This window comes from Antarcticibacterium flavum (assembly GCF_006159205.1).
GTDB classification, from domain to species: domain Bacteria; phylum Bacteroidota; class Bacteroidia; order Flavobacteriales; family Flavobacteriaceae; genus Gillisia; species Gillisia flava.
Genome location: NZ_CP040812.1, coordinates 3,689,929 through 3,805,271, shown reverse-complemented (window position 1 = coordinate 3,805,271; position 115,343 = coordinate 3,689,929). Strand labels below are relative to the sequence as shown.

At 41.5% G+C, this 115,343-nt stretch carries 107 protein-coding genes, 1 tRNA gene, 1 other RNA gene and 1 pseudogene (2 of these 110 only partly in view); 57 read left to right on the top strand and 53 right to left on the bottom strand.

The window, feature by feature from the left end; translation table 11 throughout:
* From FHG64_RS16770 to FHG64_RS16740, 7 genes are all read right to left on the bottom strand, one after another.
* Window positions 1–1,087, bottom strand: partial view of a C45 family autoproteolytic acyltransferase/hydolase gene (locus FHG64_RS16770; RefSeq protein WP_139067469.1) — the 5' portion only. It extends 173 nt beyond the left edge of the window; only the first 1,087 of its 1,260 coding nucleotides appear in the window; it begins with the start codon at window positions 1,085–1,087; the stop codon falls past the left edge of the window.
* 108 nt (window positions 1,088–1,195) lie between these two features.
* The gene (locus FHG64_RS16765) at window positions 1,196–3,049 is read right to left on the bottom strand and encodes a biotin carboxylase (protein ID WP_246054167.1); all 1,854 of its coding nucleotides are present in this window, start codon (window positions 3,047–3,049) and stop codon (window positions 1,196–1,198) included.
* A gap of 12 nt (window positions 3,050–3,061) precedes the next feature.
* Window positions 3,062–5,806: an aminotransferase class I/II-fold pyridoxal phosphate-dependent enzyme gene (locus FHG64_RS16760; protein ID WP_139067468.1), complete on the bottom strand. Its 2,745-nt coding sequence runs from the start codon at window positions 5,804–5,806 to the stop codon at window positions 3,062–3,064.
* A 3-nt stretch (window positions 5,807–5,809) separates the two neighbouring features.
* Window positions 5,810–6,175: a VOC family protein gene (locus tag FHG64_RS16755; RefSeq protein ID WP_246054165.1), complete on the bottom strand. Its 366-nt coding sequence runs from the start codon at window positions 6,173–6,175 to the stop codon at window positions 5,810–5,812.
* A 49-nt stretch (window positions 6,176–6,224) separates the two neighbouring features.
* Window positions 6,225–7,160, bottom strand: a complete 936-nt coding sequence (locus FHG64_RS16750) for a carbon-nitrogen hydrolase family protein (protein WP_139067466.1) — start codon at window positions 7,158–7,160, stop codon at window positions 6,225–6,227.
* 112 nt (window positions 7,161–7,272) lie between these two features.
* On the bottom strand, window positions 7,273–8,688 hold the full coding sequence (locus tag FHG64_RS16745) for an aspartate aminotransferase family protein (RefSeq protein ID WP_246054163.1): 1,416 nt from the start codon (window positions 8,686–8,688) through the stop codon (window positions 7,273–7,275).
* Window positions 8,689–9,117: 429 nt separating this feature from the next.
* Window positions 9,118–9,576 (bottom strand): Lrp/AsnC family transcriptional regulator, encoded by a 459-nt coding sequence (locus FHG64_RS16740; protein WP_139067465.1) that lies wholly within the window; start codon window positions 9,574–9,576, stop codon window positions 9,118–9,120.
* A 165-nt stretch (window positions 9,577–9,741) separates the two neighbouring features.
* Between FHG64_RS16740 and FHG64_RS16735 the strand changes: the two genes are divergently transcribed.
* From FHG64_RS16735 to ribB, 12 genes are all read left to right on the top strand, one after another.
* Complete coding sequence (locus FHG64_RS16735; RefSeq protein ID WP_139067464.1) at window positions 9,742–10,956, top strand: aminotransferase class I/II-fold pyridoxal phosphate-dependent enzyme; 1,215 nt, start codon at window positions 9,742–9,744, stop codon at window positions 10,954–10,956.
* A gap of 481 nt (window positions 10,957–11,437) precedes the next feature.
* Entirely contained in the window at window positions 11,438–12,916 is a 1,479-nt protein-coding gene (gene nhaC / locus FHG64_RS16730) for a Na+/H+ antiporter NhaC (protein ID WP_139067463.1), read from the top strand.
* 169 nt (window positions 12,917–13,085) lie between these two features.
* Window positions 13,086–13,730, top strand: coding sequence for a peroxiredoxin (locus FHG64_RS16725; RefSeq protein ID WP_139067462.1), 645 nt, complete (start codon window positions 13,086–13,088; stop codon window positions 13,728–13,730).
* Window positions 13,731–13,743: 13 nt separating this feature from the next.
* Entirely contained in the window at window positions 13,744–14,058 is a 315-nt protein-coding gene (locus FHG64_RS16720; protein WP_139067461.1) for a thioredoxin family protein, read from the top strand.
* Entirely contained in the window at window positions 14,039–14,287 is a 249-nt protein-coding gene (locus FHG64_RS16715) for a DUF6952 family protein (protein WP_139067460.1), read from the top strand. The genes FHG64_RS16720 and FHG64_RS16715 overlap by 20 nt, the downstream gene beginning before the upstream one ends.
* Window positions 14,288–14,419: 132 nt before the next feature.
* The gene (gene tpx / locus FHG64_RS16710; protein WP_139067459.1) at window positions 14,420–14,920 is read left to right on the top strand and encodes a thiol peroxidase; all 501 of its coding nucleotides are present in this window, start codon (window positions 14,420–14,422) and stop codon (window positions 14,918–14,920) included.
* Between the two features lie 97 nt (window positions 14,921–15,017).
* Window positions 15,018–15,284: a diacylglycerol kinase family protein gene (locus FHG64_RS16705; RefSeq protein ID WP_394344190.1), complete on the top strand. Its 267-nt coding sequence runs from the start codon at window positions 15,018–15,020 to the stop codon at window positions 15,282–15,284.
* Between the two features lie 10 nt (window positions 15,285–15,294).
* Window positions 15,295–16,284 carry an alpha/beta fold hydrolase gene (locus FHG64_RS16700; RefSeq protein ID WP_139067458.1) on the top strand — a complete coding sequence of 330 codons (990 nt, stop codon included), beginning with the start codon at window positions 15,295–15,297 and terminating at the stop codon, window positions 16,282–16,284.
* Between the two features lie 114 nt (window positions 16,285–16,398).
* The gene (locus FHG64_RS16695) at window positions 16,399–18,789 is read left to right on the top strand and encodes a DNA translocase FtsK (protein ID WP_139067457.1); all 2,391 of its coding nucleotides are present in this window, start codon (window positions 16,399–16,401) and stop codon (window positions 18,787–18,789) included.
* Between the two features lie 10 nt (window positions 18,790–18,799).
* The gene (locus tag FHG64_RS16690) at window positions 18,800–19,444 is read left to right on the top strand and encodes a LolA family protein (RefSeq protein ID WP_139067456.1); all 645 of its coding nucleotides are present in this window, start codon (window positions 18,800–18,802) and stop codon (window positions 19,442–19,444) included.
* 2 nt (window positions 19,445–19,446) lie between these two features.
* Entirely contained in the window at window positions 19,447–20,889 is a 1,443-nt protein-coding gene (locus tag FHG64_RS16685; protein ID WP_139067455.1) for an LptF/LptG family permease, read from the top strand.
* Window positions 20,890–20,919: 30 nt separating this feature from the next.
* Window positions 20,920–22,074 carry a 3,4-dihydroxy-2-butanone-4-phosphate synthase gene (gene ribB / locus FHG64_RS16680; protein WP_139067454.1) on the top strand — a complete coding sequence of 385 codons (1,155 nt, stop codon included), beginning with the start codon at window positions 20,920–20,922 and terminating at the stop codon, window positions 22,072–22,074.
* Between the two features lie 39 nt (window positions 22,075–22,113).
* Here ribB and FHG64_RS16675 read toward each other — a convergent pair whose 3' ends face one another.
* A complete protein-coding gene (locus FHG64_RS16675) occupies window positions 22,114–22,773 on the bottom strand; it encodes an NAD(P)H-dependent oxidoreductase (RefSeq protein ID WP_139067453.1) in 660 nt (219 codons plus the stop codon).
* A gap of 165 nt (window positions 22,774–22,938) precedes the next feature.
* On the opposite strand from FHG64_RS16675, the gene FHG64_RS16670 reads away from it, so the two are divergent.
* The 3 genes from FHG64_RS16670 to FHG64_RS16660 all read left to right on the top strand — a co-directional run bounded on the left by FHG64_RS16670 (window position 22,939) and on the right by FHG64_RS16660 (window position 24,972).
* On the top strand, window positions 22,939–23,592 hold the full coding sequence (locus FHG64_RS16670) for a SanA/YdcF family protein (RefSeq protein WP_139067452.1): 654 nt from the start codon (window positions 22,939–22,941) through the stop codon (window positions 23,590–23,592).
* A gap of 59 nt (window positions 23,593–23,651) precedes the next feature.
* Complete coding sequence (locus FHG64_RS16665; RefSeq protein ID WP_139067451.1) at window positions 23,652–24,008, top strand: phage holin family protein; 357 nt, start codon at window positions 23,652–23,654, stop codon at window positions 24,006–24,008.
* A 157-nt stretch (window positions 24,009–24,165) separates the two neighbouring features.
* The gene (locus tag FHG64_RS16660) at window positions 24,166–24,972 is read left to right on the top strand and encodes a Cof-type HAD-IIB family hydrolase (protein WP_139067450.1); all 807 of its coding nucleotides are present in this window, start codon (window positions 24,166–24,168) and stop codon (window positions 24,970–24,972) included.
* Window positions 24,973–24,975: 3 nt separating this feature from the next.
* Here FHG64_RS16660 and FHG64_RS16655 read toward each other — a convergent pair whose 3' ends face one another.
* The gene (locus FHG64_RS16655; RefSeq protein ID WP_246054161.1) at window positions 24,976–25,746 is read right to left on the bottom strand and encodes a hypothetical protein; all 771 of its coding nucleotides are present in this window, start codon (window positions 25,744–25,746) and stop codon (window positions 24,976–24,978) included.
* Window positions 25,747–25,785: 39 nt separating this feature from the next.
* Window positions 25,786–26,739, bottom strand: a complete 954-nt coding sequence (locus tag FHG64_RS16650) for a L,D-transpeptidase (protein ID WP_139067449.1) — start codon at window positions 26,737–26,739, stop codon at window positions 25,786–25,788.
* A gap of 220 nt (window positions 26,740–26,959) precedes the next feature.
* On the opposite strand from FHG64_RS16650, the gene FHG64_RS16645 reads away from it, so the two are divergent.
* The 3 genes from FHG64_RS16645 (at window position 26,960) to FHG64_RS16635 (ending at window position 28,631) form a co-directional block, all read left to right on the top strand.
* Window positions 26,960–27,442 (top strand): DUF4168 domain-containing protein, encoded by a 483-nt coding sequence (locus FHG64_RS16645; RefSeq protein ID WP_168191379.1) that lies wholly within the window; start codon window positions 26,960–26,962, stop codon window positions 27,440–27,442.
* A 196-nt stretch (window positions 27,443–27,638) separates the two neighbouring features.
* Entirely contained in the window at window positions 27,639–27,830 is a 192-nt protein-coding gene (locus FHG64_RS16640; protein ID WP_139067447.1) for a cold-shock protein, read from the top strand.
* Window positions 27,831–28,064: 234 nt separating this feature from the next.
* Entirely contained in the window at window positions 28,065–28,631 is a 567-nt protein-coding gene (locus FHG64_RS16635) for a M48 family metalloprotease (protein ID WP_139068004.1), read from the top strand.
* A gap of 10 nt (window positions 28,632–28,641) precedes the next feature.
* On the opposite strand, the gene FHG64_RS16630 is transcribed toward FHG64_RS16635, so the two are convergent.
* Window positions 28,642–30,174 (bottom strand): GH3 family domain-containing protein, encoded by a 1,533-nt coding sequence (locus FHG64_RS16630; RefSeq protein WP_139067446.1) that lies wholly within the window; start codon window positions 30,172–30,174, stop codon window positions 28,642–28,644.
* Window positions 30,175–30,287: 113 nt separating this feature from the next.
* Window positions 30,288–31,843, bottom strand: a pseudogene (locus FHG64_RS16625) (NAD(P)/FAD-dependent oxidoreductase).
* Window positions 31,844–31,939: 96 nt separating this feature from the next.
* Between FHG64_RS16625 and FHG64_RS16620 the strand changes: the two are divergent.
* The 3 genes from FHG64_RS16620 (at window position 31,940) to yidC (ending at window position 35,862) form a co-directional block, all read left to right on the top strand.
* Complete coding sequence (locus FHG64_RS16620) at window positions 31,940–32,176, top strand: DUF3820 family protein (protein ID WP_139067445.1); 237 nt, start codon at window positions 31,940–31,942, stop codon at window positions 32,174–32,176.
* Window positions 32,177–32,298: 122 nt separating this feature from the next.
* The gene (locus FHG64_RS16615; protein ID WP_139067444.1) at window positions 32,299–33,942 is read left to right on the top strand and encodes a CTP synthase; all 1,644 of its coding nucleotides are present in this window, start codon (window positions 32,299–32,301) and stop codon (window positions 33,940–33,942) included.
* 66 nt (window positions 33,943–34,008) lie between these two features.
* Window positions 34,009–35,862: a membrane protein insertase YidC gene (yidC, locus tag FHG64_RS16610; RefSeq protein ID WP_139067443.1), complete on the top strand. Its 1,854-nt coding sequence runs from the start codon at window positions 34,009–34,011 to the stop codon at window positions 35,860–35,862.
* Between the two features lie 67 nt (window positions 35,863–35,929).
* Here the strand turns inward: yidC and FHG64_RS16605 are convergent, their stop codons facing one another.
* Complete coding sequence (locus tag FHG64_RS16605; RefSeq protein ID WP_139067442.1) at window positions 35,930–37,786, bottom strand: fasciclin domain-containing protein; 1,857 nt, start codon at window positions 37,784–37,786, stop codon at window positions 35,930–35,932.
* Between the two features lie 184 nt (window positions 37,787–37,970).
* Between FHG64_RS16605 and FHG64_RS16600 the strand changes: the two genes are divergently transcribed.
* From FHG64_RS16600 to FHG64_RS16590, 3 genes are all read left to right on the top strand, one after another.
* Complete coding sequence (locus FHG64_RS16600; protein WP_139067441.1) at window positions 37,971–38,354, top strand: lipocalin family protein; 384 nt, start codon at window positions 37,971–37,973, stop codon at window positions 38,352–38,354.
* 120 nt (window positions 38,355–38,474) lie between these two features.
* Window positions 38,475–39,662: a tRNA 2-thiouridine(34) synthase MnmA gene (gene mnmA / locus FHG64_RS16595; RefSeq protein WP_139067440.1), complete on the top strand. Its 1,188-nt coding sequence runs from the start codon at window positions 38,475–38,477 to the stop codon at window positions 39,660–39,662.
* A gap of 16 nt (window positions 39,663–39,678) precedes the next feature.
* On the top strand, window positions 39,679–40,626 hold the full coding sequence (locus FHG64_RS16590; RefSeq protein ID WP_139067439.1) for an NAD(P)H-dependent flavin oxidoreductase: 948 nt from the start codon (window positions 39,679–39,681) through the stop codon (window positions 40,624–40,626).
* On the opposite strand, the gene FHG64_RS16585 is transcribed toward FHG64_RS16590, so the two are convergent.
* The 4 genes from FHG64_RS16585 to guaA are packed head-to-tail and all read right to left on the bottom strand — an operon-like array spanning window position 40,614 to window position 45,101.
* Complete coding sequence (locus FHG64_RS16585) at window positions 40,614–41,159, bottom strand: DUF922 domain-containing protein (RefSeq protein ID WP_139067438.1); 546 nt, start codon at window positions 41,157–41,159, stop codon at window positions 40,614–40,616. The genes FHG64_RS16590 and FHG64_RS16585 overlap by 13 nt on opposite strands.
* Window positions 41,160–41,167: 8 nt before the next feature.
* The gene (locus tag FHG64_RS16580) at window positions 41,168–41,566 is read right to left on the bottom strand and encodes an OsmC family protein (RefSeq protein ID WP_139067437.1); all 399 of its coding nucleotides are present in this window, start codon (window positions 41,564–41,566) and stop codon (window positions 41,168–41,170) included.
* Between the two features lie 3 nt (window positions 41,567–41,569).
* A complete protein-coding gene (locus tag FHG64_RS16575; RefSeq protein WP_139067436.1) occupies window positions 41,570–43,513 on the bottom strand; it encodes a PBP1 and LysM peptidoglycan-binding domain-containing protein in 1,944 nt (647 codons plus the stop codon).
* Between the two features lie 55 nt (window positions 43,514–43,568).
* A complete protein-coding gene (gene guaA / locus FHG64_RS16570; protein WP_139067435.1) occupies window positions 43,569–45,101 on the bottom strand; it encodes a glutamine-hydrolyzing GMP synthase in 1,533 nt (510 codons plus the stop codon).
* Window positions 45,102–45,180: 79 nt separating this feature from the next.
* On the opposite strand from guaA, the gene FHG64_RS16565 reads away from it, so the two are divergent.
* Window positions 45,181–45,906, top strand: a complete 726-nt coding sequence (locus tag FHG64_RS16565; RefSeq protein ID WP_139067434.1) for an SIMPL domain-containing protein — start codon at window positions 45,181–45,183, stop codon at window positions 45,904–45,906.
* Between the two features lie 137 nt (window positions 45,907–46,043).
* Complete coding sequence (locus FHG64_RS16560; RefSeq protein WP_139067433.1) at window positions 46,044–46,589, top strand: pyridoxamine 5'-phosphate oxidase family protein; 546 nt, start codon at window positions 46,044–46,046, stop codon at window positions 46,587–46,589.
* A 593-nt stretch (window positions 46,590–47,182) separates the two neighbouring features.
* Here the strand turns inward: FHG64_RS16560 and FHG64_RS16555 are convergent.
* From FHG64_RS16555 to FHG64_RS16545, 3 genes are all read right to left on the bottom strand, one after another.
* Window positions 47,183–47,258, bottom strand: a tRNA-His gene (locus tag FHG64_RS16555).
* Window positions 47,259–47,317: 59 nt separating this feature from the next.
* Window positions 47,318–48,034, bottom strand: coding sequence for a bacillithiol biosynthesis deacetylase BshB1 (gene bshB1 / locus FHG64_RS16550; protein ID WP_139067432.1), 717 nt, complete (start codon window positions 48,032–48,034; stop codon window positions 47,318–47,320).
* 51 nt (window positions 48,035–48,085) lie between these two features.
* The gene (locus FHG64_RS16545) at window positions 48,086–49,240 is read right to left on the bottom strand and encodes a trans-sulfuration enzyme family protein (RefSeq protein WP_139067431.1); all 1,155 of its coding nucleotides are present in this window, start codon (window positions 49,238–49,240) and stop codon (window positions 48,086–48,088) included.
* A 179-nt stretch (window positions 49,241–49,419) separates the two neighbouring features.
* Between FHG64_RS16545 and hutI the strand changes: the two genes are divergently transcribed.
* From hutI to FHG64_RS16520, 5 genes are all read left to right on the top strand, one after another.
* Window positions 49,420–50,658, top strand: coding sequence for an imidazolonepropionase (gene hutI, locus FHG64_RS16540; RefSeq protein WP_139067430.1), 1,239 nt, complete (start codon window positions 49,420–49,422; stop codon window positions 50,656–50,658).
* Window positions 50,658–51,662, top strand: a complete 1,005-nt coding sequence (locus tag FHG64_RS16535; RefSeq protein ID WP_139067429.1) for a formimidoylglutamase — start codon at window positions 50,658–50,660, stop codon at window positions 51,660–51,662. Before hutI ends, FHG64_RS16535 begins: the two co-directional genes overlap by 1 nt.
* Window positions 51,659–52,018 carry a DUF1622 domain-containing protein gene (locus FHG64_RS16530; RefSeq protein ID WP_139067428.1) on the top strand — a complete coding sequence of 120 codons (360 nt, stop codon included), beginning with the start codon at window positions 51,659–51,661 and terminating at the stop codon, window positions 52,016–52,018. Before FHG64_RS16535 ends, FHG64_RS16530 begins: the two co-directional genes overlap by 4 nt.
* Entirely contained in the window at window positions 52,015–52,479 is a 465-nt protein-coding gene (locus FHG64_RS16525) for a GNAT family N-acetyltransferase (protein ID WP_139067427.1), read from the top strand. The genes FHG64_RS16530 and FHG64_RS16525 overlap by 4 nt, the downstream gene beginning before the upstream one ends.
* A 64-nt stretch (window positions 52,480–52,543) precedes the next feature.
* Entirely contained in the window at window positions 52,544–53,347 is an 804-nt protein-coding gene (locus FHG64_RS16520; RefSeq protein ID WP_139067426.1) for an MBL fold metallo-hydrolase, read from the top strand.
* On the opposite strand, the gene FHG64_RS16515 is transcribed toward FHG64_RS16520, so the two are convergent.
* The 3 genes from FHG64_RS16515 to glyA form a co-directional block, all read right to left on the bottom strand.
* A complete protein-coding gene (locus FHG64_RS16515) occupies window positions 53,344–54,300 on the bottom strand; it encodes a DUF6929 family protein (protein WP_139067425.1) in 957 nt (318 codons plus the stop codon). The two genes, FHG64_RS16520 and FHG64_RS16515, sit on opposite strands and share 4 nt — an antisense overlap.
* Entirely contained in the window at window positions 54,297–55,973 is a 1,677-nt protein-coding gene (gene treA / locus FHG64_RS16510; RefSeq protein WP_246054159.1) for an alpha,alpha-trehalase TreA, read from the bottom strand. Before treA ends, FHG64_RS16515 begins: the two co-directional genes overlap by 4 nt.
* Window positions 55,974–56,094: 121 nt before the next feature.
* A complete protein-coding gene (gene glyA / locus FHG64_RS16505; RefSeq protein ID WP_139067424.1) occupies window positions 56,095–57,369 on the bottom strand; it encodes a serine hydroxymethyltransferase in 1,275 nt (424 codons plus the stop codon).
* A gap of 109 nt (window positions 57,370–57,478) precedes the next feature.
* On the opposite strand from glyA, the gene fahA reads away from it, so the two are divergent.
* Window positions 57,479–58,777, top strand: coding sequence for a fumarylacetoacetase (fahA, locus tag FHG64_RS16500; protein WP_139067423.1), 1,299 nt, complete (start codon window positions 57,479–57,481; stop codon window positions 58,775–58,777).
* A gap of 74 nt (window positions 58,778–58,851) precedes the next feature.
* Here fahA and FHG64_RS16495 read toward each other — a convergent pair whose 3' ends face one another.
* The 4 genes from FHG64_RS16495 to ytxJ form a co-directional block, all read right to left on the bottom strand.
* Entirely contained in the window at window positions 58,852–59,202 is a 351-nt protein-coding gene (locus tag FHG64_RS16495; protein WP_139067422.1) for a hypothetical protein, read from the bottom strand.
* A gap of 48 nt (window positions 59,203–59,250) precedes the next feature.
* On the bottom strand, window positions 59,251–59,487 hold the full coding sequence (locus FHG64_RS16490; RefSeq protein ID WP_139067421.1) for a hypothetical protein: 237 nt from the start codon (window positions 59,485–59,487) through the stop codon (window positions 59,251–59,253).
* Between the two features lie 347 nt (window positions 59,488–59,834).
* Entirely contained in the window at window positions 59,835–60,128 is a 294-nt protein-coding gene (locus FHG64_RS16485) for a hypothetical protein (RefSeq protein ID WP_139067420.1), read from the bottom strand.
* 127 nt (window positions 60,129–60,255) lie between these two features.
* On the bottom strand, window positions 60,256–60,654 hold the full coding sequence (gene ytxJ / locus FHG64_RS16480) for a bacillithiol system redox-active protein YtxJ (protein ID WP_139067419.1): 399 nt from the start codon (window positions 60,652–60,654) through the stop codon (window positions 60,256–60,258).
* Window positions 60,655–60,889: 235 nt separating this feature from the next.
* Here ytxJ and clpB point away from each other — a divergent pair, with 235 nt between their 5' ends.
* Complete coding sequence (clpB, locus tag FHG64_RS16475; RefSeq protein ID WP_139067418.1) at window positions 60,890–63,493, top strand: ATP-dependent chaperone ClpB; 2,604 nt, start codon at window positions 60,890–60,892, stop codon at window positions 63,491–63,493.
* A gap of 68 nt (window positions 63,494–63,561) precedes the next feature.
* Here the strand turns inward: clpB and FHG64_RS16470 are convergent, their stop codons facing one another.
* Complete coding sequence (locus FHG64_RS16470) at window positions 63,562–63,747, bottom strand: CsbD family protein (protein ID WP_139067417.1); 186 nt, start codon at window positions 63,745–63,747, stop codon at window positions 63,562–63,564.
* Window positions 63,748–63,901: 154 nt separating this feature from the next.
* Here FHG64_RS16470 and FHG64_RS16465 point away from each other — a divergent pair, with 154 nt between their 5' ends.
* From FHG64_RS16465 to FHG64_RS16455, 3 genes are all read left to right on the top strand, one after another.
* Window positions 63,902–64,996 carry an esterase-like activity of phytase family protein gene (locus FHG64_RS16465; RefSeq protein WP_139067416.1) on the top strand — a complete coding sequence of 365 codons (1,095 nt, stop codon included), beginning with the start codon at window positions 63,902–63,904 and terminating at the stop codon, window positions 64,994–64,996.
* A 4-nt stretch (window positions 64,997–65,000) separates the two neighbouring features.
* Entirely contained in the window at window positions 65,001–65,534 is a 534-nt protein-coding gene (locus FHG64_RS16460) for a SixA phosphatase family protein (protein ID WP_139067415.1), read from the top strand.
* 189 nt (window positions 65,535–65,723) lie between these two features.
* Window positions 65,724–66,962: a DEAD/DEAH box helicase gene (locus FHG64_RS16455; RefSeq protein ID WP_139067414.1), complete on the top strand. Its 1,239-nt coding sequence runs from the start codon at window positions 65,724–65,726 to the stop codon at window positions 66,960–66,962.
* 468 nt (window positions 66,963–67,430) lie between these two features.
* Here FHG64_RS16455 and ettA read toward each other — a convergent pair whose 3' ends face one another.
* The 3 genes from ettA to FHG64_RS16435 form a co-directional block, all read right to left on the bottom strand.
* A complete protein-coding gene (gene ettA / locus FHG64_RS16445; protein ID WP_139067413.1) occupies window positions 67,431–69,122 on the bottom strand; it encodes an energy-dependent translational throttle protein EttA in 1,692 nt (563 codons plus the stop codon).
* Window positions 69,123–69,226: 104 nt separating this feature from the next.
* Window positions 69,227–69,697: a DinB family protein gene (locus tag FHG64_RS16440; RefSeq protein ID WP_246054158.1), complete on the bottom strand. Its 471-nt coding sequence runs from the start codon at window positions 69,695–69,697 to the stop codon at window positions 69,227–69,229.
* Window positions 69,698–69,699: 2 nt separating this feature from the next.
* Window positions 69,700–69,879 carry a CAL67264 family membrane protein gene (locus FHG64_RS16435; RefSeq protein ID WP_139067411.1) on the bottom strand — a complete coding sequence of 60 codons (180 nt, stop codon included), beginning with the start codon at window positions 69,877–69,879 and terminating at the stop codon, window positions 69,700–69,702.
* A 250-nt stretch (window positions 69,880–70,129) separates the two neighbouring features.
* Here FHG64_RS16435 and FHG64_RS16430 point away from each other — a divergent pair, with 250 nt between their 5' ends.
* The 4 genes from FHG64_RS16430 to FHG64_RS16415 all read left to right on the top strand — a co-directional run bounded on the left by FHG64_RS16430 (window position 70,130) and on the right by FHG64_RS16415 (window position 74,782).
* Window positions 70,130–71,758, top strand: a complete 1,629-nt coding sequence (locus FHG64_RS16430) for an acyl-CoA carboxylase subunit beta (protein WP_139067410.1) — start codon at window positions 70,130–70,132, stop codon at window positions 71,756–71,758.
* 5 nt (window positions 71,759–71,763) lie between these two features.
* Window positions 71,764–72,636, top strand: a complete 873-nt coding sequence (locus FHG64_RS16425; protein WP_139067409.1) for a hypothetical protein — start codon at window positions 71,764–71,766, stop codon at window positions 72,634–72,636.
* Window positions 72,633–74,282 carry a M1 family metallopeptidase gene (locus FHG64_RS16420; protein WP_139067408.1) on the top strand — a complete coding sequence of 550 codons (1,650 nt, stop codon included), beginning with the start codon at window positions 72,633–72,635 and terminating at the stop codon, window positions 74,280–74,282. The genes FHG64_RS16425 and FHG64_RS16420 overlap by 4 nt, the downstream gene beginning before the upstream one ends.
* A 77-nt stretch (window positions 74,283–74,359) precedes the next feature.
* The gene (locus FHG64_RS16415; RefSeq protein ID WP_139067407.1) at window positions 74,360–74,782 is read left to right on the top strand and encodes a DoxX family protein; all 423 of its coding nucleotides are present in this window, start codon (window positions 74,360–74,362) and stop codon (window positions 74,780–74,782) included.
* A gap of 59 nt (window positions 74,783–74,841) precedes the next feature.
* Here FHG64_RS16415 and FHG64_RS16410 read toward each other — a convergent pair whose 3' ends face one another.
* From FHG64_RS16410 to holA, 8 genes are all read right to left on the bottom strand, one after another.
* Window positions 74,842–76,161, bottom strand: coding sequence for a M24 family metallopeptidase (locus FHG64_RS16410; protein ID WP_139067406.1), 1,320 nt, complete (start codon window positions 76,159–76,161; stop codon window positions 74,842–74,844).
* A 13-nt stretch (window positions 76,162–76,174) separates the two neighbouring features.
* Entirely contained in the window at window positions 76,175–77,272 is a 1,098-nt protein-coding gene (locus tag FHG64_RS16405; protein WP_139067405.1) for an AMP-binding protein, read from the bottom strand.
* 66 nt (window positions 77,273–77,338) lie between these two features.
* On the bottom strand, window positions 77,339–78,280 hold the full coding sequence (locus FHG64_RS16400; RefSeq protein WP_139067404.1) for a CPBP family intramembrane glutamic endopeptidase: 942 nt from the start codon (window positions 78,278–78,280) through the stop codon (window positions 77,339–77,341).
* A gap of 8 nt (window positions 78,281–78,288) precedes the next feature.
* A complete protein-coding gene (locus FHG64_RS16395) occupies window positions 78,289–79,323 on the bottom strand; it encodes an o-succinylbenzoate synthase (protein WP_139067403.1) in 1,035 nt (344 codons plus the stop codon).
* A gap of 49 nt (window positions 79,324–79,372) precedes the next feature.
* The gene (locus FHG64_RS16390) at window positions 79,373–80,053 is read right to left on the bottom strand and encodes a metal-dependent hydrolase (RefSeq protein ID WP_139067402.1); all 681 of its coding nucleotides are present in this window, start codon (window positions 80,051–80,053) and stop codon (window positions 79,373–79,375) included.
* 220 nt (window positions 80,054–80,273) lie between these two features.
* Window positions 80,274–80,741, bottom strand: a complete 468-nt coding sequence (locus FHG64_RS16385) for a hypothetical protein (RefSeq protein ID WP_139067401.1) — start codon at window positions 80,739–80,741, stop codon at window positions 80,274–80,276.
* 27 nt (window positions 80,742–80,768) lie between these two features.
* Window positions 80,769–81,671 (bottom strand): 1,4-dihydroxy-2-naphthoate octaprenyltransferase, encoded by a 903-nt coding sequence (gene menA, locus FHG64_RS16380; RefSeq protein WP_174760407.1) that lies wholly within the window; start codon window positions 81,669–81,671, stop codon window positions 80,769–80,771.
* The gene (gene holA / locus FHG64_RS16375; RefSeq protein ID WP_139067400.1) at window positions 81,671–82,675 is read right to left on the bottom strand and encodes a DNA polymerase III subunit delta; all 1,005 of its coding nucleotides are present in this window, start codon (window positions 82,673–82,675) and stop codon (window positions 81,671–81,673) included. Before holA ends, menA begins: the two co-directional genes overlap by 1 nt.
* Window positions 82,676–82,763: 88 nt before the next feature.
* Between holA and FHG64_RS16370 the strand changes: the two genes are divergently transcribed.
* From FHG64_RS16370 to FHG64_RS16360, 3 genes are all read left to right on the top strand, one after another.
* A complete protein-coding gene (locus FHG64_RS16370; protein WP_139067399.1) occupies window positions 82,764–83,219 on the top strand; it encodes a type I restriction enzyme HsdR N-terminal domain-containing protein in 456 nt (151 codons plus the stop codon).
* Window positions 83,220–83,285: 66 nt separating this feature from the next.
* Window positions 83,286–84,278 (top strand): glycosyltransferase family 2 protein, encoded by a 993-nt coding sequence (locus FHG64_RS16365; protein ID WP_139067398.1) that lies wholly within the window; start codon window positions 83,286–83,288, stop codon window positions 84,276–84,278.
* An 82-nt stretch (window positions 84,279–84,360) separates the two neighbouring features.
* Window positions 84,361–85,194 (top strand): OmpA/MotB family protein, encoded by an 834-nt coding sequence (locus FHG64_RS16360; RefSeq protein WP_139067397.1) that lies wholly within the window; start codon window positions 84,361–84,363, stop codon window positions 85,192–85,194.
* 170 nt (window positions 85,195–85,364) lie between these two features.
* Here FHG64_RS16360 and FHG64_RS16355 read toward each other — a convergent pair whose 3' ends face one another.
* The 3 genes from FHG64_RS16355 to FHG64_RS16345 all read right to left on the bottom strand — a co-directional run bounded on the left by FHG64_RS16355 (window position 85,365) and on the right by FHG64_RS16345 (window position 88,734).
* Window positions 85,365–85,985 carry an L-threonylcarbamoyladenylate synthase gene (locus FHG64_RS16355; RefSeq protein WP_139067396.1) on the bottom strand — a complete coding sequence of 207 codons (621 nt, stop codon included), beginning with the start codon at window positions 85,983–85,985 and terminating at the stop codon, window positions 85,365–85,367.
* Between the two features lie 66 nt (window positions 85,986–86,051).
* Entirely contained in the window at window positions 86,052–86,264 is a 213-nt protein-coding gene (locus tag FHG64_RS16350) for a hypervirulence associated TUDOR domain-containing protein (protein ID WP_139067395.1), read from the bottom strand.
* A gap of 142 nt (window positions 86,265–86,406) precedes the next feature.
* Window positions 86,407–88,734, bottom strand: a complete 2,328-nt coding sequence (locus FHG64_RS16345) for an ATP-dependent helicase (protein WP_139067394.1) — start codon at window positions 88,732–88,734, stop codon at window positions 86,407–86,409.
* 204 nt (window positions 88,735–88,938) lie between these two features.
* Between FHG64_RS16345 and FHG64_RS16340 the strand changes: the two genes are divergently transcribed.
* Both FHG64_RS16340 and FHG64_RS16335 read left to right on the top strand, forming a co-directional pair.
* Window positions 88,939–90,237 carry an amidohydrolase gene (locus FHG64_RS16340; protein WP_139067393.1) on the top strand — a complete coding sequence of 433 codons (1,299 nt, stop codon included), beginning with the start codon at window positions 88,939–88,941 and terminating at the stop codon, window positions 90,235–90,237.
* An 88-nt stretch (window positions 90,238–90,325) separates the two neighbouring features.
* On the top strand, window positions 90,326–90,847 hold the full coding sequence (locus FHG64_RS16335) for a DUF7935 family protein (protein WP_139067392.1): 522 nt from the start codon (window positions 90,326–90,328) through the stop codon (window positions 90,845–90,847).
* Here the strand turns inward: FHG64_RS16335 and FHG64_RS16330 are convergent.
* Together FHG64_RS16330 and FHG64_RS16325 are read right to left on the bottom strand one after the other, a co-directional pair.
* Window positions 90,844–91,764 (bottom strand): patatin-like phospholipase family protein, encoded by a 921-nt coding sequence (locus FHG64_RS16330; RefSeq protein ID WP_139067391.1) that lies wholly within the window; start codon window positions 91,762–91,764, stop codon window positions 90,844–90,846. The two genes, FHG64_RS16335 and FHG64_RS16330, sit on opposite strands and share 4 nt — an antisense overlap.
* A gap of 51 nt (window positions 91,765–91,815) precedes the next feature.
* Window positions 91,816–93,945, bottom strand: coding sequence for a M1 family metallopeptidase (locus FHG64_RS16325; RefSeq protein ID WP_139067390.1), 2,130 nt, complete (start codon window positions 93,943–93,945; stop codon window positions 91,816–91,818).
* A gap of 163 nt (window positions 93,946–94,108) precedes the next feature.
* On the opposite strand from FHG64_RS16325, the gene recG reads away from it, so the two are divergent.
* From recG to pheT, 5 genes are all read left to right on the top strand, one after another.
* Window positions 94,109–96,217, top strand: coding sequence for an ATP-dependent DNA helicase RecG (gene recG / locus FHG64_RS16320; RefSeq protein ID WP_139068001.1), 2,109 nt, complete (start codon window positions 94,109–94,111; stop codon window positions 96,215–96,217).
* Between the two features lie 523 nt (window positions 96,218–96,740).
* Window positions 96,741–96,977 (top strand): hypothetical protein, encoded by a 237-nt coding sequence (locus FHG64_RS16315; RefSeq protein ID WP_139067389.1) that lies wholly within the window; start codon window positions 96,741–96,743, stop codon window positions 96,975–96,977.
* Between the two features lie 15 nt (window positions 96,978–96,992).
* A complete protein-coding gene (locus tag FHG64_RS16310; protein WP_139067388.1) occupies window positions 96,993–97,670 on the top strand; it encodes a hypothetical protein in 678 nt (225 codons plus the stop codon).
* 323 nt (window positions 97,671–97,993) lie between these two features.
* Entirely contained in the window at window positions 97,994–98,755 is a 762-nt protein-coding gene (locus FHG64_RS19650; RefSeq protein WP_246054156.1) for a hypothetical protein, read from the top strand.
* A gap of 295 nt (window positions 98,756–99,050) precedes the next feature.
* A complete protein-coding gene (gene pheT, locus FHG64_RS16300; RefSeq protein ID WP_139067387.1) occupies window positions 99,051–101,477 on the top strand; it encodes a phenylalanine--tRNA ligase subunit beta in 2,427 nt (808 codons plus the stop codon).
* Window positions 101,478–101,562: 85 nt separating this feature from the next.
* On the opposite strand, the gene FHG64_RS16295 is transcribed toward pheT, so the two are convergent.
* A complete protein-coding gene (locus FHG64_RS16295) occupies window positions 101,563–102,099 on the bottom strand; it encodes a fasciclin domain-containing protein (RefSeq protein WP_139067386.1) in 537 nt (178 codons plus the stop codon).
* A gap of 183 nt (window positions 102,100–102,282) precedes the next feature.
* Here FHG64_RS16295 and FHG64_RS16290 point away from each other — a divergent pair, with 183 nt between their 5' ends.
* The 3 genes from FHG64_RS16290 to FHG64_RS16280 all read left to right on the top strand — a co-directional run bounded on the left by FHG64_RS16290 (window position 102,283) and on the right by FHG64_RS16280 (window position 103,608).
* Window positions 102,283–103,008: a hypothetical protein gene (locus FHG64_RS16290; RefSeq protein ID WP_139067385.1), complete on the top strand. Its 726-nt coding sequence runs from the start codon at window positions 102,283–102,285 to the stop codon at window positions 103,006–103,008.
* 74 nt (window positions 103,009–103,082) lie between these two features.
* On the top strand, window positions 103,083–103,349 hold the full coding sequence (locus FHG64_RS16285) for a putative signal transducing protein (protein WP_139067384.1): 267 nt from the start codon (window positions 103,083–103,085) through the stop codon (window positions 103,347–103,349).
* Window positions 103,339–103,608, top strand: a complete 270-nt coding sequence (locus FHG64_RS16280; protein ID WP_139067383.1) for a hypothetical protein — start codon at window positions 103,339–103,341, stop codon at window positions 103,606–103,608. Before FHG64_RS16285 ends, FHG64_RS16280 begins: the two co-directional genes overlap by 11 nt.
* 410 nt (window positions 103,609–104,018) lie before the next feature.
* On the opposite strand, the gene FHG64_RS16270 is transcribed toward FHG64_RS16280, so the two are convergent.
* Window positions 104,019–105,650, bottom strand: a complete 1,632-nt coding sequence (locus tag FHG64_RS16270; protein WP_139067381.1) for an ABC-F family ATP-binding cassette domain-containing protein — start codon at window positions 105,648–105,650, stop codon at window positions 104,019–104,021.
* 174 nt (window positions 105,651–105,824) lie between these two features.
* On the opposite strand from FHG64_RS16270, the gene FHG64_RS16265 reads away from it, so the two are divergent.
* On the top strand, window positions 105,825–107,249 hold the full coding sequence (locus tag FHG64_RS16265) for a TlpA family protein disulfide reductase (RefSeq protein ID WP_139067380.1): 1,425 nt from the start codon (window positions 105,825–105,827) through the stop codon (window positions 107,247–107,249).
* Between the two features lie 68 nt (window positions 107,250–107,317).
* Here the strand turns inward: FHG64_RS16265 and fsa are convergent, their stop codons facing one another.
* From fsa to ffs, 3 genes are all read right to left on the bottom strand, one after another.
* Window positions 107,318–107,971: a fructose-6-phosphate aldolase gene (gene fsa / locus FHG64_RS16260; protein WP_139067379.1), complete on the bottom strand. Its 654-nt coding sequence runs from the start codon at window positions 107,969–107,971 to the stop codon at window positions 107,318–107,320.
* A gap of 43 nt (window positions 107,972–108,014) precedes the next feature.
* Window positions 108,015–108,833, bottom strand: coding sequence for an SDR family oxidoreductase (locus tag FHG64_RS16255; protein ID WP_139067378.1), 819 nt, complete (start codon window positions 108,831–108,833; stop codon window positions 108,015–108,017).
* Window positions 108,834–108,874: 41 nt separating this feature from the next.
* An RNA gene (ffs, locus tag FHG64_RS16250) (signal recognition particle sRNA small type) lies at window positions 108,875–108,973 on the bottom strand.
* Between the two features lie 87 nt (window positions 108,974–109,060).
* Between ffs and FHG64_RS16245 the strand changes: the two genes are divergently transcribed.
* Window positions 109,061–110,116 carry a glutaminyl-peptide cyclotransferase gene (locus FHG64_RS16245; RefSeq protein ID WP_139067377.1) on the top strand — a complete coding sequence of 352 codons (1,056 nt, stop codon included), beginning with the start codon at window positions 109,061–109,063 and terminating at the stop codon, window positions 110,114–110,116.
* Window positions 110,113–110,517: an acyl-CoA thioesterase gene (locus FHG64_RS16240; protein ID WP_139067376.1), complete on the top strand. Its 405-nt coding sequence runs from the start codon at window positions 110,113–110,115 to the stop codon at window positions 110,515–110,517. Before FHG64_RS16245 ends, FHG64_RS16240 begins: the two co-directional genes overlap by 4 nt.
* 1,287 nt (window positions 110,518–111,804) lie before the next feature.
* On the opposite strand, the gene hemL is transcribed toward FHG64_RS16240, so the two are convergent.
* The 4 genes from hemL to FHG64_RS16220 are packed head-to-tail and all read right to left on the bottom strand — an operon-like array spanning window position 111,805 to window position 115,171.
* Window positions 111,805–113,094: a glutamate-1-semialdehyde 2,1-aminomutase gene (hemL, locus tag FHG64_RS16235; protein WP_139067375.1), complete on the bottom strand. Its 1,290-nt coding sequence runs from the start codon at window positions 113,092–113,094 to the stop codon at window positions 111,805–111,807.
* An 11-nt stretch (window positions 113,095–113,105) separates the two neighbouring features.
* A complete protein-coding gene (locus tag FHG64_RS16230; protein ID WP_139067374.1) occupies window positions 113,106–113,885 on the bottom strand; it encodes a glucosaminidase domain-containing protein in 780 nt (259 codons plus the stop codon).
* Window positions 113,875–114,825 (bottom strand): 1-aminocyclopropane-1-carboxylate deaminase/D-cysteine desulfhydrase, encoded by a 951-nt coding sequence (locus FHG64_RS16225; protein WP_139067373.1) that lies wholly within the window; start codon window positions 114,823–114,825, stop codon window positions 113,875–113,877. Before FHG64_RS16225 ends, FHG64_RS16230 begins: the two co-directional genes overlap by 11 nt.
* A gap of 34 nt (window positions 114,826–114,859) precedes the next feature.
* Window positions 114,860–115,171, bottom strand: a complete 312-nt coding sequence (locus tag FHG64_RS16220; RefSeq protein ID WP_246054155.1) for a hypothetical protein — start codon at window positions 115,169–115,171, stop codon at window positions 114,860–114,862.
* Window positions 115,172–115,229: 58 nt separating this feature from the next.
* On the opposite strand from FHG64_RS16220, the gene FHG64_RS19250 reads away from it, so the two are divergent.
* Window positions 115,230–115,343: the 5' portion of a DUF5522 domain-containing protein gene (locus FHG64_RS19250; RefSeq protein ID WP_168191378.1), read on the top strand. 60 nt of this gene lie beyond the right edge of the window; the window shows 114 of its 174 coding nt (coding positions 1–114); it begins with the start codon at window positions 115,230–115,232; its stop codon lies off the right edge, out of view.

The following is a 115,343-nucleotide window of genomic DNA, read 5'->3' as shown; positions in this document are numbered from 1 at the left end:
CATTTACTTCCCAATCAAATTTGGCCGATTCCTTTTGTTTTAGCTCAACTGTCACCTCTTTTGCCGCGGGTCTCGGAGTTTCCTTATAAGTCCAGGGAGTAGGAGCTACAGCAGGCTGATTGTAATCTACAAGGATCTTTTGTTCCTCGAAATTATCGAATGACTGCTGCATGTAGTTATCCCGCCAACGCAGTTCCACTGTACCGTCCAGAGGCCTGTACACAGAGGTAAAAAGCGTTCCAAACCCTTCCGTGAATTTAGTATTATAAAGAGGGGTTTTAAGAAAGGAATCTGCGATTTTTGTTGCATTAACCCCTTTGCCTGCCAGTAATTTCTTTAAATATGCTGCGCGTTCCAAAGTTTGGTTAAATGCGGCATTCTCGGGCCAGTCCACAGTTCCCTGGTGATTTGTAGTGAATGCGGCATCTGTTACAAGGGGAGCTTTATCTGGTGCTAATTCTATAGTTTTAAATGCCCCGCTGCGATCAACCACCGTAACATTGTAAGACATATGTGAAGGTATACGTGTAAGTACCTTTACTGCCTCCTCAACATTGCTGCAAAACTCCAGGACATATCTTATTATAAAAGGGATCCCAAAACCTACGCCAACCTCTTTTCTCCCTCCAAATGTAAGGGAGACGGCCAATCCATCTTCGTTCATTCCATCCACCGCACCAATTAGACAATCCCCTGTAGCTATAACTTTTTTTCCATTCCAGGAGGAGAACAATTGGGTTCCCTCCATTAGGTTGGGATGATAATCATAGTTGCGCACCAGTTGTATTTCTTTCCCGGTTATCACTGCCTGGGAGCAGGCACTTATGTAGGCAGGCGGTTGCCAGCCGGTGAGAAAGCGTGCGGCCACCTCATCTGTATTTGCAAGTTTGCAGAGTCTTTGATATACCGGCCACATCTCTGGCATGTACTTTTTAAGTGCTGCCTGCGAGGTTTTCAGGTCTGGATAATTAGATGTTCCTTTTGAGTTAAGCCAGCTTCTGTAAGCTGGCCAGTGGGTTTTATAAAGCTTTAGCCATTTTGCACCTGGTTTCCCCTGTTCAAAAACAGCATTGAATTGTAATTGCATATATTTTTTCTTTTTCCCTAAGCGCTTTTAATAGTTAATGAACCGCATTAGATTTTACCGGGTCGTAAAGTAGCCCGTTTTTCTTTTGCGTCGCTGTTAAATGTTTTTCTATTTAGTTAAAGTTCCCGTTAGTTTCGGTTTCTTTTTATCCTCTACCATTTCAGATTTAAACTGGGAGCGAATTGCTTTGATCCAGTGCTTTGCACGGTTATTCAGCCTGAAATCATCTGTCATCATTCGGCCCCTTGTTACCAGTATCCCCATATCTGCTCCTTCATACAGGTAATCTCCTTTCCTGGTAATTCTCAGGAAGAAGGCTTCATTCTCATTTTCCACCGCTCTCCTGTGAGTGTCCATCCTGTCAAATTGTATATGGCCGGTATCATACATTCTCCAGATACCAGATTTTGGAGATTCTGTCACATATTCCACAGTATCCTCAGTATGCTTAACAATAAGCTGGCTCCAGCCATCAATGTTTTCCTGTTTTGCCCATCTACTGTTTAATTCTTCTATATTAAGATCATATTCTATATCCATCCATTCAAGGATATGAAAGACAAATAAAGGTGCATCTGCAAGTGCAAAGACAGCATGGTTTGTGATGGAACTCGCTCCCGTTACCCGTGGATTCAACTCCCCAAGGTAGATCTCCCCATTGTCCTGGTCTATTAAAAAATCGAGCTCAAAATAACCCTTATAACCTTCTTCCCTGAGTTGGTTCCCGAAAAGCTGGGTATTTTCGATCGCTTTTTGCCTTAGTTCAGGAGTAAAGGCATTGGGATAGATTTCGTTACCACACCAGCCGCCTTCATATGGCGTAAGTTCTTTAAAACCTACAAGTTCTGTCATCAAAGGAGCCACAATGGTTCCATGTCTTGTCACACAAGCCTCAATTGCAGATCCTCTGCAACGAATACGCTTCATTATTTTAACCTCCTCTTCTTTTTCTATCTCCTCTGCATACTCATTATATTCTTCTTCGTTAGAAATAAAGAAGGTGGTATGGCCGGAATCCCCAAAGGGTGTCTGGATAACCAGTTCATTCCCAAGGTTTTTGGATACCTCCCGTAAATGCTCATAATCTTCAACTTTTGATAGCACATAAGGCACACAGGCTACTCCTGCTCTTTCAGCTATCCTGTTAGTATTGACCTTATTGTCAAGGAAAGTTCGCATTTCTGCTTTGGGGAACATGATCTCCAGCCCTAATTTCTCAGCAAGTTCTTCTGTTTTTTCATTGAACATCAGGAACATAGCCTTCCCCGCCCTGCCGTCCACAGATCTTGTTTTAATATAATCCTGCACCTCCGGGTGTTGCAATAAATAATTATTAATGTCTTCTATTCCTTCAAAATCATCATGTGGAATTTCCTGTTTGGGAGAGAAAACATTTGGATGTAATCCGTCAAAACATTCGATGTAACAAATAAATTTAAAGCCCTTGATCCATTCATCGGCTCCCAATAAATTGAAATTGGTAGCGCTTATAAAATATAATGGTTCCTCATTTTTGTGAAAAGCCCTTCTAATATCTGACACCCCATCCAGCTCGATATCTCCTTTCTTAGGTATTTTCCTTTCCTGGTTCAAAGGAGTTATAGTCTTATCATGTTTAAGAACCACTTCTCCCCGGGGCTTAGCGGTCTTTTCTGTTTTTTTGTTTCCCTTAGCCGGTGGTTTCTTAGCCGATTTTGTTCTACTGGGTGTTTGCTTTTTATCCTTAGCAGAAGAAGGTTTCACCGGTGCCGGTTTATTCTCCTTTTTCTTCGGTGAACCCGAAGCAACCGTTTGTTGGAATTCTTCTGAATTCAACGTAGTATCGGTTTTTGCTTTTTCACCTTTGGCTACCGAAGCTTTTTTTTCTTTTCCACTATTCGATTTGTTGCTTTTATCTGAAGAAATCTTGTCTTTAACAGATTTTGATTTTGCCTTAGAAGTGGTTTCTTTTTTCTTAGCCATAATAATTGGTTTTTAGTTAGTTAATTTTTTCTTCCCGGCACCTCCCATCGCTCCCATGGAAGTAACGGTTTTTTGCCTATTTAATACTTTTTCCCTAAAGATTCGAAGTCCCAGATCCGGCCTGTATCCGTGAATTTCTGATACATCCAATGCGGTAAGGAAGTGAATGATCTCCTCGCTCACTACCTGTCCCGGTACAAGGACCGGAAATCCCGGAGGGTAAGGAATTATAAAAGCTGAAGCTACCAGGGTACGGCCTTCTTCCATAGAGGGCAGGCATTCCCCAAGCGGTATATATTCATAATTTTCCTCATTGTAAGCCAGGAAAAAAGCTTCCCGTATATTTCCTCCAGGCACCCCCGGTACTGCCTGAAAAGATTCGTGGAAATAACTAAAATCTGGTAACGGTGGATAATCCTTAGTGAGTGAATGTATCCTGTCCTGGCGTATCTTATTTTCCTTTTGGCTTAGGGGTTTAAATTCCTGGTCCAGCTCATCTGCAATTTTCAGCAATGCATTGGTGAGATAAGTAACACTACCGCGGGTTGTTCCAATATTGGTCATGAACAGGACCGTATTTCTGGAAGTTTTGTTTATCTGGATATTAAATTTATCCATTAAATATTTATTCTTGAAGGTATCACCATCTACCCCTGTACGTCCTATATGCAAGGTGATCTTCGTGGGATCCAGGACGAATTCATCCTTTTCCCAGGCAGTTTCCATCCTGTTCCAGCCTTCTGCAGGACTGTAATATTCAGTTAATCCGGACTCCCTGTATTCCCCGGGAATGAAATCACTCACTGTAAGGACATCAAAATACTTATTAAGCCGGGGGTGGTCATTGATCTTGGCCCTTAGAACCATGGCCAGTTCTATGCTTTTTTCCACCAATTCATATCCTTCAAATTGTACCTGCCGTCTTCCCACATCCAGGGAAGCGAGCATTTGGTAATTAGGGGAAGTGGAAGTGTGGGTCATGTATGCTTCCATAAAGGTATTCTCTGTTTTCCTGCGAAAATCCTCATCCCAAATATGGATCATAGAACCCTGCCGAAAACTGCTTAAAGTCTTATGTGTGCTTTGGGTGGAATAAACCCTGATACGCACCTCATCTGGATTTGGCATCCTGGGAAGCTCACCATCTTTTAATTCCTTAAGGTGATTTGCATATTGTTCCCGGTAACTGTTGCTCTTATACTTGCCATAGAGTTTTTGGGCCACATACATTCCCGTACGCTGCTTGTAATTGTAAGTAAAACCGGCAAATGCGAACCAGGCCTCATCCCATAAAAAGATCATATCTGGTTTTATTGCGAGGATCTCCTCCATCACTTTTTCCACATTGTAGACCAGACCATCAAAAGTACAATTGGTGAGCAAAAGCATTTTTACAAGCTCCAGCCTTCCCGCTTTCTTAAGACGAAGAAGTTTTTCTTTAATTTGTTCCAGTGGAACCGCACCATACATTGAATATTTCTCTATAGGATAAGAATCCAGATAAACAGGATATGCCCCCGAAAGTACCAATCCATAGTGATGTGATTTATGACAGTCCCGGTCTATGAGGATCACATCTCCAGGCCTAACCAGTGCCTGTACAACGATCTTATTGGCTGTAGAAGTTCCATTGGTCACAAAGAAAGTATTTCTTGAGCCATAAGCATCACTTGCTCTTTCCTGTGCCTTTTTCAAGGAACCTTTTGGCTGAAGGAGCGAATCCAATCCCCCGGTGGTAGAGGATGTCTCTGCCAGGAACATATTACGACCGTAGAAATTTCCAAAATCATTGATCCACCTGGATTTAAAAACTGAATTTCCTCGCGAAATAGGCATAGCATGGAATATACCCGTGGGCTTCTTACTATACTCTTTTAGAGCTGAAAAAAATGGAGTTTCATAGCGTTCACTTATACCCCTTAAAATTGTAAGGTGCAACTCCTGTAGATCCTCTGCCCTGTAAAATATACGCCTGAAACTTTTAAGGGTATTATCCTTTAGATTTCCCAGAGAAGTATCTGTTACGTAATATGTATCCAGTTCCGGGCGGAATTTTCTAATCAGGGTACCAAATAGGGGGCCCAGTTCTGCTTGCGGAACCTTGGACAGGTCAAGCTTAAGCACATTCTGTATAAATGGTTTAATAAGAAGAGTGATCTTTTTAGAATGATAGGGAGGTGCATATCTCACTACCACTGCCTGAATGTTGGGATTAAACAACAATGCGATCATCGCATCCTGAAAACAACGCTGCACCACTACCCCGTAACTGAATTGATCTCCGGCTGTCCTCAAATCCCTAAGATCATTCCTTAGTTTTACTTCCTCTTTAGGGGAAATATCTTCCAGAAACAGGACCTCAAAATAATTTCTTTTATTTCCGTCTGCAATTTCACCTTTTTCTCCTGCCTCAATTCCAAAGTCCTCATCCTCATGATCCGGGCTGCTTCTATAACGGTCACTAACCAGGTACTTTGTAATTTCAGCAATTTTGTTGGTTAGGGCTGTATGCTCCTGCCTGTCCAGCATTTCCTTCAGTGCATTGACCCTGCCCAGGCCTGGATAGGCAAAATAGGATTCTACCCCCTGGATCTCCTGCAGCGACTTTCGAAGATTGTCTTTATGTTTTTTTTCATCTGCAGTTCCCCTGTTGGAATTCTCAAGCTTCGTAGATTCGCTTTTCAGGTTGTTCCAGGATTCTACCCTTAACTGGGCAATATTATAATGGTGAGCACTAATGGTTTTCGTTGCTGGCATATATTATTTTTTTGAGTGTAGGGCTAGTTTGTTTCCTTCAGAATCTATAAAAATTGCGAAGTACCCGGCTTCTTCACTTATATGGGTTTTAGGCATGATTATTCTTCCTCCTGCAGTTTCTATTTTGCTTAGTATCTTCTCTAAGTTATCACCTCCATTAAGGTAAAGCAAGGGACCTGTGTCACTGGGGGTGGAACCCGGGCCGGCAACTATTGCACCGCCAACACCTTTGCCTGCTGGAAAATATGCCATTGCGTACTGGCCATCGAAATTTGTCTCCATCTCTATGTCATAGATATTATTGTAAAAATCTACTGCCTGCTGGAAGTTAACTGCAGGAATTTCAAACCAGCTTACATAGCTTTTCAAAGTTTTTTTAGCTTTTTTTAGTGATCCTCCGCCCATGTCTTTTTATTTTTTATAGTTCATTAAACCCTTTGTATCCTGTGGGATTAGAAGGTGGTTCGTATTCATTTTCCTGCATTTTTAACTTTGCAAGTTTATCTACCCGGGATGGTTTAATGAGTGGCCCCAGGGAATGTAGATAAGGTAACTGGGTCCCTGCCTGGTATATATTAAACTGCCCTATATGATCCCTGAAACTTTTTAATGGCTGGCCAAGGCGCAGTACTCCCAGCTCCCTGCTTCTTCTCACCCGGCTAATATTGAGCTCCAATGGAAAAATTTCTTCATTGCCCTCTGCCTGGTAGATTACCCTGCCATCTGGCCCGCAAACAAGGGACCTGCCATTCCCACCTGATTCCAGCCCGTTAACGTCAAAGAAATAGCACTGGTTCACCGCAGCCATTGCTCTTACTATGGACAATTCTATTTCTCTGTCAATTGTACCGGTCATAGTGGGGTGCAGTATTACTTCTGCTCCCATTACTGCCAGGGTGCGCACTGTTTCCGGAAACCACATATCATAGCAAATGGATAATCCAAATTTTGCTACCCCGGGTACATCAAATACACAAAACTGGGATCCCGGCGTCACTCCTACCTCGTAGGGATAAAACGGAAACATTTTCCTGTAACGGGTTACAATTTCCCCATCCGGGTTTATTACAGTTGCTGTATTGTATATTTTTCCATGACTCTTTTCAAAAATAGAACCCGGTAACAACCATATATGGTGTTTTTTGGCCATCGCCTGCATCTCCCTTTCAAATTCCCCGGGAATCTCCTGGGCTGTATGAGTGAGGGGACCATAACCGCATAATTCACTAAAAACCACCATTTCCACCCAGGGATATAGGCTCATAGTGATATCGAGTTTAAGCTTCATCATTTCTACATTAGAAGCGACGGCAGATACCTTCATTTGTATTCCTGCAATTGCAAATGGATTCATTTATTCTGTTTTAGTGATTTATTATAAATTCAAGTTGTTATTCAGAGGCCACTTGATGCGTCTTATTTCTTTTCTATTTTATTTTCCAGGTTAATCCTTCTAATTTTTAATCTTACTTCAGGTTTTTTCTTATCTGGTTTTCCAGGATATCCAGGCCTTTATTAAGTTCCTCATCTGTAATTACAAGTGGTGAAAGGATCCTTATAACATTTTTAAACGTTCCGGCGCTTAGAAGGATAAGACCCTCTGCAGAGCAGCCTTTTACTATTTTATCACAAAGTTCACTATGAGGTTTTCCCGGGTCATTGTCCTTTACGAATTCGATCCCGATCATTGCACCTATTCCCCGTACATCACCTATTTCAGGTATTTCCTTCTGAAGGTTTTCGATTCTATCGGTAATTATCTTTCCTATATGTAAAGCACGTTCATTAAGATTATGGTCTTTCATAAATTTTATAGTAGCCGATGCTGCCACACAACATATTGGACTTCCAATATAGGTTCCGCCAATTGTACCGGGTCCGGCTGCATCCATGATTTCAGCACGCCCAACTACTGCCGCGATTGGAAGACCGGAACCCAAAGATTTGGCGTAGGTGCTCAGGTCCGGCTGCACATTATAGTGCTGCCAGCTTGCCCAATGCCCCGTGCGGCAAAATCCGCTTTGGATTTCGTCAAAAATCAGCAACACCCCGTGTTCATCACAAAAAGACCGTAAACCCTCGAGGTATTTTTGCGGGACAGGATTAAATCCTCCCTCGCCCTGTATAGGTTCGATAATTATAGCAGCAACACTGTTAATATCTACCATACTGTGGGCGCTCTCATGTAACCTCGTGAGCTCCGTCTCCACAAATTCATCCATATCCCGGGTGCCGTGATATTTATAAAAATTTGGAAAAGGAATTCTATATACTTCAGGCGCAAAAGGGCCCGAAAAGAATTTATAATTTACTTTACTGGTAAGGCTCATTCCCAACAACGTACGGCCGTGATAAGCTTCAGTATAACAAAGAACTGCCGGCCGCTTCGTAGCCTGGCGCGCGATCTTTACTGCATTTTCAACAGCTTCAGCACCTGTACTTATTAGCATTGCCTTGGTTTTTTCACCGTGAGGCAGGATCTCTGCCAGTTCCTCACATAACTGTATGTAAGGTTCGTAAGTAACCACATTAAAACTTGTATGCAGGTATTTTCCAGCCTGCTCCCTAATGGCTTCTACTACAGGTTCCGGGCAATGGCCGGCGTTGACCACACCAATACCGCCGGCAAAGTCAATAAGTTCCCTTCCATCTACATCTGTTATTATTGCTCCTTTTGCCTCTTTTACAGTGGCTGTGTTAAAAACTCCTACGCCGTTGGCGACAGCATTTTTTCTCCTGTTTAGAAGTCCCTGTGCTTGTGTCTGCTGTTCAGTCATATAAATATTAGTTGAATAAATAAATTGATAGTTGAGAATGACATTTTCGCCGTGTGTGGGAATTACAGCACGGGATTTCTTTAAATGTCCCCTTTTAAGATACATGTTTTTTTTGAATTTTATTGATTTTCAAACTTTTACATATATTCTAAACAGCTGATAAAGGCACATTACACTGATTTTAAGCTTTTTAAACAATATGTTAATTTTCAGCCTCTTACATAAAAAGATGGGGTGAAACTTTTATAAATCAAATGTTAGGGAAACTGAATTCCTAATCCAGAAAAGCAAACTGGGTAGTTTTATTAAAAAGGAAAGAAGATATATCAACCAAATCAAATTGATTCCAATACCCTTATATAACTCCGGCTAAAAAGTAAATTATCAAGCTATAACCCGGTTGATAAAAGATGGAAGAAAAATGGTAAACTTATAAGGCGGTTGACAGATACAGTTGCCGGTCTTCCCACAGGAATGGGAATAAAAAAAATCTGTCTCTAATCATTGAGATAAATGGAATAAGCAGAAATTGTTCTAAAGCGGCAGGACCGTAGTATTTTTAACCGAACTAATAATAAAAGTACTCTGCGTGCTTCCTATATGCTCCAGGGTAGTAAGTTTAGTTACCATAAACTCCCGGTAGGCTTCCATATCCTTCACCATGACCTTAAGATTATAATCATACTCCCCGCTTACGTGATAGCATTCCAGCACCTCCGGCAACCTGGCTACCTCTGCCTCGAATTTGATCATATAAGCTTTCGTATGTTGAAGCAGTTTTATCTGGCATAAAACGGTAAAGGATTTTTCTACTTTTTCAGGGTTTACCAGGGCTACATATTTTGATACCACCCTATTTCGTTCCAGCCGCTTTATGCGTTCATAGATCGCCGTGACAGATAGGTTTAACTTTACGGAAAGCTCCTTATTCGTGATCTTACTATCCTGCTGAAGTTGCTGCAGGATCTTTAAATCTATCGCATCCAGTTTCATTATTTAGAAAAATATTCGGTTTAAGAATTCGAAGATATACTTTTTTAGATAAATTTTTAGATAAATGTCACTCTAGTAGTTTTATATTCTGAATAATCACCATAGCCTTGATTATTTATCAGTTTATGCTGAAATTTGGTTACTAATAATCAAAATCAACCTGTCATGAAATATAAACCGGCCAATAAAATTCAGGACCTTCAATATTTTGGAGAGTTTGGAGGAGTTAACCCTTCAATATCCGATTCATCTACCTATACTTTTCTTTCAGCAAAAACAATGTTTGATACCTTTGAAGGAAATGCAGATGGTTGTTACCTCTACTCCAGGCACTCCTCTCCTTCCAATCTTTACCTGGGGGAAGCCCTTGCAGCGATGGAAGGTACCGAGACGGCCAATGTTGCAGCCTCCGGAATGGGAGCAATTACAGGTACTCTGTTACAACTGTGCCAGGCCGGGGACCACATAGTTTCCAGCCGAACAATATATGGGGGAACCTATGCTTTCCTCAAAAATTTTGCTCCGCGTCTTAATATTGAGACCTCCTTTGTAGATATTACAAAGCTGGAATCGGTAGAGGCTGCAATTAATGAGAACACTAAAGTACTTTATTGCGAATCTGTTAGCAATCCACTCCTGGAAGTGGCAGATATTGCTGCGCTTGCCAAAATTGCGAAAAAATATAACATTCCGCTGGTAGTGGATAATACCTTCTCCCCTCTTTCCATTACCCCGGTGGAACTGGGTGCAGATATAGTGATTCATAGCCTCACCAAGTTCATTAATGGAAGTAGTGACACCGTGGGAGGTGTGACCTGTGCCAGCCAGGATTTCATCAACTCCCTGCGCAGTGTAAATGACGGCGCAAATATGCTGTTGGGGCCAACTATGGACAGTTTAAGATCTGCCTCCATCCTCAAAAATATGAGAACTTTGCATATTCGTATAAAGCAACATAGCAAAAATGCCATGTTCCTTGCTGAGAAATTTGAGGCCGACGGTCTTAGAACAGTATACCCGGGACTTACTTCCCACCCCAGCCACGAATTGTTCAAAAGTATGATGAATGCAGATTATGGGTTTGGAGGGATGCTTACCATTGATGTGGGAAGCCTGGATAAAGCCAATGAGCTTATGGAGCTAATGCAGGATAAGAATTTAGGTTACCTGGCGGTAAGCCTGGGATTCTATAAAACCCTCTTTAGCGCACCGGGAAGCTCTACTTCCTCTGAGATCCCTGAAGAAGAACAAAAGGAAATGGGATTAAGCGACGGGCTAATAAGATTTTCCATTGGTCTGGATAACGATATAGAACGAACGTATGAAATGATGAAGGAGTGTATGGAAGAAGTAGGAATTTTTAATAGTGTCGAAGTTTAGATTTAGACAATATATCTTAAAAAGCCGGAATTTAATTTCCGGCTTTTTTATTAGTAGGCTTCGGGTGTTTCCGGCTTTTCTTCTGAACAACTTCTGAAGTTTTTTACCTGTTAACATTGCGCTTTTCAGGATAAGATTCTGGTTTCGGCCCTCTACTTCTGAAAGGCTTCAGTTTTTAGTATTTTTCAATGAACATCCGCCTCACCTTCAGAAAGAAAAGAAAAATTCCTATTCGGCCGAAGCTCTTTAAGAAGTGATCCTTTTCCATATATTAACTTTGAATCTAAATTAGAAGTGAAAGCGATCAGGACCCTTTTGCCCGCACAACCTTATTTTCCATTTATGCAATGCTGAAACAGGTTCTAATATTTAGGCTTGCCCAATTTCCTCGAAAATCGTAACATTATAACCGAAAAATTAGCAACCATAGATCTGCAGGGATAGTAAAACTTCTAGTCCCCTTGATTATATAATCTATTTGATGGAAAACCAGGATACTTCCTTTGAGAACGAACCTATAATAAAAAATAAAGATTTAAGGATTGGAGAGGCACTCATCCCTGTCATTGCCCTGGTGGCGATGCTGGGTTTTAATGTGTATGTCTTTGGTGATGATTCCCTTAGCGGCTCAAACCAATTCGTGCTACTCCTGGGTGGTGCCATAGCAGCAATTGTAGGCTATTTTAATAAGGTAGACTATAATGATATGATAGATGCCGTTGCCAATAATATACAGAGTACCGCCGGAGCAATTCTTATTTTACTTATGGTTGGGGCTCTGGCAGGAACCTGGCTGGTGAGCGGCATTATCCCAACCATGATCTATTATGGGCTGCAAATTTTAAATCCCACTATCTTTCTGGCTGCCTGTGTGATAATATGTTCTGTGATCTCTGTTGCCACGGGTAGCAGCTGGACAACCTCTGCAACAGTAGGAATAGCTCTTATAGGAATTGCAGAAGCTTTGGGAATATCTGTAGGAATGACGGCAGGGGCAATCCTTTCCGGCGCCTATTTTGGAGACAAACTTTCCCCTTTGAGCGACACCACCAACCTGGCCCCAGCAATGGCAGGGACAGATCTTTTTACCCATATAAGATATATGACCCTTACTACCGTTCCCACAATTACGGTAACTATCCTGGTTTTTATCATTATAGGATTGAACCTTGATGTATCTGGCGTCACAGATACTTCGGTTATACTGGATTCAATAAGATCTTCCTTCAATATTTCCCCCTGGTTATTTCTCGTACCTGTTATAGTCATTGCTTTGATCATTAAAAAAGTATCGCCTCTTATAGCACTCCTGCTTGGAACTCTATTAGGTGCGGCGGCGGCTCTTATCTTTCAGCCGGGGATCGTGGCACAAATTGCAGGGACAGATAATCTCGACTTCATTAGCGGGTACCGCGGGATTATGAATGCTATCACTGTAGACACTGCTGTGGTGACAGATAACGAAGATCTCAATGACCTGTTTTCCTCAGGTGGAATGGCCGGGATGCTTGGTACGATTTGGCTTATTATATGTGCAATGGTCTTTGGCGGAATTATGGAAGCTATTGGGGCTCTTGCAAGAATAAGCCAGGCCTTACTTAATATGTTCCACACGACTTTTGGCCTTTTTGCCAGTACAGTTTTTAGCTGCCTCACTCTTAATGCAACAGCATCAGACCAATACCTCGCAATTGTAGTTCCCGGGAAGATGTTTGCCAAAGCTTACCGTGATAAAGGCCTGGCTCCGGAAAATTTAAGCCGTACTCTTGAAGACTCAGGAACAGTGACTTCTGTACTTATTCCATGGAATACCTGTGGAGCCTATCACAGCCAGGTATTAGGAGTCCCCGTGATCTCCTATTTTGGATACGCCTTCTTTAATTATTTGAGTCCGTTCACGACGCTTCTATATGCAGCTTTAAATATTAAAATAAAGCAGCTGATTTCTTCAAAAAGCTAGGAAACAAAGGCTTACATAACGAACAATAAGATCACCCTATTAAGGCTTAAATTTTCTATAAGATAAATCTATTTTAGAATAGGAATTTAGAATTTTTCAAAGCTTAACGAGAGCATTGATTTCTTAAATTTGCACACTCAAAATAATAATAACCTAAACAACAATTTATATGGCTTTAGTAGGAAAAAAATTTCCAAATTTAAGTGTAAACGCAATGGATGAAATGGGCGATACTTTCAAGATAAACGTTCTTGAAGAAGCTCAAAAGAATAACAAAAAAGTATTGCTGTTCTGGTATCCAAAAGATTTTACTTTTGTTTGCCCAACAGAATTACATGCTTTCCAGGAAGCTCTGGGAGAGTTTGAAAAAAGGAATGTAAAAGTAATAGGAGCTTCCTGTGACACTGCAGAGGTTCACTTTGCCTGGTTGAACACCGCTAAAGATAATGGCGGGATCGAAGGGGTAACTTATCCAATCCTTGCAGACTCTAACAGGAACCTTAGCTCGCAGTTAGGAATACTTGATATTTCCAACGAGCAATATGACGAGGAAACAGGAGCTGTGACTGTAGAAGGTGATAACGTAACATACCGAGCTACTTACCTTATCGACGAGGAAGGAACTATCTTCCACGAGAGTGTAAACCATATGCCACTTGGAAGAAATGTAAAAGAATTTATGCGTCTTATCGATGCTTACTCCCACGTACAGGAAAAAGGAGAAGTTTGTCCTGCAAACTGGGAAGAAGGAAAAGAAGCTATGCACGCGAACCGTGAAGGTGTTGCTTCCTACCTAAGCACAAGCGCAAACTAAAAAACCCACTATTATGGTAAAGGAATTAGAACAGGATAATTTGAATGATATAGTTGCAGGAGGTGATACTATTGTTGTTCAATATATGGCCGGATGGTGCGGTAACTGCAGAGTTATGAAGCCAAAATTCAAAAAACTGGCCGGGGAGAATGAGCAAGCTAAATTTATAATGGTAGATGCTGAAAAATTTCCGGAATCCAGAAAAATGGCCAACGTGAACAACCTGCCAACCTTTGCAACTTTTAGAAATGGAAGTTTAATTAACCAGGTTCAAACCAACAAATTTGAACTTCTTAAAGACTTAGTAAATGAAGTTGCCAGTAATTAGACATTTACAGCGTAACAACGATGCCGAAAAATTACAGCATACCATTGAAGTTCTGGAAAGTTTTACAGAACACCGCTCTGTTACAGATGAGGAAATGGATGTTATAGGAGAATTGATCTCCAATTTATGCGGTGCCGTTGAAGTGCATCAAATGATAGAAGAAGGTACCCCGGAAAAAGATGCCTGTAACAATTTTATGCAAAAAGTTATGGGGTCTATAGACCGCTAAAACCTTAAGATTAATTCATTACAAGGGCCGATTTAAATTTTAAATCGGCCCTTGTTGTTTTTATGATAATTTTAGTAAAAGCCTATGACATAAGCAGTAAATTTAGCTATTCAATACTAAAAACTCAAAACAATGTCGCAGATCACGATAAAAGATAAGAGAATTAATACTTATGGAAATCTTCCGGAGACAGGAGAAAAGGCACCGCATTTTGAGCTTGTAAAAGAGGATCTCACCCCGGTTACCCTAAAGGACTTCAAGGGAAAGCGAGTAATAATGAACATTTTTCCAAGTATAGACACTTTTGTTTGTGCTACTTCTGTAAGAAATTTTAATGATAAGGCAGCTAAACTAAATAATGCCGAAGTGCTTTGTATCTCACGGGATTTACCCTTTGCTCAAAAAAGATTTAAAGATGCTGAAGGCATTAAAAATGTTATTAATCTTTCAGATTTCCGCCAGGGCGATTTTGGAAAGGACTACGGCGTTGAGATGATGGATGGCCCCTGGGCAGGATTACTTTCAAGAGCAGTGATTGTATTGGATGAAGAAGGAAAAGTTTTACATAGCCAGCAGGTTGAAAATATAGATGATGAGCCAGATTACCTGGAGGCTCTCAAACCGCTGCTGTAATGCGCAATAGTTACCTGGGAAAAAGAATAAGAGGAGGGGATACGCGATCAAAGGTGCATGGATCCTAATACGATCTGAGCCAAGTATACAGGTGCAGGTGGTAATTTCAATCCTGGTTACTATTGCAGGTTTCTATTTTGATATTACCACTACAGAATGGATGTTCCAGATCTTTGCTATAGGCCTGGTTCTTAGTACTGAAGGGCTCAACAGTGCCGTTGAAGGCATAGCCGATTTTGTGCACCCCGATTTCCATACTAAAATAGGATATATCAAGGATGTGGCTGCGGGCGCGGTACTTTTCGCCGCTTTTACGGCCGTTATCATTGCAGCTTTTATTTACCTCCCTTACATTTTTGGTTAAAGCAGCAGCCATGAAAAAATTACTATTCCTCATTCTGCTTATATCCTTTCCTAATTTCGGTCAGGAGAATATCGAAGTGCGGGAAATAAATCTCGAAAACTATGAATACCCATATCCGATAGATTTTTTTGAGGTACAGGCACAGCAGGAAAAGTTGTCAATGGCCTATATGTTCATTAAAGCTGAAAGATCTAATGGCAAAACAATTACCCTCCTGCACGGGAAGAATTTCAACGGTGCCTATTGGAAAACAACCATTGATACTCTAACAGCTGAAGGTTATGATGTCCTGGTGCCGGACCAGATTGGTTTTGGTAAATCCACCAAACCAAAACATTTTCAATACAGCTTCCAACAGCTGGCCCTCAATACAAAAAAATTACTGGAATCACTTAATATTCCCAGTACTGTGGTGATGGGGCACTCCATGGGAGGAATGCTTGCAACCAGGTTTGCTCTTATGTATCCGGAGACAACCACAAAATTGATCCTTTTAAATCCCATAGGGCTGGAAGACTGGAAACTTAAGGTTCCTTATCAGTCAATTGATGAATGGTATGCCAATGAATTGGACAAAAATTACAAGGCTATTAAAGAATACCAGCAGGAGAATTATTATGATGGGGATTGGAATGAGGAATACGCCCAATGGGCCAAACTTCTGGCAGGCTGGACACTCAATGAGAATTATCCCTTAATTGCCTGGAATACGGCTTTAACTTACGATATGATCTTCACCCAGCCGGTAGTTTATGAGTTTCATGAACTTGTCATACCAACCTTGCTTTTAATTGGTACCCGGGACAGGACAGCATTGGGAAAAAACCTGGTATCTCAGGATGTAAGCGCATCAATGGGCAGGTATGACCAGCTTGGAAAAATTACCGCAGAAAAAATCCCGGCTGCAAGCCTTTTGGAGCTAAAAGATGTAGGTCACTTACCACATATTGAGGCTTTCCCTCTTTACATCTCCTCTCTCCTGGAATATTTAAAGAATTAATTCGTTAGATTTGGATAGATAAAGTAAATAGATACTTTTGTTCAAAATGAGTTTCTTTTATTTATTTTAGACAGATGCTAATTAGTATTTTTGCAGAAATTCCCCAATCAAAATATGGCAAGTAAAAAAGCCTCTACTAAAAAGAAGAAGAATACCGCTGGTTTAAAAAAGCCATCTTTTAAATTTTCGAGACAGCAAAAAGTAGTGCTTGGAAGTTTCCTCATGCTTCTTGGGTTGGCAATGATCATTGCCTTTATTTCCTTTTTATTCAATTGGCAGGCAGATCAAAGTACCTTACAGGAGCTGGGCAACAGGGAGTTAGAGACCAGGAACTGGTTAAGCAAATTTGGTGCTGCAGTAAGCGATTTCTTCATTTATCGCGGTTTTGGGCTGGCAGCCTTCCTCCTTGCGGGACTTGTAGCCGTGACCGGTATATTCCTGTTCTTCAATCTTAAAATGAAAAACCTCTTTACCTATTGGTTTTGGGGCCTTTTAATGATGTTATGGTGGGCAGTTTTCTTTGGTTTTTTTGCTGAAAGTAATTCTCTTTTAGGTGGCCGTGTGGGTTATGAAGTAAATGATTATTTACAGGACTATATTGGCTTTATTGGCACCCTGCTATTGCTTACGTTTATGTTCATTGCCTACTTCGTAATACGCTTAAAGATAACCCCAGAGATGGTGGGGGAGTTTATTAGCTCAAAAAGAAAAAGTGTTACTGAAGACTTCACGACCCAGGCTGAACCCAGCAAGGCACCTGCCGCACAAGTAACCCACGAGGAAAAAGACTGGGTAGAAAAGACGGCAGCTGAAAAGAAAGAAGAGGCAACTGCTGCTTATTCAATAAAAGAAGATAAACCCAAGCCTTCTCAACCGGCACCTCCAGTTACTAAATCCCAGGAGGAGGATGACGTGCAAATGGAAATCGAGACGGCAGAGGAAGAAGAAGCTGAGGATACTCTTAGCCACAAACTCGTCAAGGATTTTGGAGAATTTGATCCCACCCTGGAACTTAAGAATTACAAGTGGCCTACTATAGACCTCCTTAAGGATTATAACACAAACGGCGGGGGCATAACAGTAGACCAGCAGGAACTGGAGGAAAATAAGAACACCATTGTGGCAACTCTCAAGAATTATAAAATAGAGATCGCCCAAATAAAGGCCACAGTAGGGCCAACCGTAACCTTGTATGAGATCGTCCCGGAAGCAGGGATAAGAATATCCAAGATCAAGAACCTGGAAGATGATATTGCACTCTCACTTTCAGCTTTGGGAATTCGTATTATCGCACCTATTCCTGGAAAGGGAACTATTGGGATCGAGGTGCCTAATAAGAATTCCACAATCGTTTCCATGCGCTCTGTCATTGCATCACCAAAATTTCAGAATGCTGAGATGGAACTTCCAATGGCACTTGGTAAAACTATATCCAACGAGACCTTTGTTGTCGACCTTGCAAAAATGCCTCACCTCCTAATGGCAGGAGCTACCGGCCAGGGGAAATCTGTGGGACTTAATGCGATCCTTACCTCCCTGTTATATTGTAAACACCCTGCTGAGGTTAAGTTCGTTCTGGTAGACCCAAAAAAGGTGGAACTTACTCTTTTCAATAAGATCGAAAGACATTACCTCGCAAAACTGCCAAATACGGAAGATGCCATTATAACCGATAATACCAAGGTTATCAATACTCTTAACTCCCTTTGTATTGAGATGGATGACCGCTATAATTTGCTAAAGGATGCAATGGTTAGAAACATCAAGGAGTACAATGTAAAATTCAGGGCCAGAAAACTGAATCCTGAGAACGGGCACAAATTCCTGCCCTATATAGTCCTTGTGGTAGATGAATTTGCAGATCTTATTATGACTGCAGGAAAAGAGGTGGAAACTCCAATAGCAAGGCTTGCACAGCTTGCCAGGGCAATAGGCATACATTTGATCATTGCAACTCAAAGACCATCGGTAAACGTGATAACGGGTATTATTAAAGCCAATTTCCCGGCGCGTATTGCCTTTAGGGTTACATCCAAAATAGATTCAAGGACGATTCTTGATAACCAGGGAGCAGATCAACTAATTGGCCGTGGAGATATGCTGTTCACCCAGGGGAATGATCTTATTCGATTACAATGTGCTTTTGTTGACACGCCAGAGGTAGATAAGATCACTGAATTTATTGGTTCTCAAAAGGCATATCCCGATGCTCACCTCCTGCCGGAATACGAGACAGATGAAAGTGGCACAGGACTTGATATTGATGTAAGCGAACGCGATAAACTGTTCCGCGAAGCCGCCGAAGTCATAGTAATAGCCCAGCAGGGATCGGCATCTTTACTGCAAAGAAAATTGAAATTAGGATATAACCGTGCAGGACGGCTTATTGATCAATTGGAAGCTGCAGGAGTTGTTGGACCTTTCGAGGGAAGCAAGGCAAGGCAGGTTTTGGTTTCAGATATCGCTTCATTAGAACAATTGCTAAATGAAGAAGACCAATATTAAAAAAAACCAAATGAAAAGATTACCTATTTTCCTTATTGCCTTTTTAACCATGTTCGCGGTAAATGCTCAAAATGCAGATAAAGCAAAGGCACTGCTCAATGAAGTTTCCTCTAAGGTAAAATCCTATGACAACATGGTGATTGATTTTAAATACACCCTTGAAAATAAAGCTGAAAATGTTAACCAGGAGACGCGAGGGGATGTAAGTATTAAAGGAGACAAGTATGTACTTAACTTAATGGGTACTACCCAGTTGTTTGACGGTAAGAAGATATACACCATTATTCCTGAGGACCAGGAAATTAATGTTTCAAATTATGTTGAGGAGGATGAGAATAATATCACTCCTTCAAAAATGTTCACATTTTATGAGGATGGCTATACCTATAAGTGGGATATAGCCCAGGATGTAAAAGGTCGTAAGATACAGTATATTAAACTTACTCCTATTGACAGCAATGCAGAGGTTAAAAATATCCTGTTGGGAATTGACAGCCAGACCAAGCATATTTACAACCTGATCCAAACTCAGGACAATGGTACTAAGATCACAATCACTGTAAAAAGCTTTAAGAACAACCAACCTCTGGCTCAAAACCTTTTCACTTTTTCTGAGAACAGGTACAAAGATTACTACATCAACAGGTTAGACTAATTTTGAAGATCCTAGATAAATACATACTTGTAAGTTACCTAAAGACTTTCTTTACTGTTTTTATTATCCTCATGTTCATCTTTGTACTCCAAACCATTTGGCTGTATATAGGTGAACTTGCAGGAAAGGATCTTGATGCAGGAATCATTGGACGGTTCCTGCTTTATTTTTCACCAAAATTGATTCCGCTGGTGCTTCCGCTTTCCATACTTCTTACTTCTATAATGGTATTTGGAAGCTTTGCAGAGAATTATGAGTTTGCCGCCATGAAATCCTCTGGTATCTCCCTTCAGCGAGCCATGAGAAGCCTTACTTTCTTTATTCTGTTCCTTAGTCTTACCGCATTCTTTTTTGCCAACAATGTAATTCCCGCTGCAGAATTTAAATCCATTAACCTGCGTAAGAACATTGCCCAGTTAAAGCCTGCCATGGCCATTTCTGAAGGTATATTCAACGAGGTGGGAACTTTTAATATTAAGGTTGAGAAAAAAACAGGTGATAATGATCAGTTCCTTGAGGATGTAATTATTCACGAAAAATCCAACCAGGGTGGCAATTTAAAAGTGATTAAGGCTAACCGCGGAGAACTGGTGGGAAGTACAGATTCTGATGTTTTATCCCTAATCCTGCGGGACGGGAATTACTACGATGAGATCCCGCAGAATGACCCTTCCAAACGGGCCAATAAACCATTTGCAAAAAGCTATTTTGAGGAATATGTGATAAATATTGATATTTCCAGCTTCAACGATGTGGATTTGGCAGATGAAAATTACAGGAATTCGCAGAACATGTTGAAGATATCTGAACTTAATCAAAGTATAGATTCCTTCTCCACTGCTTACCAGCAGGAAAAATTCAAATTCTCCAATGTGATATACAACCGGAGTGGAGCCTCACAAATTGCTGCAAATTTTACACCCCGTGACAGTGTGAGGGAAATAGATAACTCTGTCCTTGAACTGTATGATACCGAAACAGGCCTCCAAATCGTGAATCTTAGTCTTGGATCTATGAACGCACTTGTGGCAACTGTCAATATTAAGAAACAGGAGTTCAGGAACAGTGTAAAACAGCTCAATAAATTCGAGATCGCTTTACATGAAAAATATGTACTGGCTTTTGCCTGCGTGGTATTGTTCTTTGTAGGAGCACCCCTTGGGGCTATCATAAGAAAAGGAGGAATGGGACTTCCAATGGTGGTTGCTATCCTTATTTTCCTTACCTACCACTTTATAGGGATATTCGCCAAGAACAGTGCAGAGGATGGAAGTATTAGTCCTGTGCTGGCAGCCTGGCTCTCGACACTTATCATGATGCCGCTGGGCATTCTCTTTACTTACCGGGCCACAACAGATCAGGGCCTGTTAAGCTTTAGTAATATTACCGAACCTATAGGTAAATTCCTAAAAAAACTCTCCTTCACAAGGAAGGAAACAGAATAGATTAAATACCTTTGCAGCCTCATATTTAAAATGAAAACCGTGCAACATACCTCATCCAAAAATAAGATAGTACTTCACACAATTAAAGAAGCAATTGATGACATTCGTGAAGGAAAGGTTATTATAGTGGTAGATGATATCGACCGGGAAAATGAGGGAGATTTTCTCGCAGCGGCAGAAAAAGTCACCCCAGAGATGATCAACTTCATGGCAACCCACGGGCGCGGACTTATTTGTGCTCCTATTACAGAAGAGCGCTGCAAGGAGCTCAAATTGGAGATGATGGTAGGCAATAACACAGATCCTATGGAAACTGCCTTTACCATTTCGGTAGATCTTAAAGGCGAAGGAGTTACCACGGGTATTTCTGCTTCAGACAGGGCAAAGACTATTAAATCCCTGATCAATCCTGAAACCCGCCCTATGGACTTGAGCCGTCCAGGTCATATTTTTCCGCTTAAGGCAAAAGAAGGCGGAGTGTTAAGAAGGACGGGGCATACTGAGGCTGCTATTGACTTTGCCAGGCTTGCAGGATTTCAACCTGCAGGAGTTATTGTGGAGATTATGAATGAAGATGGTACTATGGCAAGGTTACCACAGCTTATTGAAGTGGCAAGGAAATTCGATCTCAAACTTGTATCTATCGAAGACCTGGTTGCCTATCGTATGCAGCATGACTCCCTTATTGAGAAGAAAGAGGATTTCGATATAAATACAAGGTTTGGAACCTTTAGATTAAGGGCTTACCAGCAAACTACCAATAATCAAATACATATAGCGCTTACCAAAGGAGCCTGGAAACCTACAGAGGAGATCATGGTACGTGTTAACTCTACTTTGGTAAATAACGATATTCTGGGAACCCTTACCAATAATGCGGATAAGAAACTGGATGATATGTTCAAAGCTATCAATGATGAAGGCAGGGGCGCTATTGTATTTATCAATCAGGAAAGCCAGTCTCTCAATCTTTTAAAAAGGCTTACAGAACTTAAGGAACGCCAGAAGCAGGGAGAAATGAAAGCTCCCCCAATTATAATGGATACAAAAGATTTTGGAATTGGTGCCCAGATCCTGCACGATCTGGAAATCCATAAGATCAAACTCTTATCAAACTCGGCTCAAACAAAACGAGTTGGAATGATAGGATATGGCCTGGAGATCACAGAATATGTGAATTACTAATGTATTCCCAAAGCTTAATTGGCTAAATAAGCCTTTTTTTTAACCTCTACTTTTAATTGAAGGATCTACAGGAAATTCGATGATGACGTCCTCAAGGGGGCGTCTTACTTTTTTAAATTCAGAAAACATATCATCACTCGCACGATACCCCACCGGCAGTGCAAGAACAGATTCCAAATTCATCTCCCCCAGCCCCAGTAATTCATCATAGCCGGCAGGATCAAAACCTTCCATGGGACAGGAATCAATACCTTCAGTCGCACAAACGGTTAGCAGGGTTCCAAGAGCGAGGTACGCCTGGTTAGTTGCCCATTGGGCAATTTCATCAACGTGTTTCTTTTCAAAATCACCAATTAGAGAATTTTGAAAAGGTCGAAGAACATCTGGAGGGGTAGCTCTAACGCTGTGCACCCTGTTAAAGTATTCTTCTATAAAAGTCTTATCTACCTGCTTCTCTATACATATCACCAGCACATGAGAAGCGGTGGCCACCTGTTTTTGATTGTAGGAATGTTTTACCAACTTTTCCTGAAGTCCCTTATCATGAATTATGATCATTTTAATAGGTTGCAATCCATAGGAGGTCGCAGTTAGGTTAAAAGCGTCTTTTAGCACCTCCAGCTTATGAGTAGGTAAAAATTTCTCGTTGTCAAATTTTTTGGTGGCATACCGCCATTTTAGGGCTTCAATACTCATCATCTAAAAGCTTTATAAATCTGAAGCAAAATTAAGCATTTGTTACCGCGGGAAAAAGTTATACCTTCATTAAGAATAAGTAATTGCAATTAAATTTACGAAAAGAGAGAATATGGATCCAACACTACATTTAAGATGAATACGTTACTATAATTGTAAAAAACCCTTATGAAGAGGATTAAAAGACTACTAATTATACTGGTTCTACTGCTAGTAGCAGGGATTGGCCTGGTGTATCTTTTAAGTTTCTACGTTGAAAGATCAACCAGGGAAAAAGTATATTCAAGCATTGAAGCGCTGCCAGATGCCCATACTGTTATAATCCTTGGTGCAAGTGTCCATTCAGACGGTAAACTGTCGCCGGTATTGCAGGACCGGGTTGATACGGGGCTAAGGATTTATAAGAAAGGTAAGGCAAAACGCTTTCTTCTAAGTGGGGACAACCGTGAAAAGGATTATGATGAAGTAAGTGCAATGCGGTCATATCTCCTTTTAAGAAATGTTCCTCCCTCCCACATCTCTACAGATCCTGCAGGTTTAAATACCTATGAAAGCATGAAAAGATCTTCAACTGAATTTGATATACCAAGCGCCATCGTGGTCACACAGGCATTCCATCTTCCCCGCACCCTTTTTATCTCAAATAACCTTGGATTGAATTATGCCGGCTATCCTGCAGATGCCCAAAAATATCGCACTGAGACCAGCCTGGTATACCGTGAAAAGTTGGCTAATTTTAAGGCTCTGTACGAACTTTTCATCAGGAAATCCCATAAAAAACAGCTTAAAGGAAATTCTTTAACTTTAATTTGTAAGAAATAGGACCTTCTATGTCCTGATATATTTAATATCTTTAAAAAACTAACCAAAACCAAAATTATATGTTACAGTGGCTTCTTCATATCGTTATTGATGCCGTCGTTTTATTGATCGCGGCCAAATATATGTCCAAGGTGGAATTAAAGGGATTTAAAACCGCCATTATTGTGGCTCTTATAATTGGGGTCCTAAGTTTTCTTTTAAGCTGGATACTTACTGCTGTGCTTAATATCGCTACATTAGGGGTCTTCTACTTCCTTGGCCTTGGCTTTATTATTAGGATTATAGTGAATGCCATAATTATCGAGCTGGCAGATAAATTAAGCAAGGACTTTAATACGGTAGGGTTTTTACCATCCCTCTGGCTTGCAGTTATTCTTGCAGTCGTAAGTGCTATCCTGGATGCGATCCTATTTTAGATCATTTCCATAAGAAAGGTATTTAAACCCGCACGATTGCGGGTTTTTTATGCTTTATAAAGTATTGATTAATGCTATGAACGTACAGGAAGAAATGATATGGTATTAAGATCAAACGCATTCTAAATTTTTATCTTTGGCGAAAACAGGAGAGATTATGATCAAATTGATAGTTGCAGATATGGATGGTACTTTGCTTAATGATGACCACCAGCTCCATTCCGATTTTTGGGAAATAGAAAGAACTCTTTCAGAGAAAAATATACTTTTTGCTGTGGCAAGTGGGCGGCAGTATTATAATCTTGAATCAAATTTTGAAAGGATCAAGGACAGGATGATCTTTTTTGCTGAAAATGGCACCCACGTGGTACACAAAGGGCAGGACCTGTATATTAACGAGATGGACATACATGCTGCCAGAAAGTTTATTGAGATTGGCCGTGACCTTAAGGATGTAAATCCTGTATTATGTTGTAAGGGCTCTGCTTATGTGGAATGCCGGGATGAAAGATTTCTTACCGAAATCAAAAAATATTATACCCGTCTTAAATATGTGGATGACTTAACTCAAGTGGAAGATACTGTATTAAAAGTAACCTTATGTGACTGGCAGGGTGTGGAGGAAAATAGTTACGCTGCCTATAAAGAGTTTGAAAATGATTTTAAAGTAGCTGTAGCCGCCAGGATCTTTTTAGATATTACCGCAAAATCTGCCAATAAGGGAGTAGCCATAAGAAAAGTTCAGGAAAAATTAAATATCTCTCCTGATGAGACTTTGGTCTTTGGAGATTACCTCAACGATCTTGAAATGATGCAGAATGCAACGCATAGCTATGCCATGAAAAACGCACATCCCGAAATTATCAAAATCAGCAGACATAGAACAGAATTTGGTAATAATGAAAACGGGGTACTAAGGACCATTCTGGATTTGGGACTTATAGACCTTGAAGTTGAAAAGTAAACCTTACTGGACTATTATATTGGTCCTGTCCAGCCCGGTATTCCCGGTTTGAGGATCAAAAGCATATACTGTGATCTCATAATTCCCCGGCTCTAGTGAAATTTTTTCCTCGAAGGTGCTGGGCTTTTGTATGGGTTCCAGTCGAACTTCCCTGGGTTCCCCTCCCTCCTGTTTTATTATGGCTGTAACCTCGTAGTCATCGGCATTCCATATTCCGCCGGGGGTAACCGGGCACCCGCACATCATGACAACATTTGCACGAATATTAATATCCTCCCCCTGCGCGATCCTTTCATGGGTTTGAGGAGAAAGTATATCTATAACAAAACCGGGAACCTCCAACACAACGCCATCTCCTTCTATATTTTTGCCGGGGATCACCCATAACTGCGTACTGGATCTAACAGCTGCCTGTCTTTTATTCACCGGGGCAATAGCCTCTATAGTTACAAAAACAGGTTCAGTAATATCAAGCCTGGCAAGAAAACCTGCAGTTTCACCTGTTGAAAGTCTTTCCCCTCTTTTACGCGGCTCCTGCATGATCTTTTCTGTATCTCCGGTACTTCCCCGAGTTATACCTTCAGCTAATAGTTCCCCGGTAGCCTCATTCCTCACAAGCACTTTGGCGCCACCAATAGAACTACCAATAAATTTAGCATCCTTACTATGCACCCTTACCATTACTGTTGTTTCCTGGGCAAGCAGGGAAAATGGAAAGAACAGGAAAATTAGCGGCATAGCCCACACGAAATTCTTAAACTTTGAATTTGTCATAACATTGGTTTATAACTTAATTTACAAATAAAAGCGGAATTAAGTAGCTATTGAACCCTGAGGCTGCTGTACTTCTATAGTATTGAAGTTTCTTATATCCTTGAAATATTCCTCGGTATATTTTTTTAAAATATCCAGCTCCTGCTTGTTCAGTTCGTTAGCGGCAGGATCATTGACCAATTGCAGCCACGGTACATCTGCTTCAAAATCATAATCCCCAAAGACCATAAAAGGTGTACCATTTCGAACCACCCTTGTGCGTGTAGCATCCAGTTCCCACTGCTGTGCCCATTCATATATGAACATAGCATCTGCCATCTCAAGCCTTACACAGGCATGACTGGCAGGGAAACCGGGTAATAAGTACTGGTGCACCCCTACCCCTTCAAAATTCATGAAATTAAAATAATATGGCATGAGCCAGCTTTGGTTGACCGTACTTATTTTCCTTTTAGCTTTGTAATTCCCATAATTAAGTCCTGCAGGAGTGGGAGTGGACTGCTTGCCTGTACTTACGGGACCCCATTTTATAAGCCTGCCACACTCATACAGCCCAAAAGCCTGAACCCTGCGCGAGATAAGAACAGTTTGAGGTATAGGTTCAAGAATATCAAGCCGGGATGGAAAGGGAGCATATAAATTAAAATCCTCGACAAGTGTATCTGGCACAACAATTTTGCTGCCGGGCCCCACCCTTACAGCATCTATTCTATTAATTGCCAGCAGTGTTCTTTGCTGATGTTTACTGTAAGATGCCCATAAACTATCAGCCTTTTTAACATCTGTAAGTGAATCCAGCCTGTAGGTAATTATTAACTCATTCTCCAATTGAATCAAATGCTCCTTAAGTGCAGAAACCGTTTTGGTCGTATCCTCCTTGATTGCAGGCCTCTTTTGGTTACCGGGTGCCGCTTTCTCTACACATGAGAGGAGCATACTTCCTGCCAGCAGGGAAATAATCAAAATTAAAAAAGTATGAATAGGGCCTTTCATAGTGAAGCAGATATTATAGAGTTTAAAGGATTGCCCTCTAAATTTTGATCGCATTAAATGTAATAATTAAGTCGATTGATAAGAGGGTTTTCTTTCATAAAGAAATCCAAAAACTGAGCAAGATCAAGGTTCTAACAAATCTTTAACGCTCCTAATTATGCAAAATGCGATAAGACCCTTAGTTTGCAAGCTTCAAATTTTAATAATTAAAAACAAACAGATGTTTAGATTGAAAAGAAAGATGAATGTGATGCTGCTTTGCGCAGGACTTTTTGCGGGTTCCACGGCTATGGCCCAAACCCCGCAGCTACCACAGCAACAACAGCAACAACAGGATGTAAAGGTGACCGATGCTGAACTGGAAAAATTTGCTGAAGCCTACCAGGGTATACAGGTGGCACAGCAAAAAGCACAAAAGAAGATGATAGCTGCCGTGGAAGAGCAGGATATGGAGATAGGTACCTTTAATGAAATACACCAGGCAAAAATGCAAAACCAGCAGGTTGATGCATCGAAAGAAGACCTTCAAAAACATGCAAAAGCAGTTGAGAAAATTGAAAAAATGCAACCTGCAATCCAGGCAGAGATGGAAGAGATCATTACAGATGCCGATCTTACCGTTGAAAGATATGAGCAAATAGCAGGGGCCATGCAAACTAACCCTTCCCTAATTCAGAGATTGCAAAAGATCATGGCAGGATAACAACTGCTGTTTTCAGAAAATCTAAAAGCTGTCCAAAGGGGCAGCTTTTTATTTTTAAGATTTTTAAAAAAGAAAAAATGTTACAGAAAAATTTTCAGTAAAAATTTTAAAAAATTAAAAAATTTAAAATAAAACTCACGATATATTTAAAATCAATTAATTTATCATATCTTTGTCCAAATTAAATTTATATATAATGAATAGAGGAACTGTCAAATTTTTTAACGACTCTAAAGGATTTGGATTTATTACAGACGAAGAATCAAACAAAGAATATTTCGTACACGCAAATGGTCTTGTTGATGAAATCAGAGAGAACGACGAAGTAACGTTTGATCTTGAAGAAGGAAGAAAAGGATTAAATGCAGTAAACGTGAAACAAGCTTAGGCTTTGTTTATATAGTTACTATACTTATGAAAGTTTTAAGCCTTACACTTTGTGTAGGGCTTTTTTATGTTTTATAATTATGATTTTTAAAAATGCCCCGAGAACAGTATCTTTATAAAAAAAGCTATAAGAATGCCTTATCTCCATAAGAACCGACAGGTTCCTGTGCAAATCCTTTTTTGTGCCGGGTTATTCCTTATATTTCAAAACTCCATGTTTGCTTTATCTACAGTTATGAAAAATAATGACAGTTTACATTTCACAAATAAGGTTGTACCTCCCTCAATAGAAGAAGAAGTTCGTATAGCCCTCTCCCATTACCCGGAATTGATTGACACCCCTATTGAATTTAAGTTCAAGAAGAGTATTAAAAAGTCATTTATGCAGGCCCAGCCCAAATTTTCGGGCATATTTAAAAAAAGGAAAAACAGGTCTTATTATATTATGATAAGCGAAAGGCTTCATATAGAAGATGAAGAATTTGGCGTTGAGGATATTCCTAAAGATGTGCTTATTGGATGGATAGGCCACGAGCTGGGCCATATCATGGATTACAGGGACAGGAAAGGTTTTAATCTCCTTACTTTCGGGATTCGCTATGTGTTATCCAATAATTATATACGTGAAGCTGAAAGGGCCGCAGATACCTATGCTGTCAATCATGGAATGGGGGAATACATCCTCGCCACAAAAGATTTTATCCTTGGGCATGCCGATCTTTCTGAGGTGTACAAAGCAAGGATCAAGAGATTATATCTTTCTCCCGAAGAGATCCTGGAACTGGTCGAGGAGCTGGAGTAAAGGAATTTAATTATCCAGAAGCCAACTGCTTTTTAATAAAGTCTTCCCATTGCGCGAACTTTTCCTCGTTCATCACCTTCTCCATTTTAACCTGCCCGCCTTTCTTTTTATTGGCTGCATTCCATTCGTAAAAGAGATCTGATGGAATGGTCTTGACCTTAACACCTTTCAGGGCTTTACTGCGAGCGACGCTATAATTCTTATTAGCTTGCTTTAGTATTTCATCCAGTGACTGTGCAAGTTCCTCATCATCCACTTTTCCATTGGTGCCAAGATACCACGAATGATAGAATTCGCCATCAATTCGAACAGCGGCCAGAGTGAACTCAGGAATTTCGATATCATATCTTTCCTCCAGTTCCTTTACCGCGTCATTCATTTTGTTTACAGATAATTGTGACCCCACCACATTTAAAAAGAATTTTGTCCTGCCGGTGATCCTTATCTCGTGCCTTTCAACATCTGTAAACTTAATGGTGTCGCCAATCAAATACCTCCATGCACCAGATACAGTGCTTATAAGAAGAATGTAATCCTCTTCCTCTTTGACTTCAGAAAGGGGAATTACAGGGGCATCATCGCTAATTGATCCATCCTCATTAACGTATTCAGCTTTAAAAGGGACAAATTCAAAATAGATCCCATTATCAAGAACCAATTTCATTGCATTTGTTTCCGGCCTGGACTGGTAAGCCAGGAAACCTTCAGAAGCCAGGTAGGTATCAATAACTGTTATTGGATGAGCCAGCAGCGCATTAAAGCTCTTCTCATAAGGTTCAAAAGCAACGCCTCCACTGGTATAGACCTGCAGGTTAGGCCAGATCTCATGGATATTTGAAACCTTGTGATATTTAATAACCTCTTTCATCATAAGCTCCATCCAGGACGGGATCCCGGTAAGCGCTCCTATATCCCAATTTTTGGCATTTTCAGCTATTTTTTGAACCCTTTCATCCCAATTCTCTATCTGGGCGATCTCCTCCCCCGGCTTGTAATAACTCCTGAACCAAAATGGAATACGACTGGCTGAAATTCCGCTTATTTCCCCTTCTTTATGATCCCCGGCCTCCAGAAGGTCTGTAGAACTACCCAGCATCATGATCTCTTTTTCAAAGAAATCTCCCGGGAGGTCGAAATTACTTAATGCACCTATTTGCTTAATACCAGATTGGCGAATTGCTTCCACCATATCCTCTGTGACAGGAATTCTTTTACTACTTTTCCCGGTTGTACCACTGCTTAGTGCAAAATAAGGAGGTTTCCCAGGCCAGGTGACATTCTCTTCCCCCTCGTGCATTCTTTGCCACCACTGCTCATTGATCTTGTTATAATCAAAATAAGGCACTCTTGCTGCAAAGGCTTTTTTAATATCTGCATCTTCAAGAATACCTTGAAAACCATAATATTTGCCAAAAGCCGTATCCCGGGCTTTGGTAAGGAGATCTTTAAGCACTTCCAGCTGTGCTTCCTCGGGATCGGGTTCTGTAACTATTCTATCCCTAAGATCTATGAGTCCTTTGATGAGTGATCCTATTATTGCCATGCCTTTGGTTTATTAATCTTCATTATTAAGATAGGCAAAAGTGAAAAATCCATAACGGTTCATGGTCAAATTATCAATAATTTAACCTTTATTATTGCGGGCCCTGGAAACAACTACCGTGAAATTGCAGCCACACAGCTTTCTGCACATTTTTCACCGTCAATGGCTGCTGATACGATTCCTCCTGCATACCCTGCTCCTTCCCCGCAAGGATAAAGACCTTTTATCCTCACGTGCTGCAGCGTCACAGGATCCCGCGGAATGCGAACAGGGGAAGATGTACGCGACTCTGGCGCATGTATGACTGCTTCATTGGTAAGATATCCCCTCATGGTCTTTCCAAATTCCCTGAAACCGGTATTTAGTGTTTGGTGTATAAATTCCGGAAAAACCTCGCGCAGGTCGGCAGATGTCACTCCGGGTTTATAGGAAGTTTCAGGAAGGCAGCTAGAAATTTTCCCTTCAACAAAATCAACAAGTCGTTGTGCAGGAACACGTTGGGTCCTGCCTGCAAGCTCCCAGGCCGTTTGTTCTATTTCCTTCTGGAAGTGCATTCCAGCCAAAGGCGTGCGGCCGTAGCTTTTGAAATCGGCCAGCCGCAGTTCTATAACTATTCCAGAGTTTGCCGTGGGCTGGTCCCTCCTGCTGGGAGACCAGCCGTTGGTGACTACTTCTCCCGGACTTGTAGCACAGGGTGCAATAATACCTCCTGGACACATACAAAAGGAGTACATACCCCTCCCGTTTATTTGTTTTACAATGCTGTAAGGGGAAGGTGGCAAAAATTCTCCCCGGTCATCACATTTATACTGTATCCTGTCTATCAATTGTTGCGGATGCTCTACCCTCACTCCCAGAGCAAAGGGTTTGGCTTCGATCTCAATTCCCTTTTGCTCCAGAAGCGAAAAAATATCCCGGGCAGAATGGCCTGTAGCCAGGATTATATTCCTGGTATGGAAGGTTTCTCCTAGTTGGGTTTTAAGTCCGCTTACCTCATCATCTTTCAGCAAAATATCTGTAACCCTTGTATTGAACAGCACCTCTCCCCCGTGTTCCAGGATCTTTTCCCTTATACTCGCAATAATAGCGGGTAGTTTATTGGTTCCTATATGAGGATGCGCATCGACCAGGATCTGGTTGGTTGCCCCATAGGCCACCAGAAGCTGCAAAATGCGGTTTACATCCCCCTTTTCTTTGACCTGGTATACAACTTCCCGTCACTATAAGTACCTGCGCCCCCTTCTCCAAAACAATAATTGGAGTCTTCATTAACTATATGCTCAATATTAAGCGCTTTAAGATCCCTCCTGCGGCTCCTTACATCCTTCCCCCGTTCAATGACCACAGGCTTTACCCCTGCTTCAATACACCTTAAGGCTGCAAATAATCCTGCAGGGCCTGCGCCTATTATAAATACCTCTTCTTTTCCTGAAACATCAGGATAATTGGGAAGCTCAAAGGATTCCTTCAAATGCTCCTCCCCTACAAATACCTCCACCTTCAAATTTACTTTCACCGCCTTTTGCCTTGCATCTATAGATCGTTTCAATACCTCTATGTGATTAATTTCTGAAAGGGGGATACCGGAATGCCTGGAAACCTCCCTGAATAATAGTTCTTTTTTTGCTGCAGCTTCAGGAGTGACCCTTATTTGATACTGGTATCTCATTTATTGGAATTAGGCTGTAAAATTAAACTTTTCAGAATTGATTAAGTAGCACATTTTTTTAACGTCTACCTTAAAACTTAATCTTAGTTTTGTTTTATGGAAATTAAGCCCGACCATAAAGCCCTTATTGAACTGGCACATGCCAAAATGTACTACGGGGAATATAAAGATTATTATCTCTCAGAAATTCCTGAATATTACCTCATATGGCACCGGCAAAAAGGTTTTCCCAAAGGGAAATTAGGCGACCAGTTATCGCAGGTCACAGATCTTAAGGTGAATGGCATGGAGCATATCCTACGAACTATACGCAGCAAATACCCTAAATATTAGGGAAGTATAAATTGTTTTGTAGTGTTAGGACTGTAAAATAATAGCAGGAATAATCGGGGGATTTTTCTTTTCTTCTTTGTAATTTAGCGCCCTGAATATTACAACGCAACAAACTTACTAAAATGGCCGAAACCAAGTATATTTTTGTAACAGGCGGGGTTTCTTCTTCTCTTGGAAAAGGAATTATAGCCGCTTCCCTGGCAAAATTATTACAAGCGCGTGGTTTTAGAACCACTATTCAGAAACTTGACCCTTATATTAATGTAGACCCCGGTACTCTTAACCCTTACGAACATGGTGAATGTTATGTGACCGAGGATGGGGCTGAAACAGATCTTGACCTGGGCCATTATGAAAGGTTCCTCAATGTTAATACTTCCCAGGCAAATAATGTAACCACCGGCCGTATTTACCAAAGTGTCATTGAAAAGGAACGAAGAGGGGAATTCCTGGGAAAAACTGTGCAGGTGGTTCCTCACATTACAAATGAAATAAAGGAACGGGTACAACTTCTTGGAAAAACAGGAGACTACGATATCATCATTACTGAAATTGGTGGAACTGTTGGTGATATAGAATCCCTGCCATATATTGAAGCAGTAAGGCAATTAAAATGGGAACTGGGAGATGATAATGCCCTTGTCATACATCTTACCCTGGTACCTTATCTTGCAGCTGCAGGGGAATTAAAGACCAAACCTACGCAACACAGCGTAAAGACATTGATGGAAAGCGGTATAAAAGCCGATATCCTGGTTTGCCGTACCGAGCATGAATTATCGGACGATATAAGGAGAAAACTGGCCATCTTCTGTAATGTGAGACAGGAGGCCGTGATCCAATCAATAGATGCATCAACTATTTACGATGTACCAAATCTAATGCTGGAAGAAGGCCTGGATACGGTAGCGCTTAAAAAGTTGAATTTACCAGATAATACTACTCCAAACCTTGAACGCTGGAACCAGTTCCTGCAACGCCACAAAAATCCAAAACACGAGGTTAGGATTGGATTAATTGGGAAATATGTAGAATTACAGGATTCTTATAAATCCATACAGGAAGCTTTTATTCATGCTGGAGCAGAAAATGAAGTGAAGGTTGTGGTCGAGAGTATTCATTCAGAATTCATTAACGAGAATACCATAAAGAATAAGATCGCCCATTTAGACGGAATATTGGTAGCACCGGGATTTGGGGAAAGAGGAATAGAAGGTAAAATCGATGCGGTGAGATATGCCCGGGAAAACGGAATACCTTTCTTCGGAATTTGCCTTGGAATGCAAATGGCGGTGATAGAATTTGCACGCAATGTCCTGCAGCTTAGGAATGCAAATTCCACAGAGATGGATCCAATGACAAAGCATCCCGTGATCGATATTATGGAGGAGCAAAAGAACCTTACCCACATGGGAGGCACAATGAGACTTGGATCCTGGGATTGCGAGCTTAGTGAAGGTTCCCTTGCCCACAGGATTTATGGCTCGGTTCAAATAAAAGAGCGTCACAGGCACCGTTATGAGTACAATAATAAATATAAGAATGAACTGGAACATTCCGGCTTAAAAAGCACCGGGATAAATCCTGATACCGGGCTGGTAGAGATAGTAGAACTGGAGGATCACCCGTGGTTCATTGGGGTACAATATCACCCTGAATACAAGAGCACCGTGGCCAACCCCCACCCGCTGTTTATTTCCTTTATAAAGGCAGCTTTGAACCATTCCAAAAACAAAAACAGTGTCAATGTGGCACAAAGTAAGTAAAAGGTCATTTTTTTGACTTAGAATTAAAAGCGACAATTTCGCTTACAGATCATTTTATCAAATCACATGGAAGAAAAAAAATTTGACGTACAATCCCTTATCGGGTTTATTCTCATTGGAGGTATCCTTATATGGATGTTGTACAATAACTCTTTTGACGAGCAGGCAACAGAGGCTCAACAGGACACTACAGAACAGGTAGAGCAAACCCCCGTTGCTGCACCCCAAACCTTCACACAGGAAACTGTTGTGGACTCAGCAGCTGTAGACAGGGCACAAAGGGAACTGGGCGCATTTGGTTATTCTGCTACCCTACCTTCAGCTACAGAGAATACCACAACCATCTCCAATGATGTGCTGGAATTAAAAGTGGACAATAAAGGCGGATATATTTCTGAAGCCAGGCTTACCCAATTTGAAACCTATAATGGTAATCCTGTATATCTTATTAAAGACGGAAATGCTTCATTTAACCTGAATTTTACTACTACAGATGGCAGGGTACTGGATACAGAAAACCTCTATTTTGAACCGGAAGTAAGCCGAAGCGGAAACAACCAGATCCTTACCATGAGGCTTAAAGTCTCTGAAACTGAATTCCTGGAGTACAGGTATGTACTTAAACCCGGGGAATATATGCTGGATTTCAGTATTCGTTCCCAGGGTCTTAACAGGGTCCTCAATCCATCCCGGGATGTTTCCCTTGACTGGAGGCTTAAAGGTTTCCGCAATGCCAAGAGTATTGAATATGAGAACAGATATACAGAACTTATCTGGGAATATGGTAGCGGCAGTGATGATTACCTGGGACACGGCGATTTCACCGATGATGCAGATGATAATATTACCTATGTAGCTTTTAAGCAGCATTTCTTCACCTCCATCCTATTGACAGATACGGCGTTCCCAAGAGGGGAATTTACTTCAAGGAACCTGGTGCAGGATGAAGAGGTAGATACTGTGTATACTAAAGAGTTTACCGCAAACCTTGCCATGGAGCTTAAGGGCGGCGAACTTAATTACAATCTTAACTGGTATTACGGACCAACAGATTACAGGATCCTGAATGATTATGACAGGAACCTGGATGAAATTGTACCGCTTGGTTGGGGAATCTTTGGATGGATAAACAAATATATATTCATACCATTCTTTAGCTTCCTTGCAAGTTTTCTTCCAAGTTATGGTATTGCAATAATTGTAATGACCATTGTAGTGCGAATCGTGCTATCCCCTGTTACTTACAAATCTTATTTATCACAGGCTAAAATGAAGGTGCTGCGGCCGGAGATAAATGAGCTTAACGAGAAGTACAAGGACAATCCAATGAAGAAGCAGCAGGAAACGATGAAGCTTTACAGCAAGGCCGGTGCCAGCCCTATGAGCGGATGTTTACCAGCCTTGATGCAGATCCCGGTTTTCTATGCCCTCTTCCAGTTCTTCCCAAGTGCTTTTGACCTTAGACAAAAAGGATTCTTGTGGGCAGATGACCTTTCAAGTTATGACAACGTTCTTGACTTGCCGTTCTATATTCCGTTCTACGGGGATCATGTGAGTTTGTTTCCAATTCTGGCCTCTATTGCCATATTCATTTATATGATGATGACAACCGGTCAAACAATGCAACAAAATCAACAGCCGGGGATGCCTAATATGAAATTTATCATGTACCTCTCCCCTTTATTCATGCTGGTGTTCTTTAATAATTTTGCCAGTGGACTTTCCCTGTATTATTTCACATCCAACCTTATTACAATTGGAATAATGCTGGTGATTAAATATGTGATCATTGACGAGGATAAGATCCACGCCAAGATCCAGGAGAACAAGAAGAAGCCCAAGAAGCAGGGTAAATTTGCAAGGAAGATGCAGGAAATGATGGAGCAGGCAGAGCAACAACAAAAGAAGAACAAGAAGTAAATTCTTTTCGAGATAAATAAAAATAGCCCGGAACTTCCGGGCTATTTTCGTCTATAGAGAACCTGTATTACAATTCAGGTAGTAATACCGTATCGATTACGTGAATAACTCCATTGGTAGCCTGGACATCTACTGCTATTACTGTAGATTCCCGGTCATTTTCATCGAGAATAGTAACTGTATCCCGGGCGTTTATAGTGAACGTTCCGGTTTCAAATGTTGTGACTTCCATTCCATTTGTAATATCTGTACTTCTTACATTCGCTCCGGTTACAACGTGGTAACTTAAAGCAGCACTAAGAACTGCGGAAGGTATAGCGTCAAGATCTTCAAATCCAAATTCCCCAAGGAAGTCTACAAATGCATCATTTGTGGGTGCAAATACTGTAAATGGAGCAGGATCACCTTGTGTTTGAAGGATCGATACAAAATTGAAATCATCATCCCTTGTTAAAGCTGCCACGAGGATCTCAAATGTAGAGTCGGCTGTGGCAAAAGTTACGACATCTGGCAAACCTATAACAGCATCTACTGCATGTATCACCCCGTTATCCACTTCAACATTAGGTGTAGTTACCGTGGATACTCCGTTTATCATAACTCCGTCTTCAGTATTGATGTACATACTAAGGTTATCATCTCCAGATGCTCCCCAGCTTGCCATACTTTCTATATATCCTGTGGAAAGATCTGCAGCGTAAATTGATCCGCTTTGGACATGGTTTAAAAGTACCTGAGTTAAAACATCAACCGGTACAGCACTTAAGTCCGCAAATCCATTGGTAGAAAGAAAGGCATCAAATGCAGCATTATTGGGTGCAAAAACAGTAAGCTCAGCATCCCCTGCAAGGGTTTCTTTTAAACCGGCTACTTCCAGTGCAGCATTAAGACTGGAATAATCATCATTATTCTCAACAAAATCGGCAATGGTATTGGATGGTGCGGGCTCACTACCGTCGCCCGGTAAAAGCACTGTATCTATGACATGAATAACTCCATTTGTTGCCTGTACATCTACGGCAACAATAGTGGCAGTACGGCCATTTTCATCTGTAATAGTTACGTCGCCATTGGCATTGATAGTAAAGGTTCCAGATTCAAAAGTAGTAACTTCCATACCATCGGTTATATCACCACTTCTTACATTGGCTCCCGTTACCACATGGTAACTAAGGGCTGCAGCAAGAACATCTGAAGGGATATCATCAAGGCCACCAAAATCTAATTCCTCCAACAGGTCTAAAAACGCCTGATTGGTAGGAGCAAATACTGTGAAAGGAGCAGGATCTCCCTGGGTTTGGAGGATTGGTACAAAATTAAAATCCTCATCTCTGGTAAGGGCAGCTACCAGGATCTCAAAACTAGGATCGGCTGTGGCAAAGGTTGTAACATCGGGTAGCCCTATAACAGAATTCACAGCGTGAATAACCCCGTTATCCACTTCAACATCGGCTGTGGTAACTGTAGACTCCCCGTTAATCACCACCCCATCTGCAGTATTGATGAACATACTCAAATTAGCATCTGAAGCAGCACCGGTTGCCAGATTGGTGGTATATCCCGTTGCAAGGTCACCAGAAAAAACAGTTCCTTCTATTACATGATTTAACAGCACCTGGGTTAGAAGGCCTACAGGAACGGCACTAAGACTTTCAAAACCGTTTGCTGAAAGGAATGCATTAAATGCAGCATTGTTGGGAGCAAAAACGGTGTAATTGGTTGAACCTCCAAGAGTAGCCTTAAGATCTGTTGCTATAAGCGCAGCATTAAGACTGGAATAATCCTGGTTAGTTTCTACGAAATCTGCAATAGTATTGTTAGGCACGATGATATCGCCACCTTCATCATCACTACTGCAAGCCATCACACCTAAGCTTAAGAAAGCTACGAGAGCGAGGTTTTTGAGGTAAGATAATTTCAGCATTTTTTATTGTTTTAGTTTATACTGTTGTAAAAGTAAATTACTTCTACCTATAGTTTTGTTTAACTTTTGTTAAATTATATTGAACAGCAGTTAAAACTTTATTAGAAATTAAAACGTAAAATCTAAAATTTGAGGAGGTTAGGACGGATTCTCTATATTTACCAACGAATTAAAACCATATGTTATGAAGAAATTTTTGTTCCTATTTTTATGTGCAGCCACCTTTATAGCCTGCAGCAGTGATGATGATGCAGATACTACCGGGGAAGATCCTATATTGGGTACCTGGGTAATGGTGGATGCCACTGCTCCATTAAATACCATTTTCTGTGAAACACCCCAGTCCACTATTACATTTAATGAAAATGAGACCGGAGAGGCGACATTCTATTTAACTGAAAATCAATGTCAACCTTCAGAGTCTACCGGGAACTGGAGAAATAATGGAAACTCATCATACACTATTGCTACTCCCGTGGGTGATCTTACAGGGAACGTAAGTTTTACAGGCGATGATCAATTCTCCTTTGCAACTGCAGGCGGAACTTTAAGTTTTGAAAGAGAATAATATTTTATACAATTCGAGACAAAGGTGGTTTTTACCACCTTTTTTTATTTCGTAATTTTGCTGCCGGTAAACCGACTCTTTCCCCTAGTAAACAAATGAAAGGCGCGGTAGCAAAAAATTATGAAAAAAGTAGTAGTAGGATTATCTGGAGGTGTAGACTCAAGTGTTGCAGCATATTTATTACAGCAGCAGGGGTATGAGGTCATAGGGCTTTTTATGAAGAACTGGCATGATGACTCGGTTACCATTTCCAAAGAATGTCCATGGCTGGAGGATAGCAATGATGCAATGATGGTTGCAGATAAACTTGGCATTCCGTTTCAAACCGTAGACCTTAGTGAGCAGTATAAGGAGCGAATTGTGGATTATATGTTCCGTGAGTATGAGCGGGGTAGAACTCCCAATCCAGATGTACTTTGCAACAGGGAGATCAAGTTTGATGTTTTCATGAAGATAGCCCTGTCCCTGGGAGCAGATTATGTGGCTACAGGCCATTATTGCCGAAAAGCTGAAGTAACAAAGGATGGGGAAACTTATTATCAACTCCTTTCAGGTAAAGATCAGAATAAAGATCAGTCCTATTTCCTATGTCAGCTTACCCAGGAACAGCTTTCCCGTACCTTATTCCCTATAGGGGAACTCCAAAAATCTGAAGTGCGAAAAATAGCTTCAGAACAAAACCTCATTACGGCAGATAAAAAGGATTCACAGGGATTATGTTTCATTGGTAAAGTTCGGTTACCGGAATTCCTTCAGCAAAAATTACAGCCCAAAGAAGGAGTAATAGTAGAAATAGATGCCAATAAAGAGGTGTATGCCACCGCGGCACCTGCCCACGATTCAAAAATGGAGGAATTGAAGCACCTTTCAAAAAAATACCGCTATGCTGTAACCGATGGGAAAGTGGTAGGAAAACATCAGGGAGCTCATTACTTCACCAAAGGCCAACGCAAAGGCCTGGCTGTAGGAGGAACCCCTGAGCCGCTTTTCGTGATCGAGACAGATGTAGATAGCAATGTGATCTATACCGGCCAGGGAAAAGACCATCCCGGGCTATACAGGAAAGCCCTGTTTATCAATAACGAAGAAGTCCACTGGGTGCGGCCAGACCTTAGAATCAATGAAGGTGAAGAGTTAAAAGTCAAAGCCAGGATAAGGTACAGGCAGCCCCTGCAGGATGCGACAATTTACCCAACTGGAAATGGCACCTATATAGTATTCGAAGAGCCCCAGGCCTCTATTACCGAAGGGCAATTCGTCGCCTGGTACCTGGAGGATGAACTCATAGGATCTGGAGTTATTTCATAGGAATTAAAAGATATTTATGGCCAATAGAATTACGCAATTATTTGATATTCAATATCCCCTCATCCAGGCGGGAATGATCTGGGCCAGTGGCTGGAAACTTGCCAGTGCTGTAAGTAATGCAGGAGGTTTGGGCTTAATTGGCGCAGGTTCAATGTATCCTGAAATCCTCAGGGAACATATCCAAAAATGCAAGAAAGCCACAGATAAACCTTTTGGAGTAAATGTGCCAATGCTCTATCCCGAGATCGAAAAGATCATGGAGATCATTATTGCTGAAGGGGTAAAGATCGTGTTCACCTCTGCCGGGAATCCGAAAATCTGGACTAAGCATTTACAGGAACGTGGGATAAAAGTGGTTCATGTGGTAAGCAGCGTGAAATTTGCATTAAAATCACAGGAGGCTGGCGTAGATGCTGTTGTTGCTGAAGGTTTTGAAGCAGGAGGCCATAATGGGCGGGATGAGACCACAACTTTTACTTTAATTCCCATGGTGAAGGAGCAGCTGGATATTCCGCTTATTGCCGCAGGGGGTGTTGCCACGGGGCGCGGGATGCTTGCCGCAATGGTCCTGGGAGCAGATGCGGTACAGGTAGGTTCCAGGTTCGTGGCCAGCGATGAGGCTTCCTCGCATATGAATTTTAAACAGGAAGTGGTAAAGGCAAGGGAGGGTGATACTATGCTTACCTTAAAAGAACTTGCTCCTGTGAGGCTTCTTAAAAATAAATTCTTTGAAGATGTCCAGGAATTATATCGAAGTAGACCCACAAAGGAAGATCTTATAAATTTGCTTGGAAGGGCACGGGCAAAGAAAGGAATGTTTGAGGGAGACCTTGAAGAGGGAGAACTTGAAATTGGCCAAATCGCAGGGCTTATCCACGATATAAAACCTGCTGCAAAAATTGTAGAGGAAATGATAAATGAATTTGAAACTGCAAAAAAAGAAGTTGCCTCCTACGCCTGGTAATCTTTCACTTTTGCCAGTTCATCCTTTACGAATTTTTGCCATTTAGCCTCTGCTTCCCTGTTCATGCTGTGATTGGTTTCCCTGTCAAACTTTTGCTGCATTACAGCCCGCTCTTTTTCTATTCGGGAATAAAATGAATTTAAAACCCTTTTTGGGTCTTTTCCCAGCTGTTCAATCTGGAGGTTTGAAAGTTCTTTCCTAAGTTTTCTTGCATGCAACTCGGTAATATCGAAATGAAGTTGTTCGTGGGTTAAAAGGTGATCATTTTTTGAAGTGGGAACCACCCAGGAAGATTCGGGATTAAAATAGCTAAACACCTCATACCTTAAGGATAAAATCCCATTTTCATTTTTCAAATTCCAGGAATAGGAAAGACCGGCATTGGTATTGGCCTGGAAAGACGAACTCTTGTCTGGCCTTGCTTTGAAATCTTCCCAGGAAAGGGGTTCATCCTGCCAATAGATCTTTTCAGGATTATTTTGCGCGTGAAGGCCTTGCCCGGCAAGCAGGAAAAGGAAAATTATGGTTCTCATAAATAAAGTTAGTAATTAAAGGCGATCACCTTTTCAATGTCGGGGTGAAGGCTGTAAATTACAGGGCAAGTCCTTGCTGCATTTTCCAGGATGGTCTTCTGCTTTTTATCAAAACTTTGATTAAAAAAGAATTCTACCTCGATTTTGGAGATACGTCTTGGGTCTGCAGCCATGTGCTTGGTAACCTGTGCAAAGGTATTTTCAATATCTATACCAAGATCTCTTGCCTTGATACCCATTATGGTTAACATACAAGAGGCCAGCGCAGTCGCAACAGTATCTGTGGGGGAAAAGGCTTCCCCGTTTCCCTGATTGTCAACAGGTGCGTCTGTAATAAATACATTTCCACTTTGTAAATGCTCACAGGAAGTTCTAAGATTTCCTTTATATGTTACTTTGGAGGTCATGGACTATCGGGCTACACTTAAGGTTAGATCATCATTATAATGCATGATGTAAATAGCATCATTATAGAATCCTCCATTTGCCTTTGGCCTGTAACTAAATTTGTTCTCCACATATTCGGTTAAAATGTTGGCTCTTACAGATTCTTCCAGGGAACTCATTGCCGCAAGTCTTAGCAAAATGTCAAGGGTTAGATCATAACCTCTTACAGTATAGTTATTGGGAACATATCCATATTTTGACTTATACTTGTCGATGAACATATCGCTCACCGTTTCATCAAACTCCTTATATTCAGAAGGGAAATGAAAGTTAAGTCTTCCCAAATGATCATTGGCCAGTACATTACTGTCAAAAGAAGAATTCTTATTGGTGGTGAACAAGGTGATCTTATTATTCCTTGCCAGTCTGTTAAGGGCAGAAGTTGCACTGCTTAAAAGTCCAACGCTTTCAGATTCCAGGATCACCCAGTTTTCTCTGTCTTTAAGGATGGAGGTCGCAATACTTCCCTCACTAATATTATTGTCTGATGGATTCACAATTCTGGAACCTGGAATTGCATTATTTAACCTGTTCCTTAAGGCAGCGTTTTTGCCATCTGCAATGATGATGACATTCTTGCCCTGTGAATTATTACGTATATAGTCTATCATAGCATCCCTCAACATATCATCACTTGGCCTGGCCTGATATAAATTGGGCATCCACCGCAATTCCCGGTTAGTAAGCGGTGAGATTACAGGAATTCCCGTTGCGGAAAGCCTGGATGCGGCTTCCTCACTGGTGGCCTGGTATAAAGGCCCTATTACCGCATCTACATTGGAAAAGTTGTTGGATTGTATGATAGAAGTAACCTTCCCTGCCTGTCGTTGTGTATCAAAAACCTGGAGGTTAGTTGATATCCCCAATTCCTTTGCTCTTTCCAGGGCCATCATCACCCCGCTATAAAAATCCAGCGAAACCCTCATTACCCTGTCATTCTCAATTACATTTTTGGAATTGGAAATAGTATCATTATTGATCTTGTTCAAATTAAAAGGCAACATTAATACAAGGTTTTTGGTACTTCTGTCCTTGATGTTATCCTCCAGCCTGGTAGCTCGCGCCTCTCCGGCTGCAGTCTCTGTTACTTCAACCTCAATATCCTCCAGTTCCCTTCCCCTGGCATCCCTGGTTGGAACTTTTAAGACCATCCCCGATTTTAGACCATCCCTTAATCCAGGGTTTAAAGCCATTAAAGAATCTCTGTCTACCTGGAACCGCTGGGTAAGACCGAAAATAGTCTCCTGGGGCTGCACTTCATAAAACTGGAAAGCATCATCTGTAATAATAACCGGTTCATCTATGACATTGGTAGCTACCTTGATCATCATGCCCGGTTGCAGGACATCCACCTTTGGATTAAGTTTTTCAAGTTCCTCCACCGTCATCCCATATTTCCTTGCAATCCCAAATTTGGTTTCTTTTGGCAGGATGATATGTTCGCGGGTTTTGGTAATTTGAACAGGAGGAGGACCCTGGGCCACCGCTTTGGGAAGAGGAGTTTCGGTTTTCGCATATACCGGAATACTTACTTCCTCTCCCTGTTGAAGTTCTTTTGAATATAGATGTTTATTATACTTTTTAATCTCATCTATGTCAACATTATACCGTTGGGACAAACCAAAGAGTGTTTCTTTTTTTTCAACCTTATGGTATTTAAAAGAAACAGGTTCACTGGTGTTAACCACTTTTTCTTCCTGAAGCGGGATCACCAGTTTGGAACCCACGTTCACCCCATTACGGGCATCGGGATTCAATTTATAGATAGCTTCTGCAGAAATATTATATTTTTGAGCGATCCTGTAGACATTTTCCTCGGGGGCAACTGTATGATACTTATATGCCTGCCCAAAGGCCGTTAAGGAAATTACCTGAAAGAACAGGCACATCATTATTAAATACTTCATTTGTCTTTTATTTCGTTTGACGCAGCCCTAAACCCTTTATGACCTGCACCTTATATTATTCCCATTCGATGGTAGCCGGTGGTTTCGAACTAATGTCATACACCACTCTATTAACGCCTTTTACCCTATTTATTATTGTATTGGATGTTTTTTGCAGGAAATCATAAGGTAGATTAACCCAGTCTGCAGTCATACCATCTGTAGATTCAACAGCCCGAAGCGCCACCACTTTCTCATAAGTTCTTTCATCACCCATTACTCCCACAGAGCTTACCGGAAGTAATATAGCACCGGCCTGCCACACCTTATCATAAAGCATCCACTCCTTTAATCCATTGATGAATATCGCATCTACTTCCTGTAGGATCCTCACCTTCTCTGCCGTTACATCTCCCAGGATCCTAATTGCCAATCCCGGCCCCGGGAAAGGGTGCCTGCCAAGAATGCTGTCACTTATTTCCAGCTCTGCCCCCACTCTTCTTACCTCATCTTTGAACAACATCTTCAAAGGCTCTACTACTTCAAGTTTCATAAAGTCCGGCAGTCCTCCCACATTATGGTGGGATTTAATAGTTGCTGAAGGTCCCCCGTTGACAGATACACTTTCGATCACATCGGGATAAATAGTTCCCTGTGCAAGATACTTCACATCTTCAATACGGTGAGCTTCATCATCAAAGACCTCTATAAAGGCATTTCCTATTGCCTTGCGCTTATCTTCAGGATCACTTACTCCTGCAAGCGCATCCAAGAAACGTGCCGAAGCATCTACCCCTTTTACATTAAGCCCCATATCCTTGTATTGCTCAAGGACACTTTCAAATTCGCCTTTTCTTAAAAGCCCGTTGTTAACAAAAATGCAATAAAGGTTTTTTCCTATTGCTTTATGAAGTAGCACTGCAGCAACGCTGGAGTCAACTCCCCCGCTTAAACCAAGTACCACTTTATCATCGCCAATTCGTTCCTTAAGGGCTCCCACTGTCATGTCCACGAAAGCTTCAGGTGTCCAGGTCTGCGGCACACCAGCTATGTTTACAAGGAAGTTCTCGAGCAGCTGTTTCCCATCGGTCGAATGATATACTTCAGGATGAAATTGTATTGCGAATGTATCTTCCCCATCTATTCTATAAGCGGCATTAAGTACATCGCTTGTGCTTGCCAGCCTTACGGCTCTTTCAGGAAGCTCTTTTATGGTATCACTGTGACTCATCCATACCTGTGAATTTTCCACGATGCCTTCAAATAAAGCTTCCCCGTCTTTAATTACAGAGAGATTTGCACGGCCATATTCGCGTATTTCAGAGGCTTCAACCTTTCCTCCATTGAAGTGGGCCAGATATTGGGCACCATAGCAAACTGCAAGGACCGGTAGTTTTCCCCTAATTTGGGAAAGGTCCGGGTGCGGTGCATCTTCTCCTCTTACAGAGAAAGGGCTTCCCGAGAGGATCACTGCTTTAAAACCTGAAAGGTCATTAGGTATTTTGTTATAAGGATGGATCTCGCAGTAGATGTTGAGCTCTCTTACACGTCTGGCAATTAATTGTGTATACTGCGACCCGAAGTCTAAAATGAGTACGTTTTTTTGCATAGGCAAAAATAGTAATTTGAACCAATAATGACCTATGCTAACTTTAATTTTATACCTTTAGATAGCTAATTTCCCCTATATGAAATACATCACTGCAATCATATTTTCAATCGCCATTGTTCTTGCCTCGCTGTTTCTTGGAAATGCTTATGTCAAAAGAGCTCAACCCCAGGGTGTGATCGCTGTGACGGGATCTGGAAGCGAGAATTTCACATCAGATCTTATTGTTTGGGAAGGCCGTTTTAGCCGGATGAGCCCAGACCTGAAACAGGCTTATGATGAAGTAAACAGGGATAAGGAAACTGTGAGAAAATATCTTATTGATAAAGGCATTCCTGCAAATAATATTGTCTTTAATTCAGTGCAAACGATTGAACAGCAGGAGAACCAGTATCAAAACGGAAATTACGTAGGTAGTACTTTTAAAGGTTACGAATTAGTACAAACTATAAAAATAGAATCGAATGATGTGGAACTTATTGAAAATGTCTCCCGGGAGATCACAGAACTACTAAATCTGGGAGTACAGTTCAATTCCTCTCCTCCAAGATATTATTACACCAAAATCGCAGATCTTAAGATCGCTATGATCTCAAAGGCTACGGAAGATGCAAGGCTAAGAGCTGAGAAGATCGCAGAAAACAGCGGCGAAAAACTTGGGGATCTTAACAGCGCCACGATGGGTGTTTTCCAGATCACAGGGCAAAATAGCGGGGAGGATTACAGCTGGAGTGGAGCCTATAATACTCAGGATAAAAACAAAACAGCCTCAATTACCATGAGGCTTGAATATGAGATCGATTAACACGCCATTCTTTTGTAACTTCTAAACTATCTATAAAGGGTTATTTTATATTTTTTTCTTAAATTTAAGAAACCGGGAATATAAAAAAGATTCATTTCCTGAACGATCTATTCATTCCGGGATCTTAAAACTTTATTATGCTTAACGATCTTTTTACTGAAACCTGGAAAGAACTTGAATGTGGAGCCAGGGAGGAGAACCACCCCTTCAATATTTGCAGCCTGGCTACGTTTGAAACCCCCACCCAAATAAAACAACGCTTTGTCAACTTGAGGAAGGTTACAAAAAAGAAGAGTTTGCTATTTTATACTGATATTAGGTCCTCTAAAATTGAGCATCTACGGGCCAACCCCGCCGCCAGTGTGGTATTTTACAACCACCTGCTGCATTTACAACTATTTTTACGCGGCAAGATCAAATTACATACCGATGATGAACTTTGGGAAGACCACCGCTTGAAGGTAGACGGCAGGTCTATTAATGATTATAACACTAAATACCCCCCGGGAAAAAAGATAAAAAATCCCCTTGAGGTGAAGAGGACCAATGATCTCAATTTTGCCGTACTTGAACTGGTACCCGATGGAATAGAGTATCTCAAATTACGTGCAGAGCCCAATAGACTAAGAGCGCTTTTCGAGAAAAAAGATGAAGAGTGGGAGAAAACTTTTCTTATTCCATGATAGTATTGAGTATTGAGTATTGAGAAGTGAGTATTGAGCATTGAGTGTTGAGAAGTGAGTATTGAGAAGTGAGTATTGAGTATTGAGTATTGAGAAGTGAGTATTGAGTCATTATTGTCCGGTACAAGAATTTAGACCGCTTCCGCTGCTGGAATATAGAACCTGGACTAAAATATATGTCTATGGAAATACGAGATTTATTCAATTTTAAAAAGCCTTGATTCTTAAACTATTTTAGTTTCAAAACCACCCCAATGTGGAGGTTGACAAGACCTCGGACTATATGTAGCATGGCTTAACTTAAATTCACATTAATTTAATCGGATACCAATGAGTATTGAGTATTGAGTATTGAGTATTGAGAAGTGAGAAGTGAGAAGTGAGAAGTGAGAAGTGAGAAGTGAGATAAGTTAGAAGATGTGAGATGTGAGAAATTCAAAGGAGTAAAAAATATAGAATTCTTCCTGTTTAGATTAACTACAATTTTTGCTTAGTCCCCAACAATCATGCTTGATCCGAAATAAGGTTCTGGTATAAAGTCAATAAGTTATAAGCAAAAAAAAGCTCCTTAGTTTCCTAAGGAGCCTTAAAAAGGGTGGAAGACCGGGTTCGAACCGGCGACCTCCTGAACCACAATCAGGCGCTCTAACCAGCTGAGCTACAACCACCATTTATTAGCGGTTGCAAATGTATATTATTTCTGTAATTCTGCAAAGAAAAAAATAAAATTAAATTAGGTCAAAAATGGAATCTACTGCAGCATAGCGCTCTACAGTAAAGCCCTCAGCGTGATCTGTCCCTATGAGCCGGCCAAGGTCGCGGGCCCTGTAAGTTATACTATCCAAAAAGTTATCACTCGAAATAGGAGTACTGGGTTCCTTACTATTTTCATCGTAAAATTGTGTTTTATACGCTTTTACCGAGGCAAGCTTTTTGTCCATATACCCTGAAATATCCACTACTACATCTGGCTCCAGGTTTTTCCACTGTATATAATGATATACCAGCTTAGGCCTCCAGGCTTCCTGCTTTTCACCTTCGTAGGTCGTTTCCACTTTTCGTAGACCGCTAAGAAAACAGGATTCACTTACAAGATTAGCACCTCTCCCGTGGTCAATATGCCTGTCCTCTTTCGCATTGCACAAAACAATCTCTGGCCTGTATTTTCTAAGGATCTTTATAACCTCAAGTTGGTGCGCTTCATCATTTAAGAAATAGGCATCGCGAAAACCAAGGTTGTGGCGCATACTTACTCCAAGAATCTCTGCAGCGGCGGCAGCTTCTTCCTTCCGGGTTTCAGCAGTGCCCCGTGTGCCCATTTCGCCCCGGGTAAGATCCAGGATCCCCACTTTCTTTCCCCTGTCCACTTCCTTTGCAAGGGTGCCGGAACAACTAAGTTCTACATCATCGGGGTGTGCTCCTACTGCAAGTATGTCTAATTTCATTCTATTATAAATTTTAATGCTTAAGATGTTTTTTCCTTTACCCGGGAAAAACTAAGCTCTCACTTCTTTTAAAGCCTGTTCAATATCTGCTATGAGATCCTTTTTCTCTTCGATCCCTACAGAGAACCTTAAGAGCCCATCCTTTATCCCCTGCTTCTCCCTTTCTTCAGGAGTTAGCAGGCCGTGGGAGGTTTTGCTGGGAGATAGAATTGTAGACTCCACTCCTGCCAGACTCATGCTGGACTTTATTAGTTTCAGTTTTTTCTGAAAAATATCAGCATCCAGCCCATCCCTTAGTTCAAAGGATAACATTCCGCCAAATCCTTTCATTTGTTCTTTTGCAAGTTCATGATCCGGATGGGATTCCAGGCCGGGATAATATACCCTGGCCACATCCGGATGATTTTCCAGATACTTTGCCAGTTTTCCTGCATTTTTATTCTGGGCCTTCACCCTTAGCCCCATTGTTTTGATACTTCGCTCCAGCAACCAAACAGTATAATCGCTGAGGCTGCCTCCAAAATTCTTAGCCAGCTGGAAGATAGTATCCATATGTTCTTTTGAAGAGATCAGCGCCCCTGCCAGAATATCACTGTGGCCGCCCATATATTTGGTAGCCGAGTGGATGACAATATCAATTCCCAGCTTAATTGGGTTTTGATTTACCGGGGAGGCAAATGTATTGTCTATCATACTCACAAGATTGTGCTTCTTTGCAATCCCTGCTACGGCCTGTACATCTGTAATGGTGAGCAAGGGATTGGAGGGGGTTTCAATATAAATGACTTTTGTGTTTTCTTTTATTTCTGCTTCAAAGCTTGCAGGTTTGCAATCTACTGTGAAGGAATATTCTATTCCAAATTTATCAAATTCCTCTACCACCAGGTTGCTTGTCCCGCCATAGAGGGTGTTTTGAAATACCACGTGGTCCCCTTTATGCAAAAATGCCATAAGAGCAGTACTCACTGCAGCCATCCCGCTGCCAAAAATAAGGGCCTCTTCTCCATATTCAAGAGTGGCTATTTTTTTTGCCAGGGCAACCTGGTTAGGGGTATTGAAATAACGGGGATAGCGTTTTACCTCAACATCTTCAAAAGCATAGGAAGTTGACATATATAATGGGGAAACAGCTCCTTTATAAACACTGTCTTCAAGTTCGCCGGCATGAGTACAAAGAGTATTTAAGCCGTGGGATTTGTGGTCCATAAATTTTACGGGGATTTAAATTTTAAAACAAGGCTCTAAGGTAAAAAGAAAAAACCGAAATAGTATCTCACCTTCACCCCTTCATCCTACCCTTCGGCAATTATAATAATCCTATATACAATCCAATACTTTGCCTTGTTATAGCCGGATGTTCCGGGCGACTTTTTTATCTTTACTCTATGAAAGCACTATACATCAACATTCAGGACCTTGTACAGGTAAGAAAAAAACCTATAGAAAAACTTTCCGGCAGGGAAATGAAAGAACTTCCCACGATCCAAAATGCCTGGTTATTAACAGAAAATGGTACTATTACCGATTTTGGGCATATGGATGATCTGCCAAAATTCAGTAATATCAAAGACATCAACCTGGAAGGTAAGATCGTTTTACCTGCCTGGTGCGATTCACATACCCATATTGTGTATGCCGGGAACCGGGAGCAGGAATTTGTTGACCGTATAAATGGATTAACCTATGAGGAGGTCGCCAATCGTGGCGGCGGGATTCTCAACAGCGCCAGGACGCTACAGGAAACCACTGAAGAAGAACTCTACAGGCAATCCTCTGCCCGCCTGGAAGAGGTAATCAAACTGGGTACAGGTGCCATAGAAATCAAATCTGGCTACGGACTTACTAAAGAAGCTGAACTAAAAATGCTGAGGGTGATTAAGAAGCTGAAGGAAAATTATGAGATCCCAATTAAGGCCACCTTCCTTGGGGCACACGCCCTCCCAAATGAGTATAAGGAGAAAAGAGAAGAGTATATAGATTTCGTGATCAAGGAAATCCTACCTGATGTAGCCAACCAGAAACTGGCGGACTATATAGACATTTTTTGTGAAAAAGGATATTTCACCATTAAAGATACTAACAAGCTACTGCAGGCGGGTAAGCGATATGGGCTTACACCAAAGATCCATGTGAACCAATTCAACGCCATAGGAGGAGTGAAAGCCGGAGTGGAACATGATGCTTTAAGTGTAGATCACCTGGAAGTGATGCGGGAAGAAGACATCGAAGTGCTAAAAGGGACCTCCACCATGCCGGTGGCCTTACCCGGCTGCTCTCTTTTCCTGGGTATCCCCTATACCCCTGCAAGGCAAATACTGGATGCAGGCCTGCCCCTGGCACTGGCAACCGATTATAATCCCGGTAGCGCCCCCAGCGGGAATATGAACCTGGTGGTATCCCTTGCCTGCATTAAAATGAAGATGACCCCAGAGGAAGCTATAAATGCTGCTACTATTAATGCTGCCTTTGCCATGGGCCTTTCAAAAACCCATGGAAGTATCACAAAAGGCAAGGCTGCAAATTTCATTATAACTAAAAAGATCCCCTCCTATTCACACCTCCCCTATTCTTTTGGAAACAATGAAATAGAAGCGGTATATATTAATGGTAAAAAATTTAATTAATGGAGAATTTTAAGATCTACAACTCCAGGACCGTTGAAAAATTAATCATTACCCGGGAGGGAGAAACCAAATTTGGCGAGAAAATCAAATTTGTTGAAGGTTTTGAACAACTTAAGAATATACCTGCAAAATACGTTCTAGTCGGCATACCCGAAGATATAGGGGTTAGGGCAAATCGTGGAAAGGAAGGCACTGCAAAAGCCTGGCACGTAGCTTTAAAATCCCTTCTGAATGTCCAGTCAAATCGCTACAGCAATGCAGAAGACTTAATACTGCTGGGAGAAATTGAATGCCGGGAATATCTTGCCAAAGCTGAAAATCTTGGCCATGAAGACCCTCATTATTTTGAGAAGATGGGAGATCTTGTGTCACAAATTGATTCGGCAGTAACAAGGGTAATTGAAAAAATTGTTAGCCTGGGGAAGATCCCAATTATAATTGGAGGTGGCCATAATAATGCTTATGGAAATATAAAAGGCAGCAGCCAGGCATTAAAAAAACCAATTAATATTTTAAATATTGATGCACATACAGACCTGCGAAGGCTTGAGCACCGCCATAGCGGGAATGGGTTTAGTTATGCACGAAAAGAAGGATTTCTTGGAAAGTACCGCGTTTTTGGAGTACACCAAAATTATACGCCCGCCTATATCTTTGAACAGATGGATGCTGCTCAAAATGACCAGTACAGGTTATTTGAACACCTGGTAAGAAAATCCTCCCAGCAAATACTTACTGCCTTTAGAGAGGAACTAGACACGATCTCACAGGAGGAATTTGGACTGGAGCTCGATGTGGACGCAATTAGGGATTTTCCCAGCAGTGCCCAAACCCCCAGCGGATTCTCGTTTAATATGGTACGCAATTTTGTCGCCCTGGCATCAGAAGAAGAGAATATAAAATACATACATATTTGTGAAGCGGCCCCTACCGCAAATACTGAAGCCAGTGTAGGCAAGGCGTTAAGTTACTTCATAACCGATATTATAAGCACAGGAATATGAGCGAGACCTTCGATCTTGTTGTACGCACTGCGGCAACTGTTATAGAAAGTATTGGAATTCTTATTATTGTGGTGGGAGCCTTGATCTCCCTTGGAAGATTCCTTTTAAAAAAACAGGGAACAGATTACAGGTCTTTCCAGGCAATTCGGGAAGAATTGGGCCGTGCGATTTTACTGGGACTGGAATTCCTGGTGGCGGCAGATATTATAATGACCGTGGTATATGATGCCACCCTCGAAAGAATAATCAACCTTGGCCTGATCATTCTAATAAGAACATTCTTAAGCTTTGCCCTCGAGATCGAAGGGAAATTACCCTGGAAGCAAAGTGACCATAAAACCCTGGGAAAAAAATGAATGTAGAAATAATACCGTTCCAAAATGAATATGCCGGTGATTTTAAAGAACTTAATATAGCCTGGCTTGAAAAATATTTTTGGGTAGAACCTCACGATGAGGAAGTGTTGGGGAAACCGCAGCAGTATATCCTGGATCCAGGTGGTAATATCTTCTTTGTGAAAGAAGGAGAAAAGATCATAGGGACCGTAGCTTTAATGAAGATTGAAGAAGGAATATTTGAGCTCACCAAAATGGCAATTACCCCTGCAGCCCAGGGTAAAAGGATTGGACAGAAGTTGATGGAGCATTGCCTTAATTATGCGAAAGAAAAGGGGTGGGAAAAATTAATTATCTATTCTAACCGTAAACTTGAAAATGCCATTCATATTTATAAAAAATATGGTTTTAAGGAGATCCCTATTGAAGGTAAAAATCCCTATGCCCGGGGAGATATAAAACTGGAACTGCCGTTGTATTAAAACTTTCTTAATAAAATGAAGTCTTTTATTGCCGTTCCCTAACTTTAACAAAAATCAAGTTATTATGAAACAGTTAATTACATTATCCATTTTTGTTATCACTTTTACATCCTGCAAGAATGAAACCCGTGAAAATGAAGATTATGATTCCCAGGTCACAGAGGCATCGAAAAATGTTGATCAGGAAAGAAATGTAGAGGAGATAACTATAGAACCTGTTTCTCATGCCACGGCAATTATAAAATGGGGTGATGTGATCATCTATAACGACCCAACCGGTGGTGCAGCTGCCTTCGAAGGGAAGGAAGAACCAGATTTTGTCCTTATTTCTGATATACATGGAGATCATATGAATGCCGAAACTTTAAAGGCGCTGGAGCTTGGAGAAACCCAGATCATTGTTCCAAAAGCAGTGAAAGATCAGCTCCCTGCAGAGCTTCAGGAGAACCTGGTAGTTTTGAATAACGGGGAGAGCCGTGAATTCCGGGGTTTTGATATTGAAGCCGTTCCTATGTACAATCTGCCTGAGGATGAAGAATCCAGGCATCCCAAAGGAAGGGGAAATGGATATATTCTTGAGAAGGACGGGCAACGCTTATATATCGCGGGTGATACTGAAGGAATTGATGAAATGAGGAACCTGCAGGACATAGATATGGCCTTGATCCCTATGAACCTTCCCTACACAATGGATGTAGAACAGGCGGCAGATGCCGTACTGGCCTTTAAACCTAAGCAGGTTTACCCTTATCATTACAGAGGACAGGACGGCCTGGCCGATGTCGAAAAATTTAAGGAGCTGGTAAATGCAGGCAATGAAGAGATTGAGGTGGTGCTGCTTGAGTGGTATCCAAACCAGTCAAATTAAAGGCCGGTAAGCCTCGCTTTTATAATTTCTGAAATATCCCCATCACTGTCAGTCACCATCAGGAGATCATATTCCCCTCTGGTGGTTGTCGAAATGCTTGTAATGGATTCAATTTTTTTCTGAAGTTTCACCCCATTAAAAGTAAGTTTTATCCAGAGTGGCTGTACCTTCTCTTTTAATTCTTTTAAAGTAAGTACACCCACGTAACTTCCAAGTACTTCCCCGTCATCTATCCAGTTGTCGGTATCTTCAACACTGGCTGTTATGAGGAATATTTCTTCACCAGGGATAAAAGTCACCCCAGAAAAGCCTGCCTTCACCCCATCAATTTCAGGAAGTTCAAACTCAAAGAATTCTGCTGCGGGTAAAGATGCCGGTTGAGTTAAGAACTTCTCAAATTCAGAAATATTTATTTTGAATATCATATTATTGCCCCTGTTGAAAAGGTATAGGTGCTCCCCCGCAACTTCGGCCCCTTCAATATTAAAATCACTTCCAGGGATTTGTGCCTTAGACCTTAGGTCCTTGTAAAAATCAACCAGAGAAAACTGCCTGGATAGCGGTTCCCCTTCAGCATCAAAAACAATAAGAACATCCCTCTCCTTATACCGGGAACCTGATCCAAAGAGCCACAATTTATTTTCTGCTTCCTTTGGTTTACATAAAGCCTCAAGATCTGGTTTTACAGCTTTTTCAAACAGGCTGTCGGTACTCTTTAGTTCAGGGAATAAAAGATGCTTTTCTTCAACCTGGAGATCCTTATTTAACCTGAAAATGTAAGGAGTGTTATCTCCAATCACAAAGAGATCACCATGTAGATTTTCTATTCCTGATGCCGATGCCACACCCTGGAGTTCCCGGATCTCCTGTATTGAAATATCCGGTTGCTGCCCCTGGCAACTTCCTTTATTTATCATTGTAAAACCGGCGATAAGTATGATAAGGATCCTCATTCATCCATAAATGTTCTGCCGGACCTTTCATTCACCAGTTTTTGATATACCCCGTTGGTCCACCCAAATCCATCCTGGGTGGGATATTCTCCCCCACCACTTTCTCTGGAAAGGTCCTGCACGTTATATTTCTCAAGCATTTTAAAGGTGCGCTTGTAGACTCCTGTGTTCAACTGCAGCCAACGGTTCTTAACATCTATGGCCAGGGCTGTTTCCCCATAATTCCTTAAACCCTGGATGGTTACCCACTGTAGTGGCGCCCAGCCATTTGGTGCATCCCATTGCTGCCCTGTTTCATAAGGGGTTGTTACTACTCCTCCCGGCTTGAGGAAAGTCCTTTCAACTGTTCTTGTTACTTTATTCGCCCTATCCTCATAAGCAATATTAAAAAAAAGTGGGTATACTCCTGCAAGGGAAAGCACCGGGGTATGTTTTTCTTCGGGAAGGTTATAGTCCATATAAAATCCTTCTTCCTCACTCCAAAAATATTTTTCAATGGCATTTTTTCTGGCCTCTGCCCTCATATGGAATTCTGCCGCCCCGGCTTCATTTCCGGTAAGCTCATATACAGCGGCTATCCTGGCCTCGAGGTTGTAAAGGAGGGAATTAAGATCTACAGGCACTATATTGGTAGTATGTATTGAAGAGAGCTTAAAATCCCCATTCTCATCACGCTCAAGCCACCTGCTGGAAAAATCCCAGCCAGACTCTGCTGCAGCCCGTAGATTCCTGTAAACTTCAGCTTTTGTTCTATTGGGAAACATTCTTATGGCCTCCTCTGCAGTTTCAACATCTTCCCTGTAACTTTCCGGGCGTGGGGTGTCATATTCATCCCAATACCGGTTAAGCACCTCCCCTTCAGGCATCTTCACCACCCTTTTTGAAACAGGATTGGAGTGAGTAAGAGCTTCAGAATCCCTCATCCAAAATTCGTACTCCTTTTCCAGGTAAGGGAGATATTTCGCATACACTTCATCCCCCTCAATTTCTGCAAGAAGCTCCACCATTTTTGAATAAAAAGGGGGCTGTGACCTCCCCAGGTAATAGGTGCGGTTTCCATTTGGAATAAACCCATAGGTATCGATCAAATAGGAAAAATTATCAACCATATTCTTTATGGTTTCTACCTCCCCGTCTACCTGCAATCCCAACATTGTAAAATAACTATCCCAATAATAAATTTCCCTGAACCTGCCCCCGGGAACAATATAGGGATGCGGCAAAGGCATCAAGGTGCCAGATTCCACCTCATCTGCCGGGCGTTTCAATACTTCCCATAACTGGGAGATATTCTTTTGGATGGGAAGGGAGTCACTTTGGAACGTGTTATAATTTTCTGGAATTATAAAATGCTCTTCAAGAAAATTGAGTAAAAAGGGTGTTGACCTATTTTCAAGACGTGAATATTTAAGTCTAATCTCGTCCACCTCTGTAAATGGAATAGCATCCACAAACGTCTTACTGTCGGGGAAGATAGCCTCATCCTGCTGTACATCATAGAACAGGTCTCCATAGAGCTCTTCAGGCGGTAGGATCACAGCATCCCGTGTCCCGGTGCCGGTATCTTTAACCTGGGCACAGGAAGAAAATAATAGAAGTATAAATAAAGTTAAAAGACGGGAATGGGAGAACAATTGCATACTAGTGAATTTATTCAAATTTACGTTTTTCATTCAAGTAATAGTTAAAGTTGAAGGATTACTAACTGTTTTCCAAATCTTTATCAAAAATTTCACCTCACAAAAAAAGTGCTACCCAAAAGGCAGCACTTTTTATATTTATTTGAAAGAAAGATTAGGCACTAAAAAGTGGCCGTCCCTGCATCATATTTAGAACTTCTTCCTTCACCTCTGCAAGTTTGGTTTCATCTTCAAAATTACTTACCACTGTATCTATAAGTTCTACTATCCTGCTCATATCATCCTCTTTTAAACCTCTTGTTGTAACTGCAGGAGTACCAATCCTTATTCCCGAAGTTACAAAAGGAGATTTATCATCAAATGGAACCATGTTCTTGTTCACGGTGATCTCTGCTTTCCCAAGAGCCTCTTCTGCCTGCTTACCTGTGATGTTTTTATTTCGCAGATCTATAAGCATCATATGATTGTCTGTCCCACCCGAGATCACGTTGAAATCCTTGTTCATAAATGCCTGGGCAAGTGCTTTGGCATTCTTCTTAACCTGCACAGTGTAATAAAGAAATTCATCTGTGAGTGCTTCTCCAAATGCTACTGCCTTTGCAGCAATAATGTGTTCGAGGGGCCCTCCCTGGTTACCCGGGAAGACACCGCTATCCAGCAGGGCCGACATTTTCTTAAGATTTCCATTTTTAAGTTTTTCACCAAACGGGTTGTCAAAATCCTTCCCCATCATAATGATCCCTCCACGCGGTCCTCTCAAAGTCTTATGAGTAGTAGAGGTCACGACATGGCAATGAGGAATGGGATCGCTAAGAAGTCCTTTTGCGATCAATCCTGCCGGGTGTGCAATATCTGCAAAGAGTATTGCACCCACACCATCTGCTATCTCACGGAATCTTTTGTAATCTATTTCACGAGAGTAGGCAGATGCTCCTGCGATTATCATTTTTGGCTTCTCGCGTTTGGCAATTTCCTCTACCTCATCATAATCAATAAGCCCGGTTTCCTTATTCACTCCATAAAATACAGGCTCATATAATCTCCCTGAAAAGTTCACAGGAGAACCATGTGTTAAATGCCCCCCATGCGACAGGTCAAAACCAAGGAACTTATCCCCCGGCTTCATACAGGCATGGAAGACGGCTGTATTGGCCTGGGAACCGGAGTGCGGCTGGACGTTGGCATACTCTGCATTAAAGAGTTCCTTAAGCCTATCTATGGCAAGATTTTCTACTTTATCCACTACTTCACATCCGCCATAATAGCGTTTTCCCGGGTAACCTTCAGCATACTTATTTGTGAGTACAGAACCTGCTGCTTCAAGCACCTGTTCACTCACGAAATTTTCACTTGCAATTAATTCAAGGCCGTTGATTTGACGGTTTTTTTCTTCGTTTATAAGATCAAAAATTTCGGTATCTCGTTGCATGTTAATTTTTTACGTTAAATATTCACCAAAAGTAATAATTCCATTCGGTTAATACAGGGAAAATAATATATTTGAATAGAATTGAATTAAGAATAAAACAAAAAATTATATGCCTATTACAGCAAATGATCCCAAACGAAAAACGTGGCTGGACACTCCTGAAAATACAGATTTCCCTATTCAGAACATACCGTTCGGGGTCTTTTTAACCCGGGATGACATCATCACCATAGGAACCAGGATTGGGGATTATGCAATAGACCTTGGGGCCCTTCACCAGCTGGGATACTTTGAAGGTATACCTTTAACCGATGATATTTTTCTACAGGATTCCCTTAACGATTTCATATCAGACGGGAAGAAGACCTGGAGGCTCGTTAGGAACCGAATCGCTGAAATTTTTGACACAAAGAACGAAAAACTAAAGAATAACCAGGACCACCGTAATATTGTCCTTTTCACTCTTGACGAGATTGAAATGCAACTTCCTGTACAGGTGGGTGATTATACAGATTTTTATTCCAGTAAGGAGCACGCAACCAATGTAGGGACCATGTTCAGGGATCCTGAAAATGCCTTGCTCCCAAACTGGTTACACATTCCCGTAGGTTATCACGGGAGGAGCTCTTCAATCATTCCAAGCGGGATCCCGGTACACCGCCCACAAGGTCAAACCCTCCCGGCAGGAGCAAAAGAGCCGGTTTTTGGACCTTCTAAACTCGTGGATTTTGAACTTGAAATGGCTTTTATCACAACAGATGCCAATCCTCTGGGGGAACCTATTCCTATTGATGAGGCAGAGGAATATATCTTTGGACTTGTCCTTTTTAATGACTGGAGCGCCCGGGATATTCAAAAATGGGAATATGTTCCATTAGGCCCATTCCTGGCGAAGAATTTCGCGTCATCTGTCTCTCCCTGGATCGTGACTCTGGATGCATTGGAACCTTTCAGGACTGAAAGTCCTAAACCTGAAAAAGAATTGTTGCCATACCTGCAATTCTCTGGCAAAAAAAGCTTTGACATAAAACTGGAAGTTTCCCTAAAACCTGAAAATGGAGAAGAAACTACTGTCACAAGATCAAACTTTAAATATATGTACTGGAATATGAGTCAGCAACTGGCTCACCATACCATTAATGGCTGCCCTGTAAATTCAGGTGATATGATGGGATCGGGAACAATTTCAGGACCCACCCCAGATTCTTACGGCTCTATGCTGGAATTATCCTGGAGAGGAGAAAAACCCGTAAAATTGAAGGATGGTAGTGAACGCAAATTTATTGAAGATAATGATACCGTTATTATGCGGGGCTATTGCGAAAGCCAGGACAGGAGAATTGGATTTGGGGAGGTAAGCACAAAATTATTACCTGTATTCCAGCCAAAGAAAAATAACTCGAGATAAATTTTTAATAGTATTTATTTCAAAAAAGCCATCCTTTCGGGTGGCTTTTTTCATTGGTATATAATAGAGTGTTACTAGTCTACTCTCCTGTCTTTGGAAGCATTTTCTTTATCGATTGTTTGTTGCCTTTCAGAAGCTTTGTCTCCCACTCTGCCACGGTTGTTATCCCCTCCCTGCAGGTCATTATGGGTCTCTTCATCTACCTGTTCATCTTTGGCTCTCGTATTCTGGTTCTCGATATTTTCAGATTCGGTATTTTCACTATAACTCCTGGGACTTGCCTGTTGTCTTCTTTGAACCTGGTCCCAATTTCTGTTTCGCTCTCGCTTCTCTTTATTTTTTACATTGGTTGATTCCTCCCTGTTCATTTTCATATCATCCAGGTTCTTATCCCTGTTGCGATCTCTTTGCTCCTTGTTTTCCATATCAATAAATTATTTGTTGTTGCTTTAAAATTTAAGAATAGCAGGTTTCTATTTCCCTTGATTTTCCCAATCTTTTCTATCCCGGTCTGTTACTTTCTTATCAACTGCACCCTGTTTACCACCTTGTTGACCCCTTTCCTGTTTAGAGCCCAAATTTCCATCCTTTGAAGAAGATTTTTTTTGTTTATCCTCTTTTTCCGTACTTCCTCTTTCCTGTTGTTTTTTCTGATCTTTCTGTGGATTTCTTTGATCTGTTTCAGGAATTTTATCTTTTTTATTTTCCATAATGAGCTATTTTATTTTCCATAATGAGCTATTTTTAAATCCCAAACAGTTTTCAATTTAGTTAACCGAAAAAATTTTAATCCCCTGGTTTGCAAACTTTAACACGCATCTCTAAAAGGAATACTAATAAGAGCTTTTTGCCGTAGCAAATTCAAGGGGCTAATGGGTATGAGGAAAAGTTCACCATTATCACTTTCAATATTATACACGATCAATCTACTCCTCCTAAAATTAAAGCCTTCCTGTCTTGGGATTTTTTCTGGCGAATGATACCTGGTCCTGCAGGAATAAATAAAAAAAGCCACCGTTGCTGTCAACGATGGCCTTTAAAAATATAAAAGAATGGGTTACCTTCTTTCATCATTCATTTCATCTTCATCTTCCAGTCTTCCCTGCCTGCGCCCACTGCTTTGTGGTCCTGTTTGGCCTTCCTGTCTTTGTTGATGTTCCTGTCCTCCAGCCTGCTGCTTTCTCTTTCTTTCCTCTTCCCCGGGTTCATTTCCCTGTTGATGTCTTGCATCACCTTGGGATTGATCCTGATTCCTACCCTGGGCCTGCTGTTGATTTCTTTGCTGGTCCTGGTTCCTTTGATCCTGATTTCTCTGGTTTTGATCGCGGTCGCGATTTCCCTGATTTTCCATAAAAATTATATTTAAAAAGGTTAATAAATCCTTTTCAATATACTACCATCATTTTTTTGTAATAATCTGATTAGCATACTTTAACAACAAAATATAAAAATATATTAAGTTAATCCTGCTGCAGTTATTAAGCTACAAATTGCGACAAACTAGCTGCTCCTACCTCGCTGTGGGAAGCGTCATATACCACCTTCCCTTCCTTAATAATAATAAGCTGCGGACTTTCGTGTGGTACATTAAATTTTGCGGCGATCCTATTTGAAACAGACCTGTAATTTAAAAGGTCCAGGAAGTAAAGTTTTATTTTACCTTCCTCAATATTATATTCCTGCTCAAATTGTCTTAACACCATCCTGCTTATCCCACAACTGGTGGAATGTTTGAGAATAGCCACTGGGGTTTCATTAGAAAGCTCGGCAATTTCATCCAGCGTTTCTTCATCTGTCAACTGCGTCCAGGGAACCTTTTTTATTTCATCCTTCGCAATATCTCTTTCACTTTTAAACATTTTATCAAAAAATCCCATAGTTCTATTTTTATAATAATGATAAAAATAAAGGATATCCAATAAAATTTTCCATACCAAATTATTAAATTTTACAATCTGAAGGTGAGACGTGAATTGAAAATGTGGTAAATTTAAGGGTGATCTACTTCTATACCGTCAAAATGTCTGTTAAAAGCATAGATTAATCGGTCATTTTGTCCTGTACCCCCTGCTGGTATATGAATTGTTATCTTCCTTAAAAATTAAATGACCTATGAACTTTAACAACTTTACTATAAAATCACAGGAAGCCATCCAGCAAGCCCAGCAGCTTGCACAGGAATTAGGCCACCAGCAAATAGAGAATGAACATATTTTCAAAGCCATTACAATGGTAGACGAAAATGTTACACCGTTCATTCTTAAGAAACTTAATATCAATGTCAATCTTTTCAACCAGATTCTGGACAATACACTTCAAAGTTTTCCTAAGGTTAGTGGTGGGGATATTATGCTCTCACGTGAGGGATCAAAGACTGTAAATGAGGCAGGGAGCGTTGCCAAGAAGATGAACGATGAATATGTCTCTGTAGAACACCTTATCCTGGCAATTTTCAAATCCTCCAGTAAGGTGGCCCAGATCCTGAAAGACCAGGGGGCTACTGAAAAAAGCTTAAAAGCGGCCATTGAGGAATTAAGAAAAGGAGACCGGGTAACCTCGCAAAGTGCAGAGGAAACATATAATTCCCTGAACAAATACGCCAAGAACCTCAACCAAATGGCAGAGGAAGGGAAACTCGATCCTGTAATTGGGAGGGATGAGGAAATACGACGGGTATTACAAATACTTTCCAGAAGGACAAAAAATAACCCTATGCTTGTAGGAGAACCCGGAGTGGGTAAAACTGCAATTGCTGAAGGCCTTGCCCACAGGATCATAGCAGGCGACATACCCGAGAATCTAAAAGACAAGCAAATATACTCCCTGGATATGGGTGCATTAATTGCAGGTGCCAAATATAAAGGTGAGTTTGAGGAGAGGCTGAAAGCTGTCGTTAAGGAGGTAACCTCCAGCGAGGGGAATATTGTCCTTTTTATTGATGAGATCCATACCCTGGTTGGTGCCGGTGGTGGACAGGGGGCTATGGATGCCGCAAACATCCTGAAACCTGCTTTGGCAAGAGGAGAATTGCGTGCAATTGGAGCCACTACCCTGGATGAATATCAAAAATACTTTGAAAAGGACAAAGCCCTGGAGCGTAGGTTCCAAAAGGTAGTAGTAGATGAACCAGATACAGAAAGTGCTATTTCCATTTTAAGGGGTATAAAAGAAAAATATGAGACCCATCATAAGGTACGTATTAAGGATGAGGCGATCATCGCTGCTGTGGAGCTTTCCCAAAGATATATCACGAACAGGTTTCTTCCAGATAAAGCCATTGACCTTATGGACGAGTCGGCCTCCAAGCTGCGAATGGAAATAAATTCCAAACCAGAAGAGCTGGATGTGCTGGACAGGAAGATCACCCAGCTGGAGATCGAGATAGAGGCCATCAAAAGGGAAAATGATGAGAATAAGCTGAAAATGCTTCGGGCAGACCTGGCAAATCTTAAAGAAGAGCGCAATGAACTTAACGCCCGCTGGAAAAATGAGAAGGAAGTTGTCGATAATATACAGACGGCAAAATCTGATATCGAGCAATTCAAACTGGAAGCTGAAAGAGCTGAACGGGAAGGAGATTATGGTAAGGTTGCTGAAATTCGCTACGGAAAGATCAAGGAAAGCCAGGAGCGCCTTGAAAAGTTACAGAAGGAACTGGATGAGAACCAGGACAGCCATACTCTCATTAAGGAAGAAGTAACCTATGAAGATATAGCCGAAGTTGTTGCAAAATGGACCGGGGTACCGGTGACAAAAATGCTGCAAAGCGAAAGAGAGAAGTTACTACGCCTTGAAGATGAACTACATAAGCGGGTCGTGGGACAGGAAGAAGCTATACAGGCTGTAAGTGACGCCGTAAGAAGAAGCAGGGCCGGCCTACAGGACCAGAAAAGACCTATAGGAACTTTCCTCTTCCTGGGAACTACAGGGGTAGGTAAAACAGAGCTGGCCAAGGCTTTGGCAGAATATCTTTTTGACGATGAAGCTGCAATGACCAGAATAGATATGAGTGAATACCAGGAAAGACATGCTGTGAGCAGGCTGGTTGGTGCGCCTCCGGGATATGTTGGATATGATGAAGGGGGGCAGTTGACAGAGGCTGTGCGAAGAAAACCTTATTCAGTTGTACTGCTGGATGAGATTGAGAAAGCTCAACCCGATACTTTCAATATCCTGCTGCAAGTTCTTGATGAGGGCCGACTTACCGATAATAAAGGCAGACTTGCAGATTTTAAGAACACAATTATTATAATGACCTCAAACATGGGATCGCACATCATCCAGGAAAAATTTGAGGCTGTAAAAGATATTGATACAGCCATGGAAAGTGCCAAGAATGAAGTTTTAGGCCTGCTTAAACAAAGTGTGCGCCCAGAGTTCATAAACAGGATAGACGATATTGTGATGTTCACGCCATTGTCCAAAAACGATATTCGTAAAATTGTGGACCTGCAGCTAAGGAATGTGAAGCAAATGCTATCAAAGCAGGGAATTGTTCTTGATGCTACAGAGGAGGCTATCAAATTCCTCGCTGCCCGTGGCTTTGATCCTCAATTTGGTGCAAGGCCGGTAAAACGGGTTGTGCAACGGGAAGTTCTCAATAAGCTATCCAAGGAAATACTTTCTGGCAAGGTGACAACAGATAGCATTATACTGCTGGATGAATTTGATGACAACCTGGTGTTCAGGAACCAGGAAACTGTTGATGTGGAATAAATGAACTTTTTTTAAAAACAAAAGAGGCTGCCTTTTTGGGACAGCCTCTTTTTTATTCCTTATCGAGATTAAAGTCTATCAATCTCTCTTTTTAGATCTTCCTTGGATTTTCCAGTTTTCTCCTGCAGTCTACCTAACATTTCGTCAAATTTACCTTCAGAGTACGTGGTATCATCATCGGTAACATTCGCATAGTTTTGCTTGAATTTACCTTTAACCTGTTTCCATTTTCCTTCTAATTGATCATCATTCATAACTATTGGTTTTTAGTAATTAATAATAATTAAAGATACTATTTGAGCATCTGCGTTTGTCTCAAGAATTTCACATATTTGTCTTAACGATTTGTTATTTTTGCAACCCCCCGGGATGCCGGCCTTCTAAATGATTAACTTCTAAGGATTTTTAATGAAAAATTACCTCTTTACTCTTTTCCTGCTTCTGGTTCTCACCTCTTGCGGAACAAGTAAACAGTTGAACACCAACAACCTGGAATTGACATTTCTAAATGATTATATTATTCCTGAAGATCTTGAAGTTGGCGGTACAATAGTAGGTGGCCTTTCCGGGATCGATTTTCACCAGGGAGATTATTACCTGGTTTGTGACCACCCCGGAAATCCTCGTTTTTACCGGGTTAAAATCCCAGTAAATCATTCTGGAATAGATACTGTTTTGTTTACAGAAGTAATTGAACTTCAGAAGGACCACGAATTCTTCAGCAACAACACCCTGGACCTGGAAGCAATAAGGTATGACAAAAACAGGAACGAAATTGTGCTAACCAGTGAAGGCTCCATTTTAAAAGGGCACGACCCGGCAATTTTTCATGTATCTCCTACAGGAGAGTTCATAAGAAAATACAACCTCCCAGAATATTTCCTTGCTTCAGGAGAACAAAAACCCAGAAATAACGGAGTATTTGAAGGCCTTACAGCAAGTGGAAGAGGTGGTTACTGGGCGGGGATGGAACTTCCGCTGGTAAAAGACGGTTCAAAGCCAAAACTGTTCCCTACCAAAAGCCCTGTAAGGATCACACATTTCAATGAAGCGGGCGAAGCTACCAGGCAATTTGTAATGCAGTTGGAGGGAATAACAAAGATCCCCTGGTTATATTTTGCAGTGAACGGTCTAACCGAACTTATTGAATATGCTCCCAATAGATTCCTGGTATTGGAAAGGGCCTTTTCTGCAGGACATGGAAGCCAGGGCAATACGGTAAGGATCTTTGATGTGGATGCCAGGCAGGCATCAAATACTCTTGAGATCTTAAACCTTCGAAAACAAGAATACACCGCAGCCAAAAAAACCCTTATCTTCGATTTTAAATCGGTACGAAAAGAACTTAAGGAAAATATAATTGATAATATTGAAGGGATGACCTTTGGCCCCATTCTTCCTAATGGGAACAGGACCCTTTTATTGATAAGTGATAACAATTTCAATTCCCTGGGGCGACAGATCAATCAGCTCATTCTTATGGAACTGAATATAAAAAATTAAATCTATGCGAAAATATCTTTTACTTTTTTTACCATTTATCATAGCTTGTAATTCAGGATCAAATAAGGATAAGCAAGTAATGGAGCAGGCAGATGACCTTGGATTAACCACCTATTATTTTATAAGGCATGCAGAAAAAGATACCAGCGATCCAGATAACCGGGATCCTGAACTTGCAGAAGAAGGCGTGGTAAGGGCTAAAAAATGGGCAGAGGTATTCAAAGAAGTCGATTTCGACCTGATATATTCCTCAAATTATAAACGTACCAGGGCAACCGCAGAGGCGGTAGCCGGTTCACAGCAAAAGGAAGTGACCATTTATGACGCCTCAAAATTAAATGACGAGGATTTTCAAAAAAACACTCCCGGTAAAACCGTTCTGGTAGTAGGGCACAGCAACACAAATCCAAAATTTGTGAACTATCTCCTCGAAGAAGAAAAATATAAGGATATTGAGGATACAGAAAGCGGCAGCCTTTTTATAGTTACGGTTGCACCAAATGGCCGGAAGACCTCGCAGGTACTTTATATTAATTGATCTTACTTTGAGGGTTGCATACTGTATACTGTAATTTGAAGGTTGTATATTGTATACGGTAAATTGTTTATAGGAAATACCCCATAAAAATAAATAAGGGAAACTTCAAATTTAGAAAATGTAGGCTAATCAAAACCTGCTAAAAAAGACATTATACACTATACTTTATACACTATACAACAAAAAAACATGACCTTCGAAGACTTACCTTTATCCACAGCAATACAACAGGGAATAGCCGAACTTGGACACCACACTCCTACTCCTGTTCAGGAAAAAGTGATCCCCGAGGTGCTCAGGAGGAATGATGTCCTGGCATCGGCACAGACGGGGACGGGAAAAACAGGTGCGTTTGCGATCCCTTTACTGCAGTTGCTGTACAAGCAGGTCTCTAAAGACCCTAAAGTAAAACATCCGTTAATCCTTATACTTAGTCCTACCCGGGAACTTGCTGTCCAGATAGAAGAAAATATTCGCAGCTATGCGAAGTTTACAGATATTAAAAGCGGGGTAGTTTTTGGTGGTGCTTCCATGCAGCCGCAAATAAATCTACTAAAAGATGGTGTTCATATCCTTGTGGCAACCCCGGGACGGCTTTTGGACCTTAGGAAACAGGGGTATGTAGACCTGGAAAAAATCGAGATCCTGGTGTTGGATGAGGCCGATCTTATGCTGGATATGGGCTTTATTGATGAAGTACAAAAGATCATACGACTCTCCCCAAACATTGAGCAGCGCCTTATGTTCTCTGCCACCATCCCGCCAAAAGTACAGGACCTTGCAAAGAACCTGCTGCAGGAGCCGGAGCGAATTGAAGTTGACGTGAATTCCTCTGCTGCCACGGAAGTAGACCAAAAGTTATACCTGGTACCAAAGCCTGACAAAACCGAACTTCTCCTGTTTGTAATGCGGAATGTGGTGAAGGAAAGCTCTGTTTTGATCTTTAGAAGGACAAAATTCGGGGTTGAAAAAGCCTTCGACTCCCTCTCTAAAAACGGATTTAAAGCAGAGGCCCTACACGGGGATAAAAGTCAGAGTGATCGAACCACTGCACTAAACAAATTTAAAAACAAAGAGGTAAACATCCTGGTGGCTACAGATGTGGCTGCAAGAGGCCTTGATATCGATCTCCTGGACTTTGTTCTCAACTTTGATATTCCCAACCTTCCCGAAGTTTACGTGCACAGGATAGGCCGTACAGGGCGGGCGGGAAATGTAGGAGCTTCCATTTCATTTTGCAGTGCAGATGAAAGGGATTACATAAAAAACATAGAAAAACTCATTGGATCAAAGATCCCTGTGGAAGAGAACAACCCCTATCCTCAGGATAAAGACGCCAAACCACCTGTACATAAAAAACAAGGTAGCAAGCATAAAAAAGGAAGAAAAGGGAGTGGATCGAAGTCAAATAAGAAGAGGTGGTATTGAAAGGAGACCGCTGGCGCTGCTAGATATTAGATATTAGACCGCTTCGCTTTTAGACTTGTTATTAGTTGTAAGTTGGCAAAAGTTGTAGGTTGTAGGTTGTAGGTTGCACGTTGTAGGTTGTAGGTTGTAGGTTGTAGGTTGTAGGTTAAAAAGTGAAAAGAGGAGAGTGGAGAGTAGAAAGTCCGGACATGGAAAAATAATTTTTTGATTTTCTTTTTAATAAATACTCATTTCCAGATTAACTCCGTGAAACTCCTTTTCAACTCCTGCGACTCTGTGCTTAAGCTTGAATTAATCTCGAGGAAATGAAAATTTTTTCTACATAATACTAAATAAAAAGGTCCAGACTCTAGTCTCTAGCCTCCAGAATCTTTTAACAAAAATCTCAATACTCACTACTCATATCTCAATACTCATCACAAAAAAGCCCCGGGAAATCCGGGGCTCTCTTTATTAGCTGCAAATTCCTTAGCGTACCAGCTTCTTATATTTGATTCGCTTTGGCATAAGGTCGCCGCCAAGGCGCTTCTTCTTGTTTTCTTCATATTCAGAAAAACTTCCTTCGAAGAAATAAACCTGTGAGTTTCCTTCAAATGCGAGGATGTGGGTACAAACCCTGTCCATAAACCACCTGTCGTGAGAAATAACCACCGCACAGCCTGCAAAGTTCTCCAAACCTTCTTCAAGGGCACGCAGCGTATTCACGTCCAGGTCGTTGGAAGGCTCATCGAGTAACAACACGTTTCCTTCTTCCTTTAGCGTGATGGCTAGGTGAAGCCTGTTTCTTTCTCCACCCGATAATGCTGAAACCTTTTTATTTTGTTCACTGCCGCCAAAATTGAATCGGCTAAGGTATGCCCGGGAGTTCACCTGTCTTCCTCCCATCATTACAAGCTCCTGCCCGTCACAGAAGTTCTCCCAAATTGTCCTGTTGGGATCTATATTTGAATGTGACTGATCTACATAGGCGATCTTCACCGTGTCCCCAACTTCAAAACTTCCTTTATCTGGTTCTATCTCTCCCATGATCATTTTAAAGATCGTGGTCTTACCCGCACCATTGGGTCCAATAATCCCCACAATCCCGGCCTGCGGGAGGGTGAAGTTCAAATCTTCATACAATAGTTTATCATCAAATGCCTTGCTTACTCCTTTGGCCTCAATTACGTTTGTACCAAGCCTTGGCCCGTTAGGGATATAGATCTCCAGCTTCTCATCCATTTGCTTTTGATCCTGGCTCATCAACTTATCATAGTTGTTCAAACGGGCTTTCTGCTTGGTTTGACGACCCTTTGGAGACATACGTGCCCATTCCAGCTCCCTTTCCAGGGTCTTTTGTCGTTTGCTCGCCTGCTTTTGTTCCTGTGCAAGTCGCTTTGATTTTTGGTCCAGCCAGGAAGAATAGTTTCCTTTCCATGGAATACCCTCTCCCCTGTCCAGTTCCAGGATCCAGCCTGCAACATTGTCAAGGAAATAGCGGTCGTGAGTAACCGCGATAACAGTTCCTTTATATTCAGCTAAATGATGTTCCAGCCAGTGAACACTCTCTGCATCCAGGTGGTTGGTAGGTTCATCCAGTAAAAGTATATCGGGTTCCTGTAGGAGAAGTCGGCATAAAGCCACCCTTCTTCTTTCCCCACCGGAAAGCACACCTATCTTTTTATCGGGTTCCGGAGTCCTAAGGGCATCCATCGCTATTTCAAGCTTAGTGTCGAGTTCCCAGGCATTGCTGGCATCGATCTTATCCTGAAGTTCAGCCTGCTTGTCCATTAACTTCTGCATCTTATCTGCATCCTCATAGACTTCAGGAAGGCCAAACATATCGTTTATCTTGTTGTACTCATCAAGTATGGCAACAGTCTCTGCTGCCCCCTCTTTCACAACTTCCAGAACCGTCTTCTCATCATCCAGCTTTGGTTCCTGCTCCAGGTAACCAACGGTATATCCCGGAGAGAATACCACGTCTCCCTGGAAATTTTTCTCTTCGCCTGCAATAATGCGCAAGAGAGTGGATTTACCTGAACCGTTAAGCCCCAAAATCCCGATCTTTGCGCCGTAAAAGAAGCTTAGATAAATATTCTTAATAACCGGAGTATTAGCACCCGGATAGGTTTTAGTGACCCCACTCATGGAAAAGATCACTTTCTTATCATCTGCCATTTCTGTAACTTTTTTAAAATTAAAAGGTTGGAGGTTTCCCTGCAACCAATATCCTGTTCAACAAATATCTTAAATTTAGCGCATCCTGCGCTGCTTCGATCAAATTATTTATATAGTCCCAATTCCCTTAATAGGATCATTAATTGCCCGATGTGGTAAGCATTATGTTCTATTACGAGCATAATCTCTCTCAAAAGGTTATGCTCTGTATCATTCCCAACAGGTTGCAAAAGTTCACTGCTTTCAAGATGGAAAATGAGCTCTTTCCGGGTTTGAAAAAAAGCCTCCTGCAGCTCCTTCCACTCTGCCTGAGTATCTGGCTTTGAAACGGGAGGCCAATAATCTTCTGGCCATTTGGGAGCTGCATAATCTTCAGCTTTACAATACTCCAGGATATCCTTTTGCGCATACCAAATATGATAAAACAATTCATAGAAGGAATAAGGCAAATTCCCTGGTCGTTCCCCAACCCTCTCATACGTTATGTACTTCAGCATTTCCTGAACAGGCATAAATGCCTCCCCTCCTTCCAGGTGTTTTATGAGCCGGGCCTTTATTTGCTGCTCTGCTGTCACGACTATACCCTGCCTTTTAAGGCATTAAACGCCCACGACATTACGAAGAAACCAATGCCTACAGTAGAGAATCCAATAGCATAATCTATATATTTCAATACCCCCAGAAGGATGAGAGCAATACCTATAAGCATCGTACAAAAGGATGCCCAGGCAAAAATGCTGTTTTTATTCATTCCCATACAATTGTTCTTTTAGGCAAAGGCATTGTACATTGCGATATATTTTCTTTCATTTTAAGCTTGAAAGTAGCCGCTGCAATACCTTGCGCAATTCTTCTTAACAAAGATCGCACATTTTAATGATTTTATAGCAAGTGCAAATACTCCTGTTTTTGTATTTTAGCCAAGATACAAAATGCCCGGAAGAATTAATTTTATTTTACGGGCTCGAAATTTATTTATTACAGGAGACTATTAACAAATTTGAAATATGGATATCAACTTCAATAAAAATGAAGATCATAACAAACTTTTACTTGTAACCCTCAAAGAAAAATTGGCTAAGATAAAACTTGGAGGAGGAGAAAAACGAATAGAGAAACATCACTCCAAAGGGAAAATGACCGCCCGGGAGCGTATCGATTATTTACTGGATGATCCTAAAAATGCCCTGGAAATTGGGGCTTTTGCAGGAGAAGGAATGTATGAGGAACATGGTGGCTGCCCCAGTGGCGGGGTGGTCGTGAAAATAGGCCATGTGAAAGGAAAACAATGCATAGTCGTTGCCAATGATGCCACTGTAAAGGCAGGAGCCTGGTTTCCCATTACCGCTAAAAAGAACTTAAGGGCACAGGAGATCTCAATTGAGAACCGTCTTCCTATTATTTATCTTGTAGACAGTGCGGGGGTTTATCTCCCAATGCAGGACGAGATCTTCCCCGATAAAGAACACTTTGGAAGGATCTTTCGCAATAACGCGATAATGAGCAGTATGGGTATCACACAGATATCGGCCGTGATGGGCAGCTGTGTTGCCGGGGGCGCCTATCTTCCTATAATGAGCGATGAAGCCTTAATAGTGGAAAAGACCGGAAGTATCTTCCTCGCAGGAAGTTATCTGGTAAAGGCAGCCATTGGAGAATCTATCGATAATGAAACCCTGGGCGGGGCGACTACCCATTCTGAAATTAGCGGAGTGACAGATTACAAGGCAAAGGATGACAAGGATGCTCTGGATACCATTAAGAATATCATGGATAAGATAGGGGATTTTGATAAGGCAGGTTATAACCGAAAGGATCCTGTTAAACCGAAAGAAGATCCCAAGGAGCTTTATGGTGTGCTTCCAAAAAAACGATCGGACCAATATGACATGCGAGAGATCATTAAACGGCTAGTAGACGGATCGGATTTTGAGGAGTACAAGGAAGGATATGGGCAAACAATTATTACCGGCTACGCCCGTATAGATGGATGGGCAGTTGGAATTGTTGCCAACCAGCGAAAGATCGTGAAAACCAAAAAAGGTGAGATGCAGTTTGGCGGGGTGATCTACTCAGACTCGGCCGATAAAGCCACCAGGTTCATCGCCAATTGCAACCAGAAAAAAATTCCGTTGGTGTTCCTTCAGGATGTTACCGGCTTTATGGTTGGGAGCAAAAGTGAACACGGCGGAATTATCAAGGATGGCGCAAAGATGGTAAGTGCAGTGAGCAACTCGGTAGTGCCAAAATTTACTATAATCATAGGAAATTCTTATGGCGCAGGGAACTATGCTATGTGTGGAAAAGCTTACGATCCAAGATTGATTGCAGCCTGGCCAAGTGCTGAACTTGCAGTGATGGGAGGAACCCAGGCAGCCAAAGTCCTTGCCCAGATAGAAACAGCCTCTATGGCGAAAAAAGGCGAAAAAGTAGATGCTGAAAAGGAGAAAGAAGTCTTTGAGAAGATCAAATCAAGGTACGATGCACAAACTTCCCCCTATTATGCCGCTGCCAGATTATGGACAGATGCTATTATAGATCCACTGGACACCCGCAAATGGATATCCCACGGGATCGAGGCAGCCAATCACTCCCCTATAACCAAAGATTTTAACCTGGGGGTAATCCAAACTTAAGTCATTTGAAAAAGTTAATTGTCGTACTATTCTTCCTCTCCTTCCCGGCACTCTATGCCCAGGAAAAGTCTGAGAATATTGAATCCACTTATATTTCCCTGGAAGCTTATAGAAATATGGGCAGGGAACTAATTAAAGAAGATTACCAGAATCTCAAGATCATACATAGGGATACTATGGTCCAGGTGCCGGCAGATTTTATACTCCCCGACACTCCCAATAGCAGACGACTTTTCTATGAGTTCAGGGATCTTCATTTTTTGGAGAAATATAAGGACGTCGTTTATTGGAAGGAAGGCCTTACCCTGAAATTGTGGGAAGATGAGATTAAGATGTTTCTTGCCCCCTCTATTCCTAAAAAACATCAGGAGGCCTTATTAGATTTTGCTGAAGGCCTTTCAGCAGCAATAGACTCATTGAAGATTACGGAAGTTAAAACTATAGATGAAGCAAATTTTTTCCTCTATTATATCAATTCTAAGGACACAATACATTTTGAACCTAAATTGAAAGGAAAAAAATCCTCTTACTATGTATATTGGAATGAGAAACAAAAACTCGACAAAGGTTTTGTTCAAGTGGACTCAGATCTTATTCCAAAACCAATTTATCAACTGGCAAATTTAAAATATCAGTTCTTTAGATCTTTAGGAATGTTTGGCAGCTCTTCACTTTTTGATTGTAAAAGTTACTTTTCCAATTGTAGTGATATAAGAAGCCTTAGTTCAGATGACATAGAGATCTTAAAATATCACTACTCATACAATAAAGCCAATGGTGTAAATAAAGAGGGTTTTGAAAAATTCCATTCAGAAATGCAGGATATCCATAAAAAAGATTCCTCCCCAAAGATTTATATAAACTCTTCCCCTTTATGAAAAGATTGATCCTACTTATTATTCCTTTTCTTGCCTTGCCAAATTTTGCACAGGTATTAAGCCAGGAAGGAAGAATATATACTGAAGCCGACACTCTACGAGGATCCTTACGAGCTGAAAGGGCTTATGATGTCCTGAAGTATCATCTAAAGGTAAGGGTGGAGCCTGAGGAACGTTACATCTCCGGTTCCAATACCATAACATTCGAAGCCGGGAAACAGTTGCCGGTAATGCAGATAGATCTTTTTGAAAACATGAAGATCGATTCCATTATTCACCGTAACGAGAAATTGGACTACAACAGGAAATTCAATGCTGTTTTTGTTGACCTGAAACAGCCGGTACAAAAGGGAGAAAGGGATTCTATCCTCGTATTTTATTCCGGAAATCCATTGGTGGCGAAAAACGCACCCTGGGATGGGGGTTTTGTGTTTGAAAAGGATAATAATGGGGACCATTGGATAGCCGTTGCAGTGCAGGGTACAGGAGCCAGTTTATGGTATCCCAATAAAGACCATCAAAGCGATGAGCCACAGGAAGTCCTTACAGAAGTGGAAGTGCCTACAGGTTTGATGAATGTTTCCAATGGCCGGCTGGTTTCACAAAAAGAGCTCGAAGATGGTTACACCCGCTGGAGCTGGAAAGTCATTAATCCTATCAACAATTATAACATTGTCCTGAATATTGGCAATTATGTCCATTTCTCTGATACTTTGAAGAAAGATAATTACCGGAACCTCGACCTGGATTACTACGTCCTGCCTTACAACCTTGAAAAGGCGAAGAAACAATTTGAGGAAGTGAAGCCAATGATGGATTGTTTCTACGAAAAATTTGGGGAATATCCCTTTGTCGAGGATGGTTTCACTCTTGTAGAAACCCCTTACCTGGGCATGGAACACCAGAGTGCGGTAGCATATGGCAACCATTATATGAAAGGCTATCTTGGCAGGGACCTTTCAGGCACAGGAATAGGACTAAAATGGGATTTTATCATCATTCACGAAACCGGCCATGAGTGGTTTGGGAATAGCATTACCGCCAGGGATATAGCCGATATGTGGATCCATGAAGGCTTTACCTCCTATTCTGAAGCTGTCTATATTGAATGCCGCTGGGGAAAGGAAGAAGCCCTGGAATATATTAAGGGAATAAGAAGTGTAATTGCCAATGATAAGCCTATAATAGGGGAATATGGAGTAAATTCTGAAGGGTCGGGCGATATGTATTTTAAAGGTTCCAACCTGCTCAATACCATAAGGAGCATATATAATGATGATCAATTATGGTGGAAAACCCTGAGAGATTATACGACGACTTACAGGCACCAGATCATAACTACAGAAATCACCGAGGAATTTTTCAATAAGGCTATAACTGTTGACCTAAAACCGGTATTTGACCAGTATCTTCGTCATGCTGCCGTGCCACTACTTCAATTTAGAATTGTAGAAGACAGGGTCTCCTACCGCTGGCAAGCCGATGTAAAGAATTTTGAAATGCCTGTCGATATATTCGTAAAGAATAAAGAGCTAAGGATCACTCCAACCTCATCCTGGCAACAATTGCCGGCCGGTGTAAAACCTAATGATATTCGTATCAACGACAGGAAATACTATATTAACTCCAACCTTTCATCACTTTAAGAAGATTCCTGTAATTCCACGCTTTACTATTGCTTAATTCATTAATTATCAGTAAATTAATTGTTAATTTTTGAGTTATGGCAAGTATTAGAACATTGAATAAGTGGGCCAATGCGCACACTTATTACGCACTGGACATTCTAAGGATCGCGCTGGGTGTATTTCTCTTCATAAAAGGCATTGGATTTATATCACAAACGCAAACCCTAGTAGAATTAATCACTCCACTCCAGGGCTATGCGGGGGTAATGATTACTGTACATTACGTGGCCTCTGCCCATCTTGTGGGAGGAATTTTAATAGCTTTTGGATTGCTTACCCGCTGGGCGATAGCTGCACAGCTTCCAATACTTATTGGGGCAATCCTAATCAATTTTGTTGGAGAAATGAATGTGGGTAACCTTATTCTGGCCACAGTTGTGATGTTCATTTCCCTGTTCTTTATTTTCTATGGATCGGGAAAACATTCAGCAGATTACATTATGAAAATGGGCTATTAAAAAGGGGATGTTTTTCAAGCTTCATTACCCCCCAAATTCGGGGCGAAGTTTTCTTTGGTTTATTTTGAGGAAATACAATACAATTCCTGCTGCCTGCCATTCACGTACTTAAAGCCATCCTCACCATAAAATCCTGCTTCTTCAAGCATGATCCTAATATCCTTTTCCCATTCAGGGATTTCCACAGTCGTATTAAGTTCAATAGCATAAACCGTATTTGGATATAAAGGATAATCCCCGGTTCCCGGCACTCCTCCCTGTGAGTCCCACATTCCAATCGTTGGCCCTGCAGAATGCCCGTAAAGGCCTAAAGGATGGGTATAAATGGAAGGCCTTAATCCTTCATCTTTTGCTTCTGTAAGAGATACCGCCAGGATCTCATTTCCTGTTCTTCCTTTTTGAAAATTAGTTGTGAGTATATCCTGTAGCCTGTTACCTTTTTCCAGTGCCTCTCTTAAATATGCCGGTGCAGTGAGCTCACCGGGTTTAAGCACATAGGCATGTTGCTGGCAATCTGTATTAAGCCTTAAATAAGTTATTCCAAAATCGCAGTGCAGCAGATCCCCCGGCTGGATGACGGTCTCCCCGTAACCTGCGGAAAAGGCTTCAATATGGTCTTTAAGAGCCTCATCCTTTCTCTGAATATCCACAGTTGGGTGAAACCAGGTTTCCAGGCCAAGTTCTGTAACTTTTTGGCGCATCCACCATACCACATCCTCACTGGTTGTGACGCCGGGGGTAATAACCTTGTTGCTGAAGGCTTCGGCTATAATAGCATGAGTTTGCGCCACAAGGGACTCATATAATTCCATTTCCTTTTGAGAGCGCGTCTCGATCCAGCCAACGGCAAGTTCCTCTGCTGAGACTATTTTATCCTTATAGGCTGCAGGTAGCATCGCTAAGAATTCATCATGATCGGTTTTCACCAATCCATCTGCCAGCGCAAAATCTTTAGAATAATTAAGACCTATAGTTGCAGGGGTTCTTTCTTCTATAATATCAATTAAAGCTTTCCATTGATCTGGTTCTTCTTCAGGATCCCAGGCAGAGATGATGTTTTTTCCAATATTATAACGGGCTACGGCAATCCTCTCAAGGGTGTCCCTTTCCCTGTCGCGATGAAAGACCAATATCGTCCTGCGGCGAGCATTGAGCCAGGTCCCAGGGAGCATTGTTCGTAAAACCGGGTCTTCATTATATTCCCGGGATATGATCACCCACATATCAATCCCCGCCCTGTCCATAAGTTGTGGCAGGAGATTTTCAAATTTATCTGCAAGGATCTCGTCCGTTTTTTCGGCTCTTTCTCTTTCTGATAGAATTTGGGACTGCACAGGCAATCCCAGTAAAAGGAATATAACTAGTAATCTTATTATCATTAGATGGAAATTGTTATTTATTGCGGCTTTTCACCGTATTCTCCCTATGGATCTTACCATTGGGTGTCTCTTCAAACTTCTGGACCAGGTAGATTTTTTTCGGCACTTCGAATTTTTCAAGACTCTTTAAGTTTTTAATATCCTCCTCAAGCTGGGCAAGCAATTCTTCAGAGAAATCGGCTTCCACAAATAGCACCAGTTTCTCCCCCAGGGCATCATCTGGTAACCCCGTCACGAAGAACCTCCTGTCGATTGTTTCATTCAGCTTTAATTCTATTTCCTCCGGATGCAATTTTACCCCTCCCGAATTAACGACGTTATCTATCCTGCCCTTCCAGAAGAACTTCTTATAAGTTACGATCTCAACTACATCATTGGTTACCACTATATCTTCTGCAACCTTTGGAGCCTTAACCACCAGGCAGCCGCGCTCATCTGTAGAAATACCTATATCGGGCAACACCTTGAAAGGAATAGGTTTATTTTTCTTATTTGTTGGATTAAGTCTTTTGGCTGCGATATGTGAAACGGTCTCTGTCATACCAAAAGTCTCATAGACCTTTGTAGTTAGATCCTGCACTTTGTTTTGTAAGTGAGGAGAAACTGCACCGCCACCAACTATTAATTTTTTGATCAAATGCAACCTCCCCAGTGAGTTATCCAGTTGGAAAGGAGTCATCGCACAAAAATCGTAGGTTTTAAATACCTGGTCCAGGGGATTGGAAGATGGCGGTACCATATCAAGTTCCCAGCCCAGGACCATTGCCCGTACTATCATCATCTTCCCCGCAATATAATTTGCAGGAAGGCACAAAAGTACCGTCGACTTCTCTGGCAGTTCAAAGAACTTCCCTGTAGCCAGGGCAGAGTTTATCATATGGTCTTTTCTTATGCGTAATTTCTTGGGCTTCCCTGTAGAGCCAGAGGTCTGCACATCAAGGTAAAGTGAGGGTTTTACCCAGTCAAGGATAAAATCTCCAACAAGGCCTTCATAAGGCTCTCCTTCTTTTATATAATTATAAGCAACCTTACGGAGATCGGAGATAGTAAAATGGATCTTATTGATCTTAAAGTTGGGATGCACCTCCGGGACGTCAAATTTTTCATTCATATTCTTCCTCGTATAGCAAAGGTTATTAGCATGAATTTCTAAATTTAACAAAATGTACGAAAATCCTTAACCTAATTCTGAAGGTTTTAACACTTCGGGCTTTTCTACTTTCCCGAAAAGCCTTTGTCCCCAATTTTTCCAGTTATATTTTCTCGCCATAATAAAGAGGAAAATAGGGTATATCACCAAAACAGGGATTATAACATCCAGGCCTGCAGAAGGCTCAGAAATATCTTTTAAGACTGAATTGGTTTGAAATGCAGTCCAGTCTGCCGTAACAAGTACGGCAGTTATAAGGTTATTTCCTGCATGAAATCCCAGGGCCAGCTCCAGCCCGTCATCCATAAGTGTCATGATGCCCAGCAGGAATCCGGTTCCTATGTAGTAGATCATTATAATATTACCAAGTTTGGTAACCTCAGGATTGAAAAAATGAAGCCCGCCGAAAATTACCGAGGTAATAAAAAGTGGAACCCACCTGTTGCGAACCAGGGTTCCAAGCCCCTGCATTAAATATCCCCGAAAAAAATATTCCTCAAAACTGGTTTGCAGTGGCACCATGACCACAGCTATGGCAAGCATAATAAAAAATGGTGTTGGCTGGAAATTGACTACATAATCTTCAGGGTTCGTGAAATAATCAAATAAAGTAACCGAAATTGAAAAGACGGCAACCAGTCCAAATGCAAAGAAGAACCTGCTCCAGTCTATCTTTTTCCTTGCAGTGGTAAGAGCAGTAAAAGGCTGGCTGTGAATAAATTTTACTGCAAACAAAAGCCCTACCAGTGCTACCGCAAAGGTAAGCAGCATAAGAAACAGGGAAAGGTTTGAATCCAGGACCTGCATGACCTGGGTCTCATCCATTCCTTCAAGGTCGAAACCTGCTTTTAGAAAAACCGCGACCAATAAGGGCATTTGACCGGCAAAAACAGCTGCGATCACCACAAAGATCCCTACCAGGTACCGCCAAAATTCATATTGATATTTAAATGCTTGTTGTATATACATATTGATAATTATAAATTAAAATCCCAGGAGGATTTTGGATCATAGCTTATTTTTCCTTGTTTCACCTGCAACGGACTTTCAAAATTATTGGTATACAATCCCCCGGTTCCCAGGCCCTGCGGCATTTGGTTACCGGTGGTAAAGGTCCACTGGCTTATGGCATTTAACCCCACATTGCTTTCCAGGGCACTGGTTACCCACCAGTCGATCTTTTCCTGTGCAGCCAGATCTATCCATTCCCCGGTTCCCCTAATTCCGCCAATGAGGCTGGGCTTAAAAATGAGGTATTGCGGACTTATAGTTTGTAGCAATTCGACTTTTTTAGTTACATCTGTAATTCCTATTAATTCCTCATCCAGGGCTATGGGAATGGGAGTGTTCTCGCAAAGATCTGCCATTACAGCCCAGTTGCCTTGTTTTATGGGCTGCTCTATACTGTGGATGTTAAATTGGCTTAATCTTTTTAGCTTCTCCAATGCTTCAGCCGGGGAGAAGGCGCCATTTGCATCTACCCGTAGTTCGATCTCTTCAGCAGTAAATTGTGAACGAATATATTTTAGCAGCTCCAATTCAGCTTGAAAATCTATAGCCCCAATTTTCATTTTAATACAACTAAATCCTGCTGAAATCTTTTCTTCGATTTGCTGCTTCATGTACTCCTTCTTTCCCATCCATACAAGCCCGTTGATAGGGATTGCTTCCCTCCCTTCAGTAAAAGCTGAAGGGAAAAGAATAAAAGGACTGGAGGCTTCCAGGGACCTGAAGGCCATTTCGACTCCAAATTGGATGCTGGGGAATTCCCGAAGTTGCTCCCACAGCACATTTTCACCTAAATCTATATTGTCACAAACCCAGCGAAGTTTATCCTCATAATCTGGCCTGTCATCAATGCTAAGGGAGCGCAATATCCCGCACTCGCCTATGCCGCGCCGGCCATCCTGTTCCAGGATTAGGAACCAGGTCTCCTTATTATTAAGAACGCCCCGCGAAGTTCCGCTGGGGCGTTTAAAATTTAATATATACTTATGGTATGTTGCCTGCATTAAATAAAAGCTTTGTCACATTCGTGACGGGAAAAATAGTGGAAAAATTTTAAAGTTCAATACTTTCTCCTATTTCCAGCAACATAAGATCTTTTCCCTTTTCATAAAATTTTCTTTTGGCCTCTTCGTGATCTATTTCAATATATCCAAAAGTATCATAATGGCAGCCTATGATCTTATCGCATTCCACGAAATCGCTGGCTACAATGGCATCCTCAATGCCCATAGTGAAATTATCTCCTATTGGAAGGATTGCCAGGTCGAGATTGGTCCTCATTGGGATCAATTTCATGTCCATAGTTAGCGCAGTATCTCCTGCTATGTAAATATTCTTATGCTCACTCTCAATTACAAATCCGCCGGGTTGCCCTCCGTAACTTCCATCTGGAAAAGAACTGGTGTGAATGGCATTGACATATTTTACCGTTCCAAAATCAAAATCCCAGCTGCCGCCGTGATTCATAGGATGCACTTCAAATCCCTTGTTTTCATAATGGGTGGCTATCTCAAAGTTGCTTACTATAATCGCACCAGTATTTTTGGCTATGGCTTCCGCATCCAGGATGTGGTCCTGGTGCGCGTGGGTAAGAAGGATGTAATCTGCCTTTAGATCATTTATATCAATCTTGTCTTTAGAGTTTTCGTTCCCGGTGATAAAGGGGTCTACCAGAAGATTGATATCCCCAATTTTTATCCCGAAGGTATTGTGCCCGTAGAAAGTGATCTTCATGTCTTAATTTTTTTGGTTTGCTATAAATTTAAGCATTGAGCAGAAACTTTTTGTCCTACAGATAATATTTTTTTGTTAAACAAAACGTCCCGTATGAAAACTGTGCGAGCTGGCGTGCGTGAAGGTCCGTAAGGCAATAAGGCGTTGCCAGGGAGCACGGGCTTTCGATTCAAGACCAAATCAAGCATGGTTTTTAATTGCTGTTGGCAAATGTCTTAATTTACTCGACTGAAAGAATTTGTCTTTGGAATTGATTTAAATCCGAAGTTTCTTTTATATCGTGCATTGCTCCAAAATACATTATTATCGCAGTTTCCTTTACTTTTCCAGTTAAAGCAATGAAATAAATACTCTTATCTTCTCTTAAAAATTGAAATTTATACCCTGTTAATTCAGAACCAAAGGAATTCATTTTTATTTCTGTTTTGTCTATAAAATTAGGATCACTTTGGTATTGACTTAAAAGTTGTTCAGTAATAATCTTACCCATTCCCTCCATTTCATTTTCTAAATATCTCCATTGCGTCGATGATCCGTTACACCTAACTTCTGTCTCTGAATTTTTCTTGCAATTTTCTTTAAGTTGGATTGTTTTTCCGGCATAATTTACTTCTTCTAATTCTAAAGAATCTTGTGCATAAATTATTGTAGAAATGGCGATAAATAATAAAGTAAGATGTCTTTTCATTGTTTGTTAATAATATTTGCCAACAGGCTAGAAGAATAATCCTGCCGCAAACAAAACCGAAAGTAAGAAAGTCGTGAGAGCAAGAATTTTTAGCTCAGGATCCAGCAACATAGGGTTTTCATTTTGCACTACTCTTTTCAAATGTAAAAAAAGCGGAATAAACGCTATTACATATAAGATATCATTCCACTCTGCGGCCGTAAGTACAGAGTATATTACCATAAACAAGACCGCAGCAATAATAAGGGCGTAATGATAATTCTTTGCATTTTCCTCCCCGAGTAGAACCACCAGGGTATTCTTTCCTGCCTTTTGATCACTGGCCCTGTCCCTCATATTATTAAGGTTAAGTACCCCTGCACTTAGAAAACCAATCGCGGCTGCAGGCAGGAACACCTTCCAGTCCAGCTGCATCGCATATAAAAAATAGGATCCAAAAACCGCAACAAGCCCAAAGAAAAGAAAGACAAAAATATCCCCCATTCCTCTGTACCCATACGCATTGTTCCCAACAGTATATTTAATAGCTGCAGCTATAGCACCAAGCCCTAATAAAAAGAAGATGATCGCATATAAAAAATTCTCACCGCCAAAAGCTGTGTAGATAAGTAACAAAGCAAGTATGAGAGTGACCAATGCAGTAATAACGATCCCCTGCTTCATTTCTCTGCGGCTTATTAGTCCGCTTTGCAAGGCCCTGGCTGGTCCAACCCGGTCTTCATTATCTGTACCCTTTACCCCATCTCCATAATCATTGGCAAAATTTGAAAGTATTTGTAATCCAAGGGTGGTACCCAGAGCCAGACTAAAAACCGCAATATTAAAATAACCCTGCTGTGCCGCTATAGTAGTCCCTACTATGATACCAGATATGGATAAAGGGAGTGTCCTTAAACGGGCTGCACTTACCCAGGAGCCTATATTTACCATTAAGCCATAATTTTTACCAGAAGTTCTTTTAAAAGATCTCCCTGTGGAACATTCGCGGCCCCAACGCCTTTACCCTTCACATCGGCTTCCCGTAAATACCCAACAGCATAACTCGCTTTTTTCATTGGATAATTACGCGCGGCAATTACATAATCATTTACGAAATAAGGGTTTACCTTCAGTATTTTTGCAACATTGGCCTTTGATTTATCCCCCAGCCCATGGTATTGCAGTATCTGGGAAAAATATCCATATAACAGGGAGACGGTTACCACCATTGGATTATCCTTTGGGTTCTGGGAAAAATAGTTGACGATTTGGTGAGCCTTCACTACATCCCTTTCACCCAGGGCTTTCCTGAGCTCAAAATTATTGAAATCTTTGGAGATCCCTATATTTTCCTCAATAAGTTCGGGGGTGATGAGGGATCCTTCAGGAACTATGAGTTGCAACTTTTGTAATTCATTATCGATCTTGCCAAGTTCTATTCCCAGGAATTCCACCAGCATTTGGGCCGCTTTGGGAGCTATTTGGTAATTCCGGGATTTTAATGTTTTCTGGATCCAGTCTGGCACCTGGTTTTCATATAACTTCTTCCCTTCAAACATCACCCCTTTTTTGGCAATGAGCTTATAGACCTTTTTGCGCTTATCCAGCTTTTTATATTTATAACAGAACACAAGGGTTGTGGTTTCCTGGGGATTTTCAGCATATTTTTCCAGTTTATCAATGGTCCTGGAAAGATCCTGGGCCTCCTTGATGATAACCACCTGCCGTGGCGCCATCATAGGATATCTTTTAGCATTGCTTATGATCTCATCAATGCTGGTATCCCTCCCATACAGGACCATTTGGTTAAAACCCTTCTCTTCTTCAGCAAGCAGGTTATCCTCAAGATAATCTGCTATTTTATCTATATAATAAGGTTCCTCTCCCATTAAAAAATAAATGGGTTTGATATCTCCTTGTTTTATCGTTTTAACAATTTGCAGTGCTTCTTCCATTGGCAGGTATAAACGGGAAAATGTAGAATTAGGGGTTATATTTTCATTCCCGGCAGCGGGTCAAACTAAAATTGCTAATTTTGACCCCATGCAACAATTGAATTTTCCCAATTATTCATTTCGCTTCAAAAATAGCGAAAATAAAATAGCAGCTTTTGATGAAATAAGGAAAAAGTTTGTAATCCTCACTCCTGAAGAATGGGTGAGGCTTCATACGGTACAATTTTTAAAAAGGGAGAAATCTTATCCCCTTAGCCTCATCAATGTGGAGAAACAATTGAAAATTGGGAAAATGCTTAAGCGTTATGATGTGGTTGTTTTCAACCCTGAGGGGGAAATACATATAATAGTGGAATGCAAGGCACCGGAAGTCCCCATCACCCAGGCCACCTTTGACCAGATCGCACGGTATAACATGCGGTTACGGGCAAATTATCTTTTGGTCACCAACGGCCTCGATCATTTTATATGCCAGATGGACTATGAAAAAGAAAAATACATCTTCCTGCGGGACCTTCCGTCATATACCGGGAAGGCCACATAAGTCTTATCAAATAATTCTCTTTACATTTGGCAGTTCTAGCCTGCTGCAAATTTTTAATTAAAATAGATGACCATAGGTGTAGTTATTTTAAACTGGAATGGCCTTGAACTTTTGAAGCGGTTCCTTCCCGATGTCGTAAAATATTCAGCTGATGCACGGGTGTATGTTGCCGATAATGCCTCCACAGATACGTCAGTCAAATACGTCAAGGAAAACTTTCCTGAAGTGGAGATCATTCAGAATGAAATAAACGGGGGCTACGCAAAGGGATATAATGATGCCCTGGCTAAGGTACCTGAAGATATTTTCATCCTGCTAAACAGTGATGTACAGGTGACACCACACTGGCTGGAGGGGATAAAAGTGGTCTTTCAAAAAGATCCTGCTGTTGCTGTGGTACAGCCCAAGATCCTGGATTATAAAAGACCTGAGTATTTTGAATATGCCGGGGCAGCGGGAGGATTTATTGACAGGTTTGGATATCCCTATTGCCGCGGAAGGATTTTTACGACGCTTGAAAAAGATGAAGGTCAATATGATGATGAAACTGAGATCTTTTGGGCCAGCGGTGCCTGTCTGGCAATTAGGAAAGATCGGTATTATGAAGCCGGGGCCCTGGATGAGAATTACTTTGCGCACCAGGAAGAGATCGATCTTTGCTGGCGGCTGAAGAATTTAGGGTATAAGATAAAATACACCTCTTCATCAATAGTATATCATGTGGGTGGGGCCACTTTAAATTCCATGCACCCACGCAAGACTTTTTATAACTTTAGGAACAGTCTTTACAATTTGGTTAAGAATTTACCCTCCCACCAGCTGGTGTGGACAATTTTTGTGAGAATGATCCTGGATGGAGTGGCTGCAATGATGTTCCTCTTCCAGGGTAAAACCGCCCATTTTACAGCTGTTTTCAAAGCGCACTTAAATTTCTACAAACGGCTGCTGCTGCTGCTGCGGGAGCGAAAAAAAGTTGTAAAAAACACCCGATATTTTTCAAAAAATTCCGTTGTTTGCAGTTACTTTTTAAAGGGAGAAAAAAAATTTTCTCATTTTTAAGTTTATGGCCAAAAACTATGTTATTGGCACTAGATTTGATAACTTTGAGAAGTTCTAACAATTAATTATAATAATACCAATTATGAAGAAAATCATGCTTTTATCGGCTACTGCGGCACTTTTGCTTTCTTCTTGTGTTTCACAAAAGAAATATGCCGAACTGGAAGCCCAACACAGAGAAACCAGAGATCAGCTTAACACTGCTACAGTTAAATTGAATTCTTGTTTGGATGAAAAAGACCGCCTGGGTCAACAAATCAATACCCTAAACAATCAAAATGCCGCTCTATTGAACAATGTAGGTGACCTTGCCACATTGTCTAAGAAAGAAGCTGAGAACCTTGAGCGTTCTTTAGAAAGCATCAAGGAAAAAGACATGAAGATCCAGCGTATGCAGGATGCTATCACCAAGAAGGATTCTGTAACCCTTGCTTTGGTTACAAGTCTTAAAGGTGTGCTTGGTAACATGGCCGATGAGGACATCGAGATCAATGTTGAAAAAGGAGTTGTTTACGTATCTATTTCAGATAAACTTTTATTTGAAAGTGGGCGTTGGAACTTAACCAACCGTGCTAAAGAAGTACTTGGGAAAGTTGCTACTGTAGTAAAGAACAGGCCAAACATCGAGTTTATGGTTGAAGGACACACAGATGACCAGGCAATTAAAACTGCTGTTATCGAAGATAACTGGGATCTAAGTGTGAAGCGTGCTACCTCTGTAGTAAGAACACTTCAAAATGACTTTGGTGTTCCACCAGAAAGAATGACTGCAGCAGGAAGAAGCTACTACATCCCTGTAGCAAGCAATGCTAATGCTGAAGGACGTGCCAAGAACAGAAGAACAAGAATCGTTATTCTTCCAAAGATCGACCAGTTCTATGACCTGATCGAGCAAGGAATGGAAAGCGCTAAATAATTGTAGATTATTCTGCACAAATTAAGCCCCGCAATCGCGGGGCTTTTTTTATACCAAATTTTTTACAGGCTGATCCCTCCCGCTCACTTGTCGTGGAAATACCAGGCTTCACTCCAAAAAAAAATCTGCACGAGGCAGAATTTTTCTTTTTATTCAGCTTTCCAGGGGATCTACATGATCTCAATGCTCCCCTTTCCCTGTCTTATCACCTCAGGGGAGCTTGTAGTAAGATCTATTACCGTAGAAGGGATATTATCTCCATACCCGCCGTCTACAACTATATCTACCAGTTTATCCCATTTCTCCAGGATAAGTTCAGGATCTGTAGTGTACTCGATCACCTCATCCTCATCCCGTATGGAGGTGGAAACAATTGGATTTCCAAGTTCCCTTACAATTGCCTTACAAATATTGTTATTAGGCACCCTTATTCCCACGGTCTTCTTCTTTTTAAAGACATTGGGTAAATTACTGTTACCCGGCAGGATGAAAGTATAAGGCCCCGGCAGCGTGCGCTTAAGGATCTTAAAGGTCTGGGTGTCTATTTGCTTTACATAATCTGAAAGATTGCTCAAATTCTCACATATGAAGGAGAAATTTGCTTTATCGAGTTTCACTCCCTTGATCTGGGCGATCCTTTCCAATGCAGAAGTGTTTGTGATGTCACAGCCCAAACCATACACTGTATCTGTTGGGTAAATTATAAGCCCCCCGTTGCGAAGGACTTCTACCACTTTTTTAATGTCTTTTGGATTGGGGTTTTCTTCGTAGATCCTAATTAATTCAGCCATTCTGAAATATTTTTGGTGTAATGAAAATTACGAATTTTTAAATTATTATTGGCGGGAAAAAGGAACTTAGTCCATTTTTTCGACTTCGCTTTCCAATTTTAGAACCTCATTTCCATTTTCCTGGTGAATAAGAAGGGCTTTGTTTCCCGGCTCCCCTTTCCGGGTAACTTTTGTGCCCTTTATTGTAGTGGAGATCCTTCTGTCAAATACATCCTTTACAGTACCTGTTGCGGTACCTGTACCCCATTTCCATTTTACCTTGCTCCCAGTCCTTATCATATTAATTGAAGATAAGAAAAGCTGGGAAGTTAGGAGGTGCGGGTAACACAACTTTAACGAATGTTAGCCATTGGTCAGGCTAACTGGAAAGCCCCCAGGCGTCATGAATAACAATTGCAGCAATATTGTTCCTCAACCCCGGTTATGACAACAACTTAAGTTTAGCGAACCTTAACAGGAGTTTTTTAATACCACCGTTCTCGAAATCTATTTCAGCCTTTTTATCCTGCCCAACTCCTTCAATGTTGAGCACGGCTCCTTTGCCAAACCTTATGTGCTCCACGCGGTCACCCACATTAAGTTTCACGCCGTCTGTATTCTGAGTTGCCCCGGGAGCAGGAGTTGCAGGCCTTAGCTTACGAAGTTTTCTAAGCTGTTCTTCACTTGGCTTATGTGCCGGTGGCGGGGTTCCTGCCTTTGGCTTGCTTTGGCGAAATTTACTTTTGTCTATTTCATCCCCAAAGATATCTGTATCGATAAGGGGCTTATATTTATAATCGTCCTGCGGGATCATATAGTCAAGAAACTTTGCCTCGATCTCCTCGATAAACCTGCTGGGCTCTGCATCCACAAGTTTACCCCACCTGTACCTGGATTGCGTATAAGTAAGATAGGCCTGCTTCTCTGCCCTGGTAAGGGCTACATAGAACAGCCTTCGTTCTTCCTCCAGCTCTGTCCTGGTATTCATACTCATAGCCGATGGAAAAAGGTCTTCCTCCATCCCCACAATATAAACATAGGGAAATTCCAGTCCCTTGGCCAGGTGTATGGTCATAAGTGCTACCCGGTCATCATCGCCGGTGTCCTTATCCATATCTGTGGCCAGGGCGACATCTTCAAGAAATTCGGTCAAACTCCCTGTAGCATCGGCAAGTTCTTTTTGTCCTTCCACGAAATCCCTTATCCCGTTCAGCAACTCCTCAATATTTTCTATCCTGGCAATACCTTCAGGAGTACCGTCCTTTTTCAGTTCCTGCACAAGACCGGTTTTCTTTGCAACCGTATCGGCAACCGTAAAGGCATCTGCATTCTCATTCAGGATCCTGAAGCTCTTGATCATATTCACAAAGTTGGCCAGCTTGTTCCTGGTACCCGAATTGATCTTAAGATCGAGCTGATCCATATTCTCTATTACCTCAAAGATCGATCTTCCATATTGATTGGCTACAATAGTAAGCTTATCAATTGTGGTAGACCCTATTCCACGGGCGGGATAATTGATAACCCTTTTCAGGGCTTCCTCATCATTTGGATTTACAAGCAGGCGCAAATAGGACAGAACATCCTTGATCTCCTTGCGTTGGTAAAAGGAAAGCCCCCCGTAGATCCTGTAAGGGATCTCTCTTTTCCTAAGGGCATCTTCCATCGCCCGGCTCTGGGCATTGGTCCTGTATAATATTGCAAAATCCCCGTTGTTTAATTGATTCTGCATTCTATTTTCAAAAATGGAACTGGCAACAAACCTGCCTTCCTCCCCATCTGTAAGCAAACGGTTCACCACGATCTTTGGCCCGTCATCATTGGCAGTCCAAACCACCTTCTCCAGCTTGGTCTTATTCTTATCTATAATGGAGTTTGCCGCCTGTACAATATTATTAGTAGAGCGGTAATTTTGCTCCAACCTGTACATTTGCACATTTTCATAATCTTTCTGAAAGTTGAGAATGTTATTGATGTTTGCTCCCCTAAAAGCATAAATACTCTGCGCATCATCCCCTACCACGCAAATATTCTGAAATTTATCTGATAGGGCTTTTACTATAAGATACTGGCTGTGATTTGTATCCTGGTACTCATCCACGAGGATATATCTAAACCTGTTCTGGTATTTATGTAAAACATCTGGGAAACGGTTTAGAAGTTCATTGGTCTTCAGCAAAAGGTCATCAAAGTCCATTGCCCCCGCCTTAAAACAGCGCTCCACATAGTTCTTGTAGATTTCCCCCATCCTGGGTTTCTTGGACATAGCGTCTGCCTCTATCAATTCGGGGTTCTGGAAATATGCCTTGACCGTAATTAGACTATTTTTAAAGGAGGAGATCCTCGAATACACCTGCTTATATTTATAAACATCCTTATCAAGCCCCATTTCCTTGATAATAGCACTTATGAGCCTTTGGGAATCCTGGGTATCATAAATAGTGAAATTTGAAGGATAGCCAAGTTTATCGGCCTCGAAACGCAGCATTTTTGCAAAGATCGAGTGAAAAGTCCCCATCCATAGATTCTTGGCTTCACTGTTACCCACGATCTGGGCGATACGTTTTTTCATCTCCCGCGCTGCCTTATTGGTAAAGGTGAGTGAGAGGATATTAAAAGGATCCACTCCTTTACTCATTAAGTATGCGATCCTGTAGGTAAGCACCCTGGTCTTCCCCGAGCCTGCACCTGCGATCACGATCATCGCACCATCCTTTTGCAGTACCGGCGCCCTTTGGGCGTCATTTAATTCAGCTAAATAAGATTCCAATTCCTTCTTTCTTTTAGGGCGTGAATTTAACCAAAATTAGGTTTAGATGAAAACCCCGTAGAAGGTTACTTTTAAACAAAATCTTTCCTGCTGTGGATATAAGGAGATTTTTTAAATATATTTAGGGCTCAGCTTTTTTAGAGCTGAAGGTTGATCTTCTGAAGAAAATTAGAAGATCAGATTTTTAATAATGATAATTTTAACATGAAGAATAAGATTTTTACCGGTTTGTTTACCTCCCTATTTTTAATTTTTTCTGGTTCTATTGTTGCTCAGCAAATAGACCCTGTGATTGAAGAAGCTGCCAATGACCTTGAAAAACAGGTTATAGAATGGCGAAGGGATTTTCACAAAAATCCTGAGCTTTCAAACCGGGAGTTTGAAACCGCGAAAAAGATCGCTGCCCATCTTGAAAGCCTGGGAATGGAGGTTCAAACGGGAATTGCAAAGACTGGGGTGGTTGGAATACTTAAAGGTGACAATCCCGGTAAAGTGGTAGCCCTGCGGGCAGATATAGATGCCCTGCCGGTAACAGAACGAAATGACCTCCCTTTCAAATCTACTGTAACAACAGAATTTTTGGGAACTCAAACAGGAGTGATGCACGCCTGTGGGCATGATACCCACACGGCTATCCTAATGGGGGTAGCGCAAATCCTGGCAAATAATAAAGATAAGATAAACGGCACGGTCAAATTCATTTTCCAGCCGGCTGAAGAAGGCCCGCCACCGGGAGAAGAAGGAGGAGCATCTGTAATGATCAAGGAGGGTGTCCTGGAAAAGCCCGCTGTAGATGCAATTTTTGGCCTCCATATAAACTCGGCCACCCCCGTTGGCACAATACGTTATAAACCAGAGGGTACGATGGCAGCTGTAGAACGCTTTGTAATTAATGTGGAGGGTAAAGGCACCCATGGCTCTGCTCCCTGGAGCGGGACAGACCCTATTTTGATCTCTGCCAAGATCATAGACGGGCTGCAAACCATCATAAGCCGGGAATCCAAACTGGTGGATGCGGCGGCAGTGATCACTGTTGGTAAAATAAGCAGCGGGGTTCGTTTCAATATAATTCCTGAAACTGCTGAAATGATTGGAACTGTGAGAACCCTGGATCCTGATATGAAGGAATTGATACTTCGCAGAATGAATGAAATGGTCCCTGCAATAGCTGAAGCATTTGGAGGGAAAGCCACCATAGAATTTCAAAATAACACAGCTATTACTTATAACGATCCCGAGCTAACGGCTAAGATGTTACCTACCCTGCAAAAAGTAGCCGGCAAGGACAAAGTTGAATTGCAAAAAGCCACCACAGGTGGAGAGGATTTCTCCTTCTTCCAGGAAAAGATCCCCGGATTGTACTTTTTCCTTGGAGGACAACCCCTGGATTCCTCAGATCCTGCACCTCATCACACTCCCGATTTCTTTATTGATGAAAGTGGACTTAATTTAGGAGTAAAAGTAATGTCACAACTCGCCCTTGATTATTTAAACATGGATTGATTACTTTTGTAAGCCTCAAATTCCAGGGCCACTGTTAATATATGGGGAATGGAATGCAGGCAAATAACAAAAATAAGTCTTGGCTTTTATGACAAACGAAAGTTTCCTACAACTGTTCTTTTACCTTTTACCTGCTGTAATTGTTGGGCTGGTTTCCTACTATTTTTTTAAAATGCACATCGCCAATGAAGATAAACGAAGAAGGTTCTTAATAAGGCAGGAGAACCAAAAGACGGCCCTCCCACTTAAATTACAGGCTTACGAACGAATGGCATTATTCCTCGAACGAATTTCACTCGGGAAATTGCTGTTAAGGATAAAACCCGATTCTCATAGCAAGGAAAGCTATGAATCCCTGCTTACACAAACCATAGATATGGAATTTGAGCACAACCTGGCACAACAAATATATCTATCTGGCGAATGCTGGAATGTGATCAAGACTGCGAAAAATGCCACCATAGGAATGATTCGCAAAGCAGGAAAAAAAGAGGAAGTGGAATCGGCAGAAAAATTGAGAGAGATTTTGCTTACCAATTTAATGGACCAGGCTGCACCTACAGATGCCGCACTGGATTTCATTAAAAAAGAAGTACGAAATACGATCTAGAAGAAACTGCGCCAGAACCTTTTGGATTCTTTATTTTCCAGGTCTTTCTCTTTAGCATATTCAAACCCCTGTTGCCACCAGGATTTCATCGCTTCTTTATTAAAAACCAGGGAATTCTCTGTGAGCTGTACCGGGGTATAATAGGTGGTAAGTTTTACTTTTTTATTTAGGGCCGCCAGTTTCCCTTCCACAACGTCGTGATACTCTACCTGGTCCAGCAAAAACCCGAACAGGTTGATCATAAGTGAAAAAGGATTTTTTCCCAATACCTTGTGGTATTCCATATTCTCCGCCTCAAGGATGATGGCATCCACCTCCTTTGCACCGCGTTTTATGGCTTCCCTTATCGGCACCACGCATCCCAGCCCACCATCTGCATACTCATACCCATTCTTGGTAGCCAGGCTCATAAACGGGATATAATTACAGCTTATCCAAATCCAGTCACAAAAATCCTCATAATCAAAATCCTGGATAGACTTGTATTCCACCCTATTCTTAGAGAGGTTTGATACAGTGACCACCACATCCTTAGTCTTCTCTTTTATTGAGTCAAAATTCTCAGGAGAAAAATGCTTTTTGATCTCCCTGTGCAGATTCTTACTTTCCCCAAAAGTTCTCTTTTGCTTTAAAAATTGCCAGAGAGTATTAAAATAATTGATGGTAACATACTCCCGGCCATCCTTTTTCTTTACAATAAAAGGATTTACATTGAAGATCTTTCGCTGGGTAACATTGGTATAGATATCATATACCTTATCAATATTTCCATCGGCCAGGTGCGGGATCAAAAGACTTCCTGTAGAAGTGCCCAGGTAGATATCGTACTTTTTTCCCTTTTCCTCAATAAGGTATTGGGCAACGCCACCTGCAAAAGCCCCCTTACTTCCCCCTCCTGATATTACCAATGCTCGCATTCCTGCTTATTTTTTATTCAAATTGAGCAATTACCTCTCCAAAATCCTGAGCTAATTGACCTGTCTTGAAGATTTCATCCTGCTGTTCAAAAACTCCTTGTTTTCTACCGTGAGACCTTCACTTAAATCTACGTATTTCTCCCGATACTTCTCATCCTGCAACAAGGTTTCCAGCAGTTTTCTCGAAAAATCCCTGAACCTGGTATTATGGTGCTGGCCTGCCTGCAAAAGATCTTTAAGGTTTTGGTCTGTAAACGCATTTATCTGGTACAAGTATCCAAAGGCGTTTTGCCTTACACCAAAAGGATAATAGCTGCGGGTGTATGAAGAAAGCTTTTCAAAATTTTGCGAGGTCATCTCCGGGTCCACCTGCGGCGTAACCAGATTGATCACAAGCCAAAGCATTTCTACATTCTTATTGGAGAATCCTTCAATACCCCTGGTTGCTTCCAGCCACCTGCCGGCTTCTTCGGGAAAGGAAAGCCACAGGTTTAGCAGGGCGTTTTCAATTGTGATATAGGACTTGTCTTTAAGAAGACTAATAAATTCAGTCTTAAGTTCTGTGGGGACCAATTCCATGCTCACCGCAATTGCTTGTCTCACGTAAAGGTTTCCGCTTTGGAAGGCCTTTCGGTACAATTTTATAGCTTCGGCATCTGTTATTCCCTGTAGTTGATACACCACCTCCTGTCCAGTATAATCATTGACAGGGAAATCCAAAGCCCGGCTCAAAATATCTTTCTTGGATTCAAAGGGCACCTGTCTCAATGCTGCGATCTCCATATACTCTCTAATGAAATTAGATCTTTTAAGGGATTCAAGGGCAGCAGTACCCTGGAATGCCGATTGTTGCAACCAGTCACTTTCAAATTCTTCCAGGTTCTTTCCCGAGGCTGTACGGGCTTCTGCAAGAAAGTCCTCTGTAGTGGCGGTGGAATAGGAATACTTCTTCAGGAATTGGGTTACGGCCGATTTAAAAGCCGCTGCGCCTATCTCTTCCCGCAAAATGTGCAAAGCCCATGCGCCCTTTTGATAGTAGGTGATAGAGCTTCCCCGAGAAGAAACCAGGGGCTCCCCCTTACCCTCGTCACTAAGGCTCTTCAACTCCTCTGCACTCTGGAACAATTTCCAGTAATAATAGTCTTCTCCAAAGATCTCTTTTTCAGCTAAAAGGGCGAAGTAGGTAGCAAAACCCTCCTGCAGCCAGTGATGCTCATTGGTTGCAGCGGTTACAAAATTTCCGAACCACTGGTGGGCAAGTTCATGGGCATTGACATTTACATAATTCTGGTCATTGAAGGCAATTTCATCGACTACAAATGCATCAGAAAAAATGGTGGCACCTGTATTTTCCATACCTGAGTAAAGAAAATCCTGTACCGGCACCTGTCTGTAATTTTTCCAGGGGTATGCTGTTCCGGTTTCGGTTTCATAAAAATTAAAAATCTCAGCTGAGTGTCTGTAGGTTGATTCCACTTTTTCCCTGTCACTCTCCATGAAGTAATTGATGATCTCCACTCCAGAGGAACTGTTAATTACTTCTTTTTCATATTTCCCCGCAGCTATGGCAAGAAGGTAACTGCTCATGGGCTTTTTCATCTCATAATCCCACTGCTCCAAAGTATCATTAATGATCCTTTTTCCCAGAAACTCCCCATTGGAGATCACCTCGAAACCTTTTTTAAAATTTATCTTAAGCGCAAACACGGCTTTTTCTGCAGGATCATCAAAGCTTGGCAGCCAGTGGGAGGTATACCTGCCCTGTCCCTGGGTCCACACCTGTTGGTGAACATTTATGTTCTCCTCGAGGTTCCAGTTTATAAAATACAGAGCCTGTTTAGGCCGGGTGTTGTAGTGGAGTAGAATTTTGTTTTCTTCTGAAGGTTTAAAGCTGTTCCTTATCCATAAGCGGGAGCCATCATAGGTATAGTCAATTTCATTTCCGTTTAACTTGAGAAGTGTAAAATCAATATTCCGGGCGTCTATGTAAAGGGAATCCGTATCCTTTAGAATATTAAAGGTATATGTCGCAATCCCGTTTACCTCCCCCTTTTCCGGGTAAATGGAAACTTCTGCCGCTACACGCGTGAAATCAACATATTCAATTTGATTGATCTTATTGTCCCGCGCAAGCCCGGCAATAAAAATCAGGAGAAAAGAAAAGCTAAAAATGGATCTCATTAATTATCCTTAATATCCCGCAAATTACAAAAACATGCTTATAACCATCCTGATAATGATCATTAACAATGAAATTTAATATCGGGGAAGATTTGGAAAAAGCATAATGGTGAATTTCAAAATTGAAGATCATAATATAAAGCTTTTTAATATCTTCGGGCCTATGAATGCACACAACCTGCTGCAAACCCCCATTGATTATTTGAAAGGGGTGGGTCCAAATCGCGCCGATTTACTTCGGAAAGAGTTGGGCATTCACACCTACCAGGACCTCATCCACCTTTTTCCTAATCGCTACCTGGACAAAACCCGGTATTACAAGTTGAAGGACCTTCAGCAAAACTCGGCTGAAGTGCAGATCATAGGTAAAATAGTGCACCTCAAAACCGTGGAACAAAAACGTGGCAAACGTCTGGTAGCCGACTTTATTGATGAAACAGGGAAAATGGAGCTGGTTTGGTTCAGGGGACAAAAATGGGTACGGGAAAGCATCAGGCTTAACACTCCTTATGTGATCTTTGGAAAAGTAAACTGGTTCAACGGCAGCTTTAGTATGCCCCATCCTGAAATGGAATTGCTGGAAGAACATGAAAAAAGCCTGCGAACGGCCATGCAACCCATTTATCCCTCTACAGATAAATTATCAAAAGCAGGAATTACCAACAGGGTCATCAATAAATTAATGCAGCAACTTTTTATTGAGACCGGTGGAAAATTCTATGACACCTTAAGCGAGGAGATCAAAGCTGAATTAAAATTGATCTCCCGGGCAAAAGCACTTTTTAATATACATTTTCCTGAAAGTGCAGAGCTACTTTCCAGGGCACAATTCAGGTTAAAATTTGAAGAATTATATTACATCCAACTGCAGCTTCTTGTAAAAAATATGCTTCAGAAAAAGCGTATCAAAGGTTTCATTTTTGAACAAATAGGAAACAACTTTTCTGAATTCTATAAAGAGCATTTACCCTTCAATTTAACAGGGGCACAAAAGAGGGTAATAAAGGAAATAAGGAGCGATCTTGGCAGCGGGGCACAAATGAACCGGCTGTTACAGGGTGATGTAGGCTCTGGGAAGACCATTGTGGCGCTCATGTCAATGCTCATCGCACTTGACAACGGTTTCCAGGCCTGTTTAATGGCCCCTACTGAAATTTTGTCAGTCCAGCATTACCAGGGGCTTGTTGAATTATGTAAAGAATTAGAACTCAGTATTTTTATACTTACCGGTTCAACTAAAACTTCAAAGAGAAGGGAAATTCATGAAAAACTTGAAAATGGAGAAATTGACATCCTAATTGGCACCCATGCTTTACTTGAGGACAAGGTAAAATTTAAAAATTTGGGGCTTGCAATTATAGATGAGCAGCATAGATTTGGAGTTGCACAAAGGGCAAAATTATGGAAAAAAAATGTCCTGCCACCTCACATTTTAGTGATGACCGCCACCCCTATTCCGCGAACTTTGGCGATGAGTTTATATGGCGATCTGGATGTCTCCGTCATTGATGAATTACCACCCGGCAGGCAGGAAATAAAAACCGTACACAGGTATGATAGCAACAGATTAAAAGTCTTCAAATTTTTACGGGATGAGATCGCCAAGGGAAGACAGGTTTATATTGTTTATCCCCTCATCCAGGAATCGGCAACCATGGATTATAAAGATCTCATGGATGGCTATGAGAGTGTGGTGAGGGAATTTCCAATGCCCGATTTCCAGATATCCATAGTTCACGGGCAGATGAAACCGGCGGACAAGGATTATGAAATGGAGCGGTTTGTTAAGGGGGAAACTCAAATTATGGTAGCCACCACCGTTATAGAAGTGGGCGTGAATGTTCCCAATGCCAGTGTAATGATCATTGAGAGCGCAGAGCGGTTTGGGCTTTCCCAGCTGCACCAGTTGCGCGGCCGGGTTGGCCGGGGTGCAGAGCAAAGTTATTGTATTTTGATGACCGGCCACAAACTATCTGAGGATGCAAAAACCAGGCTTCAAACCATGGTGGGAACCAGTGACGGTTTTGAGATCGCCGAGGTAGATTTAAAACTGCGCGGCCCAGGGGACCTTATGGGTACCCAACAAAGTGGAGTGCTGAATTTAAAAATAGCCGATATTGTGAAGGACAGCCAGATCCTTCAGAGCGCCAGGTACTACGCAAAACAAACCTTAACTAAAGACCCGGAGCTTAAAGCCCCTGAAAATAAAATGATAAACTTTACATTCCTACAATTAAGGACTAATAAAAATATCTGGAATTACATAAGTTAGGTATTTCAACGAATTATCGAAAACTTTATCGAATAACTGATAATCAACCTCTTAAGTTATTCCTAAAAGAATTAGTTTTAGAGTAATCCAATGATCTTCTAAAATAAAGAGGAGGAAAGTTTACCTGGGGAGTAAACTTTGTTTCTCATTTGGTACCGAAGTATTTTTAGGATAAATTTTTTGAATGGGTTAAAAAAGGGCTACGGCCCTTTTTTCTATTCCAGGTATTGCAAGATCATTTTCTAAGGTTTAAACCGGAATGTAAAATATAGGGGATTTCCCGTATTTTTCCCGTTCACCCTATTCTTTTTCCCTCCTACCGATAAATTGCTATAAAAATTCCTACAAATAAGAGTAGAATTGTAAGTTTTGTCACAAAAGTCGCTTACATTTTCAAAACAGGAGGACCTCCTCCCTGCATTTCAACGTTTATTAATTTATTCTTAACGACTTTCCTCATTATCAAAAGTTTACAGGAAATTTTTGACATAAATTTATGTTTGAATTATAAAATTTAACCATTATGAAAAAATTGATCTTTTTAGCTTTTGTTCTTGCAGGAATAACTTCCTGTACAGTCGACAATGAAGGCCTTGAGCCTATGGATGGTATTATGGAGGTAAACCTCTCATTTGAGGATGATCCCTGTGGCGAGACCACCTCTCATCCCTTTGGGGACCTGGGGAATGTGTATGTGTTTAATGACCGGGACAACCTAATCGTCCGCTTTATGAGCCACGACCCTGAGGGACTTATCTAGGCAAGGGTTGAAATCGTGGACAACTTTGAAGATTTCCCGGCCAATGGTGGTGGCCAATTGCCACCGGGGCAATTAGGGGAGGTCATTAAAGTTGGAGGTGACTGGTTTGCACAATTCACATTTCCGCTTTCAGATTTTGCCGACTTTGATGATAACTGTCTTTACATTGCACCCTGGGCTATTTTTAAAGGGAATGGTGGAGAACATTGGGCAGGAGACATGACTGCAGGAAATGAAAACCATCCCTGGCGCTATTTTACTTTCTGCATTCAGGAATGTGAACCTCTTGTAGAGGAGCCTGTAGAAATTTGCGAATCGGCTTATATGTACAGCGATGATGACAGTACTTTAAACTCTGTGTATCCAAGACCCGCAAACTGGGGTTGGTATTTGGAGTACGATGTTAACACTGCTCAGGAATCCTATCCTCTTTACGCAGGAGCAGGACAAAATGAGATCTCAAAAGGCACTCACGTTGGAAATGTAATTATTCATTATAATCCTGACTACAGCGTGTACGCAGAGATTGTGATGCTTGGTGACTATGAACTTAGAGGGCAGCACACCTTTGTTGGAGATGCACTTCCAACCGGAAAAAGACCCGGACCAGGCCAATATACTAACAGCGGTGATATGAATGAAGACGGGAAGGTAGTAATTATTGTTCACGCAGATGTTTGTTGGGAAGAATAATAGCTAAGATTTTTTCAAGAATTAAAAAGGGCTCCGGCCCTTTTTTTTTGACCATTTTTTATTTCTGAAGTTCAATTTTTGTCTCAGCTCCACCCCTCCCTTTTTTTACCTTTCATCGATGCCTCTATCCTACAGAAATTCTTAAGAAAAAATTAAATTCTTACAGCTTTTGGAATTGCTGAAAATCAATGCAATGGGTAAAAACACCTATTTTAAGTATTTGGTCGATTAATTCTAAATTCTTAACGAGTATTTACGAATTTGACAACCAGCACCTTAAAAATTAATTAATTTTCCACTCTATTTATGTAAAACCAATCGATATGAAAAAACTTATTTATTTAACCTTCCTTGCAATAGGAATGACAGGATGTAGTGTAGAGTCTTTAGATTCCACAGACAATTTAGTAACGGCTGATATGAGGGCCGGTGTTAAATCTAATGTTGTAGAATCTTTTAATGTTCCAGAACTAATTTGTGCTGGAGAAGAGGCCACGTTTAGCATCACAGCTGCCATTAAAACCAATTTACAAGTTCAAGAGTATTATCCTGCTACAGAGGAGTGGGTACAAATATTTCAGGCTGGCCAGTCCGCAAGTGAAAATGAATCCTTTACTAGAACGTGGAATGAGCCCGGATCATATCTGCTGAAATATAAGATAGGGGGTGGCGGATTTACCGAGATATGGATTGAGGTTGAAAATTGCCAACAAACTTGTACATATGGGATGGGGTACTGGAGAAACCACGGCCCTAATAGTCCTGGTGGACAAGAAAATATGTATCCAGTAGGCTCCTTAGAAATAGCTGGCACATCATATTCCCAAGTAGAGCTAGAAGAAATATTAAAAGCAAGCGGAAATGTTGGACGGCTTGCTTTAATGAAAAAGCATCTAATTGCCGTTCTTTTAAATATTGCAAACGGAGTGGATGGAACAAGTATACTTTCTACTATTGAAGATGCTGAAAATGCAATTTCAGAAAACATTAGTGATAACAATCAGATTAATGCTATTAAAGATCTATTAGAGTCATTCAATAAGGAAAATGCCTGTGAGGATGATGAGGAATACGAAGAGGAATAACAAAAAACTCTTTAGTCAAATTATTTAGAAGGGCCCTCGGGCCCTTTTTTTATTCTCCTGCTCCAAATGATCTTTAGCTAAAAACCAATGAGAGGAGCTCAGGAGAGGCATCTTTGATTCTCGAACATTTCCGCGCAACCCGCATAAATCCGCGTAATCAATCCGCAACAAACCAACTACCCCTCCCCCTTCCATCTCTCCATTCACAAACACACCAACATCCGCCCTAAATTCAATTTTCAATTATGCCAAAACCATTAGTAATACTATCTTTGCTCCCTGAAAAATTCATTTGATGAAAATCTCTTACAACTGGCTTAAGCAATTCATAAAACTTCCTAATAATCCGGAGGAGACCGGACATTTACTTACAGATCTTGGCCTGGAAGTGGAAGGTATTCAAAAATTCCAAAGCATAAAGGGAGGCCTGGAAGGTATAGTGACCGGACACGTTTTGTCTTGTGGTCCGCATCCAAATGCTGACAGGTTACAGCTTTGTAAAATAGATACCGGGAACGGGGAATTACTTCAAATTGTCTGTGGGGCACCAAATATAGCCGAAGGCCAGAAAGTGCCGGTGGCAACTATAGGAACCACCCTTTATGATGATAAGGGAGAGCCATGGGAGATCAAAAAAGGGAAAATTCGCGGGGAAGCCAGCGAGGGAATGGTTTGCAGTGAAAGCGAACTTGGACTGGGAACCAGCCACGACGGCATTATGGTGCTGCAGGATGACCTGCAACCCGGGATGCCGGTAGCCGGGATCTTTGAGATCGAGAATGATCACGTATTTGAAATTGGCCTTACCCCAAACCGTGCCGATGCTATGAGCCACTGGGGAGTTGCCCGCGACCTGAAAGCAGGATACCAGCAGCAGGACCTCAGCCTGGAACTAATAACCCCTTCTGTAAGCAGTTTTCATGTTGACAGCAGGAGCTTCAGGATCCCGGTGCACGTGGATGATTCATCCCTGGCGCCAAGATACTGCGGACTCACAATTTCGGGTATCACTGTAAAAGAGTCTCCTAAGTGGCTTCAGAATAGATTGAAAGCAATTGGGATCAATCCCAAGAACAATATTGTAGATATTTCCAATTACGTCATGCACGAGCTGGGGCAGCCGCTTCATTTCTTTGATGCCGATAAGATCGCCGGTAACGAGATACACGTGAAGACCCTTCCCGCAGGTACAAAATTCACCACGCTGGATGAAGTGGAAAGGGAACTGCACGAGGAGGACCTTATGATTTGTGATACAGAGAAACCTCTTGCCCTTGCAGGGATATTTGGAGGACTTGGTAGCGGGGTGACTGAGAATACCACCAGGATCTTCCTTGAAAGCGCCTACTTTAATCCTGTAAGCGTTCGTAAGAGCGCTAAAAGACATGGTTTGAGTACAGATGCTTCTTTTAGGTTTGAGCGAGGGGTAGACCCTAATATAACTGAATATGCAATAAAGAGGGCTGCCCTTCTTATTAAGGAAATGGCCGGGGGAGAGATCACCAGTGATATTGATGACCTGTACTTCAGGAAGATCGAGGACTTCCAGGTGTTCCTAACTTTTGAAAAAGTGAATAAGCTAATAGGGCAGAACCTGGCCGAGGAGACTATAAAGTCTATTCTGGCTTCCCTGGAAATTAGAGTGAATAATGTTACCGAAACCGGAATGGGACTTACCATTCCCTCCTACCGCGTAGATGTACAGCGCGAGGCCGATGTGATCGAGGAGATCCTTAGGGTGTATGGCTATAATAATATAGAATTTGGCACCAAGTTCAATGCTTCGGTTTCCAACTCTACCAAATTTGAAGATTATAAGCTGCAGAATATCATTTCCAACCAGCTGGTTGGACAGGGGTTTTATGAAACCATGGCAAATTCCCTTACTTCCCCCGCTTATACTAAATTAAGCGAGCAGGTAAAGGAGGAGTATAATGTGGATATTCTTAACCCATTGAGCCAGGACCTTTCAGTAATGAGGCAATCCTTACTTTTTTCAGGCCTGGAGGCGGTGAGCTATAACCTTAACAGGAAGCAGGAAAATCTGAAATTTTTCGAATTTGGAAAAACCTATCATAACTTCCCGGGCAGCAGGGAAGAAAGTAAGCATTTAAGCATCTTTGTTTCGGGGGGCCGCCACCGTGAAAGCTGGAATTCCCCCGCTTCTACCGGAAACTTTTTCTTCCTTAAGGCAATCCTTCAGCAGCTATTCGAAAGACTGGGAATAACGAAACCCGGGTTTGGAGAAGTGAAATCTGATATATTTTCAGAAGGGCTTAGCATTAATTTCGGAAAAAAGAAACTGGCAGAGTTTGGGGTGGTGAAGAAAGCCGTGCTGAAACATTTTGACATAGGACAGGAAGTGTTGTACGCCGATCTTAACTGGGACCTGGTGCTGGAAACCGCAAAAGCACAGAAGATCAAATTCACTGCCATTCCAAAATTCCCGGTTGTAAGAAGGGATTTTGCCCTGCTTTTGGATAATGATATTAAATACCATCAAATAGAAGAAATAGCCCTGCAAACCGAAAAGAAATTGCTTAAAGAAGTAGACCTCTTTGATGTATACGAGGGGAAAAATCTTCCGGAAGGCAAAAAGAGCTACGCAGTTAGCTTTATGTTCCAGGATGAGCACAAGACCTTAACCGATAATCAGGTAGATAAGGTGATGAAGAAGTTGCAGCAACGTTTTGAAAAGGAACTACAGGCTGAACTAAGGTAAACCTTCCCTTCCCATATAAAATCAAAAAAAGGCATTTTCAATTAAGAAAGTGCCTTTTTTCTTCAGTAAAAAACCTAAACAATAATTAATTACCTGGCAATAAAACTGTATCCAGTACATGGATCACTCCGTTAGACTGGTTTAGGTCTGCAGCTGTTACTGTTGCAACATTTCCTGCGGCGTCCTTGATCTTAACATTGTTTCCATCCATCATAGCAGTAATAGAACCTCCATTCACTGTTTCCAGTGTAGCCGTTCCGTTACCTTTTTTAATGGCTGCCACCACATCCCCGGCCTTTAGGTCACCGGCAACAACGTGATAGGTCAAAATATCCTGTAGCATTTTCTTATTCTCCGGCTTCAAAAGGGTTTCGACCGTTCCTGCAGGCAATTTTTCAAAAGCCGCATTGGTAGGTGCAAATACTGTAAAAGGCCCTTCGCTTTGCAAGGTCCCGGCAAGATCTGCAGCTTTTACTGCTGCTACCAGCGTGGTGTGGTCTGCAGAGCCTGAAGCTGTCTCAACAATATTCTTGTTGGCCTTCATGCTCTGTGCGTAAAGATTGCCACTCGTAGAAAGCGCAGCGGCCATCATTACGATTGTAAATAGTTTAAAAATTTTCATAGCTTATTTTTTTTTGTTAGTTCAAAGTAAAAGAGACATCGTTTGGACGCTTCTTAATTAATAGAGAATTGGCACTACTTTAACAGCTGTTTCAAAACTCAAAATTTAAATTACAGCTACTATTGGAATTGACCCTTTGTTTCTTCAGTATCAATTCTTTAAATTAGTAGTTTTCCAAGTTTGATGATGATGAAATTGCGGCCCACCCATATACCCGATAAGATCCTGGAAGCACGCAGGAAGAGAATCCCTGAGGAAGTTTTACTTGCACAGGTAAGGGAGATCTTTGAAAAACAAGCCGGGCTGGATATGGAAATTACCAACAGGCTTCAGGATGGTGACGGGAATGATTCCAATGATTTCGATCTTGATAAGCTGGAGAGCCACAGGATCTTCCATCTTAGTGATATTGAAAAGACCTGCATTGAATACCGGCTGCGCTTCCTTAATTCGGCCTATTTTAAAGCCAAGATGCCCTATGAGGCCATAAGCAGGATCAAGGAACTGGAAAAGCAACATCACACCACCTTAAGGGGTTTTCGCATCATGGCTCCGGCAACTCTTTTTAAATTGGAGAATGCCGATGATCCTTTGCTCTTTGCTCCTATTGGTAATGATTACTATTATTTGATACACTCCTGGGGCAAGGACCTGCATCCCTTCAGGAAACTTCTTATGTGGCCCTTCAGGCAACTGGAGAATTTTATGTTCTTCCTGCTGCTCTTAAGTTTATTCTTAACCTTCCTGGTGCCACAGGGAATGTTCAGCCCACAGCAAACCACAACTGAATTTTTTATCATTTTCTTTTTTATGTTCAAATGGGTTACCGCCCTGGCGATCTTCTATGGCTTCAAATTCGGAAAGAATTTTAGTTCAGCCATTTGGCAAAGCAAATACTATAACGCCTAGAACGTTAAACTCTTTTTAAAAGCCTGCTCCTTATCATTGTGAATATGTACCTTAGTTTAACAACTATACTAACTATGAGTACAGAAGAAAATTATAAACGCGTATATACAGGATCTGAACCCAATGTCCAATATCTCCAGGAGATCTTTGACAAAGCGGGGATCTCCTCCCGTGTAAGGAATGATTTTGATTCCGGCCTCAGAGCCGGTTTTGGCGGCGGCATGAGAGGACAGGTATTGCTTTTTGTTATCAACTCCCATTATGACGAGGCCTTGAAAATCGCTCAATCCACCTTTCCTGATGATTACCAGGAGGCAGAAGATTTTGAAGATGGAGCATAAGGAGAACACTCCGGAAAACCGGCCGGATGAAAGAAGTAACCGAACCACCTCCCCGCGGGAAGAGAGAAGACCTGCAGGGCGCAACAACATCTGGAACCTGATATTGGGGATCATCTTCCTGGGATATGGTAGTTATCGCCTCTATTACCTTTCCGCCTCCCCGGAAAGTGAGACCTTTAGTTACATCCTGGCTGTTGCCTTTGTGATCTTCGGGATTTATGATCTTTGGAAGTATTATAAGGGGGTGCAGAGGGTGTAGGGAAGCGGTTGGCGGTTGTCGGTTGGCGGTTGTCGGTTTGAAAAAAGTTGTAGGTTGTAGGTTGTAAGTTGTAGGTTGTAGGTTGTAAGTTGTAAGTTGTAGGTTGTAGGTTGTAGGTTGTAGGTTGTAGGTTGTAGGTTGAAAAGAGTGGAGAGTGGAGAGTGGAGAGTGGAAAGTGGAGAGTCTGGACGTGGGAAAGGTTGTAGGTTGTAGGTTTTAGGTTTCAGGTTGAAAAGAGTGGAGAGTGGAAAATCTGGACGCGTAACTGATTGCAACGGAAAACTTTTAACACTGAACGGAAAACAGAAATCAGAAAACGGAAAACAGTAAACGGAAAACAACAAACCCGGGACTATAAAACCAAAAAGGAAGAGCAATGCCCTTCCTTTTTTTATTTATCTGTCTTAATATTACGCGTTGACCGCATACATCTTATCTCGTTGTTCCTTTATCTTTTTATCATCCATATATTCATCAAAAGTAGTATACCTGTCAATAATACCTGAAGGTGTTAATTCCACCACCCTGTTGGCTACTGTTTGTGCAAATTCGTGGTCATGAGTGGTGAATAGCACTGTACCTTTAAAGTTCTTAAGCGAATTATTAAAAGCCGTAATTGATTCCAGGTCCAGGTGGTTGGTAGGTTCATCGAGCATCAATACATTCGCACGCATCATCATCATCCTGCTCAACATACACCTTACTTTCTCACCTCCGGAGAGTACCCGGGAAGTTTTCAATGCCTCTTCCCCACTAAAGATCATTTTACCAAGGAATCCTCGAATGTAAACCTCTTCTCTTTCCTCATCTGTTTTTGCCCATTGTCTAAGCCAGTCTACCAATGTAAGGTCATTATCAAAAAATTGAGAATTATCAAGTGGTAAATAAGATTGAGTGGTGGTGATACCCCATTGGAATTTTCCTGCTACCGGTTTTTGATTGCCGTTAAGAATTTCATAGAAAGCTGTGGTTGCCCGGGAATCCCTTGAGAATACCACAATTTTGTCCCCTTTTTTAAGATTCAGGTCCACGTTCTTGAATATGGTCTCTCCTTCAATAGAAGCTTCCAGGCCTTCAACATTGAGGATCTGGTCCCCTGCCTCTCTCTCTCTTTCAAAAATAATGGCCGGGTATCTTCTGCTTGAAGGTTTGATCTCTTCAATATTAAGTTTCTCGATCATCTTTTTCCTGGAGGTGGCCTGCTTGGATTTTGCCACGTTGGCGCTAAATCGCATAATGAATTCCTGTAGTTCCTTTTTCTTTTCCTCTGCCTTCTTATTTTGCTGCGATCGTTGCCTTGCAGCCAGCTGGGAAGATTCATACCAGAAGGTATAGTTACCACTATAGTGATTTATCTTTCCAAAGTCAATATCTGAGATATGGGTACAAACCGAATCCAGGAAGTGCCTGTCGTGAGATACGACGATCACAGTATTATCATAGTTTGCAAGGAAGTTCTCCAGCCACACGATCGCCTCATAATCAAGATCGTTGGTAGGCTCATCCATAATTAGCACATCGGGATTTCCAAATAGTGCCTGTGCAAGAAGCACACGTACTTTTTGCTGTCCATCCAGGTCCTTCATTTGTGTGTAATGATAATCTGGCTGGATACCCAGGTTCGATAAAAGTGAGGCTGCATTACTGTCGGCATTCCACCCGTCCATCTCTTCAAATTCTACCTGTAATACACCTACCCTTTCCCCATCGGCATCATTAAAGTCTTCTTTTGCATAGATCTCATCCATCTCCTTCTTGATCTTATACAAAGGTTTATTACCCATGATAACCGTTTCCAATACAAGATAGTCGTCATAAAGGTTATGGTTTTGCTCCAGGACAGACATCCTTTTTCCCGGCTCCAGGAACACCCTTCCACTGGTAGGTTCAGATTTTCCTGCAAGGATATTTAAAAAGGTTGATTTTCCTGCACCATTGGCGCCTATAATTCCGTAACAATTTCCCTGGGTAAAGGTGGTATTCACCTCATCAAACAACACCCTTTTTCCAAACTGTACAGAAAGATTTGAGACTGATAGCATATATTATTTTCTTTTCTTCTGGTAAATTTTTGCAAAAGTAGCTATAATTGCACAAACACTGAAAGATTAACAGTTTAAATAATCCTTTTAACGCCGGCTTAACACCTTAGCAGACAACCGAAAATTACATTTGCTCAATTGTAACCCTTACTAGCAATTACCCCATAATTCCTCATGAAGCTCCACGTCATTCTTGCCCTGCTCGTTATTTTTGCCCTTACGGGATGCCAGGACAATGAACCCACCAGCAGCGATATGTACTTTGGAGGATTGATCGTAAATCCTACAAGTAAATTTGTTGTCCTGCTTAAAAAGGATGTGGTCGTAGATACTTTTTACCTCGATAATACTAACAGGTTTGGAGGAAAAATTGCAGATGCTGAGAAGGGCTTATATGTATTTAAACATCCTCCTGAGAATCAAATTACTTACATGGAGCCGGGCGACAGTACCCTGGTCCTGCTTAATACTCTTGAATTTGATGAATCCCTTAACTTTAGCGGGAAAGGGGCAGCAAAGAGCAACTATCTCAACCGAATGTATCTTTTAAACCAGGAGAACAATAATTTGATCCTGGAATATTACAAGCTGGGACCTTCAGAATTTGTGGAAAAAACCGATTCGATAAGGGAGAGCCGAAAAAAATACCTCGATAAGCTTAACAGGCGGTATAAATTTTCGCCGGAATTTATTGAACTCGCAAATGCTAGTATCAATTATGAATATTATGATCTTAGGGAACGCTATGCGTACCTTCTTAGAAGATATTCCAGGGAAGACATAAAGCTATTACCAGAGGATTTTCACAGCTACAGGGAAGAGATCTCCCTGGATGATGAAGCCCTTGAAGATTACTATGTATATCTTCATTTCATCGATGACTTTATTAGAACCAAATCCCTGGAGTATTGCGAGGCGAACGATATTACAGAAGAGAGCTGCTATGATCTGGCAGATTTTAATAACATAAAAAGACGAATTATCCTGGCAGATTCTCTTATACCCAATGAGAAGATCAAGAATAATTTTATTGACCGCCTTGCCGCACAGGGAATAGTTTATTCCAAATCCCGGGAAGACCTGGTTTCCATTCTTGAACTTTTAAAGGAGAGGGAATACAACGGTGACAATTTTGAAGATTTGCGACAAATGGCAGGGATACATAATGCCCTGCTGCCTGGCAGAAATATCGGTGAGCTCAAGCTCATAGACCACAAGCGGGATACAGTTATTCTTAACCAAATTTCAAGTAAGCCGAAGATCACATATCAATGGTCTACCACCTCCCCATCTCATTATAGATGGCAACATAAAAAAATAGCTGTACTGAAAGAAAAATACCCTGAGATTGATTTTATAGGCATCAACATAGACAGGCGGGAGCATAAGGAATGGCAGGAAGTTATCAAGGCCCAGGGCTACGACCAAAATTTTGAGTATAAGCTTAATATTCTCACTTTGAACGAAGAGCTGCTCAAGAACTATTTAAATAAACTTATTTTCCTGGATCCTTCAGGAGAAATAATTAAAGGTGATGTAAGATTGCACGCCCTGGATCACGAGTCGAAAGTGCTGGAATTCCTTAACAGTTTCTATTAAAAATATCCTGACACAAAAAACCCCGGAACGTGAATGTCCGGGGTTTTTTAGTTTACAGTAAGAAAGTATTAGTTCCCTTTCTTATAATCTGCAAGGAATTTCTCAAGTCCAATATCTGTAAGCGGGTGGTTCAATAATCCTTCTATTGAGGACAAAGGACCGGTCATAACATCGGCTCCTATTTTTGCACAGTCTATCACGTGCATAGTGTGTCTAACAGATGCGGCAAGGATTTGTGTCTCAAAACCATAATTGTCATAGATCAACCTTATCTCTGCAATAAGGTTCAACCCATCTGTAGAAATATCATCCAGTCTTCCTATAAAAGGGGAAACGTAAGTTGCACCTGCCTTTGCTGCAAGTAATGCCTGGCCTGCAGAAAATACAAGGGTACAATTTGTCTTTATTCCTTTATCGCTAAAATATTTTATAGCTTTCACACCTTCCTTGATCATAGGCACCTTAACGATAATTTGCTCGTGTAGGGCAGCAAGTTCTTCACCTTCTCTGATGATCTCATCATAGGTGGTAGCAATAACCTCTGCACTTACATCACCATCTACGATCTCACATATCTTCTTATAGTGATTTATAATATTTTCCTTTCCTGTAATTCCTTCTTTGGCCATTAGGGAAGGATTGGTGGTCACCCCGTCCAGAACCCCAAGGTTTTGGGCTTCTCTAATTTGATCCAGGTTTGCTGTGTCAATAAAAAATTTCATCTTGTGTGTGTTGTTTTAAAATTCAGATTTGAAAGTGGCAAAATTACAATTTATAATGTTTAAGCAACATTTTCTCATATACTTTATCGGGCAAAATACGCTTTAACGCAACAGAGAATTTTTGCAGTGGCTCTCCCACCTTATAATGTCCCTTGGGGTTTTTGGTCTCAATAACCTTTAAGATCGCTTTTGCCATAAGTTCAGGATCCTGGCCCTCGTCCACGTGCTTGTTCATAAGGTCAAGGGTGTTTTTATAGGATCTTTGGTAAGGGGAGCCTTCCAGCACAGGAGCGTGATACCTACCTGCAGCAATGTTGGTGGCAAAATCCCCAGGTGCCACATTGGTCATTTTTATATTGAACTCCTTTAATTCCATCCTGAAAGCCTCTGTAGTAAGCTCCAGTGCGCCTTTGGTGGCAGAGTAGATCCCGCGATAGGGCAATCCCATATAACCGGCAATAGAAGTGATATTTATAATCAACCCCTCCCCCCGTCTCCTCATATGTGGAAGAACGGCTTTTATGACATTAATTGGCCCAAAATAATTGGTGTCAAAGGCTTTTTTTATCTCCTCATCCGGGGTTTCCTCTATGGGCCCGGTAATCCCAATCCCTGCATTATTGATAAGGATATCTATTTTGCCCTCTTTCTCTATAATTTCTGAAATAGCTGTTTGGATTGTGTCCTGCCTGGTGACATCGAGAGCTATTAAGGAAAAAGGAAGCATTATTGATTTCCCGGGGTTTCTGCTTGTACCGTAAACTTTAAAATTGCGTTTGGAGAGGTATTGGCCTATGGATTTTCCTATTCCTGAAGATCCGCCTGTGATAAGGACAACTTTTGAAGAAGTATCTGTTTTCATAGATCACAAAGATGCGATAAAATTTAAATATCAGATACAAAAAATGGCAAGCTACCCACATCACACCGCTACGACCGCTTACCCTTGCTGCGTTCCCGCCCTGGGGGAGTCAGCAGGAGCTGGTTGTGTGGGACTTGCCGGTGCAAATATACAATCTTTGATACATTTGGCAAGACTTTTTTAGTTTGAATTAATTATTTTAGCAGCAATAAATTCAAGCTTTTTTAATGAAGAAACTTAACCTCCTGTACCTGTTTATTTTAAATCTCCTGTTAATTTCCTGCGGAAGTAATTCAGGTAAAAAAAAATCTGATTTTTCTCTTTTTACAGAGACTGAAAAGAATGAATTTCAGCTTGGGGAAAGCGTACAACTTAAAATAAGGAACATCAAAAACCGGCAAATCGATTCTGCTGCACTTTATTTTCAGGAAAAATATATTACGAGCAGTAAAGGAGAACCCTCTTTGCAGCTGCAACTTCAAAACTTTAAACTAGGGAATCATGTGGCCCGGGCCATTGTATTTTCAGAAGGAGAAACAGATACCATAACTCTGCCGGTAAAAATCTATAACAATATACCGCCCACTGTCTATACCTACAGGATCATAAACACATATCCTCACGATCAAACAGCCTACACCCAGGGACTGGAATTTTACAGGGACACCCTTTATGAGAGTACCGGCCAATACGGCTCCTCTACCCTGCGTAAGACTAACTTTGAGACAGGGGAGGTACTGCAGCAGGCAGAACTGGCAGATAAATATTTTGGTGAGGGACTTTCAATTCTCAACGATAAGATCTACCAGCTAACCTGGAATGAAGGTGAAGGTTTGATCTATGATGTAACCACCCTGGAGCGCCAGGGCAGTTTTAAGTTCAATAACAGCAAAGAAGGCTGGGGCTTGTGTAATGATGGCCACCAATTCTATAAAAGTGACGGGACAGAGAAGATCTGGATCCTCAATGGTAAGACTTTGGTCGAGGAAACTTTTATCCAGCCAACCACCCACCGGTCAGTCTCTACACAGCTTAACGAACTGGAATGGGTTGAAGGGATGATCTATGCCAACACCTATCAAAAGGACGGGGTAGCCATCATTAATCCTGAGAATGGGGCTATAGAAGGCCTTATCAATTTCCAGGGACTAAGGGAAAAGGTGACACAGCATGCCAACCTGGATGTACTTAATGGAATCGCTTATAATCCAAACACCAAAAAGCTTTATGTTACCGGTAAGAACTGGGATAAATTGTTTGAGGTGGAAATCGTGGAACGATGAACCAAACGCCAGAGATCTTTGAATACAGCATCAAAGTTTCCCAAAAGGACCTTGATGAGTTGGATCACGTGAACAACGTGAGGTATGTGCAGTGGATGGAAGATATTGCCAAACGCCACTGGAATGAACGGGCCCCTGTAGAAATTAAACAAAAGTTCATCTGGATGGTGCTGCGTCACGAAATTGATTATAAGGGCCAGGCTTTTTTAGGCGATGAACTCCTGCTGCAAACTTATGTGGGAGAACACACCCATGTGACCTCACAACGCCACGTCCTTATCCGCAATAAAGAAACTGGCAAGATCCTTATCCAGGCGCTTTCCACCTGGTGCCTGCTGGATGCCGAAACCAAACGCCCGGCTAAGATCACAGAGGGAATGTTTAAGGAGTTTTATAAATAGAACCAAGAGTCAAGAGACAAGAATCAAGAGACAAGAATCAAGACAAGAGAGAAGAGAGAAGAGAGAAGAGACGGGAGTCGAGGGAGGTGATATATTCACGGGGTAGTTGAGTTGGTTACCACCAAAGCCCATTAGATCCTGAAACAAGTTCAGGAGGACGATGCGATAATAGCAAAATATAAAAAACATTCGTGCATTCGTGGCTTGAAAGAGAAAGAGGAATCAAGAAACAAGAAAAAGAGAGAAGAGAGAAGTGAGAAGAGACAGGGAGTTGAGAGAGGTGATATATACACGGGATAGTTGAGATGGGTAACACCTAAGCCCATTAGATCCTGAAACAAGTTACCATTGACGTATTCTATTTTTCTTACGTTTTCCAGGCGAGTTTATTGGCATTTCATAGGACCGCTCCTTCTTTTTTGCTGCAATCCTCTCCCTCTGGTCGTCGGTTGCAAAAAAAAGAAGCAAAAAAGTCTAGGCTTACGAAAGCTTATCTAAATTTTTCATTCGGTGGCTAAATTTTAGGAACTCGCGTGAAAGTATATTCTATCGCGATTAGTCCGTTTCGCTCAAACAGCCTAAAATTTTTAACGCCCCTCTCATTTCAAATTTTACGAGAAGTTTTCGTAGGCCAGAAAAAACCTTCAAACAAAAATATTGACTCGCATTGATGATTCTCAAACGTCAACACTTCACGCTAATAAAAAAAATTTTATCAAGGTCTACCATTGACGTATTCTATTTATCTTACATTATCCAGGCGAGTTTATAGGCATTTCATAGGACCGCTTGTTCTTTTTTGCTGCAATCCTCTCCCTCTGGTCGTCGGTTGCAAAAAAAAGAAACAAAAAAGTCTAGGCTTACGAAAGCTTCTCTAAATTTTTCATTCGGTGGCTAAATTTTAGGAACTCGCGGGCAAATCCATTCTAGCGAGGTTATTCCGTTTCGCTCAAACAGCCTAAAATTTTTAACGCCCCTCTCATTTCAAATTTTACGAGAAGTTTTCGTAGGCCAGAAAAAACCTTCAAACAAAAATATTGACTCGCATTGATGATTCTCAAACGTCAACACTTCACTCTAATAAAAAATATTATCAAGGTCTCAGGATGATGGTGCGAGAATAGGAAAATATAAAAGAACATCCGTGCATTCGTGGCTACATTCAAGCCAGGAATGCACGTATATTTTTAGGAAATAACGACAGTAAACTCCTTAAAAGAAAAATCCTGCCGGGAATTTCTCTATTAAGAAACTGCCGGCAGGATAAATATTATAATTAACCTATTCTTACTTAAGGTCGCGGGCAACTTTTCTCACTGCGGCGATGGTTTTATCCAGATCGTCATATGAAAGTGCCTCTGTTATAAACCAGGTTTCAAAAGCGCTGGGAGCTATATAGATCCCATTTTCAAGAAGGCCGTGGAAAAATTTCCTGAAAGTATCATTATTTGCCATTGCAGCAGTTTCAAAATCTACCACCGGTGTATCGTTGAAATGCACCGATATCATAGACCCCAGCCTGTTAATGGTGTGGGTAATGTTATTTTCCCTTAAAGCTTCAGCAATACCTGTATGCAGGTAGGCGGTTTTTTCATCAATGCTGTTGAAAATTTCCCGGTTGCTATCCAGTTCCTTCAGCATTGCAAGTCCTGCAGCCATCGCAAGAGGGTTTCCACTAAGGGTTCCTGCCTGGTAAACAGGCCCTTCAGGAGCCAGGTGCCCCATAATCTCTGCATTTGCGGCAAAAGCCCCTACAGGCAATCCTCCTCCAATTACTTTTCCAAAGGTTACTATATCTGCCTTTACACCCATTCTTTCCTGTACGCCACCGGGAGCCAGGCGAAAACCGGTCATGACCTCATCAAAGATTAAAAGAATCTCATTCTCGTCACAAAGCTTTCTCAGGCCTTCCAAAAATCCTTCAGCAGGTGGGATACATCCCATATTTCCTGCCACAGGCTCCAGGATTATGCAGGCAAGTTCGCCTTTGTTGGCATTGATCAACTCCCTCACGTTCTCGAGGTCATTATATTTGGCCAGGAGAGTATCTTTCGCTGTACCTTCAGTCACTCCGGGACTGTTGGGGGTCCCAAAAGTTACCGCACCACTACCTGCCTGTATTAGAAATGAATCACTATGCCCGTGATAACAACCGGCAAATTTGATGATCTTTTCCTTCCCGGTATATCCGCGGGCCAAACGCACTGCACTCATACAGGCCTCTGTTCCTGAATTTACAAAACGTATCTTATCAATATTGGGAACCATCTTTACCGCCAATTGGGCGATCTCTGTCTCAATTTGGGTAGGAGTACCAAAGGAGGTTCCTTTTTTAGCTTTTTCTATTACGGCATCAACCACAGGCTTGTGCGCATGTCCCAGGATCATTGGCCCCCATGAATTGATGTAATCAATAAGTTTATTGCCGTCTTCATCATAAAGATAAGCCCCTTCTGCACGTTGGATAAAAACAGGTTCGCCCCCTACTGCATTGAAGGCCCTTACGGGTGAATTTACCCCACCGGGAATTACCTTTTGCGCTTCGGCAAATAGTTCGCTGCTTCTTTTATAGATCATAAATTTTAATTTTATCTGGGAGGTACGCTTAGTTCCTGCCCAATTGAAATATTTGTAGAATTAAGATTATTCTGCCTTTGAATAAGCTCTACTGTAGTATTGTATCTTTTCGCAATGGAATAAAGGGTATCCCCTTTCTGTACCACGTGCCTTGTGCCTGCACTTCTGGCTACGGGATTATTAGACCTTCTTGGTTGTACTCCCAGCACCTCATTATCATAATTGTACAACTGGTACCGCTCTATAAGGTCAATGAGTTTATTAGGGTACAACCTGTCGGTCGCGTAACCTGCAGCCCGCAAACCTTTTGCCCATCCCTTATAATCTGAAATCTCCAGATCAAATAGTGCTGCATAGCGCCTTCTTTCGGCCAGGAAAAGTGAGTGGTCCCTGTAAGAAAATTTGGGGTCATTATATTTTCTGAAACATTCCTGGGAGCGGTCATCATCATGATACACCCTGTCCCCTGTCCACTCGTGACATTTTATACCAAAATGATTATTGGCCCTGCGGGTAAGGTCTCCCCTCCCCGCACCAGATTCCAGGATACCCTGTGCCAGGGTAATACTGGCAGGGATCTTATATAATCTCATTTCCTCCTGTGCTATTGCTGCGTAGGTATCTATATATTCCTCTACCACATCGGCATATCGTTTGGGTGGCATGTCCTTTCTCACATTATCCACCACCTCTGCAGGAGCATCACGCTTTGTCACGGCTTTCTTTTTGCTTCCGCAGGAATAAAGAAAAGCTACAGTGAAAAGCAGAAGAAAAAAATATTTAGATCTCATTCTCAACATCGATTAGAGGGAAATTTTTATTTTTCAATAATTTGTTCATACCGGTTATTCCTTGTAAACCTCCGGTATGGATCGCTAAAATACGGGAATTTTGAGGAAAAACAGCGTTTTCCATCATATCAAAGATCCCAAACAACATCTTACCTGTATAAACGGGATCAAGCAGAATATCATATGTTTTTCTGAAATCATTTATAAAATCAATAAGCTCCGGGCTCACCTTTGCATAACCACCAAAATGATACTTATTTACCAACTCCCAATTTGTTGCTGAAGTATATTTGCTGATTTCACCCTCAAGAAAATCTCCCTTAAGCGCAGGAAAGCCCAGAACTTTCTGGTCTTTTGCAGCTGCATTGATCAACCCTGCTATAGTGCCTCCGGTTCCAACTGCACAACAAATAAAATCAAAATCCTTCCCTACCCCCGTTAAAATTTCCTCACAACCTTTCACAGCCAAAGTATTAGTCCCGCCTTCAGGAATAAGATAAAATGACCCAAATTCCTTTTCAAGATCTTGTCTAAATGCTGTAGTTTCCTTCTCCCGATAATCACTCCTGCTCACAAATAAAAATTTCATTCCTTGTGATGCGGCAAAATCTAAAGTTGGGTTTTTCTTCAGGGTACTTTCCATATCTCTTCCCAGCTCATCTCCTCTTATCACCCCTATAGTTTGCAGGTCTAAAATTTTCCCTGCAGCTGCTACTGCAGCTATATGATTGGAAAAAGCCCCTCCAAAGGTAAGCAGGCGGGTGTGGCCCTGCTTTTGTGCCTCAGCCAGGTTATACTTCAGTTTTCTGAATTTATTACCTGATACCTGTGGATGCAACAGATCTTCTCTTTTTATATACAGTGAGACCCCATCTTCCCGCCGTGTGAGGACGTGAACTATTGGAGAATCCTTCAGCATAAGATCTAATGTAGTTGCCATAATGCAAAGATTTAAAAAGATTTCATTAATCTGGTTAAGCTTTTCTGCTTAAAAACCTTGTAAAGGACCATAATTTCCTTTTGCTGCAATAGGCAAGATCTCTCTCGTGAGAATAAGCTTCCCGTTCAAAAGAGAGGTTGCGATAAGTGAGGTAAGGATCTTTGTAAAATGCATATTTAAGTATAAATTCCAGGAAGTACCAAATATAGAATGGGATCACCAGTAGCTCTGCCTGCTGCTTATAATGTATCCTTTCGTGATTCAAAAACACAGGGTCCTGTTTCAATCCTTTATTTCTCAGGATTACGAAGGGCCATAGAGTGATCCCGGCAAAGCCTTTTCTCATAAAATATTTGTTCACGATCACAATCATGAGATCAAGATAAGAATTGTATTTTTGCGATATGAATACCTTTAAGAAAAATATTCCCCTGGAGCCGGGAGATTATTACCTCACGCCTGAAGGGTACAGGTGCTTCACCGAACAATACCACCTTAAAAGAGGTTACTGCTGCAAG

What these genes read in the sequence shown, in the direction of transcription:
- FHG64_RS16765 (WP_246054167.1), bottom strand. Translation starts at nt 3,049, where the DNA reads ATGGCTAAGAAAAAAGAAACCACTTCTAAGGCAAAATCAAAATCTGTT.
- FHG64_RS16760 (WP_139067468.1), bottom strand. Translation starts at nt 5,806, where the DNA reads ATGCCAGCAACGAAAACCATTAGTGCTCACCATTATAATATTGCCCAG.
- FHG64_RS16750 (WP_139067466.1), bottom strand. Translation starts at nt 7,160, where the DNA reads ATGAATCCATTTGCAATTGCAGGAATACAAATGAAGGTATCTGCCGTC.
- FHG64_RS16745 (WP_246054163.1), bottom strand. Translation starts at nt 8,688, where the DNA reads ATGTATCTTAAAAGGGGACATTTAAAGAAATCCCGTGCTGTAATTCCC.
- FHG64_RS16740 (WP_139067465.1), bottom strand. Translation starts at nt 9,576, where the DNA reads ATGAAACTGGATGCGATAGATTTAAAGATCCTGCAGCAACTTCAGCAG.
- FHG64_RS16735 (WP_139067464.1), top strand. Translation starts at nt 9,742, where the DNA reads ATGAAATATAAACCGGCCAATAAAATTCAGGACCTTCAATATTTTGGA.
- nhaC (WP_139067463.1), top strand. Translation starts at nt 11,438, where the DNA reads ATGGAAAACCAGGATACTTCCTTTGAGAACGAACCTATAATAAAAAAT.
- FHG64_RS16725 (WP_139067462.1), top strand. Translation starts at nt 13,086, where the DNA reads ATGGCTTTAGTAGGAAAAAAATTTCCAAATTTAAGTGTAAACGCAATG.
- FHG64_RS16720 (WP_139067461.1), top strand. Translation starts at nt 13,744, where the DNA reads ATGGTAAAGGAATTAGAACAGGATAATTTGAATGATATAGTTGCAGGA.
- FHG64_RS16715 (WP_139067460.1), top strand. Translation starts at nt 14,039, where the DNA reads ATGAAGTTGCCAGTAATTAGACATTTACAGCGTAACAACGATGCCGAA.
- tpx (WP_139067459.1), top strand. Translation starts at nt 14,420, where the DNA reads ATGTCGCAGATCACGATAAAAGATAAGAGAATTAATACTTATGGAAAT.
- FHG64_RS16700 (WP_139067458.1), top strand. Translation starts at nt 15,295, where the DNA reads ATGAAAAAATTACTATTCCTCATTCTGCTTATATCCTTTCCTAATTTC.
- FHG64_RS16695 (WP_139067457.1), top strand. Translation starts at nt 16,399, where the DNA reads ATGGCAAGTAAAAAAGCCTCTACTAAAAAGAAGAAGAATACCGCTGGT.
- FHG64_RS16690 (WP_139067456.1), top strand. Translation starts at nt 18,800, where the DNA reads ATGAAAAGATTACCTATTTTCCTTATTGCCTTTTTAACCATGTTCGCG.
- ribB (WP_139067454.1), top strand. Translation starts at nt 20,920, where the DNA reads ATGAAAACCGTGCAACATACCTCATCCAAAAATAAGATAGTACTTCAC.
- FHG64_RS16675 (WP_139067453.1), bottom strand. Translation starts at nt 22,773, where the DNA reads ATGATGAGTATTGAAGCCCTAAAATGGCGGTATGCCACCAAAAAATTT.
- FHG64_RS16670 (WP_139067452.1), top strand. Translation starts at nt 22,939, where the DNA reads ATGAAGAGGATTAAAAGACTACTAATTATACTGGTTCTACTGCTAGTA.
- FHG64_RS16665 (WP_139067451.1), top strand. Translation starts at nt 23,652, where the DNA reads ATGTTACAGTGGCTTCTTCATATCGTTATTGATGCCGTCGTTTTATTG.
- FHG64_RS16660 (WP_139067450.1), top strand. Translation starts at nt 24,166, where the DNA reads ATGATCAAATTGATAGTTGCAGATATGGATGGTACTTTGCTTAATGAT.
- FHG64_RS16655 (WP_246054161.1), bottom strand. Translation starts at nt 25,746, where the DNA reads ATGACAAATTCAAAGTTTAAGAATTTCGTGTGGGCTATGCCGCTAATT.
- FHG64_RS16650 (WP_139067449.1), bottom strand. Translation starts at nt 26,739, where the DNA reads ATGAAAGGCCCTATTCATACTTTTTTAATTTTGATTATTTCCCTGCTG.
- FHG64_RS16645 (WP_168191379.1), top strand. Translation starts at nt 26,960, where the DNA reads ATGTTTAGATTGAAAAGAAAGATGAATGTGATGCTGCTTTGCGCAGGA.
- FHG64_RS16640 (WP_139067447.1), top strand. Translation starts at nt 27,639, where the DNA reads ATGAATAGAGGAACTGTCAAATTTTTTAACGACTCTAAAGGATTTGGA.
- FHG64_RS16635 (WP_139068004.1), top strand. Translation starts at nt 28,065, where the DNA reads ATGAAAAATAATGACAGTTTACATTTCACAAATAAGGTTGTACCTCCC.
- FHG64_RS16630 (WP_139067446.1), bottom strand. Translation starts at nt 30,174, where the DNA reads ATGGCAATAATAGGATCACTCATCAAAGGACTCATAGATCTTAGGGAT.
- FHG64_RS16620 (WP_139067445.1), top strand. Translation starts at nt 31,940, where the DNA reads ATGGAAATTAAGCCCGACCATAAAGCCCTTATTGAACTGGCACATGCC.
- FHG64_RS16615 (WP_139067444.1), top strand. Translation starts at nt 32,299, where the DNA reads ATGGCCGAAACCAAGTATATTTTTGTAACAGGCGGGGTTTCTTCTTCT.
- yidC (WP_139067443.1), top strand. Translation starts at nt 34,009, where the DNA reads ATGGAAGAAAAAAAATTTGACGTACAATCCCTTATCGGGTTTATTCTC.
- FHG64_RS16605 (WP_139067442.1), bottom strand. Translation starts at nt 37,786, where the DNA reads ATGCTGAAATTATCTTACCTCAAAAACCTCGCTCTCGTAGCTTTCTTA.
- FHG64_RS16600 (WP_139067441.1), top strand. Translation starts at nt 37,971, where the DNA reads ATGAAGAAATTTTTGTTCCTATTTTTATGTGCAGCCACCTTTATAGCC.
- mnmA (WP_139067440.1), top strand. Translation starts at nt 38,475, where the DNA reads ATGAAAAAAGTAGTAGTAGGATTATCTGGAGGTGTAGACTCAAGTGTT.
- FHG64_RS16590 (WP_139067439.1), top strand. Translation starts at nt 39,679, where the DNA reads ATGGCCAATAGAATTACGCAATTATTTGATATTCAATATCCCCTCATC.
- FHG64_RS16585 (WP_139067438.1), bottom strand. Translation starts at nt 41,159, where the DNA reads ATGAGAACCATAATTTTCCTTTTCCTGCTTGCCGGGCAAGGCCTTCAC.
- FHG64_RS16580 (WP_139067437.1), bottom strand. Translation starts at nt 41,566, where the DNA reads ATGACCTCCAAAGTAACATATAAAGGAAATCTTAGAACTTCCTGTGAG.
- FHG64_RS16575 (WP_139067436.1), bottom strand. Translation starts at nt 43,513, where the DNA reads ATGAAGTATTTAATAATGATGTGCCTGTTCTTTCAGGTAATTTCCTTA.
- guaA (WP_139067435.1), bottom strand. Translation starts at nt 45,101, where the DNA reads ATGCAAAAAAACGTACTCATTTTAGACTTCGGGTCGCAGTATACACAA.
- FHG64_RS16565 (WP_139067434.1), top strand. Translation starts at nt 45,181, where the DNA reads ATGAAATACATCACTGCAATCATATTTTCAATCGCCATTGTTCTTGCC.
- FHG64_RS16560 (WP_139067433.1), top strand. Translation starts at nt 46,044, where the DNA reads ATGCTTAACGATCTTTTTACTGAAACCTGGAAAGAACTTGAATGTGGA.
- bshB1 (WP_139067432.1), bottom strand. Translation starts at nt 48,034, where the DNA reads ATGAAATTAGACATACTTGCAGTAGGAGCACACCCCGATGATGTAGAA.
- FHG64_RS16545 (WP_139067431.1), bottom strand. Translation starts at nt 49,240, where the DNA reads ATGGACCACAAATCCCACGGCTTAAATACTCTTTGTACTCATGCCGGC.
- hutI (WP_139067430.1), top strand. Translation starts at nt 49,420, where the DNA reads ATGAAAGCACTATACATCAACATTCAGGACCTTGTACAGGTAAGAAAA.
- FHG64_RS16535 (WP_139067429.1), top strand. Translation starts at nt 50,658, where the DNA reads ATGGAGAATTTTAAGATCTACAACTCCAGGACCGTTGAAAAATTAATC.
- FHG64_RS16530 (WP_139067428.1), top strand. Translation starts at nt 51,659, where the DNA reads ATGAGCGAGACCTTCGATCTTGTTGTACGCACTGCGGCAACTGTTATA.
- FHG64_RS16525 (WP_139067427.1), top strand. Translation starts at nt 52,015, where the DNA reads ATGAATGTAGAAATAATACCGTTCCAAAATGAATATGCCGGTGATTTT.
- FHG64_RS16520 (WP_139067426.1), top strand. Translation starts at nt 52,544, where the DNA reads ATGAAACAGTTAATTACATTATCCATTTTTGTTATCACTTTTACATCC.
- FHG64_RS16515 (WP_139067425.1), bottom strand. Translation starts at nt 54,300, where the DNA reads ATGAGGATCCTTATCATACTTATCGCCGGTTTTACAATGATAAATAAA.
- treA (WP_246054159.1), bottom strand. Translation starts at nt 55,973, where the DNA reads ATGAAAAACGTAAATTTGAATAAATTCACTAGTATGCAATTGTTCTCC.
- glyA (WP_139067424.1), bottom strand. Translation starts at nt 57,369, where the DNA reads ATGCAACGAGATACCGAAATTTTTGATCTTATAAACGAAGAAAAAAAC.
- fahA (WP_139067423.1), top strand. Translation starts at nt 57,479, where the DNA reads ATGCCTATTACAGCAAATGATCCCAAACGAAAAACGTGGCTGGACACT.
- FHG64_RS16495 (WP_139067422.1), bottom strand. Translation starts at nt 59,202, where the DNA reads ATGGAAAACAAGGAGCAAAGAGATCGCAACAGGGATAAGAACCTGGAT.
- FHG64_RS16490 (WP_139067421.1), bottom strand. Translation starts at nt 59,487, where the DNA reads ATGGAAAATAAAAAAGATAAAATTCCTGAAACAGATCAAAGAAATCCA.
- FHG64_RS16485 (WP_139067420.1), bottom strand. Translation starts at nt 60,128, where the DNA reads ATGGAAAATCAGGGAAATCGCGACCGCGATCAAAACCAGAGAAATCAG.
- ytxJ (WP_139067419.1), bottom strand. Translation starts at nt 60,654, where the DNA reads ATGGGATTTTTTGATAAAATGTTTAAAAGTGAAAGAGATATTGCGAAG.
- clpB (WP_139067418.1), top strand. Translation starts at nt 60,890, where the DNA reads ATGAACTTTAACAACTTTACTATAAAATCACAGGAAGCCATCCAGCAA.
- FHG64_RS16470 (WP_139067417.1), bottom strand. Translation starts at nt 63,747, where the DNA reads ATGAATGATGATCAATTAGAAGGAAAATGGAAACAGGTTAAAGGTAAA.
- FHG64_RS16465 (WP_139067416.1), top strand. Translation starts at nt 63,902, where the DNA reads ATGAAAAATTACCTCTTTACTCTTTTCCTGCTTCTGGTTCTCACCTCT.
- FHG64_RS16460 (WP_139067415.1), top strand. Translation starts at nt 65,001, where the DNA reads ATGCGAAAATATCTTTTACTTTTTTTACCATTTATCATAGCTTGTAAT.
- FHG64_RS16455 (WP_139067414.1), top strand. Translation starts at nt 65,724, where the DNA reads ATGACCTTCGAAGACTTACCTTTATCCACAGCAATACAACAGGGAATA.
- ettA (WP_139067413.1), bottom strand. Translation starts at nt 69,122, where the DNA reads ATGGCAGATGATAAGAAAGTGATCTTTTCCATGAGTGGGGTCACTAAA.
- FHG64_RS16435 (WP_139067411.1), bottom strand. Translation starts at nt 69,879, where the DNA reads ATGGGAATGAATAAAAACAGCATTTTTGCCTGGGCATCCTTTTGTACG.
- FHG64_RS16430 (WP_139067410.1), top strand. Translation starts at nt 70,130, where the DNA reads ATGGATATCAACTTCAATAAAAATGAAGATCATAACAAACTTTTACTT.
- FHG64_RS16420 (WP_139067408.1), top strand. Translation starts at nt 72,633, where the DNA reads ATGAAAAGATTGATCCTACTTATTATTCCTTTTCTTGCCTTGCCAAAT.
- FHG64_RS16415 (WP_139067407.1), top strand. Translation starts at nt 74,360, where the DNA reads ATGGCAAGTATTAGAACATTGAATAAGTGGGCCAATGCGCACACTTAT.
- FHG64_RS16410 (WP_139067406.1), bottom strand. Translation starts at nt 76,161, where the DNA reads ATGATAATAAGATTACTAGTTATATTCCTTTTACTGGGATTGCCTGTG.
- FHG64_RS16405 (WP_139067405.1), bottom strand. Translation starts at nt 77,272, where the DNA reads ATGAATGAAAAATTTGACGTCCCGGAGGTGCATCCCAACTTTAAGATC.
- FHG64_RS16400 (WP_139067404.1), bottom strand. Translation starts at nt 78,280, where the DNA reads ATGTATATACAACAAGCATTTAAATATCAATATGAATTTTGGCGGTAC.
- FHG64_RS16395 (WP_139067403.1), bottom strand. Translation starts at nt 79,323, where the DNA reads ATGCAGGCAACATACCATAAGTATATATTAAATTTTAAACGCCCCAGC.
- FHG64_RS16390 (WP_139067402.1), bottom strand. Translation starts at nt 80,053, where the DNA reads ATGAAGATCACTTTCTACGGGCACAATACCTTCGGGATAAAAATTGGG.
- FHG64_RS16385 (WP_139067401.1), bottom strand. Translation starts at nt 80,741, where the DNA reads ATGAAAAGACATCTTACTTTATTATTTATCGCCATTTCTACAATAATT.
- menA (WP_174760407.1), bottom strand. Translation starts at nt 81,671, where the DNA reads ATGGTAAATATAGGCTCCTGGGTAAGTGCAGCCCGTTTAAGGACACTC.
- holA (WP_139067400.1), bottom strand. Translation starts at nt 82,675, where the DNA reads ATGGAAGAAGCACTGCAAATTGTTAAAACGATAAAACAAGGAGATATC.
- FHG64_RS16370 (WP_139067399.1), top strand. Translation starts at nt 82,764, where the DNA reads ATGCAACAATTGAATTTTCCCAATTATTCATTTCGCTTCAAAAATAGC.
- FHG64_RS16365 (WP_139067398.1), top strand. Translation starts at nt 83,286, where the DNA reads ATGACCATAGGTGTAGTTATTTTAAACTGGAATGGCCTTGAACTTTTG.
- FHG64_RS16360 (WP_139067397.1), top strand. Translation starts at nt 84,361, where the DNA reads ATGAAGAAAATCATGCTTTTATCGGCTACTGCGGCACTTTTGCTTTCT.
- FHG64_RS16355 (WP_139067396.1), bottom strand. Translation starts at nt 85,985, where the DNA reads ATGGCTGAATTAATTAGGATCTACGAAGAAAACCCCAATCCAAAAGAC.
- FHG64_RS16350 (WP_139067395.1), bottom strand. Translation starts at nt 86,264, where the DNA reads ATGATAAGGACTGGGAGCAAGGTAAAATGGAAATGGGGTACAGGTACC.
- FHG64_RS16340 (WP_139067393.1), top strand. Translation starts at nt 88,939, where the DNA reads ATGAAGAATAAGATTTTTACCGGTTTGTTTACCTCCCTATTTTTAATT.
- FHG64_RS16335 (WP_139067392.1), top strand. Translation starts at nt 90,326, where the DNA reads ATGACAAACGAAAGTTTCCTACAACTGTTCTTTTACCTTTTACCTGCT.
- FHG64_RS16330 (WP_139067391.1), bottom strand. Translation starts at nt 91,764, where the DNA reads ATGCGAGCATTGGTAATATCAGGAGGGGGAAGTAAGGGGGCTTTTGCA.
- FHG64_RS16325 (WP_139067390.1), bottom strand. Translation starts at nt 93,945, where the DNA reads ATGAGATCCATTTTTAGCTTTTCTTTTCTCCTGATTTTTATTGCCGGG.
- recG (WP_139068001.1), top strand. Translation starts at nt 94,109, where the DNA reads ATGAATGCACACAACCTGCTGCAAACCCCCATTGATTATTTGAAAGGG.
- FHG64_RS16315 (WP_139067389.1), top strand. Translation starts at nt 96,741, where the DNA reads ATGAAAAAATTGATCTTTTTAGCTTTTGTTCTTGCAGGAATAACTTCC.
- FHG64_RS19650 (WP_246054156.1), top strand. Translation starts at nt 97,994, where the DNA reads ATGAAAAAACTTATTTATTTAACCTTCCTTGCAATAGGAATGACAGGA.
- pheT (WP_139067387.1), top strand. Translation starts at nt 99,051, where the DNA reads ATGAAAATCTCTTACAACTGGCTTAAGCAATTCATAAAACTTCCTAAT.
- FHG64_RS16295 (WP_139067386.1), bottom strand. Translation starts at nt 102,099, where the DNA reads ATGAAAATTTTTAAACTATTTACAATCGTAATGATGGCCGCTGCGCTT.
- FHG64_RS16290 (WP_139067385.1), top strand. Translation starts at nt 102,283, where the DNA reads ATGATGATGAAATTGCGGCCCACCCATATACCCGATAAGATCCTGGAA.
- FHG64_RS16285 (WP_139067384.1), top strand. Translation starts at nt 103,083, where the DNA reads ATGAGTACAGAAGAAAATTATAAACGCGTATATACAGGATCTGAACCC.
- FHG64_RS16280 (WP_139067383.1), top strand. Translation starts at nt 103,339, where the DNA reads ATGGAGCATAAGGAGAACACTCCGGAAAACCGGCCGGATGAAAGAAGT.
- FHG64_RS16270 (WP_139067381.1), bottom strand. Translation starts at nt 105,650, where the DNA reads ATGCTATCAGTCTCAAATCTTTCTGTACAGTTTGGAAAAAGGGTGTTG.
- FHG64_RS16265 (WP_139067380.1), top strand. Translation starts at nt 105,825, where the DNA reads ATGAAGCTCCACGTCATTCTTGCCCTGCTCGTTATTTTTGCCCTTACG.
- fsa (WP_139067379.1), bottom strand. Translation starts at nt 107,971, where the DNA reads ATGAAATTTTTTATTGACACAGCAAACCTGGATCAAATTAGAGAAGCC.
- FHG64_RS16255 (WP_139067378.1), bottom strand. Translation starts at nt 108,833, where the DNA reads ATGAAAACAGATACTTCTTCAAAAGTTGTCCTTATCACAGGCGGATCT.
- FHG64_RS16245 (WP_139067377.1), top strand. Translation starts at nt 109,061, where the DNA reads ATGAAGAAACTTAACCTCCTGTACCTGTTTATTTTAAATCTCCTGTTA.
- FHG64_RS16240 (WP_139067376.1), top strand. Translation starts at nt 110,113, where the DNA reads ATGAACCAAACGCCAGAGATCTTTGAATACAGCATCAAAGTTTCCCAA.
- hemL (WP_139067375.1), bottom strand. Translation starts at nt 113,094, where the DNA reads ATGATCTATAAAAGAAGCAGCGAACTATTTGCCGAAGCGCAAAAGGTA.
- FHG64_RS16230 (WP_139067374.1), bottom strand. Translation starts at nt 113,885, where the DNA reads ATGAGATCTAAATATTTTTTTCTTCTGCTTTTCACTGTAGCTTTTCTT.
- FHG64_RS16225 (WP_139067373.1), bottom strand. Translation starts at nt 114,825, where the DNA reads ATGGCAACTACATTAGATCTTATGCTGAAGGATTCTCCAATAGTTCAC.
- FHG64_RS16220 (WP_246054155.1), bottom strand. Translation starts at nt 115,171, where the DNA reads ATGAGAAAAGGCTTTGCCGGGATCACTCTATGGCCCTTCGTAATCCTG.